The 112,393-nt window shown below is 40.6% G+C and carries 88 protein-coding genes; 25 read left to right on the plus strand and 63 right to left on the minus strand.

The features are described 5' to 3' along the window. Window positions 1-250: 250 nt before the first annotated feature. The 14 genes from QZ738_RS17260 to sucD all read right to left on the minus strand — a co-directional run bounded on the left by QZ738_RS17260 (window position 251) and on the right by sucD (window position 19,079). Entirely contained in the window at window positions 251-1,327 is a 1,077-nt protein-coding gene (locus tag QZ738_RS17260; RefSeq protein ID WP_293788976.1) for an agmatine/peptidylarginine deiminase, read from the minus strand. Window positions 1,328-1,688: 361 nt separating this feature from the next. Continuing rightward, window positions 1,689-2,042, minus strand: a complete 354-nt coding sequence (locus QZ738_RS17265; protein WP_293788977.1) for a four helix bundle protein — start codon at window positions 2,040-2,042, stop codon at window positions 1,689-1,691. Between the two features lie 155 nt (window positions 2,043-2,197). Further along, window positions 2,198-3,073, minus strand: coding sequence for a carbon-nitrogen hydrolase (locus QZ738_RS17270; RefSeq protein ID WP_293788978.1), 876 nt, complete (start codon window positions 3,071-3,073; stop codon window positions 2,198-2,200). 277 nt (window positions 3,074-3,350) lie between these two features. After that, window positions 3,351-4,493: an efflux RND transporter periplasmic adaptor subunit gene (locus tag QZ738_RS17275; RefSeq protein WP_293788979.1), complete on the minus strand. Its 1,143-nt coding sequence runs from the start codon at window positions 4,491-4,493 to the stop codon at window positions 3,351-3,353. A 6-nt stretch (window positions 4,494-4,499) separates the two neighbouring features. Next, window positions 4,500-8,864, minus strand: a complete 4,365-nt coding sequence (locus QZ738_RS17280) for a CusA/CzcA family heavy metal efflux RND transporter (protein ID WP_293788980.1) — start codon at window positions 8,862-8,864, stop codon at window positions 4,500-4,502. A 73-nt stretch (window positions 8,865-8,937) separates the two neighbouring features. Beyond that, window positions 8,938-9,318 (minus strand): hypothetical protein, encoded by a 381-nt coding sequence (locus QZ738_RS17285; protein WP_293788981.1) that lies wholly within the window; start codon window positions 9,316-9,318, stop codon window positions 8,938-8,940. Window positions 9,319-9,525: 207 nt separating this feature from the next. Further along, a complete protein-coding gene (locus QZ738_RS17290; protein WP_293788982.1) occupies window positions 9,526-11,598 on the minus strand; it encodes an SPFH domain-containing protein in 2,073 nt (690 codons plus the stop codon). A gap of 369 nt (window positions 11,599-11,967) precedes the next feature. Next, on the minus strand, window positions 11,968-12,189 hold the full coding sequence (locus QZ738_RS17295; RefSeq protein WP_293788983.1) for a cysteine-rich CWC family protein: 222 nt from the start codon (window positions 12,187-12,189) through the stop codon (window positions 11,968-11,970). A 197-nt stretch (window positions 12,190-12,386) separates the two neighbouring features. After that, window positions 12,387-14,771, minus strand: coding sequence for a ribonucleoside-diphosphate reductase subunit alpha (locus QZ738_RS17300; RefSeq protein WP_293788984.1), 2,385 nt, complete (start codon window positions 14,769-14,771; stop codon window positions 12,387-12,389). A 161-nt stretch (window positions 14,772-14,932) separates the two neighbouring features. Next, window positions 14,933-15,904 carry a ribonucleoside-diphosphate reductase small subunit gene (locus tag QZ738_RS17305; RefSeq protein WP_090771670.1) on the minus strand — a complete coding sequence of 324 codons (972 nt, stop codon included), beginning with the start codon at window positions 15,902-15,904 and terminating at the stop codon, window positions 14,933-14,935. Between the two features lie 446 nt (window positions 15,905-16,350). Then, window positions 16,351-16,731 (minus strand): septal ring lytic transglycosylase RlpA family protein, encoded by a 381-nt coding sequence (locus QZ738_RS17310; RefSeq protein WP_293788985.1) that lies wholly within the window; start codon window positions 16,729-16,731, stop codon window positions 16,351-16,353. Window positions 16,732-16,875: 144 nt separating this feature from the next. Next, a complete protein-coding gene (locus tag QZ738_RS17315; protein WP_293788986.1) occupies window positions 16,876-17,379 on the minus strand; it encodes a methionine-R-sulfoxide reductase in 504 nt (167 codons plus the stop codon). A 246-nt stretch (window positions 17,380-17,625) separates the two neighbouring features. Further along, window positions 17,626-18,018, minus strand: a complete 393-nt coding sequence (locus QZ738_RS17320) for a GxxExxY protein (protein ID WP_293788987.1) — start codon at window positions 18,016-18,018, stop codon at window positions 17,626-17,628. Between the two features lie 188 nt (window positions 18,019-18,206). Further along, a complete protein-coding gene (gene sucD, locus QZ738_RS17325; RefSeq protein ID WP_293788988.1) occupies window positions 18,207-19,079 on the minus strand; it encodes a succinate--CoA ligase subunit alpha in 873 nt (290 codons plus the stop codon). A 1,201-nt stretch (window positions 19,080-20,280) separates the two neighbouring features. On the opposite strand from sucD, the gene QZ738_RS17330 reads away from it, so the two are divergent. Then, window positions 20,281-20,700, plus strand: coding sequence for a cupin domain-containing protein (locus QZ738_RS17330; RefSeq protein WP_293788989.1), 420 nt, complete (start codon window positions 20,281-20,283; stop codon window positions 20,698-20,700). A gap of 178 nt (window positions 20,701-20,878) precedes the next feature. Here QZ738_RS17330 and rlmF read toward each other — a convergent pair whose 3' ends face one another. Both rlmF and dctA read right to left on the minus strand, forming a co-directional pair. After that, window positions 20,879-21,847, minus strand: a complete 969-nt coding sequence (gene rlmF / locus QZ738_RS17335) for a 23S rRNA (adenine(1618)-N(6))-methyltransferase RlmF (RefSeq protein ID WP_293788990.1) — start codon at window positions 21,845-21,847, stop codon at window positions 20,879-20,881. Between the two features lie 221 nt (window positions 21,848-22,068). Further along, window positions 22,069-23,337: a C4-dicarboxylate transporter DctA gene (gene dctA / locus QZ738_RS17340; protein WP_293788991.1), complete on the minus strand. Its 1,269-nt coding sequence runs from the start codon at window positions 23,335-23,337 to the stop codon at window positions 22,069-22,071. Window positions 23,338-23,551: 214 nt separating this feature from the next. Between dctA and QZ738_RS17345 the strand changes: the two genes are divergently transcribed. Beyond that, window positions 23,552-24,148: an RNA polymerase sigma factor gene (locus QZ738_RS17345; RefSeq protein ID WP_293788992.1), complete on the plus strand. Its 597-nt coding sequence runs from the start codon at window positions 23,552-23,554 to the stop codon at window positions 24,146-24,148. Window positions 24,149-24,151: 3 nt separating this feature from the next. On the opposite strand, the gene QZ738_RS17350 is transcribed toward QZ738_RS17345, so the two are convergent. After that, window positions 24,152-25,153, minus strand: a complete 1,002-nt coding sequence (locus QZ738_RS17350; RefSeq protein WP_293788993.1) for a hypothetical protein — start codon at window positions 25,151-25,153, stop codon at window positions 24,152-24,154. Between the two features lie 123 nt (window positions 25,154-25,276). Here QZ738_RS17350 and QZ738_RS17355 point away from each other — a divergent pair, with 123 nt between their 5' ends. The 4 genes from QZ738_RS17355 (at window position 25,277) to QZ738_RS17370 (ending at window position 32,898) form a co-directional block, all read left to right on the plus strand. Continuing rightward, on the plus strand, window positions 25,277-26,470 hold the full coding sequence (locus QZ738_RS17355) for a FecR family protein (RefSeq protein ID WP_293788994.1): 1,194 nt from the start codon (window positions 25,277-25,279) through the stop codon (window positions 26,468-26,470). Between the two features lie 137 nt (window positions 26,471-26,607). After that, a complete protein-coding gene (locus tag QZ738_RS17360) occupies window positions 26,608-30,051 on the plus strand; it encodes a TonB-dependent receptor (protein WP_293788995.1) in 3,444 nt (1,147 codons plus the stop codon). Window positions 30,052-30,061: 10 nt separating this feature from the next. Next, window positions 30,062-31,606, plus strand: a complete 1,545-nt coding sequence (locus tag QZ738_RS17365; RefSeq protein ID WP_293788996.1) for a RagB/SusD family nutrient uptake outer membrane protein — start codon at window positions 30,062-30,064, stop codon at window positions 31,604-31,606. A gap of 56 nt (window positions 31,607-31,662) precedes the next feature. After that, on the plus strand, window positions 31,663-32,898 hold the full coding sequence (locus tag QZ738_RS17370; protein ID WP_293788997.1) for a M14 family metallopeptidase: 1,236 nt from the start codon (window positions 31,663-31,665) through the stop codon (window positions 32,896-32,898). Window positions 32,899-32,946: 48 nt separating this feature from the next. Here the strand turns inward: QZ738_RS17370 and QZ738_RS17375 are convergent, their stop codons facing one another. The 10 genes from QZ738_RS17375 to truA form a co-directional block, all read right to left on the minus strand. Then, entirely contained in the window at window positions 32,947-33,786 is an 840-nt protein-coding gene (locus QZ738_RS17375; protein ID WP_293788998.1) for a cyanophycinase, read from the minus strand. After that, a complete protein-coding gene (locus tag QZ738_RS17380) occupies window positions 33,786-34,811 on the minus strand; it encodes an isoaspartyl peptidase/L-asparaginase family protein (protein ID WP_293788999.1) in 1,026 nt (341 codons plus the stop codon). The genes QZ738_RS17375 and QZ738_RS17380 overlap by 1 nt, the downstream gene beginning before the upstream one ends. A gap of 6 nt (window positions 34,812-34,817) precedes the next feature. Continuing rightward, entirely contained in the window at window positions 34,818-35,906 is a 1,089-nt protein-coding gene (locus QZ738_RS17385) for a cyanophycinase (RefSeq protein ID WP_293789000.1), read from the minus strand. A 55-nt stretch (window positions 35,907-35,961) separates the two neighbouring features. Beyond that, a complete protein-coding gene (locus QZ738_RS17390; RefSeq protein WP_293789001.1) occupies window positions 35,962-37,350 on the minus strand; it encodes a RagB/SusD family nutrient uptake outer membrane protein in 1,389 nt (462 codons plus the stop codon). A 10-nt stretch (window positions 37,351-37,360) separates the two neighbouring features. Continuing rightward, on the minus strand, window positions 37,361-40,759 hold the full coding sequence (locus tag QZ738_RS17395; RefSeq protein ID WP_293789002.1) for a SusC/RagA family TonB-linked outer membrane protein: 3,399 nt from the start codon (window positions 40,757-40,759) through the stop codon (window positions 37,361-37,363). 76 nt (window positions 40,760-40,835) lie between these two features. Then, window positions 40,836-42,014, minus strand: a complete 1,179-nt coding sequence (locus tag QZ738_RS17400; RefSeq protein ID WP_293789003.1) for a FecR family protein — start codon at window positions 42,012-42,014, stop codon at window positions 40,836-40,838. Between the two features lie 95 nt (window positions 42,015-42,109). Next, window positions 42,110-42,694, minus strand: a complete 585-nt coding sequence (locus QZ738_RS17405; protein WP_293789004.1) for a sigma-70 family RNA polymerase sigma factor — start codon at window positions 42,692-42,694, stop codon at window positions 42,110-42,112. Between the two features lie 112 nt (window positions 42,695-42,806). Further along, window positions 42,807-44,588 (minus strand): glycoside hydrolase family 2 protein, encoded by a 1,782-nt coding sequence (locus QZ738_RS17410; RefSeq protein WP_293789005.1) that lies wholly within the window; start codon window positions 44,586-44,588, stop codon window positions 42,807-42,809. A 155-nt stretch (window positions 44,589-44,743) separates the two neighbouring features. After that, window positions 44,744-46,513, minus strand: coding sequence for an ABC transporter ATP-binding protein (locus QZ738_RS17415; protein ID WP_293789006.1), 1,770 nt, complete (start codon window positions 46,511-46,513; stop codon window positions 44,744-44,746). 135 nt (window positions 46,514-46,648) lie between these two features. Then, window positions 46,649-47,431 (minus strand): tRNA pseudouridine(38-40) synthase TruA, encoded by a 783-nt coding sequence (truA, locus tag QZ738_RS17420; RefSeq protein WP_293789007.1) that lies wholly within the window; start codon window positions 47,429-47,431, stop codon window positions 46,649-46,651. A 165-nt stretch (window positions 47,432-47,596) separates the two neighbouring features. Here truA and QZ738_RS17425 point away from each other — a divergent pair, with 165 nt between their 5' ends. From QZ738_RS17425 to QZ738_RS17455, 7 genes are all read left to right on the plus strand, one after another. Continuing rightward, the gene (locus tag QZ738_RS17425; protein WP_293789008.1) at window positions 47,597-48,064 is read left to right on the plus strand and encodes a DUF4293 domain-containing protein; all 468 of its coding nucleotides are present in this window, start codon (window positions 47,597-47,599) and stop codon (window positions 48,062-48,064) included. Between the two features lie 12 nt (window positions 48,065-48,076). Next, a complete protein-coding gene (locus QZ738_RS17430; protein WP_293789009.1) occupies window positions 48,077-48,637 on the plus strand; it encodes a DUF4256 domain-containing protein in 561 nt (186 codons plus the stop codon). Between the two features lie 10 nt (window positions 48,638-48,647). Continuing rightward, on the plus strand, window positions 48,648-49,016 hold the full coding sequence (locus QZ738_RS17435; RefSeq protein ID WP_367268609.1) for a DUF2200 domain-containing protein: 369 nt from the start codon (window positions 48,648-48,650) through the stop codon (window positions 49,014-49,016). A 264-nt stretch (window positions 49,017-49,280) separates the two neighbouring features. Beyond that, window positions 49,281-51,137: a DEAD/DEAH box helicase gene (locus tag QZ738_RS17440; RefSeq protein WP_293789010.1), complete on the plus strand. Its 1,857-nt coding sequence runs from the start codon at window positions 49,281-49,283 to the stop codon at window positions 51,135-51,137. Window positions 51,138-51,340: 203 nt separating this feature from the next. After that, entirely contained in the window at window positions 51,341-53,188 is a 1,848-nt protein-coding gene (locus tag QZ738_RS17445; RefSeq protein ID WP_293789011.1) for an alpha-L-fucosidase, read from the plus strand. A 69-nt stretch (window positions 53,189-53,257) separates the two neighbouring features. Then, the gene (gene bshC / locus QZ738_RS17450; RefSeq protein WP_293789012.1) at window positions 53,258-54,844 is read left to right on the plus strand and encodes a bacillithiol biosynthesis cysteine-adding enzyme BshC; all 1,587 of its coding nucleotides are present in this window, start codon (window positions 53,258-53,260) and stop codon (window positions 54,842-54,844) included. Window positions 54,845-54,910: 66 nt separating this feature from the next. Beyond that, window positions 54,911-55,996 (plus strand): Ldh family oxidoreductase, encoded by a 1,086-nt coding sequence (locus tag QZ738_RS17455; protein ID WP_293789013.1) that lies wholly within the window; start codon window positions 54,911-54,913, stop codon window positions 55,994-55,996. Window positions 55,997-56,395: 399 nt separating this feature from the next. On the opposite strand, the gene QZ738_RS17460 is transcribed toward QZ738_RS17455, so the two are convergent. From QZ738_RS17460 to QZ738_RS17500, 9 genes are all read right to left on the minus strand, one after another. Next, window positions 56,396-57,820 carry an alpha-L-fucosidase gene (locus tag QZ738_RS17460; RefSeq protein ID WP_293789014.1) on the minus strand — a complete coding sequence of 475 codons (1,425 nt, stop codon included), beginning with the start codon at window positions 57,818-57,820 and terminating at the stop codon, window positions 56,396-56,398. Window positions 57,821-57,874: 54 nt separating this feature from the next. Beyond that, entirely contained in the window at window positions 57,875-59,482 is a 1,608-nt protein-coding gene (locus tag QZ738_RS17465) for a SusD/RagB family nutrient-binding outer membrane lipoprotein (RefSeq protein ID WP_293789015.1), read from the minus strand. Between the two features lie 19 nt (window positions 59,483-59,501). Further along, window positions 59,502-62,768 (minus strand): SusC/RagA family TonB-linked outer membrane protein, encoded by a 3,267-nt coding sequence (locus tag QZ738_RS17470; RefSeq protein WP_293789016.1) that lies wholly within the window; start codon window positions 62,766-62,768, stop codon window positions 59,502-59,504. A gap of 120 nt (window positions 62,769-62,888) precedes the next feature. After that, window positions 62,889-64,079: an ROK family protein gene (locus tag QZ738_RS17475; RefSeq protein WP_293789017.1), complete on the minus strand. Its 1,191-nt coding sequence runs from the start codon at window positions 64,077-64,079 to the stop codon at window positions 62,889-62,891. A gap of 148 nt (window positions 64,080-64,227) precedes the next feature. Beyond that, window positions 64,228-65,421 carry a signal peptidase I gene (gene lepB / locus QZ738_RS17480; protein WP_293789018.1) on the minus strand — a complete coding sequence of 398 codons (1,194 nt, stop codon included), beginning with the start codon at window positions 65,419-65,421 and terminating at the stop codon, window positions 64,228-64,230. A gap of 138 nt (window positions 65,422-65,559) precedes the next feature. Beyond that, window positions 65,560-66,294, minus strand: coding sequence for a 4-hydroxy-tetrahydrodipicolinate reductase (gene dapB / locus QZ738_RS17485; RefSeq protein ID WP_293789019.1), 735 nt, complete (start codon window positions 66,292-66,294; stop codon window positions 65,560-65,562). Window positions 66,295-66,400: 106 nt separating this feature from the next. Beyond that, on the minus strand, window positions 66,401-67,114 hold the full coding sequence (locus QZ738_RS17490) for a DUF5683 domain-containing protein (RefSeq protein WP_293789020.1): 714 nt from the start codon (window positions 67,112-67,114) through the stop codon (window positions 66,401-66,403). Beyond that, complete coding sequence (locus tag QZ738_RS17495) at window positions 67,114-68,022, minus strand: ParB/RepB/Spo0J family partition protein (RefSeq protein ID WP_293789021.1); 909 nt, start codon at window positions 68,020-68,022, stop codon at window positions 67,114-67,116. The genes QZ738_RS17490 and QZ738_RS17495 overlap by 1 nt, the downstream gene beginning before the upstream one ends. Before the next feature lie 7 nt (window positions 68,023-68,029). Further along, window positions 68,030-68,833, minus strand: coding sequence for a ParA family protein (locus tag QZ738_RS17500; protein ID WP_090984756.1), 804 nt, complete (start codon window positions 68,831-68,833; stop codon window positions 68,030-68,032). A gap of 181 nt (window positions 68,834-69,014) precedes the next feature. On the opposite strand from QZ738_RS17500, the gene QZ738_RS17505 reads away from it, so the two are divergent. Together QZ738_RS17505 and QZ738_RS17510 are read left to right on the plus strand one after the other, a co-directional pair. Beyond that, a complete protein-coding gene (locus QZ738_RS17505; RefSeq protein WP_293789022.1) occupies window positions 69,015-69,536 on the plus strand; it encodes an NADPH-dependent FMN reductase in 522 nt (173 codons plus the stop codon). Between the two features lie 668 nt (window positions 69,537-70,204). Continuing rightward, window positions 70,205-71,956: an ATP-binding protein gene (locus tag QZ738_RS17510; protein WP_293789023.1), complete on the plus strand. Its 1,752-nt coding sequence runs from the start codon at window positions 70,205-70,207 to the stop codon at window positions 71,954-71,956. Between the two features lie 369 nt (window positions 71,957-72,325). Here QZ738_RS17510 and QZ738_RS17515 read toward each other — a convergent pair whose 3' ends face one another. From QZ738_RS17515 to QZ738_RS17530, 4 genes are all read right to left on the minus strand, one after another. Next, window positions 72,326-72,802, minus strand: coding sequence for an acyl-CoA thioesterase (locus QZ738_RS17515; protein ID WP_205056539.1), 477 nt, complete (start codon window positions 72,800-72,802; stop codon window positions 72,326-72,328). A 287-nt stretch (window positions 72,803-73,089) separates the two neighbouring features. Next, a complete protein-coding gene (locus QZ738_RS17520) occupies window positions 73,090-75,234 on the minus strand; it encodes a glycoside hydrolase family 97 protein (RefSeq protein WP_293789024.1) in 2,145 nt (714 codons plus the stop codon). A gap of 207 nt (window positions 75,235-75,441) precedes the next feature. Further along, window positions 75,442-76,692, minus strand: coding sequence for a DUF2130 domain-containing protein (locus QZ738_RS17525; protein ID WP_293789025.1), 1,251 nt, complete (start codon window positions 76,690-76,692; stop codon window positions 75,442-75,444). An 87-nt stretch (window positions 76,693-76,779) separates the two neighbouring features. After that, the gene (locus QZ738_RS17530; protein WP_293789026.1) at window positions 76,780-77,160 is read right to left on the minus strand and encodes an OsmC family protein; all 381 of its coding nucleotides are present in this window, start codon (window positions 77,158-77,160) and stop codon (window positions 76,780-76,782) included. Window positions 77,161-77,339: 179 nt separating this feature from the next. Between QZ738_RS17530 and QZ738_RS17535 the strand changes: the two genes are divergently transcribed. After that, on the plus strand, window positions 77,340-77,705 hold the full coding sequence (locus tag QZ738_RS17535; RefSeq protein WP_293789027.1) for a YtxH domain-containing protein: 366 nt from the start codon (window positions 77,340-77,342) through the stop codon (window positions 77,703-77,705). A gap of 49 nt (window positions 77,706-77,754) precedes the next feature. Then, complete coding sequence (locus QZ738_RS17540) at window positions 77,755-78,498, plus strand: YdcF family protein (RefSeq protein ID WP_293789028.1); 744 nt, start codon at window positions 77,755-77,757, stop codon at window positions 78,496-78,498. Between the two features lie 96 nt (window positions 78,499-78,594). Here the strand turns inward: QZ738_RS17540 and obgE are convergent, their stop codons facing one another. From obgE to treZ, 4 genes are all read right to left on the minus strand, one after another. Beyond that, on the minus strand, window positions 78,595-79,590 hold the full coding sequence (gene obgE, locus QZ738_RS17545; protein WP_293789029.1) for a GTPase ObgE: 996 nt from the start codon (window positions 79,588-79,590) through the stop codon (window positions 78,595-78,597). 171 nt (window positions 79,591-79,761) lie between these two features. Further along, window positions 79,762-80,337, minus strand: a complete 576-nt coding sequence (locus QZ738_RS17550; protein WP_293789030.1) for an adenylate kinase — start codon at window positions 80,335-80,337, stop codon at window positions 79,762-79,764. 349 nt (window positions 80,338-80,686) lie between these two features. Further along, the gene (gene treY / locus QZ738_RS17555; protein ID WP_293789031.1) at window positions 80,687-84,739 is read right to left on the minus strand and encodes a malto-oligosyltrehalose synthase; all 4,053 of its coding nucleotides are present in this window, start codon (window positions 84,737-84,739) and stop codon (window positions 80,687-80,689) included. Further along, complete coding sequence (treZ, locus tag QZ738_RS17560) at window positions 84,732-86,591, minus strand: malto-oligosyltrehalose trehalohydrolase (protein WP_293789032.1); 1,860 nt, start codon at window positions 86,589-86,591, stop codon at window positions 84,732-84,734. Before treZ ends, treY begins: the two co-directional genes overlap by 8 nt. Before the next feature lie 133 nt (window positions 86,592-86,724). Here treZ and QZ738_RS17565 point away from each other — a divergent pair, with 133 nt between their 5' ends. Further along, entirely contained in the window at window positions 86,725-87,732 is a 1,008-nt protein-coding gene (locus tag QZ738_RS17565; RefSeq protein ID WP_293789033.1) for an SDR family oxidoreductase, read from the plus strand. A gap of 985 nt (window positions 87,733-88,717) precedes the next feature. Here QZ738_RS17565 and QZ738_RS17570 read toward each other — a convergent pair. Then, entirely contained in the window at window positions 88,718-89,512 is a 795-nt protein-coding gene (locus tag QZ738_RS17570; protein WP_293789034.1) for an SDR family oxidoreductase, read from the minus strand. 46 nt (window positions 89,513-89,558) lie between these two features. Beyond that, the gene (locus tag QZ738_RS17575) at window positions 89,559-89,750 is read right to left on the minus strand and encodes a hypothetical protein (RefSeq protein WP_293789035.1); all 192 of its coding nucleotides are present in this window, start codon (window positions 89,748-89,750) and stop codon (window positions 89,559-89,561) included. Window positions 89,751-90,394: 644 nt separating this feature from the next. On the opposite strand from QZ738_RS17575, the gene QZ738_RS17580 reads away from it, so the two are divergent. Next, window positions 90,395-91,666, plus strand: a complete 1,272-nt coding sequence (locus QZ738_RS17580; RefSeq protein WP_293789036.1) for a nucleoside recognition domain-containing protein — start codon at window positions 90,395-90,397, stop codon at window positions 91,664-91,666. Window positions 91,667-91,953: 287 nt separating this feature from the next. On the opposite strand, the gene QZ738_RS17585 is transcribed toward QZ738_RS17580, so the two are convergent. From QZ738_RS17585 to QZ738_RS17600, 4 genes are all read right to left on the minus strand, one after another. Further along, entirely contained in the window at window positions 91,954-92,130 is a 177-nt protein-coding gene (locus tag QZ738_RS17585) for a hypothetical protein (RefSeq protein ID WP_293789037.1), read from the minus strand. A 163-nt stretch (window positions 92,131-92,293) separates the two neighbouring features. Further along, complete coding sequence (locus QZ738_RS17590) at window positions 92,294-92,734, minus strand: PaaI family thioesterase (RefSeq protein ID WP_293789038.1); 441 nt, start codon at window positions 92,732-92,734, stop codon at window positions 92,294-92,296. A gap of 422 nt (window positions 92,735-93,156) precedes the next feature. Beyond that, entirely contained in the window at window positions 93,157-93,408 is a 252-nt protein-coding gene (locus tag QZ738_RS17595) for a hypothetical protein (protein WP_293789039.1), read from the minus strand. A 211-nt stretch (window positions 93,409-93,619) separates the two neighbouring features. Further along, on the minus strand, window positions 93,620-96,079 hold the full coding sequence (locus QZ738_RS17600) for a TonB-dependent receptor (RefSeq protein ID WP_293789040.1): 2,460 nt from the start codon (window positions 96,077-96,079) through the stop codon (window positions 93,620-93,622). A gap of 317 nt (window positions 96,080-96,396) precedes the next feature. Here QZ738_RS17600 and QZ738_RS17605 point away from each other — a divergent pair, with 317 nt between their 5' ends. Further along, a complete protein-coding gene (locus QZ738_RS17605) occupies window positions 96,397-96,855 on the plus strand; it encodes a MaoC family dehydratase (protein ID WP_293789059.1) in 459 nt (152 codons plus the stop codon). Window positions 96,856-96,989: 134 nt separating this feature from the next. Continuing rightward, window positions 96,990-97,223, plus strand: a complete 234-nt coding sequence (locus QZ738_RS17610) for a hypothetical protein (protein WP_293789041.1) — start codon at window positions 96,990-96,992, stop codon at window positions 97,221-97,223. Window positions 97,224-97,499: 276 nt separating this feature from the next. On the opposite strand, the gene QZ738_RS17615 is transcribed toward QZ738_RS17610, so the two are convergent. The 3 genes from QZ738_RS17615 to QZ738_RS17625 all read right to left on the minus strand — a co-directional run bounded on the left by QZ738_RS17615 (window position 97,500) and on the right by QZ738_RS17625 (window position 99,635). Beyond that, complete coding sequence (locus QZ738_RS17615; RefSeq protein WP_293789042.1) at window positions 97,500-97,886, minus strand: hypothetical protein; 387 nt, start codon at window positions 97,884-97,886, stop codon at window positions 97,500-97,502. A gap of 211 nt (window positions 97,887-98,097) precedes the next feature. Next, window positions 98,098-98,814, minus strand: a complete 717-nt coding sequence (locus QZ738_RS17620) for a DUF92 domain-containing protein (protein ID WP_293789043.1) — start codon at window positions 98,812-98,814, stop codon at window positions 98,098-98,100. A gap of 128 nt (window positions 98,815-98,942) precedes the next feature. Beyond that, window positions 98,943-99,635, minus strand: coding sequence for a DUF1826 domain-containing protein (locus tag QZ738_RS17625; RefSeq protein ID WP_293789044.1), 693 nt, complete (start codon window positions 99,633-99,635; stop codon window positions 98,943-98,945). Window positions 99,636-99,796: 161 nt separating this feature from the next. Here QZ738_RS17625 and QZ738_RS17630 point away from each other — a divergent pair, with 161 nt between their 5' ends. Then, window positions 99,797-100,261, plus strand: a complete 465-nt coding sequence (locus QZ738_RS17630; protein ID WP_293789045.1) for a hypothetical protein — start codon at window positions 99,797-99,799, stop codon at window positions 100,259-100,261. 33 nt (window positions 100,262-100,294) lie between these two features. Here QZ738_RS17630 and QZ738_RS17635 read toward each other — a convergent pair whose 3' ends face one another. From QZ738_RS17635 to QZ738_RS17655, 5 genes are all read right to left on the minus strand, one after another. Next, the gene (locus QZ738_RS17635; RefSeq protein WP_293789046.1) at window positions 100,295-100,981 is read right to left on the minus strand and encodes a DUF421 domain-containing protein; all 687 of its coding nucleotides are present in this window, start codon (window positions 100,979-100,981) and stop codon (window positions 100,295-100,297) included. Between the two features lie 201 nt (window positions 100,982-101,182). Further along, entirely contained in the window at window positions 101,183-101,539 is a 357-nt protein-coding gene (locus QZ738_RS17640) for a hypothetical protein (protein WP_293789047.1), read from the minus strand. A 452-nt stretch (window positions 101,540-101,991) separates the two neighbouring features. Beyond that, entirely contained in the window at window positions 101,992-102,126 is a 135-nt protein-coding gene (locus QZ738_RS17645) for a hypothetical protein (protein WP_293789048.1), read from the minus strand. A gap of 105 nt (window positions 102,127-102,231) precedes the next feature. Continuing rightward, window positions 102,232-103,002 (minus strand): sterol desaturase family protein, encoded by a 771-nt coding sequence (locus QZ738_RS17650; RefSeq protein WP_293789049.1) that lies wholly within the window; start codon window positions 103,000-103,002, stop codon window positions 102,232-102,234. Between the two features lie 80 nt (window positions 103,003-103,082). Beyond that, window positions 103,083-103,670, minus strand: coding sequence for a Crp/Fnr family transcriptional regulator (locus tag QZ738_RS17655; protein WP_293789050.1), 588 nt, complete (start codon window positions 103,668-103,670; stop codon window positions 103,083-103,085). A gap of 572 nt (window positions 103,671-104,242) precedes the next feature. Here QZ738_RS17655 and QZ738_RS17660 point away from each other — a divergent pair. Further along, window positions 104,243-104,734 carry a 2'-5' RNA ligase family protein gene (locus QZ738_RS17660; protein WP_293789051.1) on the plus strand — a complete coding sequence of 164 codons (492 nt, stop codon included), beginning with the start codon at window positions 104,243-104,245 and terminating at the stop codon, window positions 104,732-104,734. A 66-nt stretch (window positions 104,735-104,800) separates the two neighbouring features. Here the strand turns inward: QZ738_RS17660 and QZ738_RS17665 are convergent, their stop codons facing one another. Next, a complete protein-coding gene (locus QZ738_RS17665; RefSeq protein ID WP_293789052.1) occupies window positions 104,801-105,472 on the minus strand; it encodes a response regulator in 672 nt (223 codons plus the stop codon). Between the two features lie 389 nt (window positions 105,473-105,861). Between QZ738_RS17665 and QZ738_RS17670 the strand changes: the two genes are divergently transcribed. After that, a complete protein-coding gene (locus tag QZ738_RS17670) occupies window positions 105,862-107,625 on the plus strand; it encodes a mechanosensitive ion channel family protein (protein ID WP_293789053.1) in 1,764 nt (587 codons plus the stop codon). Between the two features lie 223 nt (window positions 107,626-107,848). Here the strand turns inward: QZ738_RS17670 and QZ738_RS17675 are convergent, their stop codons facing one another. Then, window positions 107,849-108,484: an alpha-ketoglutarate-dependent dioxygenase AlkB gene (locus QZ738_RS17675; protein ID WP_293789054.1), complete on the minus strand. Its 636-nt coding sequence runs from the start codon at window positions 108,482-108,484 to the stop codon at window positions 107,849-107,851. Between the two features lie 180 nt (window positions 108,485-108,664). On the opposite strand from QZ738_RS17675, the gene QZ738_RS17680 reads away from it, so the two are divergent. Further along, window positions 108,665-109,690 carry a hypothetical protein gene (locus tag QZ738_RS17680; protein WP_293789055.1) on the plus strand — a complete coding sequence of 342 codons (1,026 nt, stop codon included), beginning with the start codon at window positions 108,665-108,667 and terminating at the stop codon, window positions 109,688-109,690. 142 nt (window positions 109,691-109,832) lie between these two features. Here QZ738_RS17680 and QZ738_RS17685 read toward each other — a convergent pair whose 3' ends face one another. The 3 genes from QZ738_RS17685 to QZ738_RS17695 form a co-directional block, all read right to left on the minus strand. Continuing rightward, the gene (locus tag QZ738_RS17685) at window positions 109,833-110,081 is read right to left on the minus strand and encodes a hypothetical protein (RefSeq protein WP_293789056.1); all 249 of its coding nucleotides are present in this window, start codon (window positions 110,079-110,081) and stop codon (window positions 109,833-109,835) included. A 264-nt stretch (window positions 110,082-110,345) separates the two neighbouring features. Further along, window positions 110,346-110,612: a SymE family type I addiction module toxin gene (locus tag QZ738_RS17690; protein WP_293789057.1), complete on the minus strand. Its 267-nt coding sequence runs from the start codon at window positions 110,610-110,612 to the stop codon at window positions 110,346-110,348. A 643-nt stretch (window positions 110,613-111,255) separates the two neighbouring features. Continuing rightward, window positions 111,256-112,176 (minus strand): AAA family ATPase, encoded by a 921-nt coding sequence (locus QZ738_RS17695; protein WP_367268610.1) that lies wholly within the window; start codon window positions 112,174-112,176, stop codon window positions 111,256-111,258. Between the last annotated feature and the right edge of the window lie 217 nt (window positions 112,177-112,393).

The following is a 112,393-nucleotide window of genomic DNA, read 5'->3' on the forward strand; positions in this document are numbered from 1 at the left end:
AATTTTTCGGACTCCACCGACCAAGCCCTATTACTGGCTTTGAAAGAAAAATTTTCAGCCGGCATTTTTTGTTACTTTTTGATGCCAAAAAGTAAGAGCCATTCGGCGGCGGTGAGCCGAGGCAAGACTGTGCTGTATGGCATAAGAAATCAGTTACGTCATTTATATTGATTTTTATACCATAAATTATTCCTCAGGATGACAATCGCGCAGAATGGAAATGGAAACTACCAACTTGCCAACTCCAAACTTAAACCGCTGGTTCCTGCTGACTCAAACAATGAAAGCTACCCAAACCCCAGATGATATCAACCGAGTTGATCCCTACTACCTTCCGGTCAGGGAAACAGCCCTGAATAATATCTAAAGCTTTCTGGTCGTTCACATCATCAAAAACCGGAACAATTACAGCCGAATTGGCAATGTAAAAATTGGCATAGGAAGCCGGCAAACGGGTATCATCATAGATTACAGGCGAAGGCATTGGCAATTCGACAATGTTCAGGGGCCTGCCATCTTTTAATCTCATTTCTTTCAGTGCCGCTAAGTTTTCTTGTAGCAACACATAATTTTCATCCAAAGGATTATTTTCTACGACCGTTAAAACGGTATCTTCGTTTACGAAACGGGTAATGTCATCGATATGACCATCCGTATCATCACCTACAATGCCATCGCCCAGCCATAACACCTGATCCTGGCCATAATATTCAAGCAAATATTGTTCTATCTGCTCCTTTGTTAAATGTGGATTACGATTCTCATTCAGGAGACATGCTGTAGTCGTTAAAACCGTACCAGCACCATTAAACTCTACAGAACCACCTTCCATTACAATATCAGGATTGAATAATGGCAAATTAAAATGTTTCGCAATTTTAGTCGGCACTACATCGTCCAGGTCAAACGGAGGGTACTTACCGCCCCAGGCATTGTAGCCCCAATCTACCACTGCTTTGTCATTGCCATTAAGCACAAATGCAGGCCCATGATCGCGGCACCAGGCATCATTGGTTTCGTTGAAATAAAATTCAATCTGCGTTAAATCGGCATCTACTTTTTTAAGTTCGGCAATGGCAAAGGCTTTCATTTCTTCGTCTTTTACATTGATCCTTACTTTTTCACCCTCAGCCACCACTTTGATAAACTGGCAATAAGGGGCGTAAATAGTTTCGATCTTGCCCGGCCAACTGGCTTCTTTGTGTGGCCAGCTTAACCAGGTAGCCTCGTGTTTAGTCCACTCAGCAGGAAAAGCGTAACCTTGATTTTTCGGGGAATAATCGAAATGATTGATATTTAAATCTTTTCTTGGCGGAAAGTTTGACATATGTTTTAGTCCGAAGTCGGGTGTCCGAGGTCCGGTGATTTAGTGTTAATAAAGTCCGAAACTCGGATGTCCGAGGTCCGGTGAGTTAATGTTAATAAAGTCCGAAAGTCGGGTGTCCGAGGTCCGGTGAGTTAATGTTAATAATGTCCGAAATCGAATATCCAAGGTCCGGTGAGTTAGTGTTAATAAGTCCGAAAGTCGAATGTCCGAAGTCCGGTGATTTAATGTTAATAATGTCCGAAAGTCGAATGTCCGAAGTCTGGTGATTTAGTGTTATTTTTCAAAGTCCAAAAGTGGAGTCCGAATATCTAGTTTCGTTAGCCATGGCTGCAATATTTTCAGACTTCGACCTCCACCTAACTTAATTTAGCGATTTGATTAAAGCCGAAATCATGATCAAAACCTCTTCACACGCCTGATAATGCTTTTGAAAGATTTCCTCAGTAATATATCCCCGCCTGATAGCTAAATGCAAACAATTCACGACTTCTATATCTGATCTTAATGCATAGCCTAAAAACTTTTTAAATTCTGGATTACTCTGTCCCGTGCTACCTTCTGCTATGTTTATAGAAATGGAGTCTGCTGCCCGTTTCGCTTGCGATGTTAGAACATAAATCTCTTCTTTGGGGAAAAATTTTGTCATTTTATCTATTTCATCTGCAAGATCTAAAGCTTTTTGCCAAACCTTAAGTTTTTCAAATTTAAAGGCCATATGTTATCAAAGGTTAAAGTTCGAAAATCAAATCTTTCTGATATAATCTGTTAAAATATATACAAATTACAACTTCTTAAACTTTGAACCAAACCTTTGCCTGTTACAGTTATAAGCCTGGGCTTCCGACTTCGGTCTCCCGACCTCTGACTCATTTAATCCCCATCAATATACCTTTTCGTGATCGGCTGGTAAGAATCAATTCTTCTGTCTCTTAAAAACGGCCAATGTTTACGCATAAAATCGCTTTGATCGAGATCCAGTTCCACTACTTCGGTTTCTTCCTGATCATGCGAAGCTAGATAAAGTAACCGGCCCTGTGCATTGGTAGCAAAACTGCCTCCCCAGAATTTCATTGCGCCATCCTGCTCAAAACCTACCCGGTTTACACTCACCACCGGAACTCCGTTTGCCACAGCATGCGAGCGTTGAATGGTTTGCCATGCATTGTACTGATCCTGATTGGTTTCCTCATCCTGATCGGTAGCCCAACCAATTGCTGTTGGATAAAACATGATATCGGCACCCATTAATGCGGTAATACGGGACGCTTCCGGATACCATTGATCCCAGCAGATTAGAATTCCGATCTTGGCGAATTTGGTTTGGAAAACCTTATATCCCAAATCACCCGGTGTGAAATAAAACTTCTCATAGTAAGCCGGATCATCAGGAATATGCATTTTGCGATACTTACCTAAATATGCCCCATCGGCATCTAAAACAGCAGTAGTGTTGTGATACAAACCTTCGGCGCGTTTTTCAAACAGCGAAGCAATAATCACTACGCCTAATTCTTTCGCAACTACCTGCAAAGCATCGGTTGACGGGCCTGGAATAGCTTCCGCCAGGTCGAAGTTGTCGTAATCTTCCACATCGCAGAAGTACAGGGATGTGAAAAGTTCCTGTAAACACACAATCTGTGCTCCCTTTGCAGCAGCGTCCCTTACTTTCGTAATGGCTTTATCTAAATTTTCCTGTTTATCTTTAGTACAGCTCATCTGCACTAAACCAACATTTACTTTCTTCATTTCTTAAAATTATTGGATAAGCGAATGTTAAAATGAATGAGTTTACCAACCATTCCGCCATTCAAAATCCAGTCATGCTAAATCTGGATGCAAAGTTACTATTTTGTTTAAAAGTAGAACGGCATAAAATTGTAAATGTTATTTAAAATAAGCTTCAATCATTTTCGCCAAACATGATGATTTCTTGTTTTTAAACGCAAGCTCAGGAGCGCAATAAGATGACTCAATTGCGTGGCTTAACTTTGAAACACCTGTAAATGATAAGATCATTCAAAGCCTATTCTCCTTCTTCTCCTCCATTTTTCATTTTCATTAAAATGGCATAGGCATTTTTTGTCACTACATTACCGGGCTTTTTATTGGTTTTGATTTCTATAAATCCATCCATAGTTGTTCCAATTTCTACATTAACCATTTTGTAGTGTTGGTGGCCCAGTTCTTCGAAAATGTAATACTTATTTTCCCATTTAACTACAGCATCTTCCGGTAAAGCATCAACGGTTTCGTTGCCGATAGAAATGGCTGCATTCAGAAAGGAGCCTGGTAATAGTTTACGATCTGAATTTTGGATATCGCAATGCACGGTGGTAGTCCGGTCGTCTTCAATACTGGGTGTAATCAGATGTATTTTAGCGATATATTTCTTTTCGGGATTTGTCGTTGTGTTACAGACAACCTCCTGTCCTGGTTTTAAACTGGCTGCATCTTTTTCAAGTACAGTGAGGTTTGCGTGTAATTCTCCCGGCCCTATCAATTCAAATAAAATATCGGTTGCATTCACAAACTTGCCCGTGTTTACATTCACCTTGGTAACATAGCCACTAATGGGCGAATAAATTTTGATGGTACGGGTGATCGAATTTTCGTTTAAAGTTTCAGGATTAATGCCAATTAGCCTCAGTTTTTGAGCAAGCGCTTTTACCAAAACTTTTTGGTTGTTATAATCGCTCTCGGTTTGCTGAAAGATTTTATCGCTCGTTGCCTTGGTTTGATTTAGTCCCTTTTGCCTGGTATAATCTGCCACCAAAAACTTCAGCCTGTTTTGAGCAGTCAGGTAATCTTGCTGCAGTTGAATGTACTGCTGATCTTCAACGGTAGCTAAAACTGCCCCTTTGTTGACAAACATTCCGGGCATGATAATCATTTTCTTAATATAGCCACCCATAGGTACACTTACGGAATAGGTGTTTTCTGGTGGTACATCTACAACACCATTAACATTAATGGTACTATGCATTGTTTTTTGTGTGACTTTGCCCGTTAAAATCCCGGCATTTTTTACCTGAGCATCGGTGAGTTGTACCTCGTCGGCATTTGCCATTGCAGGTTTCTCTGCCTGAGCGGTTTCTTTTTTATCTGCACTGGTGCAAGCCAGTAAAAGTGACATGCAAACCAATCCCGCTAATATTTGAGTTTTCATTTTATCTTATTTATCTGTTGCTGTAATACGTTCAATTTCAAAAGCAGCTTCGTTAAATTGCTGCACTTTATCATAATATTCTGCTTTAACCTGTATGAACTGGTTAACCAGTATCACCCAGTCCAAATAAGCAATCTCGCCAGCATTAAGTTTATCAGAAGCCGTTCTGAAAATATCACCAGCGTTTCTTAACGCGATTTTATGGTAAGAACTGATCAGCTTTTCAAGCCGGGTATAGCGTTCAACTGCGTTTACTAAATTATTATCCAAAGTTTTTTTTGTTAAGGCCAATTCTTTTTCACGCTGTTGGATAAGGATGCCATTGGCTTTAATACGGGAATTTTGCGCACCGAAAAAGATTGGAATTCCAACACCAATACTAACAGAAGAAAACCTTTTACTTTTGTCGAAATACTGCTCTGCCCCAATACTGTTGGTTTGCCAACCGATAATACTCGAATTATTGTAACCAAAACTTAAAGAAGGCATCAATTTACTTTTTTCAAGTGCCTTTTGCTGCCTGGCCAATACCAGCTGCTCTTCGCCCAATTGCAACAAGGGATGGCTGAGTTCATCCTGTTTAAATAAAAGCCTTGTGGAGTAAAGCAGGCTATCGGCCTTCGGGTACAGGTTTTCACGGCTATTTAACAAAAAACTAAACCTGTTTTGCATCAATACAGCATCTGTTTTAAGCAGCTCCAGTTGATTGTTAATTTGCTGCTTTTGATTTTCTGCAGTGCGAAGTTCCAGCAAATCAACATCACCGGATTTAAAACGCTGCGTAGATTTATCTAGAAATGCACCATAAACACTATCGGCCCAAAGTAATAATTTTTGTTTTTCGCTTAATAGCAAAAGGCTATAATAGGCCGATTTTACCTCTGTTTTCAAATCGAGCTGACGGGCATCCACTTCAATCTCGCTGATGCGGAGATTTGTTTTGTGAGCCGCAGATTGCCTGGCATACACCGATGGAAAATCAAGTGTTTGCATGACAGAAAATTTATTGTCATTCGCCAGGCTATTGAATTTACCATAATCGAAACTGACTCCTGTTTTTGGCGCATCAAAACTACTTTTGGCTATTTGCTGATAATACTGAACGTTGCTTTTGGCAATCTGCAGCGATAGGTTGTTTTTAACAGCAGTATCCAGTGCTGCTTTTAAGCTGATATTTTTTTGAGCATTCGCATGGAAAGTCCCAAAAAGTATTATCAGCGCAGTTATGGCAAGTTTATTTTTGGGTTTAAAATACGAAAAGCCCTTTTCAAACAATATGTATAACATGGGCAAAACAAATAACGTTAGTAAGGTAGAGATTAATAAACCACCAATAACCACTGTAGCCAGCGGCTTTTGGACCGCACCACCTGCTCCGGTACTGATCGCCATCGGAATAAAACCTAGCGATGGAACCAGGGCAGTCATTAGAACAGCACGTAGCTTCGATTTCGTTGCATGGATAACGATCCGCTTTACATCAGTCCACCCCTCTTTTTTTAACCGGTTAAATTCCGAAACCAGTAAAATTCCGTTCAATACGGCTACACCAAAAAGCGCGATAAAGCCAACCCCTGCAGAAATACTGAAAGGCAGATCCCTGATCCACAGGGCAAATATGCCACCCGTTGCGGAAAGCGGAATGGCCGTGTAGATTAGAAGACCTTGTTTAACCGAACTGAAAGCAAAATACAGGAGTAAGAAAATTAGTAATAAAGCGATCGGAACTACAATTGCCAAACGTGATTTTGCTGCCGTCATGTTTTCGAAAGAGCCACCATAAGAAATGGTATAACCTTTAGGTAAGTTAAGTTTTGCACCGGCTTTCTGTTGTAATTCTTCTACAATCGACTGAACATCTCTATCCTTAACATTAAATCCAACAATGATCCGGCGTTTGGTATCTTCCCTTTGAATCTGATTAACCCCTTCCACTTCTTCTATATTTGCTACCATGCTTAAAGGCACCTGGGTACCGGATTTGGTTAAAACCATCAGATTTTCAACGTCTTTGATATTCTTTCTGGCTGCCTCATCCAGGCGTACCACCATATCAAAACGTTTTTCTCCTTCGTAAACCTGGCCGGCCACCTGGCCTGCAAAAGCAGTATTAACCACGCGGTTTACATCACCCACGTTTATACCATATTTTGCCATACCATCGCGGTTGTATTTAATCACCACCTGGGGCATTCCTGTAACCTGTTCCTCATAAACATTAATGGCGCCCTTAACCGTACCGATTATACCTCCTAAACGTTTGGCATAAACAGCCAGCGAATCCAGATCTTCCCCAAATATCTTACAAACCACATCCTGCCTCGCTCCGGTCATCAGTTCGTTAAACCGCATTTGTACCGGAAATTGAAAGCCTACCGTAATGCCGGGGATAACTTCAACAGCCTTGGTCATTTTAGCACTCAATTCCGGAAATGATCTGGCGGAAGTCCATTCTTTTTTAGGTTTTAAAATCACCATCATATCTCCTGCTTCAAAAGGCATGGGATCTGTCGGCACTTCGGCACTTCCTATTTTGGTTACTATTTTTTGCACCTCCGGAAATTTCTCCAACAGAATTTTCGATGCTTTCTGTGTAGTTTCAATCGTATTGTTCAGGTTACTTCCGGTAAGTAGACGGGTCTCCACTGCAAAGTCTCCCTCTTCCAACTGTGGAATAAATTCGCCACCGAGGGTACCCATTATAAAAATAGAAACGGCAAATAGGGAAAGCGTAACCACCAGAATGGTTTTTGGAAAACGAAGTACTTTACTCAATACTGGCTGATACTTTCTCTCGAGCCAGGCCATCAACTTATCGGTTAGGTTTCTTTTATGGCTGATGGTTTTATTCAGACACAAAGCCGACATCATTGGCACATAAGTAATGGATAAGAGAAAAGCCCCAAGAATAGCAAAAGCAATGGTCCAGGCCATGGGTTTAAACATCTTACCTTCAATACCTTCCAATGATAAAATGGGCAGATAAACAATAAGTATAATAATCTGGCTGAACACCGCCGATTTAATCATCGATCCGGTTGATTTTTCCACTTCATTATCCATCTGGTTTTGATCTATTTTACCAATGGCCTTAAAGTGTTTGCTGTGCGAGAAGCGGTGGAGAATGGCTTCTACCACAATTACAGAACCATCTACAATTAAACCAAAATCTATGGCTCCAAGCGACATCAGATTTCCACCCACTCCAAACTTGTTCATCAATATGATGGCAAAAAGCATGGATAGCGGGATTACAGAGGATACGATCAAACCGGCACGAAGATTCCCTAAGAAAAACACCAGTACAAAAATCACAATCAGTGCACCCTCCATTAGGTTGGTTTCTACCGTACTAATGGCATTATCAACCATTTTTGTCCGATCTAAGAAGGGCTCGATTACCACACCATCAGGAACCATGGTTTGAATTTTCGCAATTTTATCTTTTACCCGCTTAACCACAACAGAAGAATTTTCGCCCTTTAACATCATCACAACAGCTCCTGCAACCTCACCTTGCGCGTTATAAGTCATGGCACCATAACGTATGGCCGAACCATACTGAACTTTGGCAACCTGCCCCATCAAAACAGGCATTCCGTTTTCAAGCGTTTTCACCACAATCTTTTCGATATCGGCCAGATTAGAGGTTAATCCTTCGCTTCGGATGTATAAAACGGTTGGTCCTTTTTCGATATACGCGCCACCTGTGTTTTCGTTGTTTTTTTCCAGGGCATCGAATATTTCGGCAATGGTAAGTCCATAGGCTTTAAGTTGGTCTTGCCTCACGGCAACTTCGTACTGTTTCAGCCTGCCGCCAAAACTAGATACCTCTGCCACCCCGGGAGTACCCAAAAGTTGTCGCCTCACTATCCAATCCTGAATAGTACGCAATTCCTGTTCGTTGAATTTGCCTTCGTAACCTTTTTTTGGCCGAACTACATACTGGTATATTTCGCCTAAGCCCGTTGAAACAGGAGCCATCGCCGGCGACCCTATGCCTTGTGGAATTTCCTGCTGTACCTGCTGTAAGCGTTCGGCAATTTGCTGTCTTGCCCAGTAAACATCAGTGTCTTCCGTAAAAACGATCGTAACCAACGAAAGTCCGAAACGTGAAAAACTCCTGATCTGCTTCAGCCCCGAAATACTGCTACAAGCTTGTTCAATAGGAAACGTAATAAGACGCTCGATATCTGGTGCGCCTAATGATGGAGATACGGTAATGACCTGCACCTGATTGTCGGTGATATCGGGAAGTGCATCTATCGGTAATTTGGTAACCTCGTAAGCACCCCAACCAATCAGTGAGCATACAAACAATCCAATAATCAGTTTATTCCGGATGGAAAAACCGATAATTTTATTTAACATGATAACTTAAATTAAAATACAGACATATCCAGAAACCATCGTAAATGGTTCTGAAAAAAATTAAAAAGAAATTCTAAGCTATGGAGATGGGCGGGCGGAACAGGCTTCCGAAAGTAGGATTGCTGTAGCAATTGCTATAATTAAAAGCCTTTTTGGTATAAATATTTAGACATACCACTTTTAGTAATATAAATTTTTCTGCCGGAACGCCAACTGATATGATATGATGACCATCAATCTTTTTGAAGGGAAGTTTCATATCTTCTTCATCATCATGATCGTTCGGGTCTTGCCCAAAGTAATGCATTTCGAGAAAACCGATGAAACTAAGTTCTGCGTTTAGCTGATGATGCTGTAAATAGTGAAGAACAAGTTGAGGCATCTTGATCACTTCCCTGACAGAGGTATTAAAAATGAGCACAGGGAAAAGTAGCAGAAGTACAACTTTATTCACCCTGCAAAGATAGTAAAGCCATAAAATAATTCAAACCAAAGTGCTTATTATATCTGTTACTTTACTTAAAAACATGCTAATTGCTGCGGGCATCAAAAAATTTCTTAGCAACCGGTAGATATCCGCTGAAGGGACGTAGCCTGTCGTAAAATCATATAGAATGAGCAGGTGGACATTTAGGCTGTCCACCTGCTTTGTTAGCATGGTTTAGGGATTGATATTATCTTTTTTCGGTTTCGTTTTGCTTTCCACAACTTCTGTAACGGTTAACACCTCCTTACGTTTTTCAGGATCCATTAACTCCATCAGTTTTAACCCTAATAAACCATCCATTGCTGAACCACCGTGGTTGCCTCCGCTTCCGCCAATTAATACATCAGGGATCAGTTTCACATTACCTTTGGATAACTGTTCGGTAATTTTGTAACGGGTAAAGTTTTCGCCTCCTAAAGCTTTAACAGCAAGTTCGTAAGCTTCTGCTGTAGATTTACCAACTGCCAGGATTTTGCCTGCTTCGGCGTTACCGGTTAACGAGATCTGTTCTGCCTCTGCTGACGCACGTAATTTAATGGCTTCCGAATCGGCTTGCGCACGTGCTTTTGTAGCTTCAGCTTCAGCATGAGCGCGCATTTTGGTCGCTTCGGCCTCGGCACCTACTGCCAGTTTTACTCCGGCCGCGTCACCCTCCGATTTTTTTACCGTTGCACTTGCGGTACGCTCGGCAATCTCTACACTTTGCTGTGCTTTCACAATATCTTTCTGCATATCAGCAATGGCAGTTTCCTTTTCCATTCCCTGGCGCGTTTCCTGCGCCTGTTTTTGCGTTTCGTATGTTACCTTTTGTTCTTCTGCAATTTTACGGTCGGTTAAGGTTTTCATCAACGATTCTGGCGGAACAATATCACCAATTAAGGTATCAACCGCATTTACGTTATACTCATCAAGCACTTTACGAATATGCTCTTTAGCGGATTCCTGACGCTCTCTACGGGTACTCAGGAAAGCAATTACATCACTGCCCTGTGCCGAGTTACGGAAATAGTTCCCGATGGTAGGCTCTAAAACCTGCGAAACCAGATTCACCATGTTCCCAAAACGTGCAATAACTTTTGGTGCTTCGGTAGTGGGTACATGGATAATCTGTGCCACATCCAGATTAAAAGGGAAGCCATCTTTGGAACGTACAGTTATTGTTGACAGGTTTTTATCAAGGTTGTGTGCTTCACTACGTGCCGATGCCCAGTTGAGTACCAGATTGGTTGTGGGAACCAGCTCTACCTTCATAATGTATTTGTTGATCGGATATTTCCCTGGTCCAAGCGGTTCCAGCCAAACGCCTTTAGATCCTTTGGCTACAATATTACCATGTTTAAAATCGGCACCGGTTAAATCATCACCCTCCTTACCAATAAACGAAATCACCACGCCTACATAACCAATGGCAATCTCCGTCATTGGTATTTCTTCCAACTGGATAGCCCAGGGATTTAAGTTGTAAGAACCAGCCAGAATGACCTGTGGCTGCAAACCTCGGTTACCACCATTTTTGATAAAGGCATCAAAATCCTGGAAATTGTTGTGGCCTTCTACCAATTTGCCCGCAATCTGGTTGGCTTCGATCGGTAAACCATCCAAGGTAGTCACAATACCAACCATACTCTCCTGAATACGTATCATATCGGTAACCGAAACCTGAAACAGCATGGTATTGATCCGGTACGAACCGGAAGTGATATACGCGGTTTGCCTCCCCCGCTGGCCACCGTTTTCAAGAAACTTTACGGCATCCTGAAAATTATCAGACTCCACTTTTTGTCCCAGAATATTACCTGTCGGGATTTCGGCCCCATCTTTAGCCATAATGAGTCCGATTTTTCCTTCAGGAATAATGGTAAATTGCTCCATGGTTACACTGTACTGCCAAAACCACATCCCGAAATACAGCCCGGGCGCCAACGTTTTTCCCTGAAAACCGGCTTCGCCTTTAATGGCGATGATACGCCCGTCGGGCAGTTCCCGATCGGAGCCCAGAAGTACAAATTTTTTGGTAATCAACCCGATCCTGTCTTCGGGTACGATGACCATCCCGAATAAGAAACGTAAAATATATTTGTATAAAACGATGCACAACAGTGCCACTAAAACCCACCAGTAATTAGAAATGAGCGCTTCCATAATGTTGCTATATTTTTCTTTTTTTAAACCTGATAAACCATTTATCAAGCGCGATATGGATATCAAATGATGTGCTTTATTATCATTTTTGAAGCTTATTTTCAAACTATTTTTTATTGATTTTAAGCCATCAAAAATGACCCAGAATCCATTAAGTACGAAATGTCACCTGCAGATGACATTTCCGGGAATAAGCTAACTGAACGCTTATAATGAGCAAAACTAAGGCATTTTGACCTGTGCAAATAGCCTAAGAAATTTTAAATGTATAAATCACAATTAATGCGAAAAAGATGTCCTTTTTTTGACCTCAGGAACTGACCTGATTGCCAGACAATGTTCACAAAGCCGGACAATGGAAGGCGATATGGATATGGTTAACCTCATGTGTTTGGGCCACATATAATAATTATATCCGTTTAGGGGCAACGCAGCCCAGGGATATAACTGGGAAGGCGACAATTACTTAAAAACTTAAACGCCCATTTCTTCTCTGTACTCCTGTTGCAGTTCGAACAGACATTTTGCACAAAGACAGCCATCATAAAGTTCGGAGATATACTGTACTTCGTTAATGCTAAGCTGTACCACGCTGCACTGGCATTTGGTATAGGAATTTGCCTTGCATTCAATAGCACTTCCGCATCTTTCGCAGGGAATGATTTCGTGTTTGCTATGTTTTAAGGTTGAAGGCATAGGCTATAAGGTTTAAGGTAAAACCTATCGTAATACAAAAATATAAACAAAAAATAAGGTTTTGAGCGTTTGCCCAAAACCTTACCATATAATTAGATTCGTCATCCTGAATTTATTTCAGGACCTGCCTGATAGATGCTGAAACAAGTTCAGCATGACGGCCACTCCTAAAAGTTTCCTCTTTGGGATTTAAAGGTTTAACCAGAGCAGCTAATACAACCTTCTTCCATGGTGCAAACCGGACCGGTAATGATTTCTTCAGCTACCTGATCTTGTGGAATTTCGGCAGGGATAACCGCTTCAATTGCTTTACCTCCCTGATTCTCAACTGTAAACTTAACTGCCTGAGAAGCCGCTTGGGTACGCAAGTAATACATACCGGTTTTCAAGCCTTTCTCCCATGCATAAAAGTGCATTGATGTTAATTTTGATGTATTTGGCGCATTTACAAACAGGTTTAATGATTGTGACTGACAGATATAAGCGCCACGGTCGGCAGCCATATCGATGATGTTACGCATTTTGATCTCCCAAACGGTTTTATACAGTTCTTTAATGTAATCAGGAATTTCAGGAATAGCCTGGATTGAACCGTTGGCCAATATGATTTTGTTTTTCATATCGTTGTTCCATAAGCCCAGGGCTACTAAATCTTTCAACAGGTGTTTGTTTACCACCACAAACTCTCCGCTTAATACCCGACGGGTGTAAATGTTAGAAGTGTAAGGTTCAAAACACTCGTTGTTACCTAAAATCTGCGAAGTAGATGCAGTTGGCATTGGAGCCACCAATAAGGAGTTATACACCCCATCCTTAATTACTTTTTCGCGCAAGGTATCCCAATCCCAACGTCCGCTGTCTGGTTTTACATTCCATAGATCAAATTGGAATTTACCCTCAGACAATGGCGAACCTTTAAATGTCTGGTAATGACCGTGTTTCACTGCTAAATCGTGTGAAGCCGACATCGAAGCGAAATAGATGGTTTCGAAAATATCTTTGTTCAAACGTTTAGCCTCATCGCTTTCGAAAGGTAAACGCAACAGGATAAACGCATCAGCCAAGCCTTGCACACCTAAACCAACCGGGCGATGGCGCATGTTAGAGTTTTCCGCTTCCTGGACAGGGTAATAGTTATGATCGATGATTTTATTCAGGTTTAAAGTAGCCTGATAAGTTACATCGTATAATTTCTGGTGATCAAAAGCACCGTTGATTACAAAACGAGGCAGTGCCAGCGAAGCTAAGTTACAAACCGCCACCTCATCTTTAGAGGTATACTCGATAATTTCGGTACACAGGTTAGAACTTTTAATGGTACCTAAGTTCTGCTGGTTAGATTTGCTGTTTGCTGCATCTTTAAACAACATATAAGGTGTACCGGTTTCGATCTGAGAATCCAGGATAGCAAACCAAAGTTCCTGTGCTTTAATGGTTTTACGGCCACGGCCTTCCGCTTCGTATTTAGTATATAATTCTTCGAATTCCTTGCCGAAACAATCTGCCAAACCTGGTGCTTCGTGTGGGCAGAACAACGTCCATTCGCCATTATCCTTAACACGTTGCATAAATAAATCGTTAATCCATAGTGCATAGAACAAATCGCGCGCGCGCATTTCTTCTTTACCATGGTTTTTACGAAGATCTAAAAATTCGAAAACATCTGCATGCCAAGGCTCAAGATAAATAGCAAAAGCACCTTTACGCTTACCTCCACCCTGATCTACATAACGCGCAGTATCGTTAAATACGCGTAACATCGGGATAATACCATTACTTGTACCATTTGTACCCCCAATGTATGAACCCGTAGCACGGATATTATGAATGCTTAGACCAATACCACCAGCACTTTGCGAAATTTTAGCAGTTTGCTTTAATGTATCATAAATACCTTCAATGCTGTCATCCTGCATAGTTAACAGGAAACACGACGACATTTGAGGTTTTGGTGTAGCCGCATTGAACAACGTTGGTGTAGCATGTGTAAACCAACGCTCGCTCATTAAGTTATAGGTTTTAATGGCGCTTTCGATATCTTCTTTGTGGATACCAACCGCAACACGCATAAACAAATGCTGAGGACGTTCTACAATCTGACCATTAACTTTCAACAGGTACGATTTTTCCAAAGTTTTGAAACCAAAATAATCGAAACCAAAATCGCGGTCATAAATGATCGAACTATCTAAAATATCCTTATTTTTTTCAATGATCTCATAAATATCATCAGCGATGAGAGGGGCTTCTTTCTGTGCTTTCGGGTCGAAATATTCGTACAACATTTTCATCGTACCCGAGAATGACTTAGTGGTGTTTTTATGTAAGTTGGAAACCGCAATACGCGAGGCCAACAAAGCATAATCAGGGTGTTTGGTGGTTAACGAGGCAGCAGTTTCTGCAGCAAGGTTATCCAACTCCGACGTGGTTACCCCATCGTATAAACCTTCAATTACCTTTTTGGCAACGTCAATCGGATCAACAAGATCTGAATTTAAACCATAGCAAAGTTTTTGAATACGTGCTGTGATTTTGTCAAACTGCACCGGTTCTTTCCGGCCATCTCTTTTTAGTACGAACATATTTTATGAGATTATTAGTTAATATTTAGTAGCGGGTAGTAAGTATCAAGACTTAATATCCACCTTTACATTTTTGTAATTTAATTAATTGGTATTAAGTGATGAGTATCAGGTATCGAGATTACAACAACCTTCCACCCTCAACCTTTTAACCTTCCTCCTTAGAAGTCTTCATCTAGAGAAAACGCCTGTGCTTTGTTATCGGCAGCGGTTAATACACCACTTTTCTGATAATCGCCAACACGTTTTTCGAAGAAATTGGTTTTACCCTGTAAGGAGATCATTTCCATAAAGTCGAAAGGATTAGTGGCATTGTATATTTTTTTGTAACCTAACTCCTGTAACCACCTATCGGCCACAAACTCGATATATTGGCTCATTAATTTTGCGTTCATACCAATCAAGGCAACTGGTAATGCATCGGTGATAAATTCTTTTTCAATTTCAACGGCATCGCTGATAATGCCATGCACCTGTTCTTCGCTCAGTTTATTGCTCAACATACTGTACAACAGGCAGGCAAATTCGCAGTGAGAACCTTCATCTCTTGATATCAACTCGTTACTGAAAGTTAAGCCTGGCATTAAACCGCGTTTCTTTAACCAGAAAATTGAACAGAAACTACCGCTGAAGAAAATACCTTCAACTGCAGCAAAAGCTACTAAACGCTCAGCAAAAGTTCCGTTATCAATCCAGCGCAAGGCCCATTCAGCCTTTCTCTTTACGGCCGGAACGGTATCAATAGCATGGAACAAGCGATCTTTTTCTTCCGGATCTTTAATATAGGTATCGATTAATAAGGCATAAGTTTCTGAATGGATATTTTCCATCATGATCTGGAAACCGTAAAAGCAGCGCGCTTCCGGAATCTGAACTTCACTCATGAAGTTTACTGCAAGGTTTTCGTTTACGATACCATCACTGGCCGCAAAAAACGCTAAAATATGAGATATGAAATGTCTTTCCCCGTCGTTAAGGTTTTCCCAATGCTTAAGGTCATCAGAAAGGTCGATTTCTTCGGCAGTCCAGAAACTGGCCTCCGTTCTTTTATACATCTCCCAAACTTTCGGATACTTAATCGGCAAAAGCACAAACCTGTCTTTGTTTTCTTGTAGTAATAATTCCTGTTCCATATGCTGAGGTTTTTAAAATCTTTATTTTTTTACAGAGCCGACAAAGACATGCATCCACCAATTTATATATGATGATTGTAATGTCTTGCTCAAAACGCTGCTGTGAAAGTGCTAACCCTATTGCCTGGCAAACAACTGAATTTTTAGTTGCGAAAATTTAGAATGATAATCTGAGAGATCTACTTATAATTAACTAAAAACTAAGCTTTTATATTTGTTTCCAAGCGCAAGAAGTTAAAGAACTTTGTTATAACAAATATATACACGGTGGCTATTTTTTGTGAACCAAAGTTGTTAACACTCCACCTGATTACTGAGGAAAAACGATCAGCCTAATATCATTTTCGATCGAAAAAAAAGCTAATCGTTTGTTTTCAAGGCTTTAACAAACCAAAATGAGTGTTAATAACTTAAATTTTAGGAGTATTTTGAGGCTAAAAAGGGTATTATTCAACCGTATAACTAAGCTTTACTTTAGCAATGCCCTTGTGGTAGATACCGATCTGTTTGGCCGCCCGCTCAGACAGATCTATAGCGAGTTTTTTAGAATATGGACCACGATCGTTCACTTTAACTACGACCGATTTTCCATTGTCGGGATTGGTTACTTTAACCATAGTACCCATGGGCAGGGTGCGGTGGGCAGCAGTAAATTTTTTCGCCCGGTATTTGGCGCCGCTGGTGGTTCGGTGACCTTCGAATTTTCTGTGATAATAAGTGGCGAGAACTGTTTTTTTGATACTATCCGGTTCATTTGACGAATCAGAATGCTGTGCTTTAACTTGTAAAAACAGGAGGCAAAAACTTAATAACAACAGATACTTCATAGGCTAAATTTTATTTATCGAGCCAGCAAATATAAGCATTTAGTTTATAATCAATAATTTGTGGAAAAACAGCTCATTTTTGTGTATAAAAAAAGGCGTAAAGCTTATCGCCTTACGCCCCTACCTAACCCTTCTACATCTACCTTATTTTTGATCCGGCACGAAATTCATGGAGATCGAATTTACACAATGACGGGTGTCTTTATTGGTAAATCCTTCGCCCAAAAATACGTGACCAAGATGCGCGCCACAATTGGCGCAAACAATTTCTGTACGCGAGCCATCAGCATCAGGAATACGCTTAACAGCGCCTTTAATTTCATCATCAAAAGCAGGCCAGCCACAATGTGCATCAAACTTACTTTCTGAGCGGTATAAAGGAGCGTTACAACGTTTACACGTATAAGTTCCTTTTTCTGTAGTATGTTCGTATTTACCTGTGCCCGGATACTCGGTACCTTTATGTACAATTACCCTTTCTTCTTCGGGCGTTAATGGATTCCAGTTCATCTTTTTCTTGGGTATAATTTGTGTTGCGTCTGTTGCCTGTTTTGTTTCTTTCTTATCCTGCTTTTGCGCACAGGCAGAAAGCCCGGTAATTAAAACAACAGCTGAAAGCAAAAATAGTTTATTTAACATCGTTTTCATACTTCAATATACGGTATAGATATTATTTTGGTTTGCTGGTTTAAAGGTTTGCATGAGTGTTTACAAAGTAATGATAATACAGGTGGCAGTTGAGCGTTTTCAGTTGGGAACTGGCAAGTCTGGATGCTAAAGGTGCAATCATTCCAGAAATTGCTGGTTGTCACGGAGGATAGGAAAGTTTTTTAAATTTTCTTATACGCCAAAAGTTTTTTGCCACGGAAACACGGAATGCACGGAAGCTGATTTTTAAAGAACAACACGTCGAATGTCTAAAGTTGGTTTGCCAAAATTTAAAACTAAGCCCACTGTACAGCCTGAGCATTTTAAATAATTGATAGTTTGAGCCAGATCCTCGTTGGCAATTCCGCTTTTAGATTTAATCTCTAACACAATCGAATCAAAAACTATAAAATCAGCATAAAAGCTATGAGGCAATAAAACCTCTTTATAATAAACCGGATAAAACTTTTCTCGCTCGTAAAAATAGCCTCTACCATCTAATTCAATACAAAGCGCATCTTTGTAGACGATTTCTAAAAAACCATTTCCAAGTTCTTTATGAACAGCGATAGCAGCATTAATAATTAAATCAGTTTCATTTTTATAGGGAAAATTATCTTGTCTTATTTCATAATTCATAATGATAATTTTGAACTAATTTAATGATAATTCTAACATTCTTTCATTTCTATTTCCGTGGTGCTCTGTGTTTCCGTGACGACTAATTTTTTAACCCTGTGGCTACTTTGTTTTCGGGCAATCTAACCAAATAAAAAAGCGCTTCGAACCTAATCGAAACGCTTTCCTTTTTATGTAAATTTAAAATCTTACTTCGCTAATTCTTCCGCAATTGCAACTCCAATTTCTGCAGGACTTTCTACTACCCGGATACCGCACTCGCGCATGATCTTCATTTTTGCAGCTGCAGTATCATCAGCACCGCCAACAATTGCACCCGCGTGGCCCATTCTACGTCCCGGAGGCGCAGTTTGACCAGCGATAAAGCCAACAACAGGTTTCGTACCGTGTTCTTTGATCCAACGTGCAGCTTCAGCTTCCATACCACCACCAATTTCACCAATCATGATGATACCGTGCGTTTCCGGATCGTTCATTAATAATTTTACTGCTTCAACAGTCGGTGTTCCGATAATCGGGTCGCCACCAATACCAATAGCAGTAGTAATACCCAAACCAGCTTTAACCACCTGATCTACCGCCTCGTAAGTTAAAGTTCCTGATTTAGAAACGACACCTACATGACCTTTTTTGAAGATAAAACCTGGCATAATACCAATTTTGGCCTCATCAGCAGTAATTACACCAGGGCAGTTAGGACCAATCAGCGTAACATCACGGTCAGCAATATACTCTTTAACCTGAATCATATCCTTTGTCGGGATACCTTCGGTAATACAAACAATAACTTTAATACCGCCTTCGGCAGCTTCCATAATGGCATCAGCAGCAAAAGCCGGCGGCACAAAAATGATCGATACATTTGCACCCGTTTGATCAACGGCATCTTTAACAGTATTAAAAACAGGCTTTTCTAAATGTAATTGCCCACCTTTGCCAGGTGTTACACCACCAACTACGTTTGTACCATAGGCCAGCATCTGCTCAGCGTGGTAAGTTCCTTCGTTTCCGGTAAAACCCTGAACGATAACCTTAGAATCTTTATTTACTAAAACGCTCATGTATCAATATTTTTTTGTGCAAAGCTAATATTATTGAACTGGAATTCAAATCTAAAACCATATTATTTAGTCCGTTTTTTCAGTAAAATGTAAGGAAATGGTTTTGAGCCAAAAGCGGAAAGACTAAAGCTAAAAGCAGAAAGACTAAAGCTAAAAGGGGAAAGACTATAGCTAAGCGCAAAGCGAAATCAATTATTATATTACTGTTACAAAAAAATTCTAGCAGGAGTTACATCTCGCTTTTTGAAAAGATTAAATTGCAGGATAAAAGACTTTAGGCAATAAAATCGGAGCAAGCCCTTTAATTAAGTGCAACGACGTAAAGCGAATGGCAGGACTAAAGACCGCCGAGAGACACAGCACGTCCGTTTCCTAATCAAAAGCATTAACACTTAAGAAAAAAAATAACAGTCTCCGATTGGTTCAGTAACAAAGTTAGATGCCTTTGGCAACATGCCTGGAGCAAGCCCCTCGGTAATAAACCTGACAGCAGCGAACACGAAGTGCAACGAAGTAAAGCGAATGGCAGGACTAAAGACCGCCAAGACCACTGCACGTCCATTTCCTAATTAAAAATATCAACGCTTAAAAAAAACAAACATTCTCCGATTGTTCAGTAACAAAATAAGATACCTTTGGCAATATGCCGAAAGCAAGCCCCTCGGTAATAAACCTGACAGCAGCGAACACGGAGTGCAACGAAGTAAAGCGAATGGCAGGGCTAAAGACCGCCAAGAGACACAGCACGTACGTTTCCTAATCAAAAGCATTAACACTTAAGAAAAAAAATAAACAGTCTCCGATTGGTTCAGTAACAAAGTTTAGATGCTTTTGGCAACATGCCTGCAGCGAGCCCCTCGGTAATAAACCTGACAGCAGCGAACACGGAGTGCAACGAAGTAAAGCGAATGGCAGGACTAAAGACCGCCAAGAATTACTGAACGTCCGTTTCCAAATTAAAAACATTGACGCTTAGGGTAAGGATATGGACAGTTCGCTATCTGTTACCTCAAGCAAAAGCCAGAACCACTGCGATCGGTTTGGTAACAAAGTTCAGACGCTTTTGGCATCATCAGGGCGAAACACTTAAATTTACCTGTAGAGACCAAAGAATAAAGCTTAAAGACCAAAGCAAAGAGACTGAAGACCAAAGCAGAAAGACTAAAGCTTAAACCCAATAACTATTATAACAACGAGCCGAATGAACAGCAAAGCATTATCCTTACTATTTTTAATCTTTTTTATCTCAATCGCAGCTAAAGCTCAGACTGCTGATACCAGTAAATACATTTTACAAAATGATGCTGAAATAGCGAAGCAAGAACCAGGAACCCACAATGGCGGAGGTAAAACCATTGGCTTTAACTTTTTCTCTAATGCCAAAAACCTGAAAACAGCTTTTAGGAAAAGGATTTTGAAACCGGGCTCATCAATCGGCTATCACCTGCAAAAAGAGGATGAAATTTATTACGTAATCAGCGGAAAAGGAACCATGCAAATGAACGGAAAAACTTTTGCGGTGAAACCCGGCGATGCCATTCTAACCCGTCCGGGCAGCTCTCATGGCATTGCACCGGATGCAGACAACGATCTGGTGATTTTGATTGTTTATGAAAAATGATTGACAGTTTTCAGTTTACAATTAGCAGTTTTCAGTCAGCTGTTTTCAGTGGGTAGTTGGCAATTTATGGGCGCAAGTGCAAACAAAATGCCGAATGAATCTTATCCACTCGGCATTATTATATGATTTGATTGAATGATGTATCCAAAACTGAAAACGCTAAACCGGAATTCCCAATTTAAGCCTTCCATCCTTTCACCCATTCGTTCTGGGCTCTTTCATCCTGAAAAGTCCAGGCTACGAAGCGGCTTATTTTCTGGCCCTGGCTCATGATAACCGTACGTACTTCAAAAGCATTTGCTTTAACCAAAGCGTTATAAATGCTTTTTAGGTTTGCGCTTTTGGAAACGAGTGAACTAAACCATAACACCTGGTTTTTAATCTGCGCACTCTGGATAATCATCTGCTCCACAAAAGCACGTTCGCCTCCCGGGCACCAAAGCTCGGCCTTGTTTCCACCAAAGTTTAATACATGTTTTACTTCTTTTTCATTTCCCCCCAGGTTGCGCCATTTTTGGCGGGTGCCCTGCTCAGCTTCTTTTAGGGAAGAATGGAAAGGTGGATTACAAACCACCGCATCAAAACGTTCTGTTCTACCTACAATTCCCCTGAAAATACCCATTTTAGATGATTGCTGACGGATTTCTATCGCACCCTGCAATGGTTTGTTGGCTTCAATAATGCGTTTCGCCGATTCGACCGAAAGTGGATCAATCTCCGAACCCACAAAACTCCATCCGTATTCCTGATGACCAATGATGGGGTAAATACAGTTAGCGCCTACACCAATGTCGAGCACGTTGATTTTGGGGCCTTTTGGATTTTTACCTTTATTGCTTGATCCCAACAGATCGGCAACATAATGGATATAATCTGCCCTGCCCGGAATAGGCGGACAAAGAAAATCCTGCGGAATATCCCACTGCTGGATATCGTAAAAATATTTCAGCAATGCCCTATTTAATGCTTTAACGGCATTCTGATCGGCAAAATCGATAGAATCATCATTGTGTTCATTTTTAAAAACAAAACGTCTTAGTTCTTTTGAAGCGGCAATAAGTTGTTTGAAATTGTAACGTGAACGGTGTTTATTGCGTGGATGCAACTCGCTTTTTTCTTTGCGGTTATTTTGTTCTTGCTGGGCCAATGTACTATGGGTTAATTAAACAAGCTGTGTTGCCTGTTTCTGCTACAAAGATACGGAAAAAGGTTGAGGGCGGGAAGGTTAAAGGTTAGAAGGCCTTGAAAAACAATCGAATTAGCTTGGAGTTGGGAGTTCGGAGTTTTTAGTTAGGATTAGACTCAACTCCAAACTAACCGTTTGCTTTCGACTTCCTGATCGCCTTACGCCAAACGCTCAACTCCAAATTAACCTTCCTTACCCTTTTCTATGGTTACAGGTTGAATGGCCTTCAGATATTTTTCTTCATCGAACTGATTTTCACTTTTGGCTATCACGATAGTGGCCACGCCGTTTCCAATGACGTTAGTGATGGCCCTGGCCTCGCTCATAAAGCGGTCTACACCAATCAAAATGGAAATATGTTCAATGGGCATAATTTTTAAAGCGGTGAGGGTTGATACCAATACGATAAACCCACTTCCGGTTACACCGGCAGCACCTTTTGAAGTAACCATAAGTACACCTAAAATGGTAATCTGCTGCCCCAGGGATAAATCGACATGGAAAACCTGGCAGAGAAATATTACCGCCATGGCGAGGTAAATTGCGGTACCGTCAAGGTTAAAAGAATAGCCGGTCGGAATGACCAAACCCACCACCGATTTATCGCAACCTATGCTCTCCATTTTCTGCATCATACTGGGCAAAGCCGATTCGGAAGAGGAAGTGCCCAATACAATCAGGATTTCCTGACGGATGTATTTGAGGTAAGCCCATAAACTGAACTCATAATACCTGCAAATCCCATTCAGCACGATAAAAATAAAAAGGAAACAGGTTAAATATACTGAACCCATCAGTTTGGCCATGCCAAATATACTTTCCAGACCATGGGTACCGATGCTAAAGGCCATCCCACCGAAGGCACCAATAGGTGCCAGGCGCATAATTACCTTCATGATTTTGAAAAGCACTTTCGATATTTTGTCGAAGGCATTTAAAACGCTGGTTCCCTCTCCACCCAGTTTATTTAATCCGTAACCAAAAAGGATTGCAAATAATAAAATTTGTAAAATGTTGCCTTCGGCAAAAGCAGCGATAACATTATGTGGAATAATATGCAGAAAGAATTCTGCCCAGTTCATTTCTTTAGCCTGCTCAGCATATCCAGCAATTTTTGTCGCATCGCTGGTCTTGGCCACCATTCCGGCACCGGGTTTTAATATATTGGCCACTAATAAACCGATCGCAATGGCGACCGTGCTTACCATTTCGAAATATAATAATGCCTTACCGCCTACTCTGCCTACTTTTTTCATATCGCCCATGTGTGCGATGCCCAAAACAATGGTAAAAAATATGATCGGGGCAATTAACATGCTAATCAGGTTAATAAAACCCTGACTGATTAGTTTAGCTGTTGGCGCAAAACCGGGAAAGTAAGTACCAACCATAATACCCACCGTTATGGCAATTAAAACCTGAACGGTTAAATTGGAAAATATCTTTTTCATTGATGCTTAGGAAAAATGAAAGATAGGGTAATTTTTCTTTCCGTTCCTATACTCGTTTAAAATTACCTGTAACATGCTCCTCTACGATGCATTTGGAAGGCATAGCAGATTGACAATAATCAAGACTCCTTTGTTAAATCGGGTTACAAAACTGGATTTATTCTACAGTAATTCATATATTTAGCGACCTAACAAACCAAACCTCCAAACATTCATGTCTTTATACAACCTATCTGCTGAAAAGATATTACTGCAAAAAATTGCCGAGGGTGATGCCTATGCCTTTAAGCATGTTTTTGAGCTGTATAAGAACAAAGTATATAGTTTTGTGGTCCGGTTTGTGCACTCAAGGGCTGATGCTGAAGAAATTGTACAGGATACTTTCTGCACCATCTGGCAAAAGCGTGATATATTGCCCAACATTGAGCACCCGCGCAACTATATATACACTATTGTACGCAATAAAACCTATACTTATCTGAACCTGGCCGCAAAAAATCAGAAAGCGCTGGCCCAGGTATGGGCAAACATGCAGTTGGAACAGAATGATATTGCCGATCTTACCGATTTAAGGGATAGTGAACTTCTGATCAAAAAAGGGCTTTCCAACCTATCGGAGCAAAAGCAACATATTTTTAAACTGAGCAGGATAGATGGGATGAGCCATGAAGAAATCGCCGCACAGGTTGGTTTATCCAAAAGCAGGGTAAAAAATGTGATCGTAGATGTACTAAAGTACCTGCGCCATTATCTTTCCGAAAACAATATCAGCATCAGTATTTCCGGACTGTTGTTTTATTTCATGAGGTAAATCCTATTTAAAATACCTGTTCATAAATGCAGTAACCGCTCTTGCTATTGATTTTGCGTAATTGTTCCTGCTTCTATCATTCATCCTAACGTCCTGGTTAAACTCAAGCTGAATAGCCGAGATATTGCCCGAAAACCGGGATCCGTGCCTCGCCGTATTATAACCACCGTTGAAATACCGTCTATCGGGAAAATCATTTGCATCTATAGGATTGGGATAGGCCTTTGACGGTGTTGCCGTAAATCCCCCTTCATTTAACAGCGTGCCAAGTGCCGTATCTCCTGTAGCCAGTTCTTTCATGCTCGCCTTTCCCGATCTCACCAATGCCCTTACACTCGATTGATCAGCCAGTTTTTCGAGGTCGCCACTTAAAAAGTCTTTACCGCTTAATAATAGTCCTACTTCTGTTCGCTGTGGCCGGTGCGCATTTCCATGAATATTAAGAACTAATCCTGAACCATTTTTAGCCACCTGAACCTTGGCATCCTCAATATATTGATGAAAAGCTTTCCAGGCGGCGATGGCATTTTCATCACCCTGTGCGGCTAATGACATGGCCCTATTGGCATCCAGCTTACTCCGGTGCAGGTGATTAAGCACCACATGCGGACGTAATCCGGTCACTTTTCTGATCTCCTCTGCCAGGGCCAGTGTGAGTTCCAGTGTTTTCGAATCAGCCATTGCCGAGAAACTTTCGGTATCGCCATAATCCAAATCGCTTCCCGATACCACAAAATCCTTAGTGCGCGTATGCATAAATTCCGGTTTGAGGTCGCCACCATGCGGCGAAGTAAGAATCAGTTTTGAGCCGGCATCGCCTGCAATGTACTCGATAGCTATTGCGTGCTCACCAATAGCTGATTCAACCTGAAAGGTATAACTTTTACCTGGCTGATACCTCCGTAGACTGTCTTGCAGTGAAAATGTTTTAGCAATGCCCGATGCCTGGTAACCTAAGCCGCTCAGCAGCAGTATAACAATATAAATCCGTGTTCTTAAAGACATTTTTTTGGTTTTAGATATAGACTTTTTCTATGTTTAAAAGGACCGCGAAAAAAAATATTTTTTTTCGCGGTCCTTTGGCTCCTGCCGGTAGTCTATCTTTTTAACCAAACTTGCCAAAACATCATGCCCGAAAATATTGACCAAAGAATTAACGAACTGCTTATACAATATGTAGACAAGCGCATTTCTGAAGCTGATTTCAAAGAATTGTTCGAATACCTCAGCCAAACAGAAAACAGGCACATTTTTGATGATTTTATGAAAAAATCGGAAAAAGAAACCCTACCGGATATTACGGCCAACCATGTAGACTGGGACCATATGTACCAACAGATAGTAGAAAACGGGCAGGAAAAACCGAAGTTCGGTTTAATCATCAATATCGGCAAAAAACTGACCATTGCAGCATCCCTGGTGATGATGGTTTATCTTGGGTATCAATTATATTATCAACCTAAAGTTATCCATACTGTGACAGCCGTTCCTAAACAGGATCTTGAGCCTGGAAAGAATAAAGCAATTTTAACTCTTGCGGATGGTTCCAAAATTATACTGGACGATAAACACAACGGAATGTTGACCAAACAGGGTGTAGTAGATATCAGTAAAAGCGACCAGGGAACGGTAGTGTATTCGGCAAAAAAAACTGCTCCATCAGAAAAAATTTACATCAATACCCTAAGTACACCAAGAGGTGGTCATTTTAAGCTGATGCTGCCCGATAAAACAACAGTATGGCTCAATGCAGAATCGTCTATTACTTTCCCTTCTGCATTTACCGGGAATGAGCGGAAGGTAAAAGTAACTGGAGAAACCTATTTTGAAGTTTCAAAAAACCGCAACAAACCTTTCCTGGTAGAAAGCGGGGAAGCCCAGGTAGAAGTTTTGGGTACCCATTTCAACGTAAACGTATATCCAAATGAAGAAAACTCAGCAGTTACGCTTTTAGAGGGTTCGGTAAAACTAAACAGGCAGGCGCATTCAAAAAAAATCTTACCGGGGCAGCAGGCCATTTTTAACCGGAACAGCGATCGAATTGACGTTCGGTATGTGGATGTAGATAATGTTGTAGACTGGAAAAACGGATTGTTCATTTTCGAGGATGCCACTGTACCCGAAGTAATGCGCCAGATTGAGAGGTGGTACGATGTAGATGTAAAGTACATCGGACAAATACCGGGTATTAAATTTAACGGAGCATTAAGCCGCAGCAATAACGTGTCTAAGTTACTTAAACTTCTACGGGCTGCCGGAAATATCGAATTCCATATCCATAATAAAACAATAGAGGTAAAACAAATTAGTAAGACACCATGAAATAGATAAATCGGAAATACCCATAGCGAAAAAAATCCTCCCGGTGGCCGCCGGGAAGATTTCACTAAAGCTGCAGGCAGCAGTTTTGGGCTATAATAATTATCAACAGATCTATAAACCTAAAACCAAACAAACTTATGAAAGATTGTCTACAATCTGAAACGGGCACTGTTATGCCCAAAACCACCAAACTACAGAAGAGAAGAAGTTATGCGTTTAAAGCTTTTTTGATCATGAAATTTACAGCAATCATCGTCTTTTGCCTCTCCATGCAACTGAGTGCCAATACCATGGCACAGAAAGTAAGCTTATCGGTAAAAGATGCCAGTCTTAAAACGATTTTTAAAGAGGTTCGGAAACAAACAGGCTACTATTTTATCTATAGCAACGAGGCCTTATCTCAATCCATACCGGTATCTGTTCAGGCTAAGAACCTGGAACTGGACAAACTTCTGGCTATCATTTTTGATCGCCAGCCACTAAGTTATGCTATTGAAGAACAAACCATTATCGTCAATATCAAAACCCCGGTTCCTGCCATGAGGGTGGACCGGATCATCACCGGTATCGTTACCGGACAGGATGATAACCAGACCTTACCTGGGGTATCGGTAAAAGTAAAAGGAAAAAACGGGGGCGTCATCACCAATATGGATGGAAAGTATACCATTAACCTTCCCGAAGGTGAAAATACGCTCGTATTTTCATACCTGGGTTATACTACAAAAGAGGTCATCGTAGGCTCATCAAATACACTCAATGTTAAGCTCGCCGTAGAAAACAAGCAGCTGGAAGAAGTGGTTGTTCAAGCCTATGGAACCGTGCGTAAGAGTGCGCTGACCAATTCGGTTTCCACCATTAGTGCAAAAGAAATTGAATCCAGGCCCATATCAAATTTGGGTGTCGCATTGGTAGGTGCTGCACCTGGCTTGCAAACCACTACAGGAAGCGGGCAACCTGGTGCCGGGCCGGCCGTAAGGATCAGAGGATTTGGCACCATTAACGGTGGTTCTGATCCTTTGTACGTGGTAGATGGTGCACCTTATGAAGGCGCGCTGAACAACCTCAATCCCGATGATGTGGAAAGCATTTCCGTGTTGAAAGATGCTTCGGCCTCTGCCTTATATGGTTCGCGGGCAGCAAATGGTGTCATTCTGATCACCACAAAAAGAGGAAAAGACAGTCCGGCTACACTGACCTTAAAAACTACCCAGGGATTAAATTCACGCGGGCTGAGCGATTACGAAAAAGTAGATGCCTTTCAGTATTACCCGCTTTTATGGGAATCGATGAGAAACAGCCTGGTAACCGGCGGAGCAACTTTAGATGCGGCCAACACACAGGCATCCAATAATATTTCGGGGGCTCTGGTTTCGAACCCGTTTAATGTACCAGACAACCAGATTGTACTGACTGACGGAAGAATTAATCCTTCAGCCAGCCTGCTTTATCCTGAAGACCTGGACTGGCGCGATGCGCTACGCCGCACCGGTTTAAGAAGTGAATATAATCTGAACTACAGAGGTGGCAGCAATAAAAGTGATTTTTTTGCTTCTTTCAATTATTTGAAGGATGAAGGTTATTCTGTTTTAACTGACTTTAATCGATATAGTGGCCGGGTAAACGTGAACTCTCAGATTAAAAAATGGATCAAAACCGGGATGAATGTTTCAGGATCTGTTCAGAAAACAAAAGTAGGTAACGAAGATAGCGGAATCTGGGAAAATCCATTTTACACCGACCTGATCTTTGGTCCTATCTATGCGGTACATAAACACAATCCTGACGGAAGTTATGTCATGGATGCATCCGGCAATAAAGTTTATGACGAAGGTTATACACGACCTATAGCGCCAGGTAGAAACGTGATAGCAGAAACGGAATACAATGATAATTTCACCGAACGCAATTTTTTAAGCGGCAGAACTTATGCAGAGATTTCTTTTCTGAAAAACTTTAAATTCACAACGAACATCAGCCTGGATTTAAACAATTATAAATTCAATGTTTTTGATAGTCCGAAGATTGGAGACGGGCTTAGCTCAAACGGACGGAGCAACCGGACCAACACCACAACCCGTACCATTAACATTAACCAGTTGTTAAATTATAACAAGACCATTGGCAGACATAATATCGACGTGCTGGCCGGACATGAATCTTACCAGCGTCGTTACGATTACAATTTCGGCAGTGCAGCCGGACAAATTGTAAGCGGCTCAACGGAGTTGAGAAATTTTGCTAATATACTTTCACTAACTTCTTATCAGGATAATTACCGCATTGAGTCTTATTTCGGCCGGATGCAGTATGATTTTGACGGACGATATTTCTTGTCTGCTTCTTATCGTACGGATGGATCTTCTAAATTTGCACCTGATTACCGCTGGGGCAACTTCTGGTCTGTGGGCGCTGGCTGGCAAATCAATAAGGAAAAGTTTTTTAAAGTGGGATGGGTAGACAACCTGAAAATCCGCGGATCTTATGGCCAGGTAGGTTCTGATGACCTGGGCAGTTATTATCTTTATCAGACCTTTTATGATACCGGATATAAAAATGGAAATGAGGCGGGGATAAAACAATCGCTGGCATTGGGAAATGAAAAAATTCAATGGGAATCTAACGACAATATGGATGTTGCCCTTGAATTTGGTGTATTGAAAAATAGGATTTCAGGAAGCGTTGAATATTTTAACCGCTATACGGATAATCTGTTATTTAATGTCCCATTGGCTTTATCATCCGGATTAACGACTCAAAATCAGAATTTTGGCAGTTTGTACAATCGCGGAATTGAAATCCAGCTGGATGGTATACCGGTAAAAACCAAAAATTTCAGATGGAATATCGGCATCAACTGGACCAAAATCAATAATAAAATCTCTAAACTGCCATTCGATGAATTTATCGACGGAACCAAAAAATATATGGTGGGTCAGTCCCGTTACGATTACTGGCTAAGGGATTATTATGGTGTTGATCCGGATACGGGATCAGAACTATATGTTGCGGGGCCGGCCGCTACCTCAACGAAAACTTTGGCCGACGGAACCGTAGTAACCACCAGCGGAAGCGGTGCGCAGTACCATTATGCTGGTTCTGCCATTCCTGATTTTTATGGCAGTATCAACAATACCTTTACCTATAAAAATTTCTCTCTGGATTTCAGGTTTATCTACCAGGTGGGCGGTGTTTCGTTCGATAATGATTACCAATCGCTCATGTACAACGGAACTTACGGGCGGGCACTGCATGTTGACGCCCTGAATCGCTGGCAGAACCCGGGCGACATTACCAACGTTCCAAGGCGGGCCATCGGCGCAACCATGTATGATAGTGATAAATGGTTGGTTGATGCTTCTTACCTGTATTTACGCGCTGCCAACTTTAGCTATAACCTACCTAAAGCATTTACTAAAAAAATAGCCATCAATAATGCCAGAGTCTTCGTTACCGGAGAAAACCTTTTTATGAAATCATACCGCAAAGGTTTTGATCCTTCACAGGCTTTCAACGGAAATACAGGCTATACCTATGCCCCTACACGGATTATTTCTTTAGGTTTAAACGTAACGCTATAATATCATTGACATGAAAATTTTTAAACTCACATCGGTATTCATGCTGATTACGGCATTGCTTACCTCTTGCAAAAAAGACTTTTTAGAAACCTTCCCTACCGATCAGGTAGCGCAAACTACCGCCTTCGAATCTTTAGCCAATGCCAAACTGGCCGTTAATGGTATGTATAGGCTGATGTACCTGCAGATCTCGAATCAATCGCAGGATGCTCATGGGGCCATGATGCTGAATATGGACGCCATGGGAGAAGATTTTGTATGGTCGGGCAATACTTACAGTTATTTCAAACCCGCTTTACGGTGGGTAGATCACCGCAGTGCTGCAACGGGTTTAGCAGCTTTTCCGTATATTCTTTATTACCGCATTAACAGTAATGCCAACATGATTATCGAAAACATTGATAAAATTGACGGTTCTGCAAATGAAAAAGCAGCGGTTAAAGGCGAATGTCTGGCCGTACGGGCCTGGTGCCACTTTAACCTGGTTCAGCTTTATGGCAAACGCTACGAAGCAGGTAAACAGAATACACAGCCCGGCGTTCCAATAATCATCAACAATAGTGGAGTTGATCAGCCACGTTCCACTGTAGAAGATGTTTATAAGCAGATTAATGCCGATTTGGATCAGGCCATCTCCTTACTTTCTGCCGCCGTGGCCAGACCAGCCAAAACCCATGTTAACATCAATGTGGCCAAAGGATTTAAAGCACGTGTTGCGCTTACGATGCAGGATTGGGCTACCGCAGCCAGGATGGCTAAAGAAGCCCGTACGGGACTTAGCTTAATGAGTAATGCTGATTACCTGGGCGGATTTACGCAGATTGGCAATATAGAATGGATGTGGGGGGCAAACCAGCTTGTAGATCAGGTACCTACTTACGGGTCTTTTTATTCTTATGTTTCGGCCAATTTCAACTCCTCATGGAACAGGCTGGAACCCAAAATGATCAATTCCGTTTTATATGCTAAAATTTCCAGCACCGATATCCGCAAAAAACTGTGGTGGGACGGAACCACAGCAGAAAAAAGCAATTTTCCCGGCGCTATTGATGCCGCTACCAACGCACCGGCTTCGGGTGTAAAAGTAATTAAATATATGCACCGTAAATTTAAGGTGCAGGATGTGAACAGCCGGGCAGGCGACATTCCCTTTATGCGTGTGGCCGAAATGTACCTGATTGAAGCAGAGGCCCTGGCCAGAAGCGGACAGGATGCTGCTGCAGCAACAGCCCTTTATCCCTTAGCGGTGAACAGAAATCCATCTTATGTTTTATCAACAAAAACAGGCAATGATCTGATTGAAGAAATCATGATCCAAAGAAGGGTGGAATTGTGGGGTGAAGGTTTCCGCTTTTACGATCTGAAACGTACCGATAGTGAACTGAACCGGAACGGGATGGATAATCCCCGTGTAAGCAGCACGGTAACCTACACCGATATCGCCTTTACCTTATCAAAACCTAAGCCTTCTCAAAGTAATTTATGGGAATATAAAATTCCGCAAGACGAGATTGACGTGAATAAAGCGATAGGCCCTGAAGATCAGAACCCATAATTAACCTCCAGATAAGGGCTGCCCCCCTATGGGTAGCCCTTTATAAACGATGTATAATGAGTAAATTAACCAAACTGTTCATCATTCAGCTTGTCTTGCTGAATATACTGTTATCCTGCAAGTCGAGATCGATTCAGACTACCGGAACGACTTTACAAGAACAGGCACCTAAAGCGTCGATCCGTTTTCAGCAAAGAAAGGTTTTTCATTTTAACCAGGGTACTGTTGCCTTTAGTAATACTTTTGCCGGAGCAAGACTGAACCAGGTTACGCAGCTAAACGACAGCACTTTTAAACTCCTGATCGAACCCGAAAATACACCGGTTAATCCAAGTCCGTGGTATGCCTTTAAAATATGGTCGGCTCATAAACGTCGCTATATCCTGCAATTAACCTATGTCGGCACCAAACATCGTTATGATCCGAAGCTCCAATTGAACAATGGCGCGTGGAAAGATGTGCAGCCTATCGAAGTGAGCCAAGATGAAAATCTTGCCAGCTTTGGTTTGGAGGCAGGTGCCGATTCTTTGCTCATTGCGGCGCAGGAGCTGATGACTAGTCATGATGAATACCAGTGGGAAGACAGCCTGGCTAAACTGCCCTTTATCAAGCGTATGCAGATTGGTAAAAGCATATTGGGAAAACCTGTTAACGCTTTAAACATCACAGAAGGAAACGGGAAAAAGCTCATTGTGATTCTTAGCCGGCAACATCCTCCTGAGGTTACCGGTTACATGGCTATGCAGGAATTCATCAGAACTGTGAGCGGTTCATCTGCTCTCGCCCGGAGCTTTCGCAAAGCTTATGAGGTTGTACTTATTCCGATGATTAATCCGGATGGGGTTGATGAGGGAAACTGGCGTCATAATGTTGCCGGGGTTGATTTGAATAGAGATTGGGAAAATTTTATCCAACCTGAAACGAGAAGTGTCAGAAATTATATCTTAAAAAAAGTTGATCGGCAGCAGGCAAAAGTATACTTCGGGATCGATTTCCATTCGACTTATCACGACGTATTTTACACCAATGAAGATCAACCTTTGCAGCAAACCAACCGCCCCGGTTTTACCCTTAAATGGCTGAATGCCTTTAGTGAGTCTATACCTGGCTTTAAGCCGAATATCAAACCTTCACCAAATGGCGGAAATGTATCCAAAAGCTGGATGGGAAGAATTTTGAATGCTGAGGCATTAACTTACGAGGTAGGCGATGATACGCCAAGACCAACACTTAAAATGAAAGGCCGGGTGGCTGCAGAAAAAATGATGGAACTGCTCTTAGCTGAAGAATAATCGGTTTAATACAAAATGGCCGGTAGTGACCGGCCATTTTGTATTTATTTAGGGCTTAACGTTGATCACATCACCTGCAGTGAAGATTCCAAAATCGGCCTGTTTAAATTTTAGCAAACCCTTACCCGTTTTTGTAAGTGACTTTGGATTGGCTATACGAACGACCTGACTTTCACCTGCTACAGTGGCTTTATTGCCGTGAACGATGATTGCTGTGCTTTCATCAATACCTATGCAAACCAGATTGGGGTGCGCGGCCAGGGCAGAAATCAATCGGTTATAACGGTTACGTTTTAGAAAATGCTGATCAATGATGGTATTTTGCAACAAACCCATTCCTTCAGCAAATTCGATATTTTTATCCCATAATTTGTTAAACGTCTCTTTGTAAACAGTATCTAAAAGTTGTTTTCCGGTAATCATATACTTGCTCATTACCGCAGCACCAGCACTTGTTCCGGCAATAGTAGCTCCATTTTGATAAGCCTTATGAATAGCAGTGTAAACCGGGGTGTTCAGCACCGATTTCATAAAACGGTTCTGGTCGCCACCTAAAATGTAAATCAGTTTTGCACCTGACAGGGAATCGGTCCATTTTCGATCATTAACATCATGTTTGCTGAAATTAAAATTCCTGATTGCCCGGTTGTCAAGCTTCTTTAGCTGAGCGGAAAGGGTTCCGAAACCTACATCCGGCACTTCGCTGGCCATTGGTAGTACAATAATATAATCGTTGGCTTTAAGTGAAGCGGTGTTCAACATTTCTTTCATTAAAGCATCTGAGCGTTCGCCGCCACCTATGATAAACAGCTTACCTGTAGGCTTTCTTTGCGCAACCGCCATTAGTGAAAAACTGGCCAGACATACCAGCAAAAATAGTTTTTTCATTATTTGTAAATGTTTACTTCGATTTTCCCATCCGCAGTGATGGTGCCTCTGTACATGCCTTCGGTGTTAAATGGCATCGCCACATTTCCTTTTTTATCTAAAGCGATCAAACCGCCGTCGCCCCCCATTTTACCAACCTTATCCAGTACAATTTTCGACGCTTCCGCTACCGAAATACCTTTGTATTCCATTAAATCTGAAATGGTTTTGGCTACCACATTGCGGATATAAAACTCGCCCCAACCGGTACACGAAATGCCCGCAGTTTCGTTGTTACAGTAGGTTCCTGCGCCAATAATCGGCGAATCGCCTACCCTGCCATATTTTTTATTGGTCATACCTCCTGTTGATGTTCCTGCGGCCAGGTTGCCAGCTTGATCCAAAGCTACACAGCCCACAGTACCGAATTTATAATCGTGGTTTTTGATACCAAGCAAGCCTGATTTTTTACTGCCATGATCTAAAACTGCTTTAGTAGAATCTGCTTTAATGGCTTCCTGCAAACCATCCCAACGTTCCTTTGTCCAGAAATACTTAGGATCTACGATTTCAAGTCCCGCCTCTTTCGCAAAGAGATCGGCTCCCGACCCCACCATCATCACATGTTCCGATTTTTCCATGACTGCTCTTGCAGCTGAAATGGGATTTTTAACAGTGGTAACACCTGCAACGGCACCAGCCATCAGGGTTTTTCCGTCCATTATGGCGGCATCCAGTTCATTTCTGCCATCGTGGGTAAAAACAGCGCCCTTACCTGCATTAAAATGCGGATCGTTTTCTAAAACATGGATGGTTGCCTCAACCGCGTCGAGACTTGATTTACCCGCTTTAATTTCGGCATAACCGGCCTGCAAAGCCTTTGTTAAAGCGGCTACATAAGCAGCCTCCTTATCCGGTGTCATGTTTTTCTTCAAAATGGTACCTGCACCACCATGAATCACCATTACATATTTTTTCTGTTGTGCATTCACATTCAATGCCCAAATAGTGCATAATAATACCGTTAATAACTTTAATGCTCTCATTTTATTCTATTGATCTTTTTTATTTAAAACTCCGTTATCTATCCACCATGAGTACCATTTGCCGCCACTGGCTTCACTTGCTTTAAAGGTAGCAACATTAAAACTACCGCTACCGTGAACCGAGGCAGCAATTTCGTAAACAGAAACCGCTTTTCCGTTATTGTTCCAAATTACTTTTTGATTTGCCTCAAACTGCTCTGGTTGTTTGGTGGCATCAGGATTAATGAAATAAGCATAACTATAGGCTCTGGTGGCTGAATAATCACCAAGAACCTGTGCTTTTCCGTCTTTATCAATGCAAACAGCAGTACGCTCATCTACAGCAATACATTTAGCCTGAACTGAAAAATCCTTATTGATCCTCCCTAAAAATACCAAAGATCTTCCTTCGCGATCGCGGGTGAGATAATGCTGGTCGGTAATTACATTTTGCAGATAGGGTGCTTTTAGAAAATCATTATTGTACAAGGTAACATTTGTATGGTATGGATTTGCCAATGCCTGCGCGGAGGTTAAGCCACCGGTTTCGCCGCTGTAATAAAAACCACCCAAAATGGCACAACCTGCGCTGGTACCACCAACTGGTGCTTTTTTATCGTTTAACAGATAATTTAAGGCCTGTTCGGTTTTGGTGCCTTTCCAGTATTTCATGTAATCAGACTGGTCGCCGCCGGCAATGAAGACCATTTCCGCATTGCGGATAATATAGGCAACACCATCGTCATTGGCCAGTTCCCTGGAGTTGATCAGGAGGGTTTCGACAGAATTAACGGTGCCCAGTGCATTTACAAAAGCATTGTAGGCATCCGTTCCGCTTGCACGCAGAATCACGACATCTCCACCTCCGCTTCTGGCCATCATCCATCTAAAAGCGGCTTCCACATCAGTACCTCCTCCCATTAAAACCATACCGCCGTTAACAGGTTTCACCACATTAGCCGTATCACCTATAATTCCAATAGAACCAGGTCTTTTGGATGATGGTGTTTCTTTCCCTGAAGGTTTTGTTGGTGTAACGGATGTGCCATCCGATTTACCACATCCTACTGTTGAGATGCAAAAAACCATGAATAGCGCAAGTAATGATTGTTTCATAGTAATAATTAAAAATGTTGAGGGAGATGCAAATCATCTCCCCGACATTAACAACCTAATATTTAGGATTTTGAACAATATTTTTATTTACCGATATTTCTGTCGCAGGGATTGGCAAGGCATATTGTGCCTGGGTTGGAGACAATGTGAGTGCGCTTTGTGTTCCAGCTACATCTGCTGCTGTTCTTTCAATTACCATATTTCTACGCCTTAAATCAAAGAAACGATGACCCTCAAATGCCAGCTCTTTGTATCTTTCGTCATAAACTGCACTAATTAATGCCGCTTTATCCGCAAAGGATGCATTAACATAATTGTTAATTCTTGCGGCACGCAAAGTATTAATATCACCCGCAGCATCTCCTGTTGTTTCTGCCCTGGCTTCGGCTCTGATCAGATACATTTCGCCGGTTCTAAATTGTTTTACATCTGCCAAACCAGGGGTAGAAGAAGTTCCTCCAATATATTTATTAACCAGATATTTAGATTTTGTTCCTGTACGCGAATTGTCAAATTTAATATAAGGTATAAATCTGATGTCATTTGCCTGATCAAATGTTGCAATTAATTTAAATGAAGGCGCATATAAAACATAGCTCCCTGATTGCCTAAAAAAGAAATCCCCGGTTCTTGAATCGCCGGTTACCCGTTTCAATTTCCAAATCACTTCAGCATCGTTGGCATCCGTCCAGATACCAGGGAATTGTGCTTTTGTGGCCAATGGAACCGCATTTATCACTTCCGTTGAGTAGGCAATGGCATCTGTCCAATTCTTTTCATACAATGCAACACGCGCTTGAATAGCCGAAACTGCGGTTTTGGTAATTCTCGTTTTATCAGTAAAGCTTGATGGAATCAATGATTTAGCTGCAATCAGATCTGCTTTGGCTTTTGCAATTACTGCCTCAAAAGTTTCTCTTGCCGGATAAATGATGGCTGACCGCTGCATATAGGTTACGCCCAATGCACCTGTTTGATAAGAAGATGCGTATGCCCTTAATAATTCGAAATGCAAATATGCACGTAAAGCCAGCAGCTCACCTTTGTACCGATCGGCCAAAGTAGCATCTGCCCCAGTAAAAGTTAACTTATCCATGGCTTCTAAAACGCGGTTTACCCGATCAATGGCAGTATAATTTGTGTAATAAAGCCCGGTAACGGAACCATTTGAACCATTATAAAGCCATCGAAACGCATCGCTATTACCTACCGTATTTTCCTGAGGATAAATCGCTTCGTCCGAAACAATGGAGCTGTAACTTAAAGTAGAATAATCAATTGGCGCATAGGCACCGATTACACCCAAATTAATATCGTTAATATTTCTGAATGCCTGTTCTGGCAAAATTAAATCGGTTGGCTTAAAATCCAGCTTGGTACAAGATGTTGCCAATAATACAACTGCCAATAAAACAGTGCATTTTGTATATATTTTGTTAATCATAACTTGTTTATTAAAAGTTAACATTAATTCCTGCAGTATATGTTCTGGTGTTAGGATATTGAAAACGCCCGAAAACATCATTGTTCTCTGGATCTAAGCCCCGCCAGCTGGTCCAGGTAAAAAGATTCTGTCCCTGAACAAATACTTTAACTCCTTTAATGACCTTGGTTTTTTCAAGTATGGATTTTGGCAAAGTATATCCAATGGTTACGTTTCTCAATCTTAGGAATGAAGCATCCTGAATATCTTTAGAAGTAAAATTTCTAGGGATATCAAACCTTTGAAGAATGGCATTATCCCCAGTATCTCCCGGGTTTTTCCACCGGTTATATAACATCCTAACCGATTGGTTACTGGTACGATAAGTTCTGTTTTCATTATAAAAATCCTCGTTGTTCCAACGCATTACATTGCTTACAAAAGAGAATAAAGCAGAAGCTGTAATACCTTTATAACTTAACGAGGTATTGAAACCACCGGTAAAGGTTGGGTACATGCTGCCAGAATTAGTGGTACTTTGGGCATTTGCATTGTACAAAGTAGTAATACTGCCATCAAGATTGTAATACTGGGCTTCTCCGGTTTGTGGATTTACACCTGCCCAATCTGGTGCAAAATAAGTTCCATATGGCAATCCCACTTTGATAATCCTCGAATCTCCATCTGGAAAATTATCAGTTACATCGCTTACACGTAAGATCATATTTTTATTATAACCTGCGTTGGCGCCCAAAGTCCACGTAAAATCTGTGGTTTTAATTACATCTCCGCTGATATCAAACTCGATACCCCTATTTCTCATTTTACCTGAACTTAGCGGCAGGGTTGCATAACCGGCAACGGCAGAAGGCGGCTGGTTGATAAACATATTGGTGGTGATTTTATTATAAAAATCGGCACTTAAACGCAATCTGTTGGGTTTAAATAATCCCAGATCGAAACCGGCATTAAATGTACTTACATATTCCCAGTCGTAATCGATATTACCAGCTGCTGTTGCACGGATTCCGATATTACCACCATAGCTCGTATTGCCGTAAGCTTCCTGGTAATCGAAATTACCACCGAACGAGCTTGCTGCAGTGCCGTAACTCGCCCTAAAGCTCAAGTCTGAAATAAGGGCTACGCTTTTAAGAAACTCTTCTTGCTTCGCATTCCAGTTGGCTCCTACCGAATAGAAACCATGCCACCTGTTTTTTGATACTACAGTGGTAGAACCATCATAACGGTAACTTGCATTCAAAGTATATTTACGATCGTACGTATAACGGCCAATGCCCATAAACGAAGCCATGGCATTCCGTGTTTTGCCACCAGAAAGTGAAGGCAGAAAAACAGTACTTACTGTTATACCGGCAGGTGTTTCGGGCAAACGATCATCTATACCAAATCCCCTGTAACCAAAAGATTTATAATCGTTATAAATATATTCGTATAATGCAGAAAATTCTACATCGTGTTTACCATCAAATGTTTTGGCAAAAGTCAGGCCACTGGTAGATACAATACCAAAATTTCTTCGGCTAATCTCATCTAAGCGACCTTTTCCGCCTAATGTATTGGCAACAGATCTTGATCCATAATAAGAATTTGGATTAACATAGTTTTCGTCAGAAGAATTTCTATAATCAATGCCAAACCTGGTTGTTGCCTTTAGTGATGGAAAAATCTGATAAGCAAATGAACCGCCCACTATAGCTTTAAACTGATCAGTTTTATTGCTGGAATTCAGTAAACGCTCCAGCGCTAGAGTACCTTCGCGCTGATCTAAAATGTTGTATTTTGCCTGTGAGCTAATGCCTGGATGCACTAAAGTACCGTCAGAGGCATAGGGTTTTTCGTAAGGAAGTGCATAATACACTGCAGACATTGGTGTGCCGGCCGTAGTAGCACCTTCCCCATCAATAAAAGTTGATTGAGAATAACCTAGAGAAACGTTAACACTTCCACTAAATTTATCATCATTGAAATCTAAATTACTTCTGAGCGCATAACGGTTAAGGCCTGTATTTACGGCAACTCCTTCCTGGCTGTAATAATTTAATGAATTGTAGAAACGTAATTTATCATTACCCCCGCTGATGCTTACCTGCTGTTCCTGAAATTTACCTCTTCTAAAAAATATATCTCTCCAATCGGTATTGATCTGCCTTAAACTGTCCAAAATAAAATCAGCGCGAGCTCTTGAGCTTGCGGTACCTGCCGCGTAAGATGGATTTTTCGGAGAATACGTCCACCCCGGACCAATATTAACTCCTGTTAAACCTATTTCCTCTTCAAATTGCAAACGCTCATTGGTGTTCATCATCACAAAATTTGGTCTGCTCAAATTTGAAAAACCATATTGAGAATTATAACTTACGGAAACATGGCCGGCCTTACCCTTTTTAGTAGTGTATACAATTACACCATTGGCACCCCTGGATCCATACAGAGCTGTTGCCGATGCATCTTTTAATACCGTTGCCGATTCAATATCATCTGGATTGATGGTTTGAAAATAGCCGGCTTCAATCGGAACGCCGTCTAAAATAATAAGCGGACCTCTAACTCCATTGATGGTACCAATTCCCCTAATGACCACTGATGCACTTGTACCTGGCTGACCTGAAGTTGAAATCACACTCATACCTGGAACACGACCCTGTAAAATCTGATCTAATGTTAGACCAGGAACCTGATTAATTTTATCGGCAGTAACCAGAGAACTTGCTGCCGCTGATTGCGATTTTTTATAACTGGTGTAACCCGTTATCACCACATCGCTCAAAGTCCCTGCTGATAAACTTAGTTTAAGTGTACCCAACTGGCTTTTGGCAGCCACTTCCCTATCTGTATAACCAACGTATGAGATAACCAGTATCGCATTCTCATCTACGTTTCTAATAATAAAATTTCCATCGCTATCGGTAACTGAAGCAGCCAATTGTCCCTTAACCTTTACAGAAGCGCCTGGCATAGGATTGCCTTGTTCATCAACAATTTTTCCGCTCACATCAATAGCCTTAGTGTTATTGTTTCTGGCAAGGGGCATAATTAAAATGGTATTTTCTTTAATTTCCCAGCTGAAAGGCTGCGATCTTAATACCTGTACAAGCACATCTTTGATTTCGGCATTTTTAACATCAACGGTTACAGGTTTTGCACTTTTTTCGATCAAATCTGCATCATACAGAAAAAAATAACCACTTTGCTTCTTAATTTCTTTTAAAACACGCACCAAAGGCACGTTTTTTTGATTTATACTAATGTTTTGGGAAAATGCTGATGCACTAACCTGTAAGCATAAAACTGTTATTAAAACAACAAAAAGTTTCATGGTTCTGATAACCGTCAGGTTAAAATAGTTTGTAAAAAACCCCACCGCCTTTAAGACATTGGGATGATTACCTTTTGTGTAGAAGTTCATACATTCAGTTTGGTTTAAATTTAAATTGATTAGTTTATTTGTGGGTTAATTGATAAATCTCTTCTGACATAGGCGGTTATTTTTCAGACAATACGGTTAGCTTCTTTCCTTCGGTTATCTCGAACCTAATGTTTCCGGTCTTTTCGAGCATTTTTAACACTTCAGAGAGTTTGGCCTTACGTGGAACCATACCATTGTATTTTTTATTGGGGACTGTATGATAATCGATATGAACATCGTACCACCTTTCCAATTGCTTCAGAATGCTTTGCAGGTCGGCATTATTAAACTGGAAAAGGCCGTTTTTCCATGCCGTCTCGTCATCTGTATCTACATCAGTGGCTAACCTGATGATACCTGAACCTGACACACCGGCAATAGCTTGCTCGCCCGGTTTTAAAATTTTTACCGATTGACCATTACTGATCCGAACACGTCCTTCTAGCAAAGTGGTTTTAATGGTATTGTTGTCTGAATAACTATTGATATTGAAATGCGTGCCCAACACTTCTACATCCTGCAGGTGACTTCTGACATGGAAAGGTTGTGCTTTGTTTTTAGCTACTTCGAAATAAGCCTCTCCGGTAAGTTCTACACTACGGTCGTTACCGTTAAATACTTCCGGATACTTTAAAGAAGATGCAGCATTTAACCAAACTTTGGTACCATCTGGTAAAATGACCTGGTATTGGCCACCCCTGGGCGTTTGAATGGTGTTATAGGAAATTCCTGATTTCGGTTTTAGATTGCTTTCATCCAAAACCGTATATACCAATTGCCCTTCTCTTGTTCTCGAGATTTTCAATCCGTCTTTATCGCTTATATTGGCTGCAGTATGTTCATCTAAAACAATTTTTGAACCGTCAGCGAGGGTTAAAACAGCTTTATTGGTACCTGGCAGAACATCCAGGGATTTTCGAGATACTAACTCAGTCTTAAGCGATGACCCGGTTTGATGAAGAAAGGCAAAGGTGATTCCTAAAACAATCAGCAACATAGCCGCCGCTGCTACGTATCGATATAACCGAATGGTTTTACGTTTTTGATCTATATGAATCTTTGCATTGATCGCTGAGAAATTGACTTCAGCCATTTTAGCTATTTCATCAGCATGGAGCTGATCAAGCATATCAGGATTTTTGTCTAAATATTGATAGTATTTTTCTACAAAAAGAATCTCATCTGCCGTAGCTGTACCGGATACATAACGCTGGATAATTTTTTGCAGCTCTTTTTGATGTTTGAAGGCGTTCATTTTTTCTGGTTTTAGATAGATGTACCAGAAAGCCAAAAATATCCCAAAAGAATTTTAAAATATTTTGAAGAAAACAAAAAATGAACTTAAACTTTTCAGAAAACTGAAGAGATAACAACCAAAACCAACAAAAAAAGTTGTGTGAGCCTCAAACGCAGGGCTTGCGTAGCGGTGGTTAACTGATTCTGAACAGTTTTTTGCGAGACATGGAGTTCAAAAGCAATTTTGGCCGTAGACAAACCTTCGAAATAATGCATTATAAATATATTACGCCGTTTTTCGGGCAGCGCTTTAATAAATAATTCCAGTAATGCAGCCACTTCTCTTTCCAGCAACATGCCATCTGCCTGTAATGGAGAAATTAATTCATTTTCGAAAGATTTCCCGAAAAAACTGCTTTTTGGACTCCTGGCAATATGTTTTAAAACCTGGAAACGGACTGCGGTATGCAAATAAGCTACCGGATTTTCCAAATCGAGTTCAGCTTTTCTGTTCCACAGGTCAGTAAAAATATTCTGAATGATATCCTGGCACTTTTCTCTTTCAGGCAGGCGTTTGTAGGCTGCATTATAGAGCTCAGCCCAATAAAGATTGTAAATTTTGCTAAAAGCGACCTCATCTCCTTGCTTCAATAAGTCAAAAAGGGAATCATCATGCGCACGATTTCTCTCGATATTCAAATGATTATTTGGGTTGCGAAACCAAACATAGTCATTTTTAAGGAATTATGTAAATGCCTGCAGACAACAATTGACAAAACACGGTGCACTTAAAAACAGTATTTTTAAATTATCATTTTTTTGTAGCTGTACGAAGGGTTCTGCCCGATTCGATAACAGCCTGATTAATTTCTTTTACACGTTTGATATCCATTTTTTCCACTTCGCGATCATAGGTCAGTAAACCGTTTATTTCATGTTCAACGTCGGTGGTTTGGGTGTAAACCGCTGTACTCAGACCTTTATAAAGCATCAACTGCTCCACCTGCTGCATCAGCAGTACGTAACGGTCAGTAAGTGCATTAATAGTTGGTTCGTATCCGTATGCATTATTTTCAACAGGCCACATATGCCGCCTGACAAAGAGACCGATACCGCCGTATTCGCCCAATGAGGCGGCTCGCTTTTCGTCTGGTTGCGATGCCCCGTTCGGACCAATGTAAATATGCGTGTCTACAAAATCACCATTTCCAGGGTCGCCCAGGGCTTTCTGATAACCGGGATTATTGTTAAACCCGGAATTGCCATTAACCAATCTGGATGGATCGTATTTTTTTACCCAGGCGGTAATTTCCTTAATATCAAATGCACCCCAGTTTTCGTTGAAGGGCACCCAACTGATAATTGATGGTGAGTTGTAGAGGTCATCCATTACCGCTTTAAGCTCTTTTCTAAAAACGCTTCGGTTTTTCAATGTATCCTCATTTTGGTACCACATGGCGGGCATATCCTGCCAAACCAATATCCCCATTTTATCGGCTAAATAGTAGAACCTTTTTGGTTCGGTTTTCATGTGCTTTCTGATAAGGTTAAAACCTGCATTCTTGGTAAACTCAAGATCGGATTTTAGCGCCTCTTCAGTTGGTGCGGTTAAAATCCCGTCTGGCCAGTACCCCTGATCCAGTAAGCCGACCTGCATTTCGAATTTTCCATTCAGCAGCGGTCTTACCACACCATTTACTTTACCCAGCCTGATATCACGCATCCCAAAGTAACTCCTGATCTCGTCGGTTACCTTCCCGTTTTTGTCTTTAAGAACGATTTTTAAGTCGTATAAAAAAGGATCATTTGGCGACCACAACCTCGGTTGATTTATCGGGAGCATTAATTGACTACCCGCTGCCCCCTTTATCAGCGAAACAGCCTTGTTTCCCTCATATGCAGTAGCCTCGATCTGGCCACCAGCTGCTTTGGCCGAAAGAATAAGCCGCTTATTTTCTACATCGGGTGTGATGCGTATCTGTTCGATATAAGTATTGGCAACCGGCTCCAGCCATACACTCTGCCATATCCCTGAACTGAAGGTATAATCTCCTCGCGGACCGTTTTTCCCTGAAGGTGCTTTTCCATCATTGGGATCATAGGCTGCTACAATCAAGGTATTGGAACCCGTTTTTAAAAGCGTGGTAATATCAAAGCCAAAGGCATCATAAGCACCTGAATGGCGGCCGGCAAGTTTTCCGTTGACAAATATTGTGGCATCGTGATCCACCCCATCAAAATGTACAATTATTTTTTTCGCGTTCCAATCAGCAGGGATCTCAAAATCCCGTTTATACCACATATTGATTTCCTGCTTACGCTCAATTCCTGAAAGAAACGATTCAGGACAATAAGGCACCAGGATTTTTTCAGCCCTGTCAGGAAATTTTATTGCCTGCCTGGGCGCGAGGGCCGACGGGGCATTCTTTCCGCCTATATATTCCCAACTGCCGTTTAGGTTGAGCCAATCTTTGCGCTGGAGCTGTGGCCGTGGATAATCCGGGAAAGGCACTTTTGCCTGAGCAGCAGAAACCGTCCATTTGGTAGGAAGTTTAGCTTCCTGTGCCTGTAATGCTATTGAAAGCAGTAACATTAATGTTAAAAACAGGTAATGTCTAAAAGTGGATATAAAATTTCTCATCAAACATCTTGAAATATCAGGGACTTATTAGCGGATTATAGCTCACTATCGCAAAATAATGATAATGAGCACGAGGTCAAATAATTTCAAGAATTGGATCGCAATTGTTACACTTTGGCAATCCCTTTAGAAGAGAACTGCAGATCGTAAAGTTTTTTATAATAACCGTTTAATTTTAATAACTCCTGATGCGTGCCTTTTTCTTTGATTTCGCCCTTATCCAGTACGATAATCTGATCAGCCTTTTGAATGGTTGACAAACGGTGGGCAATTACAATCGAGGTACGGCCATCCATTAAATTATCAATGGCTTTCTGGATCAATAATTCGGTTTCGGTATCTACGGATGAGGTGGCCTCATCTAAAACCAGAATTGCGGGATTATGGACCAAGGCACGGATAAAAGAAATCAGCTGCGCCTGACCTGCAGAAAGGGTAGCACCTCTTTCCATTACATTATACTGATAACCACCGGGTAAACGTTCAATAAAGTCATGTGCACCCACTTTTTTCGAAGCATTAATCACTTCATCTATCGTAATTTCGGGGTTATTAAGTGTAATGTTATTTAAAATGGTATCTGAAAACAAGAAAACATCCTGGAGTACAGTGGCAATGTGGCTTCTGAGGTAATCGAGTTCAAAATCTTCAATACGAATACCATCAACGGTGATATCTCCTCTTCTTACTTCATAAAAACGGTTCAGGATATTAATGGTTGAAGATTTGCCTGCACCAGTTGCACCAACCAAGGCAACCGTATCGCCAGCTTTTACCTCAAAACTAAGGTCTTTTAGCACATAGCTATCCTCATTATAGGCAAACCAGACCTTTTCGAACTTAATATTCCCTTCCAGTTTGGCAGGTTTTTGTTTACCATGGTCAGGTGTAGTTTCATCGGTATCTAAAACTTTAAAAACACGTTCTGCACCTACCATTCCCATTTGCAGGGTATTAAATTTATCAGCCAGTTGGCGGATAGGCGTAAATACCATGCCCAGGTACATAATAAATTGGGTGATCGTGCCCGGCGTAACATCAAGGGGTTTGGATAGAATGCTTTTGGCACCATACCATACCAATAAGCCTAAAGACATGGCCGAAATCAGCTCAACTACAGGAAAGAATATAGAATAATACCAGTTACTGCGGATATTGGCATTGCGATAACGTTTGTTAATGGCATAAAACTTTCGGTATTCCTGTTTCTCTCTTGCAAAATACTGCACAATGGAAACGCCGGTAATGTGTTCCTGCAAAAAAGTATTCAGGTTTGAAACCTCATTCCTGATTTCTTGGAAGGCGACTTTAATGGCTTTTTGAAATTTACGGGTAGCCATAATCAGCAGCGGAATAGGCAAAAGCACAACTAAACTCAACTCCCAATCGGTATATAACATTACCCCCACAATCACCACTACCTGCAAACTGTCGCCAATCATGGAAATTAAACCTTCTGAAAAGATATCAGCAATAGTTTCCAGATCCGAAACCGTTCTGGTAATTAATTGCCCAATAGGTGTTTTATCAAAAAACTTAAGCCGCAACTTAGTAATGTGGTTAAAAACATTGATCCGCAGATCGCGGATAACCGACTGGCCTAATGTGTTAGTTAACAGCGTATGATTATATTGGATTAAGCTCTGCAAAACGAGCATAAAAATCATCAGCATAGTCATGTTCACCAGGCCAGAGTAATTTCCGTTTAAAATATAATGATCGAGTGTATACCTGATCAAAAACGGACGTACTGGAGAAATGGCCGCCAACAAAATGGTTAAAATTACCGACCACACAAAAACAGCACGGTAAGGCTTTACGTATTGAAAAATACGTTTCAGTAATCCGGTATTATATACTTCGCCTGTCACTGCCATGTTTAGGGTTTAGGGTGTAAGGCTTAGGGTGAAAAGCCTGACACCTTCTTAACAATTTTACATTATACTATCTTTTATCACAATTTTGTTTTTTTTTAACGGTCGCTGCACCTTCCGCCTTAAACCTTCGGCTTTCTACCTTAAATACGGATAGTCTATCTTGACTAAATACAAACCACAGGCAGGTACCGATTGTCCAGCTTTGCTTCGGTTTTTACTTTCTATAATCGCTTTAAAAGCCGCTAAATTTATTTCTTTTTTACCAACCGACACCAAAGTACCCATAATGGCCCTAACCATGTTCCGCAAAAAACGATCAGCCTGGATGGTAAAAACCAGTCCACCTTCCTGTTGTTCAAACACCGCTTTAGTGATCTTACAATTATTGGTAAAAGTTTGGGTATTGGATTTGCTGAAACAGGAGAAATCGGTATAATTTAACAAAACAGCCGCGGCCTCATTCATGGCCTCAACATCAAGCCGGTCTTTAACCAACCACGACCGGTTAAGTTTGAAAGGATCTTTTTCGAAATGGATATGATACTGGTAAGCACGTGCCGTGGCATCAAAGCGGGCATGGGCATCAGCGTGTACAGGTATTATGCGTTTTGCTGCTATTTGATAGGGCAACATCGCGTTGAGGCCTGTAATGGAATTTAGCACTTTAATTTCCTCTACATCCTCCACATCAAAATGGGCATAAAAATCTTTGGCATGCACCCCAGCATCGGTTCTCCCACAGCCCAATGTTTCAATAGGCTGCCGAAAAAAAACAGACATTGCCTTATCCAACAATTCCTGCACGGTGATTGCGTTAGGTTGGGTTTGCCAGCCATGGTACAAGCTGCCATCATATGCCAATTGGATAAAATACCTTTTTTTAATCAAAACGATGCAAAAGTACAGTTTAAGAGTCAAAGGGCAAAGTGTTGAGCAAAGCGTTTGGAGTTGGGCGTTTGGCATAAATTTTTTAAAGCCAATCGCCATTAACGCTTCTTTTCCGATTTATTCCCCCTATGCACCAACTTCAATCTTTTTTTCTTTTCTTAAAAAAATTAGCTTTGTTTCTATATTTTTACGTCCATGATACAAAGAATACAATCTATCTGGTTTTTTTTAGCGGCTTTGACCTTGGTTTTAATGCTGTTTTTACCCATTGCAACAAAAACGGTTGATGGCTCTGAAGCCAAGATTTTTACAAACGGACTACATCATTATCTGGAAGGGAAAACAGGAAAGGTATTAAATGTTGAGGTATCGTTACCATTATTGATCGCCAATATTGCAATAGCAATTATCTGTTTCATCAATATTTTTAATTACAAAAAAAGAAGTTTCCAAAAACGCTTTGCCATTGTTTCGATTATATTAATTGTTGGTTTCGCTTTCTGGTGCAGCATCTATGCAAAAGAACTTCCTGGGGGAATAGAAGGCGCCAGCTTTGGCATTGGTGCTTATTTGCCAGCTGTAGCTATCCTGTTTATTGTATTAGGGATCTTCGGCATCAATAAAGATGAAAGGCTGATCCGTTCTGCCGAAAGGTTGAGATAGTTAATCAATTGAATGATGAATCAAATGTTATCTACAGATCAAACTCAACACTTGCTAAACATACTAAAAAGCCGTTTTGAAGAAAACAGAAACCGGCATGAGGGCCTGGAATGGCAAAATGTGCTTAATAAATTAGAAGCCGATCCGCAGAAACTCTGGGCACTACATCAAATGGAAGAAACCGGTGGTGAACCGGATGTAGTTGCTTTTGAGGAGAAAACAGGCACCTACCTTTTTTTCGATTGTGCTGCCGAAAGTCCGAAAGGACGTAGAAGTTTGTGTTATGATGCGGAAGCACTGGCCTCAAGAAAAGAACATAAGCCAAAAGATAGCGCAGTTAATTTGGCAAATGAGTGGGGCGTTGAACTTTTAACTGAACCCCAATACCACTATTTGCAGCAATTTGGCAAATTTGACAGTAAAAGCTCAAGCTGGATCAAAACGCCTGCAGATATTAGAAAGCTGGGCGGTGCGTTGTTTTGCGACTACCGCTATGGAAAAGTTTTCACTTATCATAACGGAGCAGAATCTTATTATGCGGCGAGGGCTTTCAGGGCTTGTTTAATCGTTTAATTTAAACTATATGATGAATGTAACGCCAGAACATAATGAAAAAATAGCTAAAATGACTTTTTCATCTGTTTACCCCCATTATGTTACAAAAGTTGAGAAAAAAGGAAGAACTGTTGACGAGCTGCACCAGGTGATCAACTGGTTAACAGGTTATGATGAAGAACAACTTCAAAAATACATCCAAAAGAAAACAACCTTTAAAGATTTTTTTGAGCAAGCCAATATCAATCCTAAAGCGCATTTGATAACAGGTGTGATTTGTGGTTACCGGATTGAGGAAATCGAATATCCATTGACGAGACAAGTACGCTATTTAGATAAACTGGTTGACGAACTGGCCAAAGGCAAAGCGATAGAAAAAATTTTGAGCGCTGGATAAACCAAACTTAAAATTGATCAGTTCTTCATCCCCCTTTCGAATGATGCAATCCAGATCGACAGGTTTTTTAAGGTTGTAATTTGTTTAAAGAATTTCAGGAGGTAATTTGTCCCCTGTAAGACCATCCATTTTCTTCTTTCGTTTATCCTCTTCTATTTCATCCTTATTTTCAAACATTTAGCCCAAAAACTATTTACTTGATTCTCTGGGAAATACAAAATATTAACTGTACCTTTGCGGCTCAATTAAAAAATAAATAGACGAATGACAAACCCATTTCAATTATTGGGGATAAGTGATGACGTCGTTAATGCCGTAAAGGACCTTGGATTCGAAAATCCAACGCCGATTCAGGAGCAAAGTATTCCTGTACTGTTAGAAGGCACTAATGATTTTGTTGGTTTGGCCCAAACAGGAACAGGAAAAACAGCCGCATTTGGTTTGCCGCTGTTAGAACTAATCGATTTTAAAGTTAACAAACCACAGGCATTGATTTTATGCCCTACCCGTGAGTTATGCTTACAGATCGCTAACGACCTTAAAAACTTTTCTAAAAACATTGCTAATGCCCACGTTGTTGCTGTTTACGGTGGCGCGAACATTATGCAACAACTACGCGAAATCCGTCAGGGAATTCAGATCGTAGTGGCCACGCCCGGCCGTATGTTGGATATCATTGGCCGTAAAGCCATTGATTTTTCAAATGTTAAATATGTGGTGCTTGATGAAGCTGACGAGATGTTGAACATGGGTTTCCAGGACGACATCAACGATATTTTATCAACCACTCCTGATGACAAAAAAACCTGGTTATTTTCGGCTACCATGCCATCAGAAGTTCGCCGTATAGCTAAAAACTATATGGATAACCCTGTAGAATTAACCATGGGCACAAAAAATACCGGTAACGTTAATATCGAACACGAATATTACATTGTTCGTGCACGTGATAAATACGCTGCCTTGAAACGTATTGTAGATTTTAACCCTGATATTTTTGGTGTTGTCTTCTGCAAAACCAAATTAGATACCCAGGATATTGCCGAGCATTTAATTAAAGATGGTTACAATGCAGATGCCTTACACGGTGATTTATCGCAACAACAACGCGACAAGGTAATGCAGCGTTTCCGTGAACGTAATATGCAATTGTTAATTGCTACTGATGTTGCTGCACGCGGTATTGATGTAAACAATGTAACACACGTAATCAATTATTCTTTACCTGATGAGATTGAAAGTTATACCCACCGCTCTGGCCGTACTGGCCGTGCAGGTAAAACCGGAATCTCCATCTGTATCATCAACTCTAAGGAATTAGGAAAAATCCGCCAGTTGGAGCGCATTATTGGTAAACAATTTACTAAAGCTGAATTACCTACCGGATTTGATGTTTGCGAAAAACAACTATTTTCATTAGTACATAAAGTACACAATGTAGAGGTTAACGAAGAACAAATCGACCAATACATTCCTCGTATTATGGATGAATTTAAAGATTTGTCTAAAGAGGATGTGATTAAACGTTTTGCTTCATTAGAATTTAACCGTTTCTTGCAATACTATTCTAAAGCGCCTGATTTAAATGCAGCTGTTGGTGATGAGCGTGGCGAAAGAGGTGAACGTAGCGAAAGACGCGGACGTGGTAGCGAAGGCTACACCCGTTTGTTCATCAACTTAGGTTCTGTAGATGAGTTTACCCGCGGTGATATGTTATCTTTTATCTGCAATAACGGTAAAATTGGTGGCAAAAGCGTTGGTAAGATCGATTTAAAAGGTGTTTTCTCTTTCTTTGAAGTAGAAGATGCGGTGGCAGACAAAGTGTTTGAAGGCTTTAAATCAGTTGAATTTAACGGCCGCCAGGTACGTATTGAAAGAAGTGGTGATGGCGGCGGTGAAAGACGCGGCGGCGGCGAAAGACGTGGCGGCGGTTTCGGCGGTGAACGTAGAGGCGGCGGTGGCGGCGGTTACCGTGGTGGCGACAGAAGATCAGGTGGAGGAAGACGTGAAGGCGGAAACAGCGGTGGCGGTTTCAGAGATTTTTCTGGTCGTAGCCGTGAAGATAAAGGTGGTAGCGGACGCAGAGAAGGCGGAAGCGATGAGCGCCGTAAAAAATGGTAAATTACTAAACCAAATACATTATAGCCGTTCTGATTATTCAGAACGGCTTTTTTGTACCCTGTCAATACCGCCAAACAGAGTAGATGTCAACTCTAGCAAACTGCTTAACAACATTGTACCCCAAATAGTTACAATTTATATTCAGCGGATTCAATAGACTGTAAAAAATAGATATATTTAACATCTTATCTGTTTAACTGAATATGATGCATTATTTTAGGCTGGTCATTACTTTTTTCCTTTTAGCTACAGGGCTAGATTTATCTGCCCAACAAACAGCTTCAAATCCAAAAATGCAGTGGTTTGCCGATGCCAAACTGGGTATTTTTATTCATTGGGGCATCTACTCCGTAAATGGTATATCCGAATCATGGGCTTTTTACAATAATTATATCAACCATGATCATTATATGAATCAGCTTGATGGATTTACAGCTAAAAAATATGATCCAAAGGAATGGGTAAACCTGATTAAGGAAAGCGGTGCAAAATATGCGGTAATTACCACTAAGCACCACGATGGCGTAGCCCTTTGGGACAGTAAAATGCCTAATGCAACCACAACAGTAAAGCATAGTGCAGCTAAAAAAGATTTAATAACGCCATTTGTAGCCAATCTTAAAAAATCGGGATTGAAAACAGGTTTATATTTTTCGTTACCCGATTGGAGTTATATTGATTACGATGGTTTTACGCGCGACCGCAAGCGTTACGATTACAAACAGGACCCTGCCCGTTTTAAAAAATTTCAAAATTACCTTCATGGGCAGCTCAGTGAACTTTCCAACCAATACCACCCGGATTTAATTTGGTTTGATGGTGACTGGGAACATAGCGGCGAAGAATGGCAGGCGAAACAGATATTGGAAAATCTGCGTAAGGTGAATCCAAATGTTATTGTCAATTCGCGTTTAAATGGTCATGGTGATTATGATACCCCTGAACAAGGCGTACCGGTATTAAAGCCCGCATCACCAGAGTGGGAGTTATGTTATACGATGAACGATTCATGGGGGTACCAGCCTTATGACAACCACTACAAATCGCCAAATATGATTATCCGTACACTGGTTGATTGCATCAGTATGGGTGGTAATCTGTTGCTAGACATCGGCCCCAAAGCGGATGGAACGATCGCGTCCGAGCAAATCAAAATTTTAAAAGATTTGGGTCGCTGGACAAAAAAACATGCTGAAGCTATTTACGATACACAGGCTGGAATCCCAGTCGGCCACGTTGAAGGAAAAACGACTTTATCCAAAAATAAAGATGTATTATACCTGTATCTGGACTATAAGACAATGAATGGCATTCTGTTATCAGGTATCAAATCAAAAATCAAGAAAATTGAAATGGTTGGCAGCAAGGCGCAGCTATATCCGATCAGACTAAATGAAACTGATTATTTACTTCATTTAAAAGAAAGTGATTTCGATAACGATGTGACGGTTGTAAAAGTCACCTTAAATGGCCCCATCGAACTTGCCGATGAAAAACAAGTTCCCCTTTCGCTGGAAAACCTGTATACTTCACCCGTAGGAAATGAGTTAACCAGCTTAAGCCTGAATAAACTGGCCCGGAACCTGAACGCCGGCATCAATATATTTAACAACACCGGTTTAACTGCGGATGGTTTAGATTTCAACCCGGGCATTAAAAACGCAGATCAGAAAGTGAGTAACTGGGTAATCAAACATGCCGAGGCCCTTTACAAAACCGGAAAAGGCATCCCTGGCGGGCATTACCAGGGCAATACGGCACTTTCTGCCGATAAGCAAACGCTCTATTTATTTGTAGAAGGCACACCGACTGGTCCCATTGCCATAAAAGGCTTAAAAAACAACATCAGCAGGATCAGGATTGTGGGCGAAGGTACCATGCTCCCGCAAGAAATTTATAACAAGCTGTATTGGAGCAAAATACCGGGTATTGTTTACATTCCAGTACCTAAAGATAAACTAGATCCGGAATTGACAATAATTGCAGTACTATTGGATAGCCCGATAGACTTATACCGGGAAAAAGTTGGGGCGATTGAAAGCAATCTTTAATTATTTAACAATTGTAAAATAGTGGCGCGACTTTACAATTATCCTTAAATTGCATTACTTTCGCACATCATGCAGGCAAAATATATTTCCTATCAGGAAACCGGATCATTTTCAAAACTGGTTTTAGATTATATTAACGACGACGAAAAGCTTAAATCTTTTTATAGTTACCGCCCCGATATGGCGGGCTTAGCCAGTGCAATTGAGCATAGAAATTTCACCGGCGACCGCACCATCCTGGCAGGGGTTCTGCAAGATCAATACCAGCATTTACAGCCCAATAAATCGGTTAGCAAAAACATAGAGCTTTTAACCCTTGACAATACTTTCACGGTAACTACCGGTCACCAGCTCAATTTATTTACCGGTCCGCTTTATTTTATTTATAAAATTGTAACGACCATTAATTTGGCCATTGAATTAAAAATGGCTCATCCCGAAAAAAACTTTGTTCCGGTTTATTGGATGGCTACTGAGGATCACGATTTCGACGAGATCAACCATGTAAGTGTTGATGAAAAGAATATCAGCTGGATCCAGCAAACCAATGGAGCTACCGGTAGATTAAGCACTAAAACCGTTGCCGCAGCGGTAACGGCATACAAAGGCTACCTGGGTATCTCTAAAAATGGGAAACGGATTGCCAAATTGGTAGAGCAGGCTTATTTGCAACATGATAATTTAGCCGATGCCACCCGGTTTTTGGTGAATAACTTATTTGAGAAATATGGTTTGGTCATCGTCAATGCAGATGATGCACGGTTAAAAAAGCAATTTTCAGGTATTGTTACGGAAGATATTATTCAGCATAACAGTGCGAACAATATTGAAAGCAGCTCTAAAAACCTCGAAGATCTGGGCTATAAAACACAGGTAAACGGTCGTGATATTAATTTCTTTTACCTGCTTGATAACCTGCGCGAACGTTTGATTTTTGAAAACGACAGATATGTTGTCAATCATACGGATATCAGTTTTACAGAAGCCGAATTAAAAGCCGAAATTGAATGTCACCCTGAGCGGTTTAGCCCCAACGTGGTGATGCGCCCCATGTACCAGGAAGTAGTTTTGCCCAACATTGCCTATATTGGCGGTGGTGCTGAAGTAGCCTACTGGATGCAGCTGAAAGCAAATTTCGATTACTACAAGGTAGATTTTCCGGTATTACTGCTACGCAACTCAGCTTTAGTGATAGATAAACGCAGCGCGGAAAACCTGTACAGACTAGGCTTTTCTTTAGAAGATATTTTCCTTCCAGCAGAAGAACTGAAAAACATCTGGGTTAAACGGAATACATCGGCAGAGCTCAGCTTAGCTGATGAAACCCGGGCCATTAACAGCATTTTTGACCAGATTAAGTTAAATGCCTATAAAATAGATAAAACGCTTTCTGTTTCTGCCGATACCGCAAAGCAAAGAGCCAGCCGGTTGTTGGCAAACCTGGAGAAGAAACTCTTCAGGGCTGAAAAAAGAAAACACGAAACAGCATTGCAGCAGATTGAGAACGTAAAGAAAAGACTATTTCCAAATGGCACCTTGCAGGAAAGAATCTTGAATATAGCACCTATGTATGTAAATTATGGTGAAGATTTCCTTTCATCGTGCATTGAAAATTTTGAACCACTTGGTGGTGACTTTACGGTTTTATTGCCGTGATAATAGTCCGGAGTCGGGATTCCGAAGTCCGCAGTCAATCTTAATACCCGATACTTAATACCCAAAATGAACTTCATCACCTTTACCGAAAGCAATCTTAGAACCTTTACCTACAACATTTTTAAAAAAATAGGTTGTTCTGATGAACATGCGGATTTAGCAACCGATGTGCTGATCCGGTCAGATTTACGTGGAATCGACTCACATGGCGTTGCGCGCTTAAGTGGCTATGTACGCCTTTGGGAAAAGAAAAGGATCAATGCCACTCCAAACATTAAAATTGTTCACGAAACCCCTACTACAGCAACAATTGATGGCGATTCAGGATTGGGTTTGGTTGTAGCCCCTTTCGCGATGCAGGTTGCTATCGAAAAAGCAGAAAAATATGGCAGTGGCTGGGTATCAGTTAAAAATTCCAATCATTTTGGTATAGCAGGTTACCATGCGCTAATGGCCGTAGAAAAAGATATGATTGGCATCAGTATGACCAATGCAAGCCCTTTGGTAGCACCTACTTATGCCAACGAACGTTTATTGGGTACCAACCCTATGTGTTATGCTTTCCCTGCGGACAAATACCCACCAGTAATTGTAGATATGGCTACTGCAGCGGCTGCCAACGGTAAACTGGAAATCGCCCAACGGGCTAACAAAAGCATTCCCGATGGTTGGGTCCAGGATAAAAGTGGAGAAAATTCTACTGACCCTAACGAATTAAAAAACGGTGGTTCCCTTCTTCCTTTAGGAAGTGATAAAGACCATGGTAGCCATAAAGGTTATGGATTGAGTGCAACAGTGGATATTTTATCGGCGGTATTGTCTGGTGCCAATTATGGCCCATGGGTACCTCCTTTTGTAGCATTTTTAGAACCCTCTGCTCACCCAGTTGGCGAAGGACTTGGCCACTTTTTAGGCGCTATGCGCGTAGATGGTTTCAGGCCGGCTGCAGACTTTAAAAATCATTTAGATAATTGGGTAGAACGCTTTAAAAGCGCCAAGACAATCGATCCTGATCAAAAAGTGATTATTCCCGGTGAGCCTGAATATGTATTTGAGCAGGAAAGGAAAATCAGCGGTATTCCGATCATTGACGTGGTGGTAAAAGACTTGAATGAGCTTGCTAGTAAATTGGGTATAGAAGAATTATATTAGCTTCATTTAACCGCAAACGGCGCGGAGGATAAAGCGCTAAGTTTGCAAAATTGGGTGTCGTGAGGTACTATTTTTTAACACCGACTATACAGAAGCAGGTAGAGAGTAAACAGCAATCAGATCTGCTGCGCGGATTGAAAAATATCAGATGCAGTAACCTAGTAATTACTGAGTTAAAAACTCAATCTTATTCAATGTCCGTAGAGATGCTATGCTTAACTCTACGGACAGGAATGGAATCAGAAACAACCGCCAAAATTTTTATTCGGGGTCATTCACAAAATCAGTTTTTTTCCCTTAAAGTGATACTTAGTTTCGGATTTTTTAGGGTAAAGAGGCCTTTTTTTGCCTCGGTAAAAAACTGTTGTAAAAAACGCAGGCATGTTCTAAGCCTTGATATTACAAATTGATTTCAGGCGTAAAAGAGAATGCCAGGGCAATTTTTTCCGCCGTTTTTGGAAGATCGAGATGTACTTTGCCGCCGATCAACTTCCATTTCAGTTTTTGCTTATTACTTAACAGCGTAATTGATGTCCCTTTTTTGGGGATACTACCCTGCCAGGAAATTTCTTGAGGCGCATTATCATCTAGCAGGCTGATCCCATAAATGGTTTTACCATCTTTACTTTGGGTAAACCAGTTTTGCCCATCGTGATAATTTTTGGTGATCCTTGTGCCATAAATGGCAGCACCATTTTTTGTAGTCCACTGCCCAATTTCTGCTAATCTTATAATTACATCGTCAGGCAGCGTTCCACTTGCTTTTGGACCAACCCCCAATAACAAACTTCCGCCTTTAGCCACTATTTCTACCAGTTTGTGAACCACTTCTCTTGCTGATTTATACTGATCATTCGGTACAAAACCCCATGCTCCACCCAAGGTCATACAGCTCTCCCAGGGATAATCCAATTGTTTTTCCGGGATTTTCTGTTCAGGGGTTTGATAATTTTCGAACTGACCATGTACGGTACGGTCTACCATAATTAAACCCGGCTGCGCTTTCCTGGCCATAGCGGCAATTTTAGGCATGTCAATATCCTGGCTCCACTCCGGAATCGGTGCACCCCATGAAAGTACCTCTTCATTTACTGAAGACAACGGTCTCACCCAACCCCCATCAAGCCACAAAATATCAATACTTCCATAATTATTCATCAACTCACCAATCTGGTTTTGGGTAAAGCTTTTAAACTTGTTCCAGCGCCATGGATTCTTCCTGATATCGTAATTGTTGTTTCTATTTGCCGTAGCATATTTATCCCACCAATAGTATTGCGAATGCCAGTCGGGCTTTGAAAAATAAGCGCCAATCATAAAGTTCTGTTTCCGGAAAGCATCGAATACGTATTTGGCAACATCTTTTTTAGGATTATTAGCAAACGGACCTTTTGCAATGCTGTAATCGCTTTCTTTGGTATCAAACATGGCAAAACCGTCGTGATGTTTGGTGGTAAAAACCAGATATTTCATTCCGGCGTCTTTACCAGCCTTTGCCCATTGCTCTGGATTAAATTGTGTTGGATTAAATTTTTCACTTAACCCCCAATACCATTTCTTGTAATCATCATACTTCATCGTGCTATCTCGCTCAATCCAGTCTTCCGAACAGATGGACCAGGACTCAATAATTCCGGGAACCGCATATATGCCCCAATGAATGATCATGCCAAACTTTTGGTCTTGCCATTGATCTAATTTCTTTTTTACTGCTTCATCTTTAGGCCATTCGTACTTCGCTGACGCTTGGAGGATATCATTTCTTTGCGCAAAAGCAACATTAATGCAGCAGGTAAAGGCAATTAAAAGGCTCGGTATTTTCATATTGTAATATTATTAAAAATCCCGGCAGAAACTACCGGGATTTAATTAAATGGATTACGGCATCCAGAATATTTTAGTTTTTCGGGTGTCTTTAGATTGTACTGCCTGATAGTTTGCACTATTTAAAGTTTTCTCTTTTGCTGGATAAATCAATCTGGTGGGTGGCGTTTCGAATCCTGCTTGCTTTCCATTTGTAGGAAATGTTAACACAGGGAAACCAGTTCTTCTGTATTCAGACCAGGCTTCCGTTGATTGAAGAACTCCAAGATGTGTCCATTTTTGAGTGTAGATTTTAGCAAGTTTATCGGTAGCTGAACCTGCGTAAGCTACCTGTGGTGCTGCAACCCAAGCATCAATTACTGAAGAAGAAGGAACACTCACATTTACATAACCACCACCTTGATTCACATTGTTCAAATAATAATAAAAATAAACTGATTGCTTAATTGCAGTTTCATAAGACGTTTTGGCATCAGCAGAACTTCCCCATCTTTCCTGCGCCTCAGCTTTCAATAAATTAACCTCTGAAGCAGTAATCACAATGCCAGGCAGATTTTTATTAAATAAAAATGTAGCTGAATCCAGCACTGCATAATCAGGAAAATTTGCTTCTTGCTCTGCAGTCGTGAAAGATATTGGCATTGCCCTGTACGTTTTATTCGGAACAAAAACATCTTTTCCATTAATCTTTATCACACGACCATATTTATCATAAATAACGGGAATACGCGGATCATTAGCAGGCAGCATCACCGTATTTAACATATAATCGGTTGCATACCAACTGCCTTCAAAAAAAGCATCATGCAGATCACTCGAGTTATTTGTTAATGGCTGTAACAAAATATCTGAATTAGCAGGCGAATATTGAGCGGTGTTTCCACCGTCAATTAAAGGATAAGCTGTTGCATCAGCTAACATTTGGGTCACGGCAGTTTTAGCAGTAGTCTCATCTGTTTTCGAAATACGCATTAACAGTCTCAAACGTAACGAATTTGCGAACGATTCCCATTTCTTAACATTTCCCTGCAATAAAATATCAGCTTTAGAAAAAGCGGCTGTTTTATTTGCTGTTTTGAAAAAGGTAGCCGCCGAAGCTAAATCACTGATAAAGCTTGTATAAAGAGCTTTTTGCTCATCATATTTAGCATTTTTAATCGTATTAGTTGCTGTTAAGCTACCAGCGTCTGAATAAGGAATATCGCCCCAGAGATCTACCATTTTTGCAGCTTGCTCAATCAAGACAATCTTAGCCGCCTGCATAATAATTTTTTGACTTGCCTGGTCAGTAGATGACAATGAATTGAACTTTCTTTCCATTGCTCTATACAAGGCCACAGGACCACTTCCATTCCCACCTGGGCTGTAAAAATCATCCCAGTATTGTTGTGAATAACCATCGCTTTGCTGATAAACAGTATTGCTATTAGCAAAATACGATGTTTGTGCATACACACCAGGCATTTGCGTTAGGAATGTACGTACATTCCAATATTTAGCAGCTACACGATCATTATTAAGCATACCAGTAAATAACCCCGGCAAATTCGGGTCTAAAACGTTTTCAGGATTATTAAATTTATCATCAATATCCTTTTTACAACCAACCGCAACAGTTAGTGACAATACAAGAAAACTTGCTTTTATGATTAACTTTTTCATAATATCTTATTTGTGTTGGCTAAAAATTTGCATTTAATGAGAATCCGAAGTTTCTAGATGCTGCTGTTGAGCCTACATCTACACCTTGAGACCACCATTTGTTTCCAAGTGGTGCCTCTGGATCAAGATCTTTCAACGTTCTGTGGATATAGAATAAGTTACGTCCGATCAATGAAAATCTTAGATTAGAAATTTTTAGTTTTTTAGTGAAAGAGGCCGGAATTTTATAACTCAATACAACCTCTCTCATTTTGATATAATTGTTATCAAAAATTTCTGCTTCGGTTAGTGAACCTTCACCCCAGTTATAAGTTGTTAAGTAATAATCAGCAGCCGAAAGTACCTTAGTGTTTGGCAATCCGGTTGTTTGATTTACACCTTTCAATACCACACCGTCGTTGTAGGTTTTACCATTGCTGGTATAAGTTAAACCACCGTTAGCGGCATCTCTAAACTCCATTGAATTCTCTAACATACCTGCACCACGCATGTATTTCAAGTTTGGCGCAATCATTTTACCTCCAAAACGATAATCTATGGTAAAGTCTAGTGCGAAATTTTCATAGCTAAGCGTATTAGAGAAACCTCCAACTGCTTTAGGCATGATGTTTCCTGCCTTAACGTACACCGAATTATCCATTATATAGAAACCGTCATCATTGATTAAGTAATTTCCATTCGCATCAGTTTTTCTCGGACGGATATAAATATTACCCAAATCCTCACCAGCCCTGGCCACAATTTTGGCAGTAGCCTGATCCGAAGAATAGAAATTGATCTCGGAATTGGCATCATACAATGAATTTACTTTTGATTTATTAGTTGAGAAGTTTAAACGGGTATCCCATCTGAATTTTCCAGAAACAGGCGTGGCGTTTAAGGCAATCTCCCAACCTTTATTACCTACTTCACCTACGTTAATAATCTGTTTTTGAGCTCCATTGCTCGAAGTAACATCTAGTGGTAAGATTTGATTTTTAATTTTGTTATTGTAATAACTTACATCCAAACCTAATCTTCCGTTTAAGAACCTTGTTTCTAAGCCGAACTCAGCTTCATGTTTCTTCTCAGGCATTAGGCCTAGGTTACCGTATGAAGATAATGATACAAGTGATGGTACCGCACCATTTATGGATTGTAATGAAGTCTGTTTATATGAAATGTTTGCCTCATAAATAGGAGGGGCATTACCCACCACACCATAAGAAGCTCTTAATTTTCCATAACTCCAGAATTTTGGTAATTTCCAAAGATCGCTAAATACAAAACCACTGTTTACTGAATAATAAGAGTATTGATTGTTTCCAGGAGGAAGTGTAGAAACATATTCTTGTCTGGCCGTACCCTCAGCAAATAAGAAATCTTTATAACTCAAATTTACCAAACCTAAATAGGCATATTTAAGCTGTTCTTTACGTGCCTCAGTAGTTTCCGGAACATTGAATGAGTTAGATAAGGCGAAGAAATTCTCCGTTACTAATCCATCTCTGGTATTCGATTTTAAGTCTTTGTAAGTCTCTTTTCTACCTTGATAACCTCCACTCAACGAGATGCCAAAATCTTCGCCGATCTTGTTTGAATAAGTTAATAACGCATCTCCGTAAAGTACGGCATATTGACCTTGAGTAGTTGTATATGATCCAGTGCTTGTATTGCCATTCAGTGCGCTAGGAATTTCCGTATACTGACGGTTTTCCGTTTTAGCGCTGGTATAGTCGTTACCAATACGTCCTCGCAACTTCAAATTCTTCGCAACATCATAGTTTAGCGTGAAACTAGATAACAACCTGTTCTCATTTTCATTGTATTGGTTTTTCAATTGTTGCCAATAAAAATCCAGCAAATTGGTTGCTCTGATATTAAATATAAATGGCTCAGGACGTGCAGTTTGATCAAAAGTAGCGTACTTATAACCATTGCTTGTTTGAAATCTTTCTTTCATCAAGCCCATGTCTTCAGCACGGCTAAAAAAACCACCAAATGAACCTAGAACCTGTCCTAATTGGTAAGGTCTGTTTTTTGTAATGGTATTTACATAACTTACAATCACATCTGCAGATAATTTAGGGGCAAGCTTAATGGTAGAATTTAAGTTAAAGGTATTTTTTGATCCGGTATTTCCTGGCTGGGTACCTTTATAGTCTAACCGTGAGGCAGAAAAACGATAGTTCACACCTTCTGTTTGATTTGAGATGGCAACGTTTGCGTTTGAAGTATATCCGTTCTGATATACATCTCTGTAATTATTTGGTTGAGGAGAGAATGAACGGATTGAACCATCCCACCATCTTACCTGCTGGCCTTCCATTTTAGGACCAAAATTAGCGTATGCCCTGAAATAAGGACGGAAACCACTAGGAGAAGCAGCATCAGCAATCCAGCCTTCCTCAGTCGCGCCATTTGCTACGTTAGTTTCCCTATCATAACCCGGGCCATAGATATTTTGAAAATTAGGCAAGAAAGCAACCTGATCAATTGAACCCTGGTAGTTAAAATCAACACCTAGACCTCTATTTTTTGACCCTTTTTTAGTTGTAATAACAACAACACCACTTGCCGCATCAGATCCATATAATGCCGATGCACTGGCACCTTTTAAAACAGTCAAGCTTTCAATATCCGCAGGGTTGATATCCAGGATGCCGTTACCACGAACGCGTTGATCATCCCAATAATTGTTGTTGTTAGCACCCGCAGCACCATTTTGTCCATCATTTCTAATCATTACTCCATCCACAACATATAAAGGTTGCTGATTGTAGTTGATAGAGTTAATACCCCGAATCTGAACGTTTACCGCGCTACTCGCACCACCTGGGGCTGTTGTAATTTTTACCCCGGCAGCCTTACCATAAAGCGCTGACGCAAAGTTGGTATTACCGGCTTCTGTGAGCTGTTTGGCCGTCACCGTGCTTACCGCATAACCCAGCGATTTTTCCTGCCGTTTGATGCCGAGTGCAGTTGTTACTACATTCACTTCATCCAGTTGATTACTGCTTTCTTTAAGGACCACATTAAGTGATGTTTGGTTAGTAGTACTTACTTCCTGCTTGGCATAACCTATGGCGGTAAAAACCAATACCTCACCTGGATTTACAGGTAATGAAAATTTACCATTCCCATCTGTTTGTGTTACTTTAGATGTTCCTTTAACAGAAACACTTACACCAGGAAGAGGTCCTGATGCGTCTTTTACCGTTCCGGTAATATTTTTCTGTGCAAAAGCACTTATTGTTATGAAACATAACAACAATATACTCAAACACTTTAAGTACATTTTTTTCATTTTCTTTTGTTTAGTTTAGGATTAGTTTAAAAAATTTCGATTTTGCATTGAGCCTTTTATCTTGCCATATCGTGTTGGTTTTGGTTAAATATTTATCATCCATTTGTTCACTGTCTAATTTCAATCAAACTGATTATACTCTACGGTCAAACTCCCGGCAGCTAATAATTCTGCTTCATCCGTCAGGGCCGAGAGTTTTATTTCGGTCTGCTCGGCTATCCGGGGGATACAGAACTCGTGGATCGCTTGCTGAATAGGAGGCAGAAGCATTTTACCTGCCTTTGCACCTCTTCCGCTCAAAACAATACACTCAGGGTTTAAAAGGTGGATCAAAGTAGCTACTCCTTTACCTAATTGAAAAATTGCTTTAGCCAGAACCGATATGGCCACAGGATCTTGTTCACTCACAGCTTGCAGGAAATGATCAGCAGGATGTTTACTTTTGTCTTCAAAATATTTTTTCATGCTAGAGTCGGCACCTGCCGCTATGGCTTCTTCTGCGCGCTTCACCATTACCAATAAAGACGTATCTACCTCTAAACAGCCCCTTCTGCCACACGAACACAAATTGTCGCTGTCCGAAAGCGGGATATGACTAAATTCTCCGGCGTTGCCTCCACTTCCACGGTATAATTTGCCATTTACAATAATGCCCAAACCTGTTCCCCAACCGATATTAACCACCATTACATCATTTAAATCAACGGCTTCCCCAAAATTAAGTTCAGCAAGCGCAATTAAACTGGAATCGTTATCTACATGTACGGGTAAATTGATTTCGGAAGATAGATAACGTCTTAACGTTGTTCCTTCGTCGACCTTAAGAAAAGAATGGTTAATGCCTTCATCAGCATTAACAAAACCTGGCATACCGATTCCAACCCCTAAAATATCTGTTCTGCTGATTTTTGACTGATCGATACTGCTATTAATAAAATTAACCAGGTCTCCGATATTACACTCTTTTGATGACAGATCAAACTCTAAAGTCTGAATGGGTGTAATCATTTTCCGAGAAAGATCGTAAATGGTTAATCGGGAGGTTAGTTGATCCATGGCAATAGCCACAATATATTTTCGCAGATTTGGATTGATGAGGAACATCGCTGCCCTTCTGCCACCTGTTGAGGGTGCAAATCCCTCTTCTATGATATAACCTTCATTAATTAAACCATTAACCACAGCGGTAACCAAAGGCAAACTCTTCTGGGTCAGCTTACTTAGGTCTGTAAGTGATAGCGACTTTTTATAATACAAATGTTTGATAATACCAGCCCTAAGACGCTGATTTTTTGCAACAATTACAGACATGATATTTGATTACAATCCAAACTTAAAAATTATTTTTAAAACATCACTATACTTTTTAATTTTTTTTAAAAGTTAATAATAAATGTCGTGAAAACAAAAAGGGCGAATAATCTTCGATTATCCGCCCCTTTTAAAGAATTATATTTTATTAGTGAATTCCCATAAATAACCTGCTCCACCTTATTTTATGTAAGAAAGAGGCGGTACTGTCCCAGCTCATCCAAACAAAAAGAGCCTTACCCACAATATGATCTTCAGGCACAAAACCCCAATAACGCGAGTCTGCTGAGTTATGACGGTTATCTCCCATCATCCAGTAATAGTCCATTTTAAAGGTGTAAGAAGTAGCAGGCTTATCATTGATATACCAAACACCTGCTTTTTGTTCCACTTTATTTCCTTCGTAAGTTCTGATTGCCCTGTAATACAACGGCATAGTATTGCTATCGATATTAACGGTCCAACCTTTTGAAGGTATTTTAATCGGTCCGAAGTTATCCCTGTTCCAAACCCGGTTAGGATCGTTCGGAAAAACGCCACCCGGAACGGCTCCGGCGGGATCAGGGCTTAAGGTAACTGATTTTACAAAATCAAAAGTTTTCAGCTTTTCTGCAATTTCCGGGCTAGCATCTACGATGTAGGTATTAGCAGCCACCGCCGGTACACTGCCCAGGTTTAAATTAAACTCATCTAGCGCGGCATAATTAAATTCCATGGTTTTAAACTCTATGCGATATGGCATCATACCCGTACTTTTTAAAGGTTCATCCTTACCATTTACGTTTGCAATACCATTCTTCATCGAAATAACATCTCCCGGAATACCGATACATCTTTTGATAAAGTTCTCGCGTTTATCTACCGGACGGTCTACAATGGTGTAAGTGCTCCTCACCTGTTCCCGGCCCATGCTCCGAACCAAAGCATAATAACTTTCTGCCTGGTTTTCTACGGCAACGGTATCTCCTTCCGGAAAGTTGAATACCACTACATCGTTTCTTTTAATTTTAGACAAACCTGGTAAACGGTGATATTTCCACTGTACGCCATCCCAGTAAGCTTTGGTAGAAGTGGTTAAGGGCATGGTATGATGAGCAAACGGAAAAGCCACCGGCGTCATCGGAATACGTGCCCCGTAATTAACTTTACTTACAAAAAGGAAATCGCCAATCAGTAATGATCGTTCCATCGAACCTGATGGAATGGTATAAGCCTCAATAAAAAACACGCGGATTATGGTTGCAGCCACTACTGCAAAAACAATGGCATCAACCCATTCGCGGGTTTTCGTTTTTTTCTTCTTTGGGGCATCTTTTTTTCGTTGCCAGAATTTATAATTCATATGTCTTATTTTTGGTTTAGCGATTTACAAAATCGGCTACCGGTTATCTGTAATCTTTTACTGTGGTTTCACAACTTTATTTTTGGGTTGGCTAACTGCCAACTAAAAATTGCCAACTGCCAACTGAAAAACTTTGGCTTATTCAAAAATATCAGTAATACTGAAAAATCCTTTTTTATCTTTTAACCATTCTGCCGCAACTACCGCACCTAAGGCAAAACCAGCCCGGTTATGGGCGGTATGTTTAATTTCTATCTCATCAACCTCGCTACTGTAAATTACGGTATGTGTGCCTGGAATATTTTCTATTCGATGCGATTCGATCAGCAATTGCTCAGCTGTCGGAAATAATTCAACATCAGTGCCTACCACTTCGTTTAACCACTCCTGCTTTCTATCCAGGTTATCCACAATCCCTTCTGCAAGCGTAATGGCTGTACCACTTGGTGCATCCAGCTTTTGTGTATGGTGAATTTCTTCTACCTGAACATCATAAGCAGGGTATTTATTCATCAGCTTAGCCAAAGTTTGATTAAGCTTAAAGAACAAATTTACGCCAATACTAAAGTTAGACCCATAAAGCAACGTATTGTTACTTCTATCGCAATCATCTTTTACTTCCTGCAGTTTGCCGTACCAGCCCGTTGTGCCTACAACCACAGGAACATTGGCATCAAAACAGGCATCAATATTTTTTAAAACCGAATCAGGCGTACTAAAGTCGATAGCTACATCGGCTGATTTTAAATTCTGCCTGGTTAAATCTTCCTGATTATCGATGGTGATCTTCAAAACAATTTCGTGGCCACGTTCCACTGCAAATTTTTCGATAATCTGTCCCATTTTACCATATCCTAAAAGCGCAAGTTTCATCTTTATATGTTTGTTTTGTTCTTATTTTAAAAGCAACGTTAAACGATTATCAGGCCATTCAGCACCACTTTAAATGTTTATTTATTAAGTTCATGATGTTGCAGTATTAAAACGTCAGTGATAATTTCAGCGCCGGCGTTAAATTGAAACCATACATGGAATCGGCACCCATCACCGATGGCATTACCCTGAAAGAAAGGTTATCATCAATATTAAAAAAATGCAAACGGGCTGCAACATAGGCATCAATAATATTGGCAGCATAAAGCAAACCATAAGAAAAGTACACAATCTGCGAATTCCGCTTGTATAAACTTTTTCCGTCCAGGATACCTTGATCACTATACTGTTTTAAATCGGACTTACTGCCTGGATGATCCTGGCGGTATTGTGCCTCATTTAAAAAACGTTTGTATTTCTTCCTGCTATCCATTAGCGATAACGTAAGTGCAGTGGCACCACCGTAAATGGCTGCAATTTTGCCACCAGTGTAGATCTTTTGAAAAAACTGGCTTTTTCCTGCTCTTGTGCCATAACCATCGTTAAGCAATTGAATATTATACAACTGCCCCCAGCCGGGTATAATCATCGATCTAAAAACAGCTTTTCTGCCGGCAACCTTACCTGGGTTAACATACTTGGCTTTCACCGAGTCCTTTCTGGTCATGTTTTTTTTAGCCGCGGTATCTAAGCGTTTCGAGACCATAATTTTCGCGGTGTCTGCTGGTTTTGGTAAAGTATCCTTAACCTGCGCACCAGCTAGGTTTACAAGAAGAAATGTAAATGCAGCAACCAGTATAAAAAGCTTAGTCTTTTGCATTACCAGTCTAATAATTCCAGAATCCGGTTTAAATCTTCATCGCTCATAAACGGAATTTCTATTGCTCCCTTACCGTTCTGACTTACTTTTAACTTTACACGGGTAGCAAACTTGGAAGCCAGATCATCCTGTAGTTTTTGATATTGAAAGGAAACCGCTTTCTCTTTTGACTTTTCGCTGGCTTTTAAAGGTATGTGCTGCAAATTGCGTACAAGCTCTTCCACTTTACGTACGGATAAGCCTTTTTCTAAAATTTCCTGGTGAATAAACAATTGTTTATCAACACCATCAACATTAATCAAAGCTCTGGCATGTCCCATGCTGATTCGCTGATCGCGAATGGAAGCCTGAATAGCGGGTGGCAGCTTTAACAAACGCAGGTAATTGGTTACTGTAGTACGATTTTTACCCACGCGCTCGCCCAACTGTTCTTGTTTTAAACCTACCTCATCAATCATCCTTTGAAAACTCAACGCCACTTCAATGGCATTTAAGTTTTCGCGCTGAATATTTTCGATCAGGGCCATTTCCAGCATCTGTTGGTCGTTGGCACTGCGGATATAAGCAGGAACCTGGGTTAAACCGGCCAGTTTAGAGGCCCTGAACCTCCGTTCACCCGAAATAAGCTGGTATTTATTTGCCGTCAGTTTTCTAACGGTAATGGGCTGTATTAACCCCTGTATCTTTATCGAATCGGCAAGCTCATTTAAAGCCACCTGATCGAACTCGGTACGGGGCTGATATGGATTGGTTTCAACTTCAGTTAAATTGACGTGACTGATATTGCCAATCTGCTCGGTTTCACTTACCGCATTTACCTGGTGTTTAGGCGGGTGAGCAGATTCGCTATCATCTAAAAGCGCACTCAACCCTCTTCCTAAACCTGTTTTTCGCTGAAAAGATGTCATCTATAATTTATAAAGTTGCTGTTCCAATGTTTTCTTCTTCCTTTAAAAGGCCGTTTTTCTTTACAATTTCGCGGGCCAGGTTCAGGTAGTTGATGGCACCTTTGCAATTCGCATCGTGCATAATTACCGAAACGCCATAACTTGGGGCCTCACTTAAACGGGTATTACGCTGAATAATGGTATCGAAAACCAATTCGTTGAAATGTGTTTTTACCTCTTCTACCACCTGGTTTGATAAGCGCAAACGAACATCGTACATGGTTAATAAAATACCTTCAATCTCCAGATCAGGATTTAAACGGTTCTGAACAATTTTGATGGTATTTAACAATTTGCCTAAACCTTCCAGTGCGAAATACTCGCATTGCACCGGAATAATAACCGAATCGGCAGCAGTTAAAGCATTGATGGTAATTAAACCTAAGGATGGCGAACAATCGATGATAATAAAATCATACTGGTCTTTAACCTTCTCCAAAACCGCTTTCATTTTATACTCGCGGTTATTGAGGTTGATCATCTCAATTTCTGCACCTACCAGATCGATGTGGGCAGGCAATAAATCTAAATTTGGAGTATCCGTTTTTTGGATGGCCTGCAGCGGATCAATATCGTTAATGATGCACTCATACACACTATCTTTAATATTCCGTGGATCGAAACCAATACCTGAAGTCGAATTGGCCTGAGGATCAGCATCTACCAGTAAAGTTTTGTATTCTAATACGGCCAAACTAGCAGCCAGGTTTATAGACGATGTTGTTTTACCAACACCACCTTTTTGATTTGCCAATGCAATAATTTTGCTCATCTATGTATCCGAAATTTACTTAACGTTTATTTGGGCTGTGTTATTTATGCATGTAAAATCGGCAAAAAGTTCTATTTTTGCCTTGTTTACGGCCTTTTTCACAATCAGCTAAGATACAAACTATATGGCAATTTTAGCAAGAAGCGTATTTGGGTTTTACACATCTTATTAACAATTATCCATGATTACGATTATAGCTGCAACCAACAGGCCCAATAGCAATACGCTAAAAGTTGCTAAATATTACCAAAAGCAATTAAAAGAAAAAGAAACGGAAGCCAATCTATTCAGTCTGGAGCATCTGCCTGCAGATGTTTTGAATACCGATATGTACGGCAAACGATCGGCAGCTTTTCAGGAAATCCAGGACATGATCAACCGCACCGAAAAGTTTTTGTTTATCATACCAGAATATAATGGAAGCTACCCAGGTGTGCTTAAAGTATTAATAGATGCCTGTAATTTCCCGGATAGTTTTTATGATAAAAAAGCAGCTTTGGTTGGCATTTCTTCCGGTAAATATGGCAATATCCGTGGTGTAGATCATTTTACGGGCGTTTGCCATTATATTCATTTAAATATTTTACCTCTTCGTTTGCATATTCCGAACATTAAAACAGAATTAGATGAATCAGGTAACCTCATCCAGCCGGATACCATTAAGTTCACCAATGAGCAGATAGAGAAATTTATCAATTTTTAACGAAAAGCCTCGTTTTTACTAGATTGTCAGGTCGTCCCATCGGGACGATTCCCGGGTAGCCAATTGCAAATTGGCGTTTTCGTTCCGTAGGAACGTATCCTGTTTTTCAAGCAATATTATAAGTGCCAACAGCGCCACCCGGGTTATAGAAATAGCACAAAGTGCATTATAAAGCTTAACCCGCAACAGCCTAGAGCGTACAAAGCTGCTTCCTTCAGAATAACGCAATTTTCTGTGATTTGGAAAGCAAAACCTGTGTTTCATCGCCATGTTTGTCCCTGCTCTTCGCTTTACTCCGTTGCAACCGAGGTTCGCTCCGATCACCCGCCTGCAACGACCAGGGGTTTAGCCATACAGGACAGTACTGAACTTTCAGGAGTTATAGTTCATTATGATAAAAACCCTTCCAAAATGAAAAGGCTATTTTACGTATTGCCATCACAAAAATAACGTAAAAACCTATTCAACAATGATTTAAATATGAAATTAATGCACTGGCACCACTATTGACTACGAGCTGAACGGATGCTATTTATCTAACCTTTGTTGTGTAATTTAGTTCATCAGTAAACAGATTTAATTATAAGCTACTTTTACCACGAAAAGAGAGAAATTAATTTGCGTTCTTCGCGAAAAACTTTCCACTCTTTGCGGTTAACCATTTCATCATGAAAATAAAAACCAAACTCCGCCTCGGATTCGGCTTTCTCTTTATTATTGTCTTATCCTTCGGATTAATTGCGCTCTTTTTCTTAAATGAGCTTTCCGACAAATCAAAGGTCATTCTGAAAGACAATTACAAATCTTTAAAATATGTTGCCGCTATGCGCAATGTAATCGACCAGAATGCTTTTCCATTAAGCCCCACACAGCTGACTACTTTTACCGAAAACCTAAAAAATGAGGGTTTGAACATTACCGAACCTGGTGAAAAAGCAGCTTTCAGGAAGTTAGAAATAGCCTTTAATGCCTTAAATGGCTCAAAACCTTCAACCGTTAACGAAAGAAATATTAAAAATTTGCGTGTTGCACTTCAAAATATAGAACAGGTTAACATGAAAGCCATTTATGATAAAAATGAACTGGCAAACGAAACCTCGTCGCGGGCAAACCTCTACATCATGATAGCGGCCACATTAAGTTTTATTATCCTCTTTACTTTCATTGTCAACTTTCCGGGCTTTGTGGCCAACCCCCTGGCCGAATTCAGTGCAGCGATTAAACAGATTAGTCGTAAAAATTATAAACAGCGTTTACATTTCGAAAACGAGGATGAGTTTACAGAACTGGCAAATTCCTTTAACGGAATGGTAATTAAATTAAATGAATGGGAAAACAGCAACTTGTCTAAAATTAAATCCGAAAAATCACGTATAGAAGCCATAATTGCGCAAATGCAGGATGCCATTATCGGTTTAAATGAGAAAGGAGAAGTGCTCTTTCTAAATCATCTGGCTGCAAAACTGGTGAGTCTGGATGAGGAGAAAGTGGTCGGTCAAAATGTAGCCGAACTGATGCAAAAAAATGAGTTGCTCAAACGGATTATCAAACCTGAAATCAGTGACAATACCTTAAAAATTTATGCTGATGACAAAGAATCCTATTTTCTGCTGGAAAGTCGCGAAATCATCATACCGAACTACGACGAGCAGGAAGAAAACACCCTAATTGCTTCATCTAAATCGGCAGGAAGCGTTTATACCTTAAAAAATATTACGCAGTTTAAGGAGCTTGATGAAGCCAAAACAAATTTTATTGCCACCGTGTCGCACGAATTAAAAACACCGCTTTCATCCATTAAAATGAGCCTGAAATTGCTCAATGATGAGCGTGTAGGCATGCTGAACGAAGAGCAGCAAGAGTTAATTCACCACATCAAAGAGGATAGCGACAGGCTCCTAAAAATTACCAGTGAACTGCTGGATCTCTCGCAGGTAGAAACCGGTAATTTAAAACTCACTTTTTCCCTAACCAAACCCGAAGAAATTGCGAATTATGCCATTGATGCGGTGAAATTCCAGGCGGAACAGAAATCGATTCAGCTGGTGCTGAATGGCGGCGAGAACTTGCCAAATGTGAATGCCGATATTCAGAAAACGGCTTGGGTAATGGTTAACTTTTTATCTAATGCATTGCGCTACAGCTCCGAAAAATCTAAAGTGATCATCGATATTTTACAAAAAGACAATTTTATCGAATTTTCTGTGCGCGATTTTGGGAAAGGCATTGATGAAAAATATCAAAAAAGATTGTTCGACAGGTATTTCCAGGTGCCAACTGATGGTCAGAATAAATCTGGCTCTGGGTTAGGCTTAGCTATTTCCAAAGATTTTATCGAAGCCGAAAATGGGAAAATATGGGTAGTCAGTGCCATTGGAGAAGGCAGCAAGTTTTGTTTTAGTTTGCCTATTGCGGAATAGCCTATTTTAACCGCAAAGGGCGCAAAGTTTTTCGCAAAGCTCAATGATTTTAATTTGCAAATTTCACAATGTTTTTTTTTACCACAGAGGGCAAAGAGTTTTTCACAGAGGATCACAGAGAATTAAATAATTATATTTGGAAAACTATCTTTGCGCACTCGGTGCCTTTCCTCTGTTTTCTCTGTGGTGAAAGCTAAGTGACTTGTTTTATCGCAAAATACACAATATTCCTTACCCACAGAGGCCAAAGAGTTTTTCACAAAGGTTCACAGAGACTCAAATGTTGACATAATCACAAAACTAACTCCGTACACTCGGTGCCTTACCTCATTTTCCCTGTGGCGAACGCTAACCGCTCAACTCTCAGCCCTACACAATATACGGCTCCATTTCCTTATCGATGCTTTTACGCAGTTCCATTAATTTAATGGCGTAGCCATGCATGGCAATTTCCTTTTCGGTTTTAGGCTTAAAAGCCGGAATTGGCTTCGGTTGCCCATTGTCATCTACCGCGACAAACACAATAATACAATGTGTATTTTTAACAAAATCGGTTTGCTCTACAGGTTTTGAAAAAGCATCAACCGCGATATGCATACTCGTTTTGCCCGTGTAAATAATGCGTGCTTCCATTTTAACCAGATGCCCGATATGAACAGGGTGAAAAAACCTGATTCCACCTACATATACCGTTACACAATACGTTTGGCTCCACTGCAGGGCACAAGCAAAAGCAGCCTGATCAATCCACTTCATCATCATCCCGCCATGTACCTTACCGCCATAATTAACATCAGAGGGTTCGCTTAAAAATTGAAGTTCTATATGATTTTTGATTTTGGGCATAGTTGGCTGATTAAATTTAATGGTTTTGCTAAGATATTATAAATACGGTATAATAAAAAAGTCGATTCAGGGTACAGTCAGGGGTTGCCACCTGACTGATATGTAACCTGGTGCGAGCTGGCTGGAACCAACATTGCCCAATTAACCACAAATAAAAATTGAGACCTGTTGATCTCTAAAAGACGAATAACACATCCATGGCAAAAATTAGCAATAAAAAGTCTTAGCGAGAGGCTACGACGGGAAAAACGTGTCAGTTGGCAACAAATGACACCACTAATTCAAATTTATTTTGCTATGATACTGATCGCATAACCACCACCAGGGGCGCAATACTGGGTCAATTTAGTTTTATTGGTGACTTCCATTTTGCGGATGGTATAGGCTTTTGGATTGGTTTCATAATGCGCATCTTTTGCGTCAGCATAAATCGTTGCAGTGTATTTTTTACCTGGTTCTAAAAAGCTGAAGTTGATTTTGGAAGTGCGGGCTTCCTCATCATTGGTACGACCTACAAACCAATTATTTTTACCTTTTGCCTTACGTGCAAAAGTGATGTAATCACCAGGTTCTGCTTCCAGCACTTTGGTATCGTCCCAATCTACTGCTACATCTTTAATAAATTGGAAAGCATCCATATACTTGTTATAGGTTTCCGGTAAATCGGCAGCCATTTGCAAAGGGCTATACATGGTTACATAAAGTGCCAGTTGCCGGGCCAATGTGCTGTGTACAAAAGAAGTATTTTCAGGATTGTATGCACTTACCCTGGTTTCAAAAATCCCTGGGGTATAATCCATAGGTCCGCCAATTAAGCGGGTAAATGGCAAAATGGTGGTATGATCGGCATTATTGCCCCCAAATGCCTCGTATTCTGTTCCCCTGGCCGATTCGTTTCCGATTAAATTTGGATAGGTACGTGCTAAACCTGTCGGGCGGACAGCTTCATGTGCATTCACCATGATCTTGTATTCGGCCGCTTTTTGAATGGCATACAAGTAATGGTTATTTAACCACTGACCGTAATGGTGTTCTCCCCTTGGGATGATGTTGCCCACATAGCCACTTTTAACCGCATCGTAGCCGTTAGCTTTCATAAATTTATAGGCCGTATCCAGATGACGCTCATAATTACGGACCGACGAAGAAGTTTCATGATGCATAATCATTTTGATGCCTTTACTTGCTGCATATCGGTGCAGCTCTTTTACATCGAAATCAGGGTAAGGGGTAACAAAATCGAATACATCATCTTTCGTTTTACCGAACCAATCTTCCCAACCTTCGTTCCAGCCTTCCACCAAAACAGCATCTAAACCATTCTTCGCAGCAAAATCGATGTATTCTTTTACATGGGCGGTATTTGCAGCGTGTTTGCCATTAGGCTTTGTTTTCGAATAATCGGTTACGCCCAATTGCACACTGGTTAAATCATTGTAGGCCCAGGTGCTTTTACCGGTAATCATCTCCCACCAAACACCAACATATTTAGTTGGTTTTATCCAGGATACGTCTTTGAATTTGGTAGGCTCGTTAAGGTTATAGGTAAGTTTTGAGGTTAAGATATCACCGGCTTTATCACTCACGATTATGGTACGCCATGGAGATAAACAGGGTGCCTGCATATAACCTTTATCACCAACTGCATCTGGTGTTAACCAAGATTCTAAAATCATGTTCTGATCATCAAGGTTTAACGACATCAGAGAATAATTGATCAAAGCTGCCTCGTGGATATTAATATACAAACCATCTTTACTCTTCATCATTAACGGTGTTTGTAAGCCGGTTGGCGAAAAAGTGGTTTGCGAAGCATTTGGCGTTACCGCAGCTTTCATTTTTCCGCGAACTTCCGATAAATTTGATGTCACCGTGCTATACTCCTGTGTATCGTAATCTCCGGGGAGCCAAAAAGCCTTATGATCGCCAGCCAGGGCAAACTGTGTTTTCTCCTCTTTGATTACAAAATAATCCAGGTTTTTCTGTTCAGGAAATTCATATCTAAAACCCAAACCATCATTAAACAAACGCATGCGGACAATAATGTAACGGTTTGTTTCTTTTTGTGTTAGGGTTACCGCCAGTTCGTTGTAATGATTGACAATTTCTTTTACTTCGCCCCAAACCGGTTTCCAGGTTTCGTTGAAAGCGTTGGTTTTGGTATCGGTAATGGAGAAACCGTTCATTAGAGATTTGCCCTCTTTAAGTTCCAAACCTAACTTGCTCGTTTTAATTACATCTCTTCCTTTGTACTTTAAGCTATAAGTTGGCACGCCCCCTTCAGCCAAAGCGAAGCTGGCTACAAGATTGCCATCCGGAGATTTCAGATTTTCTCCGGGAACGTTCCCGAAAGCACTCCCAAAAAATAGGAGAGTGCAGATTAAAGTAAGAATTTTAGAGCGGGTAAAGAATTGGTTAGTTTTTTTATTCATGTTATCTTTTAATTATTCTTATTATTAATTTATCATATTAGCGCTTGCAGATTTTGGTTTACCTAATATGGAAATGTCTACAATGTTCCGTTTCGTGGCGAAACGAACCGCAGCGAATATATGAGATTTATATTTTTTATTCCTACGCCATGGTTCGTGTCGCCACGAACCATTTTCTAACAATCTGCAATGTCTAAATTATTCGTATTACTCCAAAAGCAACGTATCATCTTCATCGGTTAAACTCAGCTGTACACTATCACTACCAGCGATTCCCTCTATCGAACCACGGATGTGGGTCGCGTTTAAAAGTACTTTTTCCAACTGCTTTTCACGTGCCTTCCACAAGCGTTCCATCGCATCGCGCTCGCGCTGTATAGATAGTTTCATGCTCATAAAACCTTCTCTAATGGCTTTCCATTGTTCAGAAAACTCTGCACCCATTAAATAATCGTACAACATGTGCATTTTTTCGCCACGGTTTTCCTGCGATTTTACTGCTCCAGCCAGACGTAAAATACCTTCACGCAATACATAGGCTACCGCATTTACTTCTTCAAAAGAACAGATCCAAACCCCATCACGCTGCCCGAAACAGTCCATTCCCTTTGGGTAACACTGACTTACAATTACCGCTACGTCAATGCCCATGCTCCGCATATCTTTCTTCAGTTTTTCAATCCAGTCGCCACCAAAATCTTTAGTACGCTTGCTTTCATAAATGATTTTGCCACATTCCTGTCCGAACTGGTTACGCACCACCTGCACGCAATCAGCACCGCGCACCCCCTTACCTACTTCTTCAATTAAATCGAAAGGGTAATTGGTACGGAGCAATTCTTCCAGGATCAATTCCTGCACTTCTCCCTGTAATTGCATACTCCCTTGCTCGGCTTTGCGTTTCATTTCTTCAGCCAATTTTTTTTGATCGTCGAGCTGCTTTTCCAATTCCTTTAAACGCAATTGATGTTCTGTATCTTTAATGCTATTTTTTTCTGCTTCCTGTTTACGGATCTGCTCTACCAGCTCATTGCGCTGTTCCAGCATTTTACGTTGAAAAGCAAGTTCCATTTCTTCTTCTTTCACTTTCAGGCTTTCCTCCCGACGTAAAAAATCCAGTTCCTTTTCTCGTGCCAGCTTAAGTTTTTCAGCATTTTCTTTTGCGTTGCCTTCCAGTATCTGCAGTTTGTTTTCAAAATCGGCCGAGATACTTTTACGCAGGTTTTCTTCCAGATTATCTTTCAGCCTGGTTTTTTCTTCAGCTAATTTAGCCTCAAAAGCTTTTAACTGCTGCTGTCTTTCTGACTCAAAAACCTGCAGTTTACGCTGATATTCTTCATCTTTCTGCCTGGCATAAGCAGCCGCCTTCTCCCGTAACTCTTTCTTATAATCTTCGGCCATAGCTTCTTCCACCGGAAAAACATGGGCACAATTGGGGCATTTTATTTCAGTAGGCATAAATTGTTTTTTTAAAGCAGCAAACACTGTGGATGACAAAGATATTAAAGCTTTTTAGGATTGTATGAAAGAGTTTTTCACCATTACTTACAGTACCCTTGATCGGATTTCATGGCCGGCAGCCAGTATTTTACTCACCGGACATTTTTCCGCGATTTCTTCCAACCTAACTTTCTGTTCTTCAGTAAGCACGCCGGTGCAGGTAATTTCTTCCAAAAATATCGTTTCGCCGTTTTCAGTATCAACGTTTACTTCTACTTCAATTTTGTCAATCGGCCACTCTTTTCTATCGGCATACATCCTTAAGGTAATAGCTACACAAGAGGCTAATGAAGCCATTAACAGTCCTTTAGGGGCAAAACCTTTGTGCGTTCCCCCTAACTCTATGGGTTCGTCTACTATAATTTCATGAGAACCATTTGTAACTGAACAGGCATAGTGTTCTTTATTTATTGTTGCTTTTACCATTACAATTCGTTTTAGTTATCCAAATATTGCGCTTTAACTTTAAACATATGTAAAAAGTCTGTTTTTTTTACCCGGCTGAAACCTAAACGCTTCAGGCACAGGCAAAGCATTTACTTTCCAAATCAAAAAAACCAAACATTATAACATACCGATTGTTCTTTTTAAAAAAACACTACCTTATGAAATACAGAAAGTTAATCGGAAAATATTTGAAGCACGAATCGGATAACAGTGCAAAAATTGCCCTGGCCTTAGTAGCTGGTTTAGCAGCCGGAGCTGTAATCAGTATTTTATTTGCCCCTGATAGTGGTGCGGGTACACGTGGAAAAATTGCCGGAGGTGCCAAAAACCTTCGTTATGGTTTTCAGGACAAGTATAATTTACTCAAAGAGAAAGTTTTTGGCGTGGAAGCTATTGAAGAAGACATTGTTCAACATGAAGTACCCCATTTTAAACACACCATTCAAAAAAAGCGTAAATCGGATGTGAAAGAGATTCTGGAACATGCACATGAAAATGGACAGGTTCAGGAAGGACAAGGTTAACATACAACTGGCAAAATAATCTTAGTTTTACGAGATTATTTTGCCAATTATGATTTTTATTCTTTCTAAAATTTTAATCTTTCTGCTGCAACCCATCATCTGTATTTTTGCAGTATTACTGTTTGCTCTTTTCTCTAAAAAACAGCAGCGCCGAAACAGACTTTTCATCATTGCTACTGCATTATTGTTTATTTTCTCGAACGGTTTCATTATCGGAAAAATCTATAATCTGTATGAAGCTAAATATCCGGCACCAAAAAAATACGATGTTGGCATTTTATTAGGTGGTTTCTCAAAATCTACACAAAGGGGTGAATTAGCTGTTAGCGATAGAGGTGATCGGTTAATACAATCGATTTATTTATTAAAAACTGGTGTGATCAAGAAAATCCTCATCAGCGGAGGTTCTGGGAAATTAATTGGAACTGAATCTATCGAAGCGGATATGACTTTAAAGTATCTGAAAAGTATTGGGGTTCAGGATTCATCGATCGTAATTGAAAACAGAAGCAAAAACACGATAGAAAACGCAAAATATAGTGCAGCGTTGGTTACCAAAAACCAGCCAAATGCATCCATATTGGTCATTACAAGTGCATGGCATATCCCCCGTTCAAAAATGATTTTTGATAAGGCTTTTAACAGGAAATTAGATTATTACCCTACAGATTACATTGGAAAGGAAAAGTATGATATCTCTGATTATTACATGCCCGATGCCGGTGCATTAACCCAATGGCAATATATCTTAAAAGAATGGGTTGGTTTGGCGGTTGACCGTTTGCGAGCTTAGCAGGCTAATAGTTCATTAGTCATTGGTTTATTGGTCATTAGGTGAATTGCAAAATACAAATCACTAAACAAATGACCGCTAAACACATTAACCACTTTACCCTTCAATAGCTTTCCAAAGCATATCTTTCAGCTCTAAAATATTTTTTTCAGCTACTGAGGATATAAATATGGATGGAATATCAGGCAGATCCTGCTTCATTTCTTCCATCAGCTCTTCATCCAGCATATCTGATTTGGTAATGGCTAAAACGTGCGGTTTTTGCATTAATTCCGGATTGTAGGATTCCAGCTCACTTTTAAGGATGGCATATTCTTCTTTGATGGAGCGACTGGTATCGGCCGGAACCATAAACAATAACACCGAGTTACGCTCAATATGACGTAGGAAACGATACCCTAAACCTTTGCCTTTTGATGCGCCTTCGATAATGCCCGGAATATCGGCCATCACAAATGATTTTCCGCCCCTGTAACTTACAATACCCAGGTTGGGAACAATAGTGGTAAACGGATAATCGGCTATTTCTGGTTTGGCCGCAGAAACGACAGAAAGTAAAGTAGATTTTCCCGCATTAGGGAAACCAACAAGGCCCACATCGGCTAAAACTTTCAGCTCCAAAATGTTCCATACTTCCTGCCCTTGCTCACCTGGTTGTGCAAAACGAGGTGTTTGCTGCACCGCATTTTTAAAATGTGCATTACCCAAACCTCCACGTCCGCCAGGTGTTAAAATCTTGGTTTCTCCATCTTTGGTAATTTCGAAAAGGATCTCTCCGGTCTCTGCATCTTTGGCAATGGTACCCAACGGAACTTCCAATATCTCATCCTTGCCCTGTTTACCGGATTTATGCGAACTACCACCTGCACCTCCATCTTCGGCAATAATATGTTTACGGTATTTAAGGTGTAATAATGTCCAGATATGGATACTGCCTTTAACGATAATGTGGCCGCCGCGACCGCCATCACCACCGTCAGGCCCACCCATTGACGTTAAAATATCACGATGTAAATGTGCTGAACCTGCGCCGCCTTTACCGGAACGACAACAAATTTTTACATAATCTACGAAATTTGAACCCTGTGACATAATCTACTACTGTAATGTTTAATAATGGAAAGTTAAAATAACAATTCCTTTAAAACTAAAGAGTTATAACGCTTTTAACATTATAACTCCCTATATGTTTTTGAAATGATATCAGGTATTAAAATTAATCCTGAGGCATTTTATCTGATACCTGATAATTGGTATTTTTAATTAAACCTTGTACTGGTCAATTACCGCGCAAAGCTCGTTGTAAATGGTTTCAATTTCACCAATTCCATTTACTTTATTCAATTTTCCCTGTGCTTCGTAATAAGGCAATACATGAATGGTTTTATCAAAATACTCTGCAATCCGTTTTTTCAGTTTTTCGGCATCGTCATCCGGACGGCCACTAATTTTATGGCGTTCAGCAATACGTTTGGTCAGTTCTTCCTGATCAACATCTAAAGCAATAACGCCGGCTATTTTACTGCCTTTACGCTCTAAAAATAAATCAAGCTCTTTTGCCTGTGGAACAGTACGCGGAAATCCATCAAACACAAATCCCTTGGCATCAGGATTTTTATCTACTTCTTCCTCAAGCATGGCAATGGTAATGGCATCAGGAACCAATTCCCCGTCGGCCAACAATTGACTCACTTTTTTTCCCAGTTCGGTTTCTCCTTTAACGTGTGCTCTAAAAAGATCGCCTGTTGAAACGTGTACCAACTGATATTTTGCAATCAGCTTTTCAGATTGGGTGCCTTTACCCGCCCCTGGAGGGCCAAAGAGAACTAAATTAAGCATTCAGGTTGTTTAGGTTGTCTTCAAAAAATTAAAAAAGCCTTATTCCTATGGCTTGGTTCTAAGTAACATTTAAATCTCTGATTAAGAGGTTTAGACATTACTTACTTTCAAGGCTGCAAATATATAATTATTAATTTAGATGCCATTTAAAATTGATAATATATTTAAAAAAGAGCTGTTTTAATGACATTTATCTTATTCTAAGAGGAATCTTGTGCCATTTTTATATTTCACTGCATATTCTTTAAAAGACAACCACCTTAGCCAGGTATTCTATTATATTTTAACCAGCTTTCTTAAAAATTTTGGTATTTAAAACATCGTTGCCGTTACGATATGTTAAAGATATTTAACGTCCATAAAGTTCGGTTTCTGCGCTCAACCAGTTTATCGTTTCTTCCGTTATAAAATTTTTATCGGCCCTCCACGTCCAGTTTCCGGTAGCCTCGCCTGGCACGTTCATGCGAGCTTTTTCATCCAGCTGCAGGATATCCTGCACAGGAACAATGGCCAATTTGGCAATGGAAGCGTAACAGAGCCTAATCAACGTAGCATTGACATTCTTTTCATTAACGGCTGAGCCAACATATCTGGAAAGCCGCTCTTTAACATTTGAATCCGCTTCAGTTTTAAACCAGCCTAAAGTGGTATTATTATCATGCGTTCCGGTGTAAACGATATAATCTGCCGAACCAAACTGATGTGGGATATGCAGCGATCCTGCCAAATCTTCGCCAAATGCAAATTGCAGTACTTTCATCCCGGGTAATCGAAATTGCGTTCTCAACTGTTCCACTGCTGGTGAAATTTCGCCCAGATCTTCCGCGATAAAGTTAAGTTCACCTAATTTCCTTTCTATTATTTTAAAAAATGAGGCACCAACTCCGGGCTTCCATACCCCTTCAACAGCATCTTCACTACCTGCCGCAACCTGCCAGTAAGTAGAAAAGGCAATAAAATGGTCTAAACGGAGCAGGTTAAACAGCTGCTGGTTTTTTCTTAACCGGTTTTCCCACCACTTAAAATCGTCGGTTTTCATCTTTTCCCAATGGTATATCGGCATGCCCCAAAGCTGGCCTTTTTCGTTAAAATAATCAGGAGGAACACCAGCGACTACGGTCATATTCCCGCTTTTATCCAGTAAAAAGTTTTCGCGCTGCGCCCATACTTCAACTGAATCGTAATCAAGGTAAAACGGAAGATCGCCGATCAGGCTTATACCTTTCGCATGGGCGTATTCTTTTAAATGGTACCATTGGCGATAGAAAACAAACTGCTTCCATTTTATTTCTTCTATTTCCGCCTGATTGTTTTTTTCAAAGTCAGCAATGGTTTGTGGATCTTTAAATTTATACTTTTCTGACCAGTTAAACCATTCTTTACCCTTAAAATGTTCCTTGATGCAGGTATAAACAGAAAAATCAGCCAACCAGCTTTCCTCAGTTTTGCAAAACAGGTTAAATTCTTTTACCAGATTTTCATCGGCGCTGGTTTTAAACAGTTGATAAGCCTGACGCAATACCTGCTGTTTCTTTTTTTCTGTTTGATCAAAATCTATCGGCCCTGTTTCTGGCAGCATAGCAGCATCCAGATCACTCTTGTTTAAAAGTGCTTCTTCGAACAAGCGCTCAGGACTGATGAGCATTGTATTTCCTGCCATTGAAGAACTGCTGGAATAGGGCGAATAGCCCGTTTCTTTTTTGGTTGGGTTAAGCGGTAAAACCTGCCAGTATCGTTGGCGTGATGCAGCAAGAAAATCTATAAACTGATAGGCACCCGGACCCAAATCGCCGGTACCAAAAGGGGATGGCAACGAAGTAATGTGCATCAGCACACCTGCACCACGCTGATTATCTTCGGGAATGAACTTAATCAATGCCAATGGAACCTGGTTAAACAATTGGCTGATCCGGATACCCTTATGTAAAGGATCCTTATATTCTTTTTTCCCGGTTAGCAGGTTTTGCCAGCCCAATGGCACCTCATTTGGCAACAGCACTTCGGTGTCTTCCCAATCAAAATTAATGGCTGTTACATTTTGATTTTTACAGCATTTTGCAAAACCTAAAGGAACCACTGTGACTATCCATTCCGCTTTATATTCCCTGGCAAAAGCACAGATATGCTGGCTATACTTACCCTGAACCCGCAAAGGCAGGTATGCCCCGCGTTCGAAAATATTGGCCTCCGCTTTTCTGATCCCCAGCAAGGTTTGGGTGAGCCACATTTTTATCTTCCCCGAAGATCTTTCTTTCAACAGTTTTTTAAAATCTAGCTGGTTGTCAAATGAGGACAGCAAGTTTGTCCTCTCCGCATAATCAACAGGCCTTCGGTTATCAGGATCAACGAGACTTAAATCCCATAATTCCGTTCCCTGGTAAATGTCAGGGATACCCGGGCAAGTAAATTTAAGGGTAAGCTGCGTTAAGCTATTGATGACCGCAAAATCAGCGATTCGCTTTAAAAAATTTCTGATTAAACGATTGCTCTCCTGCGGCTCAGTTAAGATAAGCTGCGAAAATTCAGTAAGTTTGTTCTCATAATCTTCATCTGGATTTGCCCAATCTGACCGCTTTTTAGATTCTCTTAATGCCTTTACAATAAATTCTGCCAAACGGTTTTCGATTTCAGCATCATCATCTTCATGAAAGGGCAAAGCACCGATAATGGTTTGCAGCACTAAATAAATATCGTTATCGTGTAGTTGCTTGAAAGCTGTATTTTTTTCCTGTAGGGTAGCAAAAATCTTTCTTAACTGCTGCACCAATATGGTCCACTCTTCCCGCAGGTCAGTAAGTACATTTAATCTTGCCCTTACGTCCTCTCCTTTTTTGGTGTCGTGAGTGGAGCTTCCATTCATGCTAAATGGCCAGTCTTGCTGCCGTTTATACATTTCATCATGAAACTCATCTACCGTCATTCCAAAAGCGTCTGGTGCGTCGCCCACTTCTGCATGGCCTATAAAACGGTTGTAGGTAAACATGGCAGTGTCTTCTACCCCTTTGGCCATCAATGGTCCGGTAAACTGCATACAGCGCTGAAAAAAGTGACTTAACCTGTTGTTGAAGTCAACGTTTTTCTTTTTTGGAAGTTCCAAAAAGATTTTGGTCAATAGTTCTCCTGCTCCAGCCAGCTTTTTATGGTGAAGAAGTGGTTTAAGCAGATTTTGAACATGAGTTGCTTCTTCTTCCGCTAAGGGAAAGCGATAGTTATAATACCGGTATACAGGCATGGCAATCAGCATTTCAGCGAGCGCCCTTTTTAGATCGGCCTGGTTAATACCTGAAAACTCAGCCGGTTCAAGCGCCAGAAAACTATCAAATAAATTATCCAGTTCGCCTTGCATGTGCTTAAACAAAATATTGCTTTTTTTCTCGTAAATCAGCTTGGCCGGATCAAGCTTTTTGCCGGTTACTTCCTGGTAAAGCTTGTTGAAAGACTTCTCTGCCGCTTTATTGGTTAAAAGATTGTTTAATGCTGCCAAAAAGTCGTAACCAGTTGTTCCCTGTAATTTCCACGTTTGCGGTAACACTTCACCGTGTTCGAGAATTTTTTCTACCACGATATAGATGTCATTACCTACCACTTTCCGGAGTCGTTTCACATATTCTTCAGGATTGTAAAGTCCATCCACATGATCGATGCGCAAGCCCTGGAAAATACCTTTATCTATCAATTCAAAAATATAACTATGATAAAGATCGAAGGCTTCCTGATGTTGCATATTCAGGCAGATCAGGGCGTTAACGGTAAAAAACCGGCGATAGTTGATGTTATAGTTGGTTTCCTGCCAGTTGCATAAGCGGTAATGCTGGTTTTGAACAATTTGAGTTAAAGCTTCAGCATCGCCATTTATGTCATCCAGATTTTGTTTCGAAAGGGCTGTTGACGTTTCTGCACTAACCGGCCAGTTTGATTCTCCGTAATTAAGGTAATATTTGCCCTTAATGGCCTGCAACTTTAATTTCTGTGTTGTAATCGCTTCTTCCAGGTCTTCGCCTAGAAAAGGGACCATCAAACGGCCATCCCCTTTTTGCAGATCAATATCAAAAAAGTTTGCAAAATCTGAGTTTTTTCCTTTTTGCAGCACATCCATTAACCAGGCATTATCCGGATGGAAGGCCATATGGTTAGGCACGATGTCCTGAAGCCAGCTGATGCCGGCAGCCTTTAACTTTTTTGAAATCTGAAGCAATTCTGTCTCTGTGCCAATCTCTGGATTTATCTTCAGGGGATTCACTACATCGTAGCCGTGTGTGCTTCCCGGCATGGCCTCAAAAATTGGCGAAGCGTATAAAGTCCCGATCCCCAGTTCGATTAGATAAGGGATAATTTGATCAAGCGATTTAAAGTTGAAATCTTTGTGAAACTGGATCCGGTAGGTAGAAATTGGTCTATGCATCTGCTTTGTAAAGAATAAGAATGGATTCGGGAAATAAATTAAGCTGGCCTTTGGCCGCAATATGGTTTGATTCTTGATTTGGGCTGTTCCACTTTATGAGGGAAGAATCTAATAATACCAAGGCCTTGTGAAATTCGGGATCAATGGATATAGTTTGTATTTGTTTAGAAAAATTTAAGCCGACCAGAATTTCATCTTTACCTTTCCAGCGTTTTAGTATGAGACAGTTTTTTTCTGAAAAGGCCTTTGCATTTACATTTTTGCGATCCAGATTGGCCAGCACAGGATTTTGTTTACGCAATGCAATTAATGTTTTATAATAGTTGAGCATAACCTGGTGGTGCTGTTCACTTGTTTTTTCCCAATCGAGTCTGGAACGTTCAAAAGTAGACACGGCCTGGGGGTCAGGTGTTTCGCCTTGGGTATGGAAAGCGGCAAACTCTGCCTTTCTTCCTTTTCTTACCGCGTCAATCAGTTCTTCATCACTATGGCTTACAAAAAACTGGAAAGGATTGGTTTCTGCCCACTCTTCGCCCATAAATATCAAGGGTAGAAACGGGCTACAAAAAACAGCCCCCGCCATTACCTTTAACATGTCGAAACTGACCAGGTTACTGCTTCTTTCGCCCAGCATACGATTGCCCACCTGATCGTGATTTTGTGAGAAAACAATAGATTTAGCTCCTGAAACCTGCTGTAAAGGCATTCCAAACTTTCTTTTCCGATGTGGAGAGTACTGGCCGGTATACACATAAGCATCCTGGTAAGATTTGGCCAGATCGGCTACCCCGCTAAAATCGGAATAATAACCTTCTTTTGCCTGACCTGTACAAACCCGAAGGGCATGATGAAATTCATCTACCCATTGGGTATCCATACCATAGCCATATTCGCTTTGAGACCGGATGTAACGTTCATCATTTAAATCAAGTTCAACAATTAACTGGTAAGGTCTGCCGCTAATCTCAGACAGTTTATCGGTATAGGTTTTAATCTCGGATAAAATATGGACCGGGCTCAGATCTTTAATGGCATGTACGGCATCCAGCCTGAGGGCATCAATATGAAAATCCCTGAACCACATTAAGGCATTTTCGGTAAAAAAATGGCGTACGGCATCGCAGTTTGCATCGTCAAAATTAATCGCTTTGCCCCATGGTGTATGATACTTATCAGTAAAATATTCGCCAAAGTCGGAAAAATAATTCCCCTCCGGCCCTACATGGTTATAAACGACGTCTAAAATGACGGCCAAACCTTTAGCATGGCAGGCGTTAACCAAATGTTGCAAGGCTGAAGGTCCGCCATATGTATTTTGCACTGCAAATGGGAATACACCATCATAGCCCCAGTTTCTGTTTCCGGAAAATTGTGCTACCGGCATAATTTCTATCGCTGTAATGCCAAGTTCTACCAGATAATCGAGTTTAGTTTCGATAGCGGCGAAATCTCCATCTGGTGTAAAGGTTCCGGTATGGAGTTCGTAAATGATATGATCCTTTAAGTCTACACCCTTCCAATCGGTGTCCGTCCATCCAAAAGCATTTACATCAAAAGCGGTTGATAATCCTTTAGGTCCGTCTTCCTGAAATAAAGAAGCTGGATCTGCACGTTCAAGGGCTTTTCCGCCTGTTGAAGGCGTAATTTTGAAGCAATATTTATCGCTCCTGCCAATCTGGTCTGTTTGCAGGTACCAATAGCCATAGCCTTCGTCGAATAATGATAAAGTCAGTTTGCGTGCATCTATTAAGATAGAAACCTGCGCGGCCAATGGTGCCCAAAGCCGAATTTCTGCGGCCCCGTTCTCCTTAAAATTTAATCCTATTTTTCTCTGTCGTATATCTATTTCCATTGAAGACTTTAGCAAAAAACAAGAAAAATGCCTCAAAAGTTTTAGCCGTGGCAGGCTTGTTTATTAATCTTTAAAAAAGCCAAACCTTCTAAAATTTTATTTGGTTATATCTATACCTGTTAAAAACATCATCATGGACGGAAAAAAAACATTTACACGACGCGAGGCGCTCGGCGGTCTCGGCATCGGACTGGCCAGTATGGCCATTGCACCCACACTAACTGCAGCAACAGTTGGCGAAAGCTATTATTCGCCACTGGCCCCGCTCGAAGATCCTACAACCAAGTATCCGCGACCACCTTTTAACCATCAAAATCAACCATGGCCGGCATTAGCCAGTAAAATGGAGCCTAGGCCTGATCATGGTGAAACCAGTTATAAGGGCTCGGGAAGACTGATGGGTAGAAAAGCACTGATTACCGGTGGCGATTCTGGCATGGGGAGAGCCGCAGCCATTGCCTATGCCAGAGAGGGCGCAGATGTGGCCATTAATTATCTGCCACAGGAGGAGCCAGATGCGAAAGAAGTAGTTGAGCTGATTAAAAAGTCCGGCCGTAAAGCCGTTGCCATTCCTGGCGATATCAGGGATGAGGCCTTTTGTAAAAAGCTGGTTGATACCGCTGTAAGTCAGCTGGGTGGGCTTGATATCCTGATTAGTAATGCCGCAAGACAACAAAGCACACCTTCGCTTGCTGATTTAACCAGCGAGCAGTTCGACTGGACGATAAAAACCAACATATATGCCCCGTTCTGGATAATTAAAGCAGCCTTGCCACATTTGAAACCAGGCTCGTCTATCATTGGAACCACCTCGGTACAGGCAACCGACCCGTCACCCGATCTTTATGATTATGCACAAACCAAAGCTGCTACCACAAATTTTGTAAAATCTCTTGCCAAACAACTCGGCCCTAAAGGCATCCGGGTAAATGGCGTTGCACCTGGCCCGATCTGGACGCCATTACAAATGGGGGGTGGTTCAACCCCAGAGAAACTTAAAGAATTTGGTAAAGATACTGCGCTGGGCAGACCCGGACAGCCTGCTGAACTGGCATCGATTTATGTTCAACTTGCTGCAAACGACGCCAGTTTTTCAACCGGTCAGATTTATGGCGCCGCAGGAGGAAACGGGCAACCTTAAAAGCAGCTAACTATAAGGTAATTACCTACCTATTAAAAATCGTCATTGCGAGAAGGCTTTTTACGCCGACGAAGCCCGTTTGAGGCAGGCTTCGGTTTTCCTTTTTGCAATGGCGATCGCCGGTGGATTTTGTCAATGGTATCGTCTTGCACCTGCCCGTTCAGGCGGGTAGAAGAGTCTGTATCAGAAATGATTTCGGAGATTTTGGCAAAATAATATTTTGAGAGGAAAGATCGTCATTCCCGTGAAAACCTATCGTGTGCACGCATTTCTGTTAGCCATTATTCGTTCTTTAGCACGTATTTCTAAGGCAATCGTCATGCTGTTTCGATAGCTCGGATTTACTTTACAAGTAGAAATATGGTTGTTAATTGCCTCGTAGCTACTTTGTGGTCAGCATTTTTCTTAATATTAATGCCATTGATTAGGAAAAATTATTTTCAACAAAAATATTGTTTTTCCGCTCTATGCCGCGGGGGCATGGTAGTTTTTCGCTGTCGTAGTTGTTTTAGCTGTGCTCAAGAATGCTACGCATTTTGGAGCGCCAAAGTACCCAAAGCGCTTTGTCAATCCAGCTAGGGGCCTTTCTCACAACCACACTCACATCAAAAAAACAGCGGCACTTCGTTTTGTGTTCAATTCTCTTTAGCAATTAAATTAGTATGATGAACACAAAACCACTGCGTTTAAGGTTTGGTAATGCTATTTGTTCTTTCGTGCAACTGTTTTTTTGATATCTCCGGCCCTTGGGATTGACGGAGTTCTTCGATAAAACCTGTAATCTATTAAAGCAAGCTAGCAAAGCGTATAAAAAAAAACCAAAAGATGTGTCTACATGATAAGTGAAAATTGGGAACCTTAAGGTGCTCAGCGAAGCTAATCTTAATTCGATAGAAAGGCAAATAAGTAAGTCCCAACCGAATCATTAAGATGCGCAGCCTAGCTGAGCATGACGACACTGCCAAATTTAATAATAGGATAAATATTATGATTTATCCACTGGCTCCTGTTGTTTACCGGTCCGTTCTGCCAGCATACTGTCAGGTGTTATATTTCCCACGGCAACCTGTAATTTGTTTTTAAACCCGGATATGACCATATCCTTCCCGGCAATCATGGCCTCATAACCATCTTTCGCCACATCTGCAGGATCAGCAAGTTCTCCTTCCTGTACCGCTTTCGAATCCAGCATATCGGCTTTTCTAAAAAAGTCGGTATCTGTAGGCCCCGGCAATAAAGAGGTGATGGTCACTGCTGTATCTTTAATTTCTGCACGGACAGCCTCAGTAAAGGAATGCACAAATGCTTTCGTTCCATGGTAAACGGCCTGATAGGGCCCGGGAACTTTTCCTGCAATTGAAGCAACATTTAAGATTTTTCCGCTTCCACGCGCCACCATTTCGCGTACATATAACTTGGTTAAGGTTACCAAAGAGGAGATATTCAGCTGGATAATGTCCAGTTCCTGATTAAGATCCGTTTCAATAAACTTACCATAAACGCCTTGCCCGGCATCGTTAACCAATACATCGATCTGTATATTTTTAGCTTTTATCTGTTCATATAAATTAAAAGCTGCATTGGGGTCGAAAAGGTCGGCAGTAATGGTTATGACTTCAGCTCCCTGTTCTTCAAGCACTACTGCAGCACGCTGCAGGCTGGCCTCTTCTCGTCCAACAATGATTAGATTGAAATGATCTTTTGCAAAAAGCCTGGCCAGTTCATAACCAATGCCGCTACTTGCCCCGGTAATCAGGGCAAAATGTTTTGTATTTTCCATCATAGGTATTTTAGGTTAGTGGAAACCAGTGTAAATAATAATCCGTTTAGTCAGTTTGACTTTCAGTGGTTTGCTCATCTGCGTCAGAATCAGATTTTTTGGTTTGTTCAGCCAGTTTCTCTCCTGCATCATCATCTTGCTGAACGGTATCAGCATCGCTTCCCTCTAACTGAGAGACCGGAATAACGCCTACTTTATCCTCATGCGGTGTCTCGGAATCTGTTTTTTTGTTTTCCATAATCTTTAAGTTGATTTATAATTATTATGAGCTGGCTGAAGAATTTGCCTCTATAATCTGTAAATGATATTTCCCCTTGTCAATGCCCCCTCCGTTATAGAACATGTTGAAAGCTGAGGCAGTTTGGTTTTATTTTAAAAAAAGAGGCTGCATCATAAAATACTGCATTGTCATCCTGAGGAATAATTTATGGTATAAAAATCAATATAAATGACGTAACTGATTTCTTATGCCATACAGCACAGTCTTGTCTCGGCTCACCGCCGCCGAAGGGCTCTTACTTTTTGGCATCAAAAAGTAACAAAAAATGCCGGCTGAAAATTTTTCTTTCAAAGCCAGTAATAGGGCTTGGTCGGTGCAGTCCGAAAAATTTGTTAGGCCGGACTTAAGTAGAACGGAGACCCAGTGCGAAGGCCATGTTGGATGGAAATGCATATTTCATAAGTGACTAATTATCAAATAATTAAAAATTAACGTCAATGGTAGCCTGAGCGATCGCCGAAGGCAATTTATGTTTCGGTCTATTCAGCAAGAAAGATGCTGTAAACAAGTTCAGCATGAAGAACATAAATAGCGCAACGATTCCTATGAATTTCGGCTTAAAAAAACTATTTTCACGCATCAAATAAAACTAAACAATCCTAATGGCATTAAGCAGAATCTGGTCGGCATTTATTATTATCGCTATTGTTGTAGCCAGTATTAAATGTTTCTTTTTCGGACACAGCGATATCTTTAACTGGATGGTCATCGGCAAATCGTCCGATCCCTTAAATCCTTTAAAGTTAGATGGTATCATCGAAACCTGCTGGATTGCTGTTGACCTTTGTATTAAGCTAATCGGCACATTGGCTTTATTTATGGGCCTGATGAGCATTGCCGAAAAGGCAGGCGGCATCCGTTTGTTATCCAGAATTATCGGCCCTTTTTTTTCGAAGCTTTTTCCCGAAATCCCCAAGGGGCACCCGTCTATGGGACATATGATCATGAATTTCTCGGCTAATTTATTAGGTTTAGATAATGCAGCTACACCATTTGGCATCAAGGCAATGGAAAGCTTGCAGGAGCTGAATCCCAATAAAGACGTGGCGAGCAACTCACAGATTATGTTTTTATGCCTGCACGCGGCCGGTTTATGCCTGATTCCGGTTAGTGTAATCGCCATCAGGTCTACCCAGAATGCGCAAGACCCTACCGATATTTTTATTCCCTGTTTAATTGTCACTTTTGTAGGTACCATGGCGGCCATGCTGATTGTATCCTTTAAACAAAAAATAAATTTACTTCAACCAGTAATCATCACCTGGGTATTGGGCATATCGGCTGTAATAGGTTTGCTGGTTTGGTATGTTAGCAAATTAAATGCAGAGAGTATAAAATCATTTTCCGGCTTATTAAGTGGCGGGATCATTTTATTGATCTTTTTATTGATTGTACTGGGCGCGTTATATAAAAAAATAGACGTTTTTGATGCTTTTATTGATGGTGCCAAGGGTGGCTTTGAAACCGCATTGAAGATTATTCCCTATCTGGTTGGTATTTTGGTTGCGGTAAGCATGCTGAGAACCAGCGGAACTTTTGATGTGGTGATGAGTGGAATTAAGAGCATGTTCGTATTTTTTGGTGCCGATACCAAATTTGTGGATGCCTTACCCACCGCCTTAATCAGGCCTTTAAGTGGTGGCGCGGCACGTGGTATGATGGTAAGTACAATGATATCAAGCGGACCAGATTCATTTGCGAGTAAACTTTCAGGAGTTTTCCAGGGTGCTTCTGATACTACATTTTATGTGGTTGCGGTTTATTTTGGTGCTGTTGGAATAAAAAATACGCGTTATGCCATCGGCTCCATGCTACTGGCCGATTTGGTTGGCGTTTGTACGGCAATTGCACTTAGTTACATGTTCTTTGCTTAAGTATGGTTTATAGGTCATTGGTAAACGGATCATTGGTAAATTGGTTATTGTTAATTTAGTAATCAGTTTATTATTTACCGGGGCGGCTAGTTACCAAGCCCTTCAACCGTTGCTGCGCTATCGGAATTATAGCTTTCATATTTTGCTTTTTATAGAGATTCTTCATTGCGTTCAGAATGACAATAAAGTAAAACAACACAAAAAATCCCGGTCAGAAATTCAACTAACAGGGATTATAATATCTCTAAAAAAAAATAACTTATGCTTCGTATAGGTATGGTGTGCTACTAGCAGGAAGCTTGAGGTGATATCCTATTGATGATTTCGTCAATTGCATCTGGATCTATCACTGCATTTTTCGAGGCGCACCATTTCTCAGACTTGTTATCTAACCAGATACAGAAAGAATGGTAACCGTCTAAAATTACCGCATAAGTTTCATGAAAATCATCTTGAATACGCATGCAAAATCCCTTAAAAATTTTGCCTCTCACGTCAAATTGCAGGGTGGAATAATTTTCTAACATGGCTCATTATATTTTAGGTTAATTTACAACAATATATAAATGAGAATGTTTTGTTAATATGAAGGAATCAACAAGTTATTCTTAAGCGTTGTGTTTTATTTTAACCTATGTTTAACATGTTCGAATAACCTTTGGCGATTAAACGTTTTTTCGACGGCAAAGAGATTTCACATTGCAGATTTAAAATCGTGCGTCCTCTTTTTACGATCGAGGTTTCCGCAATTATTTCGTCGCCTTCACTTGCCGTGGCAAAATAATCGATGTAATTATTTACAGTTGTATAACGCTCATTTAATCCCATCGTAAAAACCGTTGCACCGATCAGGTCGTCAATAATGCCAGCCGTTACACCGCCATGCAAAATTTGATAGGGATTGGTCATTTCTTTACGGATCGTATATTGGCAAACCAAAATCCCATACTCTGCTTTAATTAAAACCGGTGCCAGCCAATTCATGAAGTTAGAAGGCGAACCCGTAATAACTTTGCCAATTGATTGTCTTAAAAAATTTAGTCGCTGCTCGCTCAATGAGGCTTCCATAAATGTAGCTGTTTTACTGTCTGATGCTTCAAGATAAAGATAGGAAAAATGAGCTACAGTCGTCCCAAAAATTGGTTAATACCCTATAACAATTATTAATAGAAGTAGATATTGAAAATATATTTACAAATCTGGAGCGCAAGGCTTGTAAAAAACAATTATCGTCTCTCCCGTTTTCCGCTTATCCGCTTCGCTGCCTTGTAACCTCGTTGCTGCAGGGTATCGCTGTAAGTGGCCAATGTAGCATTCCAAATGTGGGCTTGCAGGGCACACAAACCCCTGTTTCTAAACCTGATTGGAGCGAACACGAAGTGCAACGAAGTAAAGCGTAAAGCAGGGCTGTAAGCCGCCAAGAACCACGAACGCTCATTTCCTGATTAAAAAGTGTCATTTCTTTGGAGCGCAAGGCTTGTAAAAAACAATTATCGTCCCTCCCGTTTTCCGCTTATCCGCTTCGCCGCCTCGTAATCTCGTTGCTGCAGGGTATCGCTGTAAATGGCCAATGCAGCATTCCAAATGTGGGCTTGCAGGGCGCACAACCCCCTGTTTCTAAACCTGATTGGAGCGAACACGAAGTGCAACGAAGTAAAGCGTAAAGCAGGGCTGTAAGCCGACAAGAACCACGAACGCTCATTTCCTAATATATCAAACCATATGAGAAATATAAGAAACATATAAACTTATATTTCTAAAATGTCTTATATGATAAAATCAGCTGTTTTTTTTGGCAAAAAGTATTCAGAAATATAAGAAACATAAAAGCTTATATTTCTACAATAACGTATATGGTAAATCAGCCAGCGTTAGTGAAAGAATAAGTATACGAGGATGCACAAACCTTTATTTAAAACCGATCATACCATACTTAATCATTATTTTCTGCTCCTAAATCGGAATAATCACTTTGAAACTCAAATTCCTGCCCATATTGTAAATCCCCGAACGTCCGTTAGCCGATTGGTTATAATATTCAAAATATTTCAACCGGTTTAGATTGGACTGATAGGCCATATTAAAAACATTATCGGCCTGAATAAAAAGATCACAGATGGTTCTCCCTTTTTTTGTTTTTAATGTTGATCCTATTCCACCATTTATCAACGTATATCCAGCTGTGAAAGTTTCTGTATGATCAAGCGCATAAAATCTGTCCTGATCGGCAAAAAAGGCCACATCAACTTTGATGTAGGGCTGAGTAAAAAGGCCGCCTATCGGTTTTTGTGCGGTTGCTTTGATTTCAGATCGAACCTGTAAAGGCGGGATAAAAGGCAGGTACCTGGCCTCATGACCGTGTTGATTCAACAACTCCCGGTTTTGATTTAATCCTACTGTATAGGCTAAACTATTATTGAAACTAAGCCATTCCCATGCGGTTGGGTGCAAATTGATGGAAATCTCTGCACCATATAGCCTGGCTTTCGATTGTTGATACTGATAAGTGAGGTTTCCAGGAACAATTACCACCGGATCGCCATTGGCATCGGTTAAACGAGATTGATAAATGTAATTTTGAATATGGTTATGAAACAACTCTATACTGATATCAGCATCTTTTAAAGCGGCGATTAAACCCAGATCTTGCTGCAGATTAAATTCGGGTTTAAACGTCCTGTTGCCTAAGTATACAATATGCGCACCCGGATCCAGTCCGTTAGAACCGATTTCGGTAATATTAGGCGCCCGGTATCCCCTTGCGATGTTGGCTTTAATCATAAAACGCTCTGAAATATTGTAGGTTAAGCCCAAACTGCCGGATAATCCATAATAGTTTTTGGTAAATGATGGAAACTGCAATTTGCCGGTCGGGTTATCTACACTTACCTGTTGATCAAAACCTGTCTGCCCGTTTGTGCCTACATAAAAATTTTCCCATTTGATATTTCTTCTGTCGATCCGGATTCCTCCGGAAATATCTACCTTACCGATCGATTTCTTTGCAAAGTAAAATGCGCCGATATCAAAAAGATCATAATCCGGGATAGGGAAATCTGTTGCATTTTTGCTCCTGTTTGCCTGGTACATTCCGTTAAGCCCAACCGTACTTTCTACACCAGCTAAATCGGGCAGGTTGTATTTAAAATCGTAATTAAAAGTATTTAACACCACGTAAAGCCCCGGCTGCATTGGCCAGGTAGGATGATTATATTCTCTCCTGACGCTCTGTTGCCCGCCAATTAATACATTTAAATCACTCGTCCCGAATTTAAACTGACTGGCATTGTAAAACCGGTAGTGTTGGATGTGTTGATGCAAAGGATTAATGGCATAGGTCTGAAGATCACTTTCCGGTACAATCGGCCTGTTTTTAATATCGTCTCCATCATCCAAAACCTGCCGGGTAAATTTTCTTGATAAAGAATCCCGACTGCCATCGGGAATTTCCATTAGGTTATCGTAATAGGTAATGGCTGTTTTAGAAGAGCCCCAGGCTTTATCCACCCTGGCACTGGCCGATAAATTGTATTCCTGGAAAGCTGTTCCATAAACCCATCCATCAATTTTGTTCCGGTAGTTATGTGCCGTTTTCCCGGTAGCCCTGAAGGTGTATTTCCAACCATTGTTAATGTAAGCGAGGCCAAGCGACGAACCGATCATTCCATTATTAGTTTGATAATTTGCGGTAAAGTCGCCTTTTAACTTTCCATTTTCAAAGTTAGGCGCAGAGGGAATCATGTTAATTACCCCAGCCAATGCATCAGAACCATAGGTTAAACTGGCCGGTCCTTTTATTACCTCTGCCCTGGTAACCCCATATTCATCTACTTCGATACCATGCTCATCGCCCCATTGCTGCCCCTCCTGCCTCAAGCCATCGTATAAAGTTAACACACGGTTGTACCCTAAGCCCCTTATAAATGGTTTCGAAACGTTTGGACCGGTGGTAACAGCCGTAATGCCCGGTACTCCTTTCACAATGGCTTCTATTAAGTTGGTGTTCACGTTCTGGTCCATTGATTTTTTAGAGAGTACGGCAATTGGCACAGGGCTTTTCCGTAATTGTGTGGCCCGGTTTACCCCGGTAATGACCACATCGTTTAAATTCGAAGCTAAACTTAATAATTCGACATTAACAAAAGCAGTATCTCCAGTTAACGTGACCCTAACTTTTTTGGATTGATAACCGATGCCTGAAAAATGGAGATCACAAATCGCGGGAGGGATTACATTTAACTGATAAGTGCCTGTACCATTTGATTTAGCTGAACTTTTAGTACCTAAAATTTTAATGGTGATACCTTCCAAAGGTTTATTCTCCGAAGTAATTATACCTTTAATGGTTGCCTTTTGGGCAGTGGTATGTAGTGATATAAAAAAACAAAGGCAACAGGTAAATAGGAATCTCATGCACATAATGATTTATCTAAATATAATTTTAGACAAATCTAAATTTTAATTTAAATATATCAAATAAAATATTTAGACAGTATTTATAATACAATGGTGATCCCAGTTCAGCATAAGTATTAACATATATTACCAAACCAGGTCTCACTTGTGCTTTTCGCTCCGTGCCAACAAGAGCCCTAATGCCTTAAAAATAAGCCGTTAGCTGATTGAGGTATTAAATAATTTTAGTCATAGAAAAGTAAATGAAACTATATACCTGATGAATTGTTGTGCCTAAGCATTTTCAAAGCAATACAAACTTTATAAATAAAAATATGTTGGTGATCAATAATTTCGAAGAGTACGAGTCCTATCTAGGTAAAGAATTGGGCGTATCGCAATGGCACACTATAGACCAGGAACAGATCAATAGATTTGCTGATGCAACCCTAGATCATCAATGGATACACACGGATCCGGAAAAGGCTAAAAATGAAGGACCTTTTAAGGCAACAATTGCCCATGGCTATTTAACTTTATCATTAATTCCTTATTTATGGAAGCAGATTGCAGATGTACGCAATATCAAAATGGAAATTAATTATGGTATTGAACGTTTCAAATTTGGTCAGCCCGTTTTGGTGGATAGCGAAGTACAATTAAAAGCTAAGCTTATGAATATTTGCAATTTAAGAGGAATTACTAAAGTAACCATTCAGGCCACACTCGTCATTAAAGACCAACCCAAGCCAGCTTATGTAGGAGATGTGGTATTTTTATACCACTTTATCTAAATGCTAAAGTGATCTGGCCAATTAAAACCATTTTTTTATTTTCCAATACGCTTTCATCATTGTTACACTACACCAGAAAACAAATCAGCTGCTTGTGCGTTAAATTTAGAGATAAGATCATTTAAATTTGAGATATGGAAAACATCATCACACCTGGCCAATTAATCAGCAACCATGCCAGCAACGGTAATAAAGCCACTTTAAAAATTGGCAGTAAATTTCAATGGGATCCGAAATATGCATCAAAAGAAATACCATCGTTTGATTCTTTTAAAAGCGAAATCGAAATTTTTTACGAATATAAATTGGTATTTGGTTACGAAGGTGCGGTTGGTCAGAATGTGTATATGGTAACAGCATTGAAATAACGTACATGCCGTCTATACTGAACGTTTTTATTGTAACCAAAAGCTTGAGTTGCGGTTAGGCTGCGCATCGGCCATATAAAAAAAGCCCGGATATCCATCCGGGCTTTTTTTATCAACTAACCTAAACTTATAAATACTAACCAAATATTTATACCACAAAACTAAATACCGATTATTAATCCTGTGTTAAATATTTATGATCTGTTAGGGTCGCTTGGTTCTTATCGTTATCAATACTGATATTTCAGATCAATAATTTGAAAAACCTTAAAACAATTATTTGACCGCCCGGGTAGCCTTATCAAAAGATAATACCAGGTTCTTTTGGTCAATCTGTTTTAAAGGCACTTCATGTACTTTCTTTCCCCGGCCGGTCGTGAAGTAAACTTCAGCTTTAGCCGTCTCTTCTTTGTTAATGCCGTCTTCAAATAAAGCAATACCAAATAAGGTACTATCTACTTTTGATGAAGCCACAATACTCACCGTGCCTAAAGTGTAATTACCATTGTTTTTTAGGGTAACCACTCCTTGCTTGTAGGTATAACTTACACCTTTCAGCGTTTCCAGGTAGGTTTTATTTTTGCTGGTAATCGGTTGATAGGTTTGGCCGTAACCTGAACATCCACAGGCTGCCAGCACTGAAACAAAAATGATTTTTTTCATGATCTTGTCAGAACTAAATAATACATAAATATCACAAAAACGCTTATTATAAATCGGCTCAGACAAAGTTTGATCGGGATAAATGAGGGATTTTACAAATCAATGAAGAAAGCGATAAAAACATTGATATCTAAAGCTGTTGGCGCATTTACAATCTGAAAAAGAGGGTGTAAATGATACCACCTCACTGCATCTATTTTTCACCATGTTTCTAAATGAAAATAATTTTCATCGCTAAAAACAGCAAGGCTGCTGTTAATGTGTTTAAAAAGTTAACCGTATTATTACCGATGATACCTTTTCGCTCCAGTACGGCGCCCAGTACAGAATCCGTCAGGTTTCCCAACGTCCCGGCAATAATGATAAAGAAAAAATCCTGGTTCCAATCAAATCCCAGCCCATAGATAGCAGCAATGATGCAAGTGCCCACAACGCCGGTCAAGGTACCTTCCAGGCTGATTACACCATCCATGCCGCGGTAGTCAGGCCGGAACGAAACGATATTATAAAAACGCTTTCCATAAATGATTCCCAATTCAGACGACAAAGTGTCTGCGGTAGCAGCGGCAAAGGCTGCGGCCATTGCCGGAATGATAAAATAAGTAAACGAAGGATAAAATAAAATCACCAGAGCCGCTATACCCGCAACGCCGGCATTAGCCAGTACTTGCAGTACAGTCCGCCCGTTCTTAGTTTCCGCAACGGTAGCAAATGCCTGCTTTTTATGCCGCTGCCACGACGTGGCTGCAGAACCTAAAATAAAAAATGTACTCATCATTGCAACGCCGGTGTAACCAGCTGCAGAATAAATCAAACAGGCCAATGTAGCACCTGTGCAGGCAGCCAGAACAGTCAGTTTGTTGGCCGAGATACTATAAGCCATACCAGCCATAACAATAACAGGCAAAAAGATGGCGTTGTTTAACATATGCAAATATATCTGAATGATATGAATAAAAAACATACCTTGGATATTTTGGATGTAGTTGGCCATAAACGGATAGCTGAAAAAAAGCTGTTAGTGGCTAAATCGCCTTAAAAACATAACCCAGCCAATTAACAAATGAGCAATAACCGGTATTCTCCATCATTTTCAAGAGGTGCACGGTGGATACAGGGTAAACATGCCTGCGCAGGATGATCTACCGCCAGTCTCCATAAATGGCCTGATCCTAATTTTACAGGCATTGCCCCTTCCTTGGCCTGATAATGCAGATCAAAGTAATGCTCCGTCAAAAAATTTTCAAATTCTGCTGCTGTACCCTGATGTAGTGCTCTGAGCTTTTGCCTAATCTCAGGCACCAGCACTTTTTGTTCGGCCAGATGGTTAGGTAAGATCTCACTAACCGCCCCATAATAGGTGCATAAAAAAGTATCGGTACCAATAGCCGAACGATCTACATGGAAGGAGTATACATCTGTTGAAATGAAATCAAACTCCTCATCACGCTCATAACTTTTAATTAAATTCAGCGAAGGTAACGCCCCGGCATCCGTTAATTGCTGAAAATCATTCATGATCTGCGTTCTGGCTAAATTTCCCTGTGCTGAAAGTTTGAGCGTCCGGAGATCATCCATAGAAACTTCCGTCAGGTTTGCTTTAAGTTCGAGTTTAGATACAATTTCTTTAAAATCACCTTCAAGTTCTCTTCGCCAGCAGGCTGCGTTTAGGTCGCCCCGAAAAACGGTATCCACCAGGTCAGAAAAAGTAGATACTACAACAATTTGTGCATGGTTTGCAGATTTCATTTAAATGATTCATTTAGCCATTGTTCAGGGCAAAAATAACGAATAGCTCAACGGATATGGAGAAAGCGCAATTATTTATTAAAATAAAAAAGTTGGTTTGTATCTTATTCTTTCTATTGTGATATACAAAGCCAACCTCATTTAGATTATTATATTCGCATATGAAAATTAAACGGCTTCTTTTTTACCCGATGATTCTGTTATCCCTGTTTACAGCCTGCAATAATCCTGAACCTAAAAACTTTGAACTAAAACCGCTACCTCCTGGCGCGCATCAGTTTAAATCAGGCCTAAAGTTCAACCGGATCGACTATTTCTACATCCCGGGCGGCTTTTCTTACCAACAATCAAGCTATGCACGGCTGGAGAAAAAAGTAAGTCAAAAGGTAAAATATTTAAAATTAGAAGATTATGATTTATATTCGGTTTACATTTATCAGGAAACAGCAGTAATCAATGGCCGGTATAAAGGTGGTGTTACCGGTTTAGACGGCCAAAATAAAAACCTGATTGCCTATATACGATACAAGCAAAACGATATGGATACTTTCTACATTATCCGCAATGGAAATGTGGTATATGATCTCCTATTGCAGCAGGAAACGAATTTCGAATTTGATCAGTAGTGCAGGCGTAAATCATTTTACTGGTGAACAAGTCTATTTTATACGCTTATCGCTAATTGCGGCTACCCATTCCTCTTTATTACAACGACTACAAGCCTGTTGCTGTGCTAACTGTAAAACTTCTGCACAGTGTGTGCAGGCATAAAGTCCGGGTTCAGGTATGGCTTTAGCTTTCTTATTGTATAGCTTTGGGTATATGGGCAAGCCCGGTTGCACCGCTTCATCATCAAAGAAAAGAAAACTCACCTGGCCGTTGGTTTCGAGCAAGGCGGTCCTCACCTGCCCAACATGTTCAATGCCCTGTACCCGCATTTCAGCAAAAAATTCATCCTGCGCAAAATTCGCATCCCCCTCCTCATTCATGGTAAACCTGCCATCTTCAACAATATACATGGGGACACCCTCCAATATATTTTCTACTTTCTGGTATTTGGCGGCGAAAAAAGTAATGATCCTGTAAACCAGTAAAATGACCAGGAAAACCAGTACAGATGGAATGATAGCAGATTCGCCATTTAGCATGGGGTCGCCGGCGGCGCTTCCCAGTGCAATAATAATCGCTACCTCAAAAATGCTGAGTTGCCTCACCCCTTTTTTACCAGTTGACCTCAGGAAGATCAGTACCAGGGCAAACATAATAATGGTACGGATGCCAATTTCAACCGCTATGCTAAGGTCAAGATCGTTCAGAAATATATTTTTCCAGTCAAAGGACTCCATAATAATAGGTTAAGTACATTTGAATCTATATTTTTTATTGTCTATTAAAACGGCAGTCAGTAAATAAGTCCAGTAACAGGTAAATCATATTCAAGGTAAGTTCCAGCCCGTTATTGATTTTCTTTCCCGAAGGATAATTAAACGAAATTCCCTCGTACAGTATTGATTAATGGTTGAAATAAAATTTTGAATGAATATTTATTATTGAACTTCCAGCATCAAATCTGTATTTTTCGCTGCAAGATAGTCGAATGTGGCAAAGCAGTTACCCTTACGTGTCCGGACTGTTCCCTTAAAACTGTGCGGATATTTGCTGGCAGATGTCCAGAACAACGCTGCTGATTGTGCGAAAAGTAATAAATCGGTACCGTCCTGAACGATGAACGTAATCTTCTGATCGTGGTTATCCCCTGTTGGAATGCTTTCTAAAAAATGATTTTTATAATAGAGGTTACTTGGTTTTAATTCTCGATTATTGTACTGGATGTAGGATGCGACGGCCATTAAGCTAAAATTATCAATAACTGCATTGTTATTTTTCTTTACAGTTAACATCAAGTGGCCGGAAAGGTTTGTAAATTTTAAAAGCTTAATTTGTTAATCGATTTATTTGATCCATTATCTGATGAAAATTTTTCCATGCTGAAAAACTCCCGGATCAATTTTTGCGTAAATGTTGATGTAGGGGGTGAGAGCCCTACAGCAGGCGAAAGCCTGAGAGCGTTAATTTAGATTGAGGGGTTAATTATGGATATAATTAATCCCCTTTTTTTAGTATCAGAATTAATATCTACCAGATCAATGCCTGAAAATTACCCGAGCAACATTTTACCCAACTAAAGCGCCATTACCGAAGAAATGACGCTTACATAGCAACCTTTTTGATTTACTTTAAACCTTAATCGCCGGGGTTTTGGTTATCTTTAATACGGGTGTCAATATGGCCCCGGATGATGAGCAGTTTGCATTGCTTTTCCTGATGCTTTCCGCCTTGCAGCAACATACCTGAACTACGCAGAGACCATGAATGAATATCCTGATGCACCCGGATCAATCTGTTTATCAAAACCTGAACCCGCTGCCCAACCGGGTAGCCATACCTCATCTGCCCAAGGCATGCAGATGGGTCCTGAATCTGCAGGCATTAATTTTTTTGTCAGGATTCTCCATCTTCAAATGTTGATGAATGCAATCAAAAAAGCCTATTTGATAGTGGAATGCGGATCAGCTCTGCTCAACTTCGAAATTTCTTATCGGGATCCAAAGCGTTTTTCCTGTAGCTGGTCATAGGTTTTCACATATTCAGGGTGTTCGGTTCCCATTACCCGGTCCCAAATCCGAAAATATAATCCGTAATTACCCTTAAAACGGGTATGATGCAGATTATGATGTACAGAGGTATTCAATAAGCCGAATAACCAGCTTTTCCGGAACCACTTAGGGGCTACCTCGTAGCCCAGGTGTCCGTAAACATTTATTGCAAATGCCACCATTGTAAAAAGCACTATGCCGATGCGATGTATCGGGATCGTAAATACAATCACCACCAATACCAGCCCTTCAATAATCCCCTCGGCCAGGTGGAAACTATAAGATGTCCATGGAGATGGATTGGTACTTTTGTGATGTAACAGGTGAGCGAATTTAAACACCTTTTTATGATGCAGAAATACATGCATCCAATAAAAATAAGTGTCGTGTATCACCAGGCTGATCGCCACACTCACCGGGATATACCAAACCGGGTAATCGTTAATGTGGCTATAAACCATGGTGTATTGCCGAATGGGCGTTAGCAGTAACACCATAGCAATACAGGTAAATACGAAGGTGCTTTGCATCGAATGTAATATCTCACGGATAAAATCTTTTCTCGAGGCCAGTTTCTGCTGTATCTTAAACTTACTGAGTTTTTCAGGTAATAATAAATAGAACAGGCAGAACGGAACTCCGGCAATCAGAAAATATCTTGCAGCTGACAGGCTAAAAATTTCGATGGTACGTTCGATGATCTTTTCCATAAAAATAATTTTTCTTGATCACAAAATTAGAAAACAGCAACCGTTATGTTCGTTAACAAAAGATAATAAGTGAAATCCCGCTATTTTTGATGCATTCTCTTACGGATTCTGCTCAATGATACCGGGGTGATGCCCAGCATTGAAGCAAGATATTTATCGGGCACACGGTTTACCAGATCCGATTGCGTGGTCACCAGCGTCCTGTACCGTTCTTCGGGCGACCGGGTAACAAAAGTTTCGATATGGGTTAATGTTTCGCCCAGCATTTTCATCAGAAAAAAGTTTCGCAATGGCTCATAAACCGGATGGCTTTTAAAGATTTCTTCCAGTACATCGTAATCTATTTCCAGAAGCGTGGTGGGTGCTAAAGCATGATAGGTGAAACGGGAAGGCTGGTTAAAAATAATGCTGTCGTGGGATGCGATAAATTGCCCTTCGTTTCTGATAAATAATGTTGCATCATCGCCGTTTGCCTTTACGGTATAGGCACGGATTATGCCGCTTTGAATGTAAGCCACCTTACGACTTACACTGCCCATCGGGATGTAGGTTTGGGTATTGCCCAGGTCAACCATGCTCACTCCCGCAAAAAGTGGCAAAGAATCTTCGGCAGATACGCCGGTAAGTTCAAACAATAATTCCTGTAATTTTTCTATCGCACTCATCATTTCCAATTAACAATCTATAAGGGTAAGCATAGGTACTAAAATAAAAATATTCTGGCATGCATGGCTAATTTTTACCTCAACACATCAGGTTAACAGTAAATAATCATGAGGCCAGCAATCTTTAAAAAAAGAAAGCACCCCTTTACCGAAAAAAGCGGGCATAAAACACGGAGACGACCTGCATATCATATCAACTTGCCGTTAATGAAGTGATAGCAAACCGGCCAGCGTACCGTTATGCCGTTGTAACGGAAGTTGCAAAATCCTTATCTGTAAATTGGCGGTTTGAGCAATCTATTATTATCTTGCTAAAAATTAAGGCTGCTCTAAAACCATTTTGTCAGTATCCGGACCTAACCCATTTGTGGTGCATACCCAATTGGATGATGATTTTTTGTTTTGCCAGTTAAAGCCTGTACACACGGGGCTGGCATTAAAATTCGTTTCTTTTGCTGATCATGCGCTGAAGAAGGGATTTATTTTGCTGCCATTATAACGGCAGCATTGTTGGAATATTTCGGGATAACCGTTGCTAAAAAGATGGCAGCCATTTTAAAAAAAAAAAAGAAGAAATGAACAACCCTTTAATTCTGACACTGAGGATGGATGAAATAAGCCAGTCTTTTTTTAACGGTAAACGCAAGGCACATTTTCCTCCTGAAAAAAATTTTCTGGAGGCGCATTTGATGGTATTTCACCACTTGCCATTCGATGAGGAAACGATATCTTTTCTTAAAGGTTTTAGGTTTCCCGCTTTTATTGCTGAGGTAACCGGGCTGATGAAATTGGGCCGTGGAGTTGCCTACCGCGTGGAATGTGCTGAAATCATACAGTTACACAGGCTGCTAGTTAAACATTTTTTACCCCTGCTCAATGTTCAGGACCGGCAGGGTTACCGGCCACATGTTACCATCCAGAATAAGGTAAGCCCTGAAAGTGCCAGACTCTTGTATGAGGAACTCAACAGCGGATTTGAAGCTTTCAGCATAGGCATCAACGCCATCCAGGTTTTCTCTTATCTCGGTGGCCCATGGCATCACGAATTTGATGTGGATTTAATATAATCCAGGTTTTTACTGGCAGTCATCGGTCTCCCCTGCAACGATCCATCGTAAACACGGTTAACTCGGTCAAACAATGCCCCTTTCTTTGCAATGCCAGGCCAGCAGAAAAGTCGACGAAATATCTAATTTCTCCCGAAGGGCTTTAAGTTTTTTCTCGATATGGCTCAAACTGTTGGAAGACATCTCCTTTTTTTTGAAATAGGCCGCTATCGATTTTTGCTTTAACCCTTCGGTGAGCAGTGTTAAAATAAGTTTTTCTTCCCCGGTCAGTTCAGCTAAAATTTCATCGCCCGGAAAACGGCGAAGATTGGCCGAACAATATTGCTGACCATCGTTAACTGCTTTAATTGCTTTTTTAAAGGCGTTAGCTGCGCCAAACGATTTGTGCACATAAGCATCAATCAGGTAATCTTTAAAAAGCCGGTCAGCAATGTTCTTACGGTCATCTGCAGAAAAAACCATTACTTTGATTGCCGGCTGTATTGCTTTAACGGCCCGGATCAGTTCCCAGCCGGAAGAAATTTCCCTCTTTTCAAAATCTCCTTTAAAAGATAGATCAGCAATAAGCAACTGATAGGGATTGGCTTCGCTGATGGCCTTCTTTATCCGGCTGTAGGCCTGATCGCAGTTCACTACATAATCACGGTTGTCTTGTATAATGCCCAGGTCTTCCAATGCTATTCTCAGTGCAACATTCATAAAATCTTCGTCTTCGGCGATCAGTACTTTTTTAAACATATAACACTACCATAAATTATTCAAGCCTGTTGAGTTTTCCGATCCAAAATTAAGAGGTAGCAACCAACATCTTTTACGGTTTCCCTTTTGGATATTTTAAATCAAAAATTTAATCCTGAAGCAGCTGAATAAAAGGAAAAATTTAGGTCAGGATCAAAAAACAGCTATCTTACAAACGCTTGAAAATCCGGATGATTCTTAAGCTGAAGAATTCGGTTAATTTAATTTCAGACCTGCTAAAAACAGGTGTTTGATAAGCTGGATAAAAAGGCTTTGCGTTTGGCAAACAATCCCCTAAACCAGGTTGTTCCACAATCAGTTGTTTAGGCAAATACTATCCTTAACTTTGGATGAGGCCACTAACTGAAACAAAACATGGACAGATGCTTATGCTTATCAAAAAAATAATCTTAATATGCAATCTTGCATTGTTAACCCATATGCTTTATGCACAGCAAGATACCATTACCAAAGAAAGTTTAGCCATTAACGAGGTGATGCTCATTAAAGATCAACAGCAGAAGCAGATTGATTCTCTAGTCAAAATCCAGCTGGAAAAACAATTGCGCAATGCTGCCGGCAACCAATCGAAAACCAGAGAACTGGAAGAAAAGCTGCGCAAAATTGCCGTGAGCGATTCGTTGCGGGATATCCAGCAGGCTGCAGAAATCCGGAAGTTAAAAGCCCATGCCAAAGCTTACCCGGTTGTACTCAATCACGACACATTATTTAGTATTTACACCAGAACAGGATCTTTCAGTGCTGCCGAAAGGGCATCAGCCATCACCAAAAAAATCAACAGCCTTTATGATGATGCTTTTTATGCGCCCGATTCCTTAACCATCCGGTCATCGACCGATAATTTCGATATTGTTTATAAAAACCATGATATTATCATGACGGTGTCTAATTTAGATGGCCTGTGGTTTGGCAAAACCAACGCGCAACTGGCTAATACCTATTTGCAGAACATCAAACAAAGCATTTCACGCGAAAGGGAATCGCACAGTTTAATCAACTGGGCAAAACGTATCGGCCTGGCGCTGCTTATTCTGATGGTGCTGATTTTGATGGTATGGTTAATCAACCTCATTTTCAAACAGAGCAGAAAGTATATCAGCCTGCGTACGCAAAAAATGAAATCAGGCCTTAAACTCGGAACGGTTAAGGTTATTCCTGTTCAGGATCTGGAAATTATATTATCAAAAATAAATGGTACGGTAAGATTACTCGTTACCATTTTATTAATTTACCTGTCTCTCCCTTTGCTCTTCAGCGTATTCCCTGAAACCGAAAGCTGGACCAGTACCTTGCTCAACTGGATACTGGGTCCGTTGAAGATAGCGTTAAACGGCATTGTAGCCTATCTGCCCAACCTATTTACCATACTGGTTATTTACCTCATATTTAAGTTTGCACTGAAAGCCATTCGTTATTTTTTCAGAGAACTTGGTAAAGGGAACATCCAAATGAGGGGTTTCCATCCGGAGTGGTCTGCACCCACTTTTAACATCCTGCGTTTTATGCTTTATGCCTTTATGCTGGTCATCATTTTTCCTTATTTGCCCGGCTCAGGATCTGCAGCTTTTCAGGGGGTATCTGTTTTTCTGGGTATATTAATTTCACTGGGTTCATCCAGTGCCATCACCAATATCGTAGCCGGCCTGGTCATTACCTATATGAGGCCGTTTCGTACAGGCGACAGGGTTAAAATTGGCGAGGTTACCGGCGATGTGATTGAAAAAACGATGCTGGTTACCCGCATCCGAACTATTAAAAATGAAGATGTAACGGTCCCAAATTCGATGGTACTTTCCAGCAGTACGGTAAACTACTCCATTCAGGCCAGAAACATTGGCCTGATTATACATTACGAGGTTACGCTGGGTTATGATGTACCCTGGCAACAGGCTTATCAAATGTTGATTGAGGCTGCCCTTAAAACCGATTTCATCCTGCCTGATCCCAAACCTTTTGTTTTGCAAACCAAGCTAAACGATTACTATGTTTCCTACCAAATCAATGCCTACACTCATGAAGCCGGGAAACAGGCATCCATTTACAGCAGTTTGCTTGAAAACATACAAAATGAACTCGCTGCTACCGGAATCGAGCTGCTTTCGCCAGCGTACCATGTGGTGCGGAAGGAATAGTACGCTAAGGGTTTAGCTCAATTGCAGCGTTTAATACACGATACAACAAAATTGAACACCCTCTTAATCGTTACGCTAAAGATGGATGAACAAAACAGGTTTTTTTTTCAGCAAACGCAAGGCACATCTACCTCCTGAAAAAAAATTCCGGGGGCAAATGTACTGCGATTTCGCCACGTGCCATTCGAGGATGAAAAGATGTTTTTTGCTGGTGATGGCCATTTTACTTTTCAGCCACCATCACCTTAAATTGTTCCCGCAAGAGATCGGCCACCCTGCCCTGTGGGTTTATCTCCTGCACCTTTGATGGTTTTACCTTGCGGTAGGTAATGGATACCCTGCGCCCGCGGTGCAAAATGGCGCCATTAATCAGGTCTTTTTTCCTCGGTGGTATGCCATGGTGCCATTTTTTACGGGCATCATCCTGCATGATGTACAGCGAACGTTTTGGCAGCTCAATATCCACTACTTCGTGGGTTTTTCCATTGGTAAAACGCATGATACAGCCGCTTGCCAGGTTAATTCCACAGATCTGGTTTTCGTAATAGTTACGGTCTTTATGCGGCCTGATGCCTTCGCCGGGCTGGTATTCATTAATAATTACCTGATCGGGAACATACTCCAGATTGTTTAGGGCATGTATCTTCCGGCCGAGTTCGTTAATGATGGGCGGGATGGGCAGCGGAATGCCAATAAGCGCGTAGGGTGCCTCCAGCTCATTGCGGAAACCGTAATACTGCAGCCGCCTGGCATAATCTACCATCCAGGGCTGGCTGTCTATCTCATCTAATAATTGTTGCTCTTCTGCCTCGCTGATAAAATCAGGGTATAAAAAAAATCCGGGTATCTGTGTTCCCATATTGATAGAACAGTAAAAGCGATGTGGTAGTTTTTATTCATAAGCATAGGGGCCAGAATACCGGTTTAAATGAAAATCAAAACCCCACAAGCTAAGGAAGAAAGCAGCCTAAATTTGGAAGATTCAAGATGGCAATCTTTTAACGCCAAATTACAGAAAACTTTTTTGGATATTTAAACCATGAAAAATTTATCATCAATTATCGCTTTTGGCCTGATCATTTTAGCCAGTGCCTGTAAAAAACCACAGGAAATTATAGAAGAACCCAAAGTTAACCCGCCTAAAAATGTATATGTAGCAGGTTATGAAAACAACAGCTCATCTATCAAAGTTGCCAAACTGTGGAAAAATGGCGTTGCAACAAATCTTAGCGATGGCACCAAGGAGACTACAGCAAATGGAGTAGCTGTTTTGGGAAATGACGTGTATGTTGTGGGAAATGAATACAACCCATCAATGGCTAGTTATACACCTATCATCTGGAAGAATGGAATAGCCACTAAATTATCTGCCAATGGCTCCGCAAATGCTATCGCCATTATAGGCAGCGATGTATATGTAGCTGGCTTTGAAAATGATGCCAGAACCATCAGGGCCACGTTGTGGAAAAATGGCGTAGCCAGCCCGCAAACTCTATGGAATGGTGTTGCGCAGAGCGTTACGGCTAATGGAAACGACATTTACATCTGTGGATATAAAGTGAATTCAAATGGCCTCAGTTCGCCGGTGCTATGGAAAAACGGCAGCTACAGCGATTTGCCAACCGGAGGCAATCCCGGTATCCTCACCGCCATGTCTGTAGCTGTTAACGGTCCCGATGTTTATGTTTTAGGTGGTAGCCTAACCGGTAAATTTTTATGGAAAAACGGTGTACTTTCATCTATTGCAGAAAGCGGTAAATCAACGGATGTATATTCAATGTTTGCTGCAAACAATAACCTGTATATGGTTGGTAGCGAGTATAAATCGTCGGGAACCCGTTATGTTGATTATGCCACGCTATGGATCAACGGAACATCATCAAACTTTGCAAACGATGCCACAGCCAATAGTATTTTTGTTGACGGACAAGATGTTTTTAACGCAGGCTATATCGCCGAAACAGGCCCCTCAAAATCTATTGCAGTTGCATGGAAAAATGGTATACGCACATCCTTAACCGATGGAACAAAAAACGCCCGCACCATTGCTATCTATGTAAAATAAAATTTTCAATGCTACCGGAGCGGTTGTCCGTTCCCTATCCTTTTCCGATGAAAAGCAGTTTTCTTCGCTTATGGCTTTTTTTGCAGGTCAAACTTTACTTTGATGAAATAAATACATATACTGGTATCAAGCAAGTATTTCCTCACAACTCTTCTCTTTTGCTGGTTAAGTTTCTTGCGGCTTTAAGTTCTGCAACCAATTCATCAGCGGTTTGGTCAGATTCCCAAGAGCCATATAACGCATCCAAAGAGATTTCTTTTTCTTTCTTTTCAGTCGTTTTCATTGATTTTGACAGTCGGGCGATAAGTTCTAATTTATTATCAGGACTTAAACTTTTCAGCAAGGTAAAGTAACTGTATATCAGGTTGATACCTATACCTGCTGTTTTCATTTTCTGTCGTAATTTATGATTACAAAAATAATAAAAAAGTGTTTTCGCTTTAGATGACCGTTGTCGTAATCGTTCTACTTATATATTTTTCTATTACTAATTTAATGATTTTATCTTTACGTTTCAGTACTATTTTTTTGTTTAAGTTGCTATTATATATTTTCGTATTGTTGCAAATGGTTGTAACTGTTACATTGTCGGCAAATGGTTTATCGCCCATTTTAAAGCAGCCTACCAACAATGTTGCCGATAGGCTACTGGATTTTATTCTTTGTCAATCTCAATGACCAACTTACCCTGTAAGGTAGTAATAATTACATGTGAATGGCACTCGAAACCGATTTGCTCCAACCATTTTCCTTGTAACATGATTTGTGGAACAATTGATCTGTTCCAGGCATAATCCCTACATTTTGGTTGAATTTTTAACCTTCTCATTCCGTTTGGAAGTTTTGGTTTTCTGGGTTCACAGGCTCCGCACCTACAGGTTTTGTTCGGTTGTAACTCCTGGGTTACTTTTAGCTTCCTCATAGAAGCGCTTTTTTGACTTTTCGTAGATTGCATTTTATAAAAAGTTTAACGCACACCCAGGTCACCGCAATCTACGTCGGATAACCGAAATGATGCTGGACTTCCACCAGTTTGCCTGGGTTTATCGTAATTAAGAAAATTTGTTGAATTGCTCCAACGTAGATTGCATGATAAAGATATGAATTTTATTTTAATTGGTTAAAGATAAATGGCTAAAATTTGCATTTTTTTATGATCAAGTCACCAGGTCGCTGCGAACGTCGCCGGAGACCGGAAATGCACAGTACTTTCAACTGCTCGCCTGGATATTTTTGATATTTTTTAACTGGATTGCTATTTTATTTTAATTAGTCATGAGATAAAAGGCTAATACTTGTAAATTTTTAATGGTCAAAAAACCCAGGTCGCTGCGACACACGTCGGAAACCGAAGATTAGGCCGGACTTACACCGGATCGCCTGAGCTATATTGTTAATAAGAAAATTTGTCTGATTGCAAAGGTGTATCGTATCATAAATATAGAATTTTGTTTTAATTGGTGAGAGATAAATGGCTGATTTTTGCATTTTTTTTATAGTCAAAAAACCCAGGTCGCTGTTAGTGCCACAACTTTTTAAATGTACTGCTTTCATATTCTCTCAAATTATGGAGTAATTTCAACACCAATACTTTTTAATAAAGCATCATATTGTTCATTATCTTTCTCCTTTATCTTATCCAATACAAAGGCAGCCACTTTCTTCATTTCAGGAACATCAATAGGAATCATACTTCGCTCAAAAATTCCTTCAAGATGTGAGTATTCATTATTAATCCGATCTGTCATTGAAGAAGCCTGCCTATCGTTTCCAAAAAATCTATTCAGCTTATCGTCATGTTCAATAGCATTAGGATATTTATAAAATAAGAATGCTTCAAGAAATTTACGAGTGTTGTTTGCAAAATTATAGTATACTATATGCTGATCGTCATCATCGGTATCTGCGTTTGCACAAATGTATATTTGGTGAAAGAGATAATTGAATTCCGTTACATAATCCTTCAGATATTTGGGCATCATTTTAATTCTGCTTTTTTCGCCTTCTCTTATTGTGATAAAATATCTACTTTGATTTTTATTTAAAGCTCCCGGTAAGCGTTTAAGATATTTCAGAAAATCTAAATTGTGAGTAGAAATAAACAATTGCTCGAATTCCTGACTAGCAACAATTTCAGAATTTATCAAACTATATATGAAGAAGATATGATTTCCATCCAAACTTGAAATAGGATCGTCAATCCAAATAATTGGTTTTTTACCTTTAGTTTCTATATCCTCGAGCTTAGCCATAAAATAACAGAATGCAATTAAGCTACATTCTCCTTCACTAAGATGATGTGCTTTGCTTCCACTTCTAACAATTTCAAATCTGATTTTCTTACCATTTGTAATTGTATCTTGATCTTCAACTGCTTTTAAAGTCAAGAAATCATGACCAAAATAATTGTTGAGATATTCATTTACTTTTAAGGCACCTTTTTCCTCATCATTCATTAGTCGTTGTTTGCTTTCAATAAGTGCAATTTGGGGGCTGACTAAAAAGGTACAATGCTAATCTAGTCAGCTTTTTTTTCTATGGCTATAGAATACCTCACCGAACTTATTTTGTTGGCTAACTTTTGATCGACCTTACATGAAATTGGGATTAAAAGGCCTTATATAGCCATTTTCTCTTGTTTGATCTGAAGTTTTCTCAGGTTATGGGCCATCGCAACCAGGCTAAACTCTGTTTGCACTTTTT

The organism is uncultured Pedobacter sp. (assembly GCF_913776295.1).
GTDB lineage: Bacteria > Bacteroidota > Bacteroidia > Sphingobacteriales > Sphingobacteriaceae > Pedobacter.

Coding starts and splice junctions, on each gene's coding strand:
- QZ738_RS17260 (WP_293788976.1), bottom strand. CDS start 1,327: ATGTCAAACTTTCCGCCAAGAAAAGATTTAAATATCAATCATTTCGAT.
- QZ738_RS17265 (WP_293788977.1), bottom strand. CDS start 2,042: ATGGCCTTTAAATTTGAAAAACTTAAGGTTTGGCAAAAAGCTTTAGAT.
- QZ738_RS17270 (WP_293788978.1), bottom strand. CDS start 3,073: ATGAAGAAAGTAAATGTTGGTTTAGTGCAGATGAGCTGTACTAAAGAT.
- QZ738_RS17275 (WP_293788979.1), bottom strand. CDS start 4,493: ATGAAAACTCAAATATTAGCGGGATTGGTTTGCATGTCACTTTTACTG.
- QZ738_RS17280 (WP_293788980.1), bottom strand. CDS start 8,864: ATGTTAAATAAAATTATCGGTTTTTCCATCCGGAATAAACTGATTATT.
- QZ738_RS17295 (WP_293788983.1), bottom strand. CDS start 12,189: ATGCCTTCAACCTTAAAACATAGCAAACACGAAATCATTCCCTGCGAA.
- QZ738_RS17300 (WP_293788984.1), bottom strand. CDS start 14,771: ATGTTCGTACTAAAAAGAGATGGCCGGAAAGAACCGGTGCAGTTTGAC.
- QZ738_RS17305 (WP_090771670.1), bottom strand. CDS start 15,904: ATGGAACAGGAATTATTACTACAAGAAAACAAAGACAGGTTTGTGCTT.
- QZ738_RS17310 (WP_293788985.1), bottom strand. CDS start 16,731: ATGAAGTATCTGTTGTTATTAAGTTTTTGCCTCCTGTTTTTACAAGTT.
- QZ738_RS17315 (WP_293788986.1), bottom strand. CDS start 17,379: ATGAAAACGATGTTAAATAAACTATTTTTGCTTTCAGCTGTTGTTTTA.
- QZ738_RS17320 (WP_293788987.1), bottom strand. CDS start 18,018: ATGAATTATGAAATAAGACAAGATAATTTTCCCTATAAAAATGAAACT.
- sucD (WP_293788988.1), bottom strand. CDS start 19,079: ATGAGCGTTTTAGTAAATAAAGATTCTAAGGTTATCGTTCAGGGTTTT.
- QZ738_RS17330 (WP_293788989.1), top strand. CDS start 20,281: ATGAACAGCAAAGCATTATCCTTACTATTTTTAATCTTTTTTATCTCA.
- dctA (WP_293788991.1), bottom strand. CDS start 23,337: ATGAAAAAGATATTTTCCAATTTAACCGTTCAGGTTTTAATTGCCATA.
- QZ738_RS17345 (WP_293788992.1), top strand. CDS start 23,552: ATGTCTTTATACAACCTATCTGCTGAAAAGATATTACTGCAAAAAATT.
- QZ738_RS17350 (WP_293788993.1), bottom strand. CDS start 25,153: ATGTCTTTAAGAACACGGATTTATATTGTTATACTGCTGCTGAGCGGC.
- QZ738_RS17355 (WP_293788994.1), top strand. CDS start 25,277: ATGCCCGAAAATATTGACCAAAGAATTAACGAACTGCTTATACAATAT.
- QZ738_RS17360 (WP_293788995.1), top strand. CDS start 26,608: ATGAAAGATTGTCTACAATCTGAAACGGGCACTGTTATGCCCAAAACC.
- QZ738_RS17365 (WP_293788996.1), top strand. CDS start 30,062: ATGAAAATTTTTAAACTCACATCGGTATTCATGCTGATTACGGCATTG.
- QZ738_RS17370 (WP_293788997.1), top strand. CDS start 31,663: ATGAGTAAATTAACCAAACTGTTCATCATTCAGCTTGTCTTGCTGAAT.
- QZ738_RS17375 (WP_293788998.1), bottom strand. CDS start 33,786: ATGAAAAAACTATTTTTGCTGGTATGTCTGGCCAGTTTTTCACTAATG.
- QZ738_RS17380 (WP_293788999.1), bottom strand. CDS start 34,811: ATGAGAGCATTAAAGTTATTAACGGTATTATTATGCACTATTTGGGCA.
- QZ738_RS17385 (WP_293789000.1), bottom strand. CDS start 35,906: ATGAAACAATCATTACTTGCGCTATTCATGGTTTTTTGCATCTCAACA.
- QZ738_RS17390 (WP_293789001.1), bottom strand. CDS start 37,350: ATGATTAACAAAATATATACAAAATGCACTGTTTTATTGGCAGTTGTA.
- QZ738_RS17395 (WP_293789002.1), bottom strand. CDS start 40,759: ATGAACTTCTACACAAAAGGTAATCATCCCAATGTCTTAAAGGCGGTG.
- QZ738_RS17400 (WP_293789003.1), bottom strand. CDS start 42,014: ATGAACGCCTTCAAACATCAAAAAGAGCTGCAAAAAATTATCCAGCGT.
- QZ738_RS17410 (WP_293789005.1), bottom strand. CDS start 44,588: ATGTTACTGCTTTCAATAGCATTACAGGCACAGGAAGCTAAACTTCCT.
- QZ738_RS17415 (WP_293789006.1), bottom strand. CDS start 46,513: ATGGCAGTGACAGGCGAAGTATATAATACCGGATTACTGAAACGTATT.
- QZ738_RS17425 (WP_293789008.1), top strand. CDS start 47,597: ATGATACAAAGAATACAATCTATCTGGTTTTTTTTAGCGGCTTTGACC.
- QZ738_RS17430 (WP_293789009.1), top strand. CDS start 48,077: ATGATGAATCAAATGTTATCTACAGATCAAACTCAACACTTGCTAAAC.
- QZ738_RS17435 (WP_367268609.1), top strand. CDS start 48,648: ATGATGAATGTAACGCCAGAACATAATGAAAAAATAGCTAAAATGACT.
- QZ738_RS17440 (WP_293789010.1), top strand. CDS start 49,281: ATGACAAACCCATTTCAATTATTGGGGATAAGTGATGACGTCGTTAAT.
- QZ738_RS17445 (WP_293789011.1), top strand. CDS start 51,341: ATGATGCATTATTTTAGGCTGGTCATTACTTTTTTCCTTTTAGCTACA.
- bshC (WP_293789012.1), top strand. CDS start 53,258: ATGCAGGCAAAATATATTTCCTATCAGGAAACCGGATCATTTTCAAAA.
- QZ738_RS17455 (WP_293789013.1), top strand. CDS start 54,911: ATGAACTTCATCACCTTTACCGAAAGCAATCTTAGAACCTTTACCTAC.
- QZ738_RS17460 (WP_293789014.1), bottom strand. CDS start 57,820: ATGAAAATACCGAGCCTTTTAATTGCCTTTACCTGCTGCATTAATGTT.
- QZ738_RS17465 (WP_293789015.1), bottom strand. CDS start 59,482: ATGAAAAAGTTAATCATAAAAGCAAGTTTTCTTGTATTGTCACTAACT.
- QZ738_RS17470 (WP_293789016.1), bottom strand. CDS start 62,768: ATGAAAAAAATGTACTTAAAGTGTTTGAGTATATTGTTGTTATGTTTC.
- QZ738_RS17475 (WP_293789017.1), bottom strand. CDS start 64,079: ATGTCTGTAATTGTTGCAAAAAATCAGCGTCTTAGGGCTGGTATTATC.
- lepB (WP_293789018.1), bottom strand. CDS start 65,421: ATGAATTATAAATTCTGGCAACGAAAAAAAGATGCCCCAAAGAAGAAA.
- dapB (WP_293789019.1), bottom strand. CDS start 66,294: ATGAAACTTGCGCTTTTAGGATATGGTAAAATGGGACAGATTATCGAA.
- QZ738_RS17490 (WP_293789020.1), bottom strand. CDS start 67,114: ATGCAAAAGACTAAGCTTTTTATACTGGTTGCTGCATTTACATTTCTT.
- QZ738_RS17495 (WP_293789021.1), bottom strand. CDS start 68,022: ATGACATCTTTTCAGCGAAAAACAGGTTTAGGAAGAGGGTTGAGTGCG.
- QZ738_RS17500 (WP_090984756.1), bottom strand. CDS start 68,833: ATGAGCAAAATTATTGCATTGGCAAATCAAAAAGGTGGTGTTGGTAAA.
- QZ738_RS17505 (WP_293789022.1), top strand. CDS start 69,015: ATGATTACGATTATAGCTGCAACCAACAGGCCCAATAGCAATACGCTA.
- QZ738_RS17510 (WP_293789023.1), top strand. CDS start 70,205: ATGAAAATAAAAACCAAACTCCGCCTCGGATTCGGCTTTCTCTTTATT.
- QZ738_RS17515 (WP_205056539.1), bottom strand. CDS start 72,802: ATGCCCAAAATCAAAAATCATATAGAACTTCAATTTTTAAGCGAACCC.
- QZ738_RS17520 (WP_293789024.1), bottom strand. CDS start 75,234: ATGAATAAAAAAACTAACCAATTCTTTACCCGCTCTAAAATTCTTACT.
- QZ738_RS17525 (WP_293789025.1), bottom strand. CDS start 76,692: ATGCCTACTGAAATAAAATGCCCCAATTGTGCCCATGTTTTTCCGGTG.
- QZ738_RS17530 (WP_293789026.1), bottom strand. CDS start 77,160: ATGGTAAAAGCAACAATAAATAAAGAACACTATGCCTGTTCAGTTACA.
- QZ738_RS17535 (WP_293789027.1), top strand. CDS start 77,340: ATGAAATACAGAAAGTTAATCGGAAAATATTTGAAGCACGAATCGGAT.
- QZ738_RS17540 (WP_293789028.1), top strand. CDS start 77,755: ATGATTTTTATTCTTTCTAAAATTTTAATCTTTCTGCTGCAACCCATC.
- obgE (WP_293789029.1), bottom strand. CDS start 79,590: ATGTCACAGGGTTCAAATTTCGTAGATTATGTAAAAATTTGTTGTCGT.
- QZ738_RS17550 (WP_293789030.1), bottom strand. CDS start 80,337: ATGCTTAATTTAGTTCTCTTTGGCCCTCCAGGGGCGGGTAAAGGCACC.
- treY (WP_293789031.1), bottom strand. CDS start 84,739: ATGCATAGACCAATTTCTACCTACCGGATCCAGTTTCACAAAGATTTC.
- treZ (WP_293789032.1), bottom strand. CDS start 86,591: ATGGAAATAGATATACGACAGAGAAAAATAGGATTAAATTTTAAGGAG.
- QZ738_RS17565 (WP_293789033.1), top strand. CDS start 86,725: ATGGACGGAAAAAAAACATTTACACGACGCGAGGCGCTCGGCGGTCTC.
- QZ738_RS17570 (WP_293789034.1), bottom strand. CDS start 89,512: ATGGAAAATACAAAACATTTTGCCCTGATTACCGGGGCAAGTAGCGGC.
- QZ738_RS17575 (WP_293789035.1), bottom strand. CDS start 89,750: ATGGAAAACAAAAAAACAGATTCCGAGACACCGCATGAGGATAAAGTA.
- QZ738_RS17580 (WP_293789036.1), top strand. CDS start 90,395: ATGGCATTAAGCAGAATCTGGTCGGCATTTATTATTATCGCTATTGTT.
- QZ738_RS17585 (WP_293789037.1), bottom strand. CDS start 92,130: ATGCGTATTCAAGATGATTTTCATGAAACTTATGCGGTAATTTTAGAC.
- QZ738_RS17590 (WP_293789038.1), bottom strand. CDS start 92,734: ATGGAAGCCTCATTGAGCGAGCAGCGACTAAATTTTTTAAGACAATCA.
- QZ738_RS17595 (WP_293789039.1), bottom strand. CDS start 93,408: ATGTTTCTTATATTTCTCATATGGTTTGATATATTAGGAAATGAGCGT.
- QZ738_RS17600 (WP_293789040.1), bottom strand. CDS start 96,079: ATGAGATTCCTATTTACCTGTTGCCTTTGTTTTTTTATATCACTACAT.
- QZ738_RS17605 (WP_293789059.1), top strand. CDS start 96,397: ATGTTGGTGATCAATAATTTCGAAGAGTACGAGTCCTATCTAGGTAAA.
- QZ738_RS17610 (WP_293789041.1), top strand. CDS start 96,990: ATGGAAAACATCATCACACCTGGCCAATTAATCAGCAACCATGCCAGC.
- QZ738_RS17615 (WP_293789042.1), bottom strand. CDS start 97,886: ATGAAAAAAATCATTTTTGTTTCAGTGCTGGCAGCCTGTGGATGTTCA.
- QZ738_RS17620 (WP_293789043.1), bottom strand. CDS start 98,814: ATGTTAAACAACGCCATCTTTTTGCCTGTTATTGTTATGGCTGGTATG.
- QZ738_RS17625 (WP_293789044.1), bottom strand. CDS start 99,635: ATGAAATCTGCAAACCATGCACAAATTGTTGTAGTATCTACTTTTTCT.
- QZ738_RS17630 (WP_293789045.1), top strand. CDS start 99,797: ATGAAAATTAAACGGCTTCTTTTTTACCCGATGATTCTGTTATCCCTG.
- QZ738_RS17635 (WP_293789046.1), bottom strand. CDS start 100,981: ATGGAGTCCTTTGACTGGAAAAATATATTTCTGAACGATCTTGACCTT.
- QZ738_RS17645 (WP_293789048.1), bottom strand. CDS start 102,126: ATGCCTGCAGATTCAGGACCCATCTGCATGCCTTGGGCAGATGAGGTA.
- QZ738_RS17650 (WP_293789049.1), bottom strand. CDS start 103,002: ATGGAAAAGATCATCGAACGTACCATCGAAATTTTTAGCCTGTCAGCT.
- QZ738_RS17655 (WP_293789050.1), bottom strand. CDS start 103,670: ATGATGAGTGCGATAGAAAAATTACAGGAATTATTGTTTGAACTTACC.
- QZ738_RS17660 (WP_293789051.1), top strand. CDS start 104,243: ATGAACAACCCTTTAATTCTGACACTGAGGATGGATGAAATAAGCCAG.
- QZ738_RS17665 (WP_293789052.1), bottom strand. CDS start 105,472: ATGTTTAAAAAAGTACTGATCGCCGAAGACGAAGATTTTATGAATGTT.
- QZ738_RS17670 (WP_293789053.1), top strand. CDS start 105,862: ATGCTTATCAAAAAAATAATCTTAATATGCAATCTTGCATTGTTAACC.
- QZ738_RS17675 (WP_293789054.1), bottom strand. CDS start 108,484: ATGGGAACACAGATACCCGGATTTTTTTTATACCCTGATTTTATCAGC.
- QZ738_RS17680 (WP_293789055.1), top strand. CDS start 108,665: ATGAAAAATTTATCATCAATTATCGCTTTTGGCCTGATCATTTTAGCC.
- QZ738_RS17685 (WP_293789056.1), bottom strand. CDS start 110,081: ATGAAAACAGCAGGTATAGGTATCAACCTGATATACAGTTACTTTACC.
- QZ738_RS17690 (WP_293789057.1), bottom strand. CDS start 110,612: ATGAGGAAGCTAAAAGTAACCCAGGAGTTACAACCGAACAAAACCTGT.